102 protein-coding genes and 1 pseudogene (1 of these 103 only partly in view) are annotated in these 114,960 nt (G+C 71.2%); 40 read left to right on the top strand and 63 right to left on the bottom strand.

Features of this window, described 5'->3' with window-relative positions; genetic code table 11:
* On the bottom strand, window positions 1-2,847 hold the 5' portion of the coding sequence (locus ACFHWY_RS11075) for an amino acid adenylation domain-containing protein (protein WP_416580051.1). It extends 2,358 nt beyond the left edge of the window; the window shows 2,847 of its 5,205 coding nt (coding positions 1-2,847); its start codon is at window positions 2,845-2,847; its stop codon lies beyond the left edge, outside the window.
* On the bottom strand, window positions 2,844-9,323 hold the full coding sequence (locus ACFHWY_RS11070) for an amino acid adenylation domain-containing protein (protein ID WP_416580050.1): 6,480 nt from the start codon (window positions 9,321-9,323) through the stop codon (window positions 2,844-2,846). The genes ACFHWY_RS11075 and ACFHWY_RS11070 overlap by 4 nt, the downstream gene beginning before the upstream one ends.
* Before the next feature lie 225 nt (window positions 9,324-9,548).
* On the opposite strand from ACFHWY_RS11070, the gene ACFHWY_RS11065 reads away from it, so the two are divergent.
* On the top strand, window positions 9,549-10,445 hold the full coding sequence (locus ACFHWY_RS11065) for a 4'-phosphopantetheinyl transferase family protein (RefSeq protein WP_416580049.1): 897 nt from the start codon (window positions 9,549-9,551) through the stop codon (window positions 10,443-10,445).
* Window positions 10,446-10,465: 20 nt separating this feature from the next.
* Entirely contained in the window at window positions 10,466-12,166 is a 1,701-nt protein-coding gene (locus tag ACFHWY_RS11060; RefSeq protein ID WP_416580048.1) for a DHA2 family efflux MFS transporter permease subunit, read from the top strand.
* Between the two features lie 128 nt (window positions 12,167-12,294).
* On the opposite strand, the gene ACFHWY_RS11055 is transcribed toward ACFHWY_RS11060, so the two are convergent.
* The 3 genes from ACFHWY_RS11055 to ACFHWY_RS11045 all read right to left on the bottom strand — a co-directional run bounded on the left by ACFHWY_RS11055 (window position 12,295) and on the right by ACFHWY_RS11045 (window position 14,525).
* Window positions 12,295-12,717, bottom strand: a complete 423-nt coding sequence (locus ACFHWY_RS11055) for a VOC family protein (RefSeq protein WP_416580047.1) — start codon at window positions 12,715-12,717, stop codon at window positions 12,295-12,297.
* A 106-nt stretch (window positions 12,718-12,823) separates the two neighbouring features.
* A complete protein-coding gene (locus tag ACFHWY_RS11050) occupies window positions 12,824-13,234 on the bottom strand; it encodes a VOC family protein (RefSeq protein WP_416580046.1) in 411 nt (136 codons plus the stop codon).
* Between the two features lie 82 nt (window positions 13,235-13,316).
* Window positions 13,317-14,525 (bottom strand): cytochrome P450, encoded by a 1,209-nt coding sequence (locus ACFHWY_RS11045; RefSeq protein ID WP_416580045.1) that lies wholly within the window; start codon window positions 14,523-14,525, stop codon window positions 13,317-13,319.
* Window positions 14,526-14,682: 157 nt separating this feature from the next.
* On the opposite strand from ACFHWY_RS11045, the gene ACFHWY_RS11040 reads away from it, so the two are divergent.
* On the top strand, window positions 14,683-15,942 hold the full coding sequence (locus tag ACFHWY_RS11040) for a condensation domain-containing protein (protein WP_416580140.1): 1,260 nt from the start codon (window positions 14,683-14,685) through the stop codon (window positions 15,940-15,942).
* A gap of 321 nt (window positions 15,943-16,263) precedes the next feature.
* Here the strand turns inward: ACFHWY_RS11040 and ACFHWY_RS11035 are convergent, their stop codons facing one another.
* A complete protein-coding gene (locus ACFHWY_RS11035; protein ID WP_416580044.1) occupies window positions 16,264-16,677 on the bottom strand; it encodes a hypothetical protein in 414 nt (137 codons plus the stop codon).
* A gap of 486 nt (window positions 16,678-17,163) precedes the next feature.
* On the opposite strand from ACFHWY_RS11035, the gene ACFHWY_RS11030 reads away from it, so the two are divergent.
* On the top strand, window positions 17,164-18,360 hold the full coding sequence (locus ACFHWY_RS11030; RefSeq protein WP_416580043.1) for a cytochrome P450: 1,197 nt from the start codon (window positions 17,164-17,166) through the stop codon (window positions 18,358-18,360).
* A gap of 75 nt (window positions 18,361-18,435) precedes the next feature.
* On the opposite strand, the gene ACFHWY_RS11025 is transcribed toward ACFHWY_RS11030, so the two are convergent.
* Both ACFHWY_RS11025 and ACFHWY_RS11020 read right to left on the bottom strand, forming a co-directional pair.
* Window positions 18,436-19,455: a methyltransferase gene (locus tag ACFHWY_RS11025; RefSeq protein WP_416580042.1), complete on the bottom strand. Its 1,020-nt coding sequence runs from the start codon at window positions 19,453-19,455 to the stop codon at window positions 18,436-18,438.
* A gap of 1 nt (window position 19,456) precedes the next feature.
* Window positions 19,457-20,422: a ferritin-like domain-containing protein gene (locus ACFHWY_RS11020; RefSeq protein ID WP_416580041.1), complete on the bottom strand. Its 966-nt coding sequence runs from the start codon at window positions 20,420-20,422 to the stop codon at window positions 19,457-19,459.
* Between the two features lie 59 nt (window positions 20,423-20,481).
* Between ACFHWY_RS11020 and ACFHWY_RS11015 the strand changes: the two genes are divergently transcribed.
* The 4 genes from ACFHWY_RS11015 (at window position 20,482) to ACFHWY_RS11000 (ending at window position 24,090) form a co-directional block, all read left to right on the top strand.
* Window positions 20,482-21,867 carry a condensation domain-containing protein gene (locus ACFHWY_RS11015; protein ID WP_416580040.1) on the top strand — a complete coding sequence of 462 codons (1,386 nt, stop codon included), beginning with the start codon at window positions 20,482-20,484 and terminating at the stop codon, window positions 21,865-21,867.
* A 114-nt stretch (window positions 21,868-21,981) separates the two neighbouring features.
* Window positions 21,982-23,094 (top strand): LLM class flavin-dependent oxidoreductase, encoded by a 1,113-nt coding sequence (locus ACFHWY_RS11010; RefSeq protein ID WP_416580039.1) that lies wholly within the window; start codon window positions 21,982-21,984, stop codon window positions 23,092-23,094.
* On the top strand, window positions 23,091-23,762 hold the full coding sequence (locus tag ACFHWY_RS11005) for an NADPH-dependent FMN reductase (RefSeq protein WP_416580038.1): 672 nt from the start codon (window positions 23,091-23,093) through the stop codon (window positions 23,760-23,762). The genes ACFHWY_RS11010 and ACFHWY_RS11005 overlap by 4 nt, the downstream gene beginning before the upstream one ends.
* Before the next feature lie 28 nt (window positions 23,763-23,790).
* Window positions 23,791-24,090, top strand: coding sequence for an acyl carrier protein (locus ACFHWY_RS11000; protein ID WP_416580037.1), 300 nt, complete (start codon window positions 23,791-23,793; stop codon window positions 24,088-24,090).
* Window positions 24,091-24,218: 128 nt separating this feature from the next.
* Here the strand turns inward: ACFHWY_RS11000 and ACFHWY_RS10995 are convergent, their stop codons facing one another.
* Window positions 24,219-25,307, bottom strand: a complete 1,089-nt coding sequence (locus ACFHWY_RS10995; RefSeq protein WP_416580036.1) for a class I SAM-dependent methyltransferase — start codon at window positions 25,305-25,307, stop codon at window positions 24,219-24,221.
* A 72-nt stretch (window positions 25,308-25,379) separates the two neighbouring features.
* Between ACFHWY_RS10995 and ACFHWY_RS10990 the strand changes: the two genes are divergently transcribed.
* The gene (locus ACFHWY_RS10990) at window positions 25,380-26,564 is read left to right on the top strand and encodes an acyl-CoA dehydrogenase family protein (RefSeq protein WP_416580035.1); all 1,185 of its coding nucleotides are present in this window, start codon (window positions 25,380-25,382) and stop codon (window positions 26,562-26,564) included.
* Between the two features lie 44 nt (window positions 26,565-26,608).
* Window positions 26,609-27,418, top strand: a complete 810-nt coding sequence (locus ACFHWY_RS10985; RefSeq protein WP_416580034.1) for an SDR family oxidoreductase — start codon at window positions 26,609-26,611, stop codon at window positions 27,416-27,418.
* 117 nt (window positions 27,419-27,535) lie between these two features.
* Here ACFHWY_RS10985 and ACFHWY_RS10980 read toward each other — a convergent pair whose 3' ends face one another.
* Window positions 27,536-27,883: a VOC family protein gene (locus tag ACFHWY_RS10980; RefSeq protein ID WP_416580033.1), complete on the bottom strand. Its 348-nt coding sequence runs from the start codon at window positions 27,881-27,883 to the stop codon at window positions 27,536-27,538.
* A gap of 150 nt (window positions 27,884-28,033) precedes the next feature.
* Between ACFHWY_RS10980 and ACFHWY_RS10975 the strand changes: the two genes are divergently transcribed.
* The gene (locus ACFHWY_RS10975) at window positions 28,034-29,500 is read left to right on the top strand and encodes an aldehyde dehydrogenase family protein (RefSeq protein WP_416580032.1); all 1,467 of its coding nucleotides are present in this window, start codon (window positions 28,034-28,036) and stop codon (window positions 29,498-29,500) included.
* A gap of 45 nt (window positions 29,501-29,545) precedes the next feature.
* Here the strand turns inward: ACFHWY_RS10975 and ACFHWY_RS10970 are convergent, their stop codons facing one another.
* The 3 genes from ACFHWY_RS10970 to ACFHWY_RS10960 form a co-directional block, all read right to left on the bottom strand.
* On the bottom strand, window positions 29,546-31,369 hold the full coding sequence (locus ACFHWY_RS10970) for an ABC transporter ATP-binding protein (protein WP_416580031.1): 1,824 nt from the start codon (window positions 31,367-31,369) through the stop codon (window positions 29,546-29,548).
* Window positions 31,366-33,162: an ABC transporter ATP-binding protein gene (locus tag ACFHWY_RS10965; protein ID WP_416580030.1), complete on the bottom strand. Its 1,797-nt coding sequence runs from the start codon at window positions 33,160-33,162 to the stop codon at window positions 31,366-31,368. Before ACFHWY_RS10965 ends, ACFHWY_RS10970 begins: the two co-directional genes overlap by 4 nt.
* Before the next feature lie 165 nt (window positions 33,163-33,327).
* Window positions 33,328-33,939, bottom strand: coding sequence for a dihydrofolate reductase family protein (locus ACFHWY_RS10960; RefSeq protein WP_416580029.1), 612 nt, complete (start codon window positions 33,937-33,939; stop codon window positions 33,328-33,330).
* A 259-nt stretch (window positions 33,940-34,198) separates the two neighbouring features.
* Here ACFHWY_RS10960 and ACFHWY_RS10955 point away from each other — a divergent pair, with 259 nt between their 5' ends.
* From ACFHWY_RS10955 to ACFHWY_RS10945, 3 genes are all read left to right on the top strand, one after another.
* Window positions 34,199-35,020, top strand: coding sequence for a hypothetical protein (locus ACFHWY_RS10955; protein ID WP_416580028.1), 822 nt, complete (start codon window positions 34,199-34,201; stop codon window positions 35,018-35,020).
* Window positions 35,021-35,024: 4 nt separating this feature from the next.
* A complete protein-coding gene (locus ACFHWY_RS10950) occupies window positions 35,025-35,657 on the top strand; it encodes a DUF6529 family protein (RefSeq protein ID WP_416580027.1) in 633 nt (210 codons plus the stop codon).
* Between the two features lie 305 nt (window positions 35,658-35,962).
* Window positions 35,963-36,184, top strand: coding sequence for a Rieske (2Fe-2S) protein (locus tag ACFHWY_RS10945; RefSeq protein WP_416580026.1), 222 nt, complete (start codon window positions 35,963-35,965; stop codon window positions 36,182-36,184).
* Between the two features lie 140 nt (window positions 36,185-36,324).
* On the opposite strand, the gene ACFHWY_RS10940 is transcribed toward ACFHWY_RS10945, so the two are convergent.
* The 7 genes from ACFHWY_RS10940 to ACFHWY_RS10910 all read right to left on the bottom strand — a co-directional run bounded on the left by ACFHWY_RS10940 (window position 36,325) and on the right by ACFHWY_RS10910 (window position 44,859).
* On the bottom strand, window positions 36,325-38,301 hold the full coding sequence (locus ACFHWY_RS10940; RefSeq protein WP_416580025.1) for a cellulase family glycosylhydrolase: 1,977 nt from the start codon (window positions 38,299-38,301) through the stop codon (window positions 36,325-36,327).
* 118 nt (window positions 38,302-38,419) lie between these two features.
* On the bottom strand, window positions 38,420-39,112 hold the full coding sequence (urtE, locus tag ACFHWY_RS10935; RefSeq protein WP_416580024.1) for an urea ABC transporter ATP-binding subunit UrtE: 693 nt from the start codon (window positions 39,110-39,112) through the stop codon (window positions 38,420-38,422).
* Entirely contained in the window at window positions 39,112-39,885 is a 774-nt protein-coding gene (gene urtD / locus ACFHWY_RS10930) for an urea ABC transporter ATP-binding protein UrtD (RefSeq protein WP_416580023.1), read from the bottom strand. The genes urtE and urtD overlap by 1 nt, the downstream gene beginning before the upstream one ends.
* Entirely contained in the window at window positions 39,882-41,051 is a 1,170-nt protein-coding gene (gene urtC, locus ACFHWY_RS10925; RefSeq protein ID WP_416580022.1) for an urea ABC transporter permease subunit UrtC, read from the bottom strand. Before urtC ends, urtD begins: the two co-directional genes overlap by 4 nt.
* Entirely contained in the window at window positions 41,048-41,935 is an 888-nt protein-coding gene (gene urtB, locus ACFHWY_RS10920) for an urea ABC transporter permease subunit UrtB (protein ID WP_416580021.1), read from the bottom strand. Before urtB ends, urtC begins: the two co-directional genes overlap by 4 nt.
* An 89-nt stretch (window positions 41,936-42,024) precedes the next feature.
* The gene (urtA, locus tag ACFHWY_RS10915; RefSeq protein ID WP_416580020.1) at window positions 42,025-43,269 is read right to left on the bottom strand and encodes an urea ABC transporter substrate-binding protein; all 1,245 of its coding nucleotides are present in this window, start codon (window positions 43,267-43,269) and stop codon (window positions 42,025-42,027) included.
* Window positions 43,270-43,710: 441 nt separating this feature from the next.
* Window positions 43,711-44,859 carry a substrate-binding domain-containing protein gene (locus ACFHWY_RS10910; protein WP_416580019.1) on the bottom strand — a complete coding sequence of 383 codons (1,149 nt, stop codon included), beginning with the start codon at window positions 44,857-44,859 and terminating at the stop codon, window positions 43,711-43,713.
* Between the two features lie 97 nt (window positions 44,860-44,956).
* Between ACFHWY_RS10910 and ACFHWY_RS10905 the strand changes: the two genes are divergently transcribed.
* Entirely contained in the window at window positions 44,957-45,418 is a 462-nt protein-coding gene (locus ACFHWY_RS10905) for a MarR family winged helix-turn-helix transcriptional regulator (RefSeq protein WP_416580018.1), read from the top strand.
* Between the two features lie 198 nt (window positions 45,419-45,616).
* On the opposite strand, the gene ACFHWY_RS10900 is transcribed toward ACFHWY_RS10905, so the two are convergent.
* From ACFHWY_RS10900 to ACFHWY_RS10860, 9 genes are all read right to left on the bottom strand, one after another.
* The gene (locus tag ACFHWY_RS10900; RefSeq protein WP_416580017.1) at window positions 45,617-46,642 is read right to left on the bottom strand and encodes a serine hydrolase; all 1,026 of its coding nucleotides are present in this window, start codon (window positions 46,640-46,642) and stop codon (window positions 45,617-45,619) included.
* Between the two features lie 239 nt (window positions 46,643-46,881).
* The gene (locus ACFHWY_RS10895; protein WP_416580016.1) at window positions 46,882-47,712 is read right to left on the bottom strand and encodes an urease accessory protein UreD; all 831 of its coding nucleotides are present in this window, start codon (window positions 47,710-47,712) and stop codon (window positions 46,882-46,884) included.
* Window positions 47,712-48,491, bottom strand: coding sequence for an urease accessory protein UreG (ureG, locus tag ACFHWY_RS10890; RefSeq protein ID WP_416580015.1), 780 nt, complete (start codon window positions 48,489-48,491; stop codon window positions 47,712-47,714). The genes ACFHWY_RS10895 and ureG overlap by 1 nt, the downstream gene beginning before the upstream one ends.
* Window positions 48,445-49,185: an urease accessory protein UreF gene (locus tag ACFHWY_RS10885; RefSeq protein ID WP_416580014.1), complete on the bottom strand. Its 741-nt coding sequence runs from the start codon at window positions 49,183-49,185 to the stop codon at window positions 48,445-48,447. Before ACFHWY_RS10885 ends, ureG begins: the two co-directional genes overlap by 47 nt.
* Window positions 49,185-50,888, bottom strand: a complete 1,704-nt coding sequence (locus tag ACFHWY_RS10880) for an urease subunit alpha (RefSeq protein ID WP_416580013.1) — start codon at window positions 50,886-50,888, stop codon at window positions 49,185-49,187. The genes ACFHWY_RS10885 and ACFHWY_RS10880 overlap by 1 nt, the downstream gene beginning before the upstream one ends.
* Complete coding sequence (locus ACFHWY_RS10875; RefSeq protein ID WP_416580012.1) at window positions 50,885-51,229, bottom strand: urease subunit beta; 345 nt, start codon at window positions 51,227-51,229, stop codon at window positions 50,885-50,887. Before ACFHWY_RS10875 ends, ACFHWY_RS10880 begins: the two co-directional genes overlap by 4 nt.
* Complete coding sequence (locus ACFHWY_RS10870) at window positions 51,226-51,528, bottom strand: urease subunit gamma (protein ID WP_416580011.1); 303 nt, start codon at window positions 51,526-51,528, stop codon at window positions 51,226-51,228. Before ACFHWY_RS10870 ends, ACFHWY_RS10875 begins: the two co-directional genes overlap by 4 nt.
* Before the next feature lie 352 nt (window positions 51,529-51,880).
* On the bottom strand, window positions 51,881-53,506 hold the full coding sequence (locus ACFHWY_RS10865; RefSeq protein WP_416580010.1) for an ABC transporter permease: 1,626 nt from the start codon (window positions 53,504-53,506) through the stop codon (window positions 51,881-51,883).
* Window positions 53,503-54,423: an ATP-binding cassette domain-containing protein gene (locus ACFHWY_RS10860; RefSeq protein ID WP_416580009.1), complete on the bottom strand. Its 921-nt coding sequence runs from the start codon at window positions 54,421-54,423 to the stop codon at window positions 53,503-53,505. The genes ACFHWY_RS10865 and ACFHWY_RS10860 overlap by 4 nt, the downstream gene beginning before the upstream one ends.
* A gap of 104 nt (window positions 54,424-54,527) precedes the next feature.
* On the opposite strand from ACFHWY_RS10860, the gene ACFHWY_RS10855 reads away from it, so the two are divergent.
* Complete coding sequence (locus ACFHWY_RS10855) at window positions 54,528-55,343, top strand: TetR family transcriptional regulator (protein WP_416580008.1); 816 nt, start codon at window positions 54,528-54,530, stop codon at window positions 55,341-55,343.
* Between the two features lie 28 nt (window positions 55,344-55,371).
* Here ACFHWY_RS10855 and ACFHWY_RS10850 read toward each other — a convergent pair whose 3' ends face one another.
* Together ACFHWY_RS10850 and glpK are read right to left on the bottom strand one after the other, a co-directional pair.
* Window positions 55,372-56,694, bottom strand: a complete 1,323-nt coding sequence (locus ACFHWY_RS10850; protein WP_416580007.1) for a metallophosphoesterase — start codon at window positions 56,692-56,694, stop codon at window positions 55,372-55,374.
* Window positions 56,695-56,803: 109 nt separating this feature from the next.
* Window positions 56,804-58,321, bottom strand: coding sequence for a glycerol kinase GlpK (gene glpK, locus ACFHWY_RS10845; protein WP_416580006.1), 1,518 nt, complete (start codon window positions 58,319-58,321; stop codon window positions 56,804-56,806).
* A gap of 53 nt (window positions 58,322-58,374) precedes the next feature.
* Between glpK and ACFHWY_RS10840 the strand changes: the two genes are divergently transcribed.
* Window positions 58,375-59,382 (top strand): SDR family oxidoreductase, encoded by a 1,008-nt coding sequence (locus ACFHWY_RS10840; protein ID WP_416580005.1) that lies wholly within the window; start codon window positions 58,375-58,377, stop codon window positions 59,380-59,382.
* 137 nt (window positions 59,383-59,519) lie between these two features.
* A complete protein-coding gene (locus ACFHWY_RS10835; protein ID WP_416580004.1) occupies window positions 59,520-60,032 on the top strand; it encodes an ATP-binding protein in 513 nt (170 codons plus the stop codon).
* Window positions 60,033-60,069: 37 nt separating this feature from the next.
* On the opposite strand, the gene ACFHWY_RS10830 is transcribed toward ACFHWY_RS10835, so the two are convergent.
* Complete coding sequence (locus tag ACFHWY_RS10830) at window positions 60,070-60,390, bottom strand: TraR/DksA family transcriptional regulator (RefSeq protein ID WP_416580003.1); 321 nt, start codon at window positions 60,388-60,390, stop codon at window positions 60,070-60,072.
* A 498-nt stretch (window positions 60,391-60,888) separates the two neighbouring features.
* On the opposite strand from ACFHWY_RS10830, the gene ACFHWY_RS10825 reads away from it, so the two are divergent.
* The 4 genes from ACFHWY_RS10825 to smpB all read left to right on the top strand — a co-directional run bounded on the left by ACFHWY_RS10825 (window position 60,889) and on the right by smpB (window position 64,466).
* On the top strand, window positions 60,889-61,281 hold the full coding sequence (locus ACFHWY_RS10825; protein WP_416580002.1) for an SCP2 sterol-binding domain-containing protein: 393 nt from the start codon (window positions 60,889-60,891) through the stop codon (window positions 61,279-61,281).
* On the top strand, window positions 61,278-63,326 hold the full coding sequence (locus ACFHWY_RS10820; protein ID WP_416580001.1) for a glycogen debranching N-terminal domain-containing protein: 2,049 nt from the start codon (window positions 61,278-61,280) through the stop codon (window positions 63,324-63,326). Before ACFHWY_RS10825 ends, ACFHWY_RS10820 begins: the two co-directional genes overlap by 4 nt.
* A 75-nt stretch (window positions 63,327-63,401) precedes the next feature.
* Entirely contained in the window at window positions 63,402-63,914 is a 513-nt protein-coding gene (locus tag ACFHWY_RS10815; protein ID WP_416580000.1) for an NUDIX domain-containing protein, read from the top strand.
* Between the two features lie 60 nt (window positions 63,915-63,974).
* The gene (gene smpB, locus ACFHWY_RS10810) at window positions 63,975-64,466 is read left to right on the top strand and encodes an SsrA-binding protein SmpB (RefSeq protein WP_416579999.1); all 492 of its coding nucleotides are present in this window, start codon (window positions 63,975-63,977) and stop codon (window positions 64,464-64,466) included.
* 76 nt (window positions 64,467-64,542) lie between these two features.
* On the opposite strand, the gene ACFHWY_RS10805 is transcribed toward smpB, so the two are convergent.
* The 5 genes from ACFHWY_RS10805 to ACFHWY_RS10785 all read right to left on the bottom strand — a co-directional run bounded on the left by ACFHWY_RS10805 (window position 64,543) and on the right by ACFHWY_RS10785 (window position 71,193).
* Complete coding sequence (locus ACFHWY_RS10805; protein WP_416579998.1) at window positions 64,543-65,592, bottom strand: hypothetical protein; 1,050 nt, start codon at window positions 65,590-65,592, stop codon at window positions 64,543-64,545.
* Complete coding sequence (locus tag ACFHWY_RS10800) at window positions 65,496-66,626, bottom strand: transporter substrate-binding domain-containing protein (RefSeq protein ID WP_416579997.1); 1,131 nt, start codon at window positions 66,624-66,626, stop codon at window positions 65,496-65,498. Before ACFHWY_RS10800 ends, ACFHWY_RS10805 begins: the two co-directional genes overlap by 97 nt.
* A 161-nt stretch (window positions 66,627-66,787) precedes the next feature.
* Complete coding sequence (locus ACFHWY_RS10795; RefSeq protein WP_416579996.1) at window positions 66,788-67,198, bottom strand: type II toxin-antitoxin system Phd/YefM family antitoxin; 411 nt, start codon at window positions 67,196-67,198, stop codon at window positions 66,788-66,790.
* Between the two features lie 169 nt (window positions 67,199-67,367).
* Window positions 67,368-68,255 carry an MHYT domain-containing protein gene (locus ACFHWY_RS10790; protein ID WP_416579995.1) on the bottom strand — a complete coding sequence of 296 codons (888 nt, stop codon included), beginning with the start codon at window positions 68,253-68,255 and terminating at the stop codon, window positions 67,368-67,370.
* Window positions 68,256-68,421: 166 nt separating this feature from the next.
* Window positions 68,422-71,193 (bottom strand): DEAD/DEAH box helicase, encoded by a 2,772-nt coding sequence (locus ACFHWY_RS10785; protein ID WP_416579994.1) that lies wholly within the window; start codon window positions 71,191-71,193, stop codon window positions 68,422-68,424.
* A gap of 86 nt (window positions 71,194-71,279) precedes the next feature.
* Here ACFHWY_RS10785 and ACFHWY_RS10780 point away from each other — a divergent pair, with 86 nt between their 5' ends.
* Window positions 71,280-72,041: an HAD family hydrolase gene (locus ACFHWY_RS10780; RefSeq protein ID WP_416579993.1), complete on the top strand. Its 762-nt coding sequence runs from the start codon at window positions 71,280-71,282 to the stop codon at window positions 72,039-72,041.
* Between the two features lie 123 nt (window positions 72,042-72,164).
* Here the strand turns inward: ACFHWY_RS10780 and ACFHWY_RS10775 are convergent, their stop codons facing one another.
* The 6 genes from ACFHWY_RS10775 to ACFHWY_RS10750 all read right to left on the bottom strand — a co-directional run bounded on the left by ACFHWY_RS10775 (window position 72,165) and on the right by ACFHWY_RS10750 (window position 76,945).
* Window positions 72,165-73,097, bottom strand: coding sequence for a diacylglycerol kinase (locus tag ACFHWY_RS10775; RefSeq protein ID WP_416580139.1), 933 nt, complete (start codon window positions 73,095-73,097; stop codon window positions 72,165-72,167).
* A 95-nt stretch (window positions 73,098-73,192) separates the two neighbouring features.
* Window positions 73,193-74,143 (bottom strand): twin-arginine translocase subunit TatC, encoded by a 951-nt coding sequence (tatC, locus tag ACFHWY_RS10770; protein ID WP_416579992.1) that lies wholly within the window; start codon window positions 74,141-74,143, stop codon window positions 73,193-73,195.
* An 18-nt stretch (window positions 74,144-74,161) separates the two neighbouring features.
* Window positions 74,162-74,449: a Sec-independent protein translocase subunit TatA gene (gene tatA / locus ACFHWY_RS10765; RefSeq protein ID WP_416579991.1), complete on the bottom strand. Its 288-nt coding sequence runs from the start codon at window positions 74,447-74,449 to the stop codon at window positions 74,162-74,164.
* Between the two features lie 219 nt (window positions 74,450-74,668).
* A complete protein-coding gene (locus tag ACFHWY_RS10760) occupies window positions 74,669-74,917 on the bottom strand; it encodes a hypothetical protein (RefSeq protein WP_416579990.1) in 249 nt (82 codons plus the stop codon).
* Between the two features lie 10 nt (window positions 74,918-74,927).
* Window positions 74,928-75,926 carry a helix-turn-helix transcriptional regulator gene (locus ACFHWY_RS10755; RefSeq protein ID WP_416580138.1) on the bottom strand — a complete coding sequence of 333 codons (999 nt, stop codon included), beginning with the start codon at window positions 75,924-75,926 and terminating at the stop codon, window positions 74,928-74,930.
* Between the two features lie 26 nt (window positions 75,927-75,952).
* A complete protein-coding gene (locus ACFHWY_RS10750) occupies window positions 75,953-76,945 on the bottom strand; it encodes a helix-turn-helix transcriptional regulator (protein WP_416579989.1) in 993 nt (330 codons plus the stop codon).
* A 204-nt stretch (window positions 76,946-77,149) separates the two neighbouring features.
* On the opposite strand from ACFHWY_RS10750, the gene ACFHWY_RS10745 reads away from it, so the two are divergent.
* Window positions 77,150-78,235 carry a DUF3866 family protein gene (locus tag ACFHWY_RS10745; RefSeq protein WP_416579988.1) on the top strand — a complete coding sequence of 362 codons (1,086 nt, stop codon included), beginning with the start codon at window positions 77,150-77,152 and terminating at the stop codon, window positions 78,233-78,235.
* A 42-nt stretch (window positions 78,236-78,277) separates the two neighbouring features.
* Here ACFHWY_RS10745 and ACFHWY_RS10740 read toward each other — a convergent pair whose 3' ends face one another.
* From ACFHWY_RS10740 to rfbA, 4 genes are all read right to left on the bottom strand, one after another.
* Window positions 78,278-78,463 carry a hypothetical protein gene (locus ACFHWY_RS10740; protein ID WP_416579987.1) on the bottom strand — a complete coding sequence of 62 codons (186 nt, stop codon included), beginning with the start codon at window positions 78,461-78,463 and terminating at the stop codon, window positions 78,278-78,280.
* Between the two features lie 90 nt (window positions 78,464-78,553).
* Window positions 78,554-79,912 carry a Pup--protein ligase gene (gene pafA / locus ACFHWY_RS10735; protein WP_416579986.1) on the bottom strand — a complete coding sequence of 453 codons (1,359 nt, stop codon included), beginning with the start codon at window positions 79,910-79,912 and terminating at the stop codon, window positions 78,554-78,556.
* Between the two features lie 71 nt (window positions 79,913-79,983).
* The gene (locus tag ACFHWY_RS10730) at window positions 79,984-80,586 is read right to left on the bottom strand and encodes a dTDP-4-dehydrorhamnose 3,5-epimerase family protein (RefSeq protein ID WP_416579985.1); all 603 of its coding nucleotides are present in this window, start codon (window positions 80,584-80,586) and stop codon (window positions 79,984-79,986) included.
* Complete coding sequence (rfbA, locus tag ACFHWY_RS10725; RefSeq protein ID WP_416579984.1) at window positions 80,583-81,494, bottom strand: glucose-1-phosphate thymidylyltransferase RfbA; 912 nt, start codon at window positions 81,492-81,494, stop codon at window positions 80,583-80,585. Before rfbA ends, ACFHWY_RS10730 begins: the two co-directional genes overlap by 4 nt.
* A gap of 85 nt (window positions 81,495-81,579) precedes the next feature.
* Here rfbA and rfbB point away from each other — a divergent pair, with 85 nt between their 5' ends.
* The 6 genes from rfbB to ACFHWY_RS10695 are packed head-to-tail and all read left to right on the top strand — an operon-like array spanning window position 81,580 to window position 86,865.
* Window positions 81,580-82,578 carry a dTDP-glucose 4,6-dehydratase gene (rfbB, locus tag ACFHWY_RS10720; RefSeq protein WP_416579983.1) on the top strand — a complete coding sequence of 333 codons (999 nt, stop codon included), beginning with the start codon at window positions 81,580-81,582 and terminating at the stop codon, window positions 82,576-82,578.
* On the top strand, window positions 82,575-83,459 hold the full coding sequence (rfbD, locus tag ACFHWY_RS10715; RefSeq protein WP_416579982.1) for a dTDP-4-dehydrorhamnose reductase: 885 nt from the start codon (window positions 82,575-82,577) through the stop codon (window positions 83,457-83,459). Before rfbB ends, rfbD begins: the two co-directional genes overlap by 4 nt.
* The gene (locus ACFHWY_RS10710) at window positions 83,456-83,845 is read left to right on the top strand and encodes a DUF2304 domain-containing protein (protein WP_416579981.1); all 390 of its coding nucleotides are present in this window, start codon (window positions 83,456-83,458) and stop codon (window positions 83,843-83,845) included. The genes rfbD and ACFHWY_RS10710 overlap by 4 nt, the downstream gene beginning before the upstream one ends.
* Window positions 83,838-84,539 (top strand): glycosyltransferase family 2 protein, encoded by a 702-nt coding sequence (locus ACFHWY_RS10705; RefSeq protein ID WP_416579980.1) that lies wholly within the window; start codon window positions 83,838-83,840, stop codon window positions 84,537-84,539. Before ACFHWY_RS10710 ends, ACFHWY_RS10705 begins: the two co-directional genes overlap by 8 nt.
* Entirely contained in the window at window positions 84,536-85,837 is a 1,302-nt protein-coding gene (locus ACFHWY_RS10700; RefSeq protein WP_416579979.1) for a lipopolysaccharide biosynthesis protein, read from the top strand. The genes ACFHWY_RS10705 and ACFHWY_RS10700 overlap by 4 nt, the downstream gene beginning before the upstream one ends.
* The gene (locus ACFHWY_RS10695; protein ID WP_416579978.1) at window positions 85,837-86,865 is read left to right on the top strand and encodes a glycosyltransferase family 2 protein; all 1,029 of its coding nucleotides are present in this window, start codon (window positions 85,837-85,839) and stop codon (window positions 86,863-86,865) included. The genes ACFHWY_RS10700 and ACFHWY_RS10695 overlap by 1 nt, the downstream gene beginning before the upstream one ends.
* A gap of 21 nt (window positions 86,866-86,886) precedes the next feature.
* On the opposite strand, the gene prcA is transcribed toward ACFHWY_RS10695, so the two are convergent.
* The 6 genes from prcA to arc all read right to left on the bottom strand — a co-directional run bounded on the left by prcA (window position 86,887) and on the right by arc (window position 92,837).
* A complete protein-coding gene (gene prcA / locus ACFHWY_RS10690; RefSeq protein ID WP_416579977.1) occupies window positions 86,887-87,720 on the bottom strand; it encodes a proteasome subunit alpha in 834 nt (277 codons plus the stop codon).
* 64 nt (window positions 87,721-87,784) lie between these two features.
* Entirely contained in the window at window positions 87,785-88,624 is an 840-nt protein-coding gene (gene prcB, locus ACFHWY_RS10685) for a proteasome subunit beta (protein ID WP_416579976.1), read from the bottom strand.
* Window positions 88,543-88,809 (bottom strand): endonuclease VII domain-containing protein, encoded by a 267-nt coding sequence (locus ACFHWY_RS10680; RefSeq protein ID WP_416580137.1) that lies wholly within the window; start codon window positions 88,807-88,809, stop codon window positions 88,543-88,545. The genes prcB and ACFHWY_RS10680 overlap by 82 nt, the downstream gene beginning before the upstream one ends.
* A gap of 52 nt (window positions 88,810-88,861) precedes the next feature.
* On the bottom strand, window positions 88,862-89,077 hold the full coding sequence (locus ACFHWY_RS10675; protein ID WP_092380345.1) for a ubiquitin-like protein Pup: 216 nt from the start codon (window positions 89,075-89,077) through the stop codon (window positions 88,862-88,864).
* A 255-nt stretch (window positions 89,078-89,332) separates the two neighbouring features.
* A complete protein-coding gene (gene dop / locus ACFHWY_RS10670) occupies window positions 89,333-90,856 on the bottom strand; it encodes a depupylase/deamidase Dop (protein ID WP_416579975.1) in 1,524 nt (507 codons plus the stop codon).
* 199 nt (window positions 90,857-91,055) lie between these two features.
* Complete coding sequence (gene arc / locus ACFHWY_RS10665) at window positions 91,056-92,837, bottom strand: proteasome ATPase (protein WP_416579974.1); 1,782 nt, start codon at window positions 92,835-92,837, stop codon at window positions 91,056-91,058.
* Between the two features lie 178 nt (window positions 92,838-93,015).
* On the opposite strand from arc, the gene ACFHWY_RS10660 reads away from it, so the two are divergent.
* Window positions 93,016-93,309, top strand: coding sequence for a ferredoxin (locus tag ACFHWY_RS10660; RefSeq protein ID WP_416579973.1), 294 nt, complete (start codon window positions 93,016-93,018; stop codon window positions 93,307-93,309).
* 13 nt (window positions 93,310-93,322) lie between these two features.
* On the opposite strand, the gene ACFHWY_RS10655 is transcribed toward ACFHWY_RS10660, so the two are convergent.
* The 3 genes from ACFHWY_RS10655 to ACFHWY_RS10645 all read right to left on the bottom strand — a co-directional run bounded on the left by ACFHWY_RS10655 (window position 93,323) and on the right by ACFHWY_RS10645 (window position 96,179).
* Window positions 93,323-93,895, bottom strand: coding sequence for a hypothetical protein (locus ACFHWY_RS10655; RefSeq protein WP_416579972.1), 573 nt, complete (start codon window positions 93,893-93,895; stop codon window positions 93,323-93,325).
* A gap of 98 nt (window positions 93,896-93,993) precedes the next feature.
* Window positions 93,994-95,010 carry a tRNA (adenine-N1)-methyltransferase gene (locus tag ACFHWY_RS10650; RefSeq protein WP_416579971.1) on the bottom strand — a complete coding sequence of 339 codons (1,017 nt, stop codon included), beginning with the start codon at window positions 95,008-95,010 and terminating at the stop codon, window positions 93,994-93,996.
* Window positions 95,007-96,179, bottom strand: a complete 1,173-nt coding sequence (locus ACFHWY_RS10645) for a M50 family metallopeptidase (protein ID WP_416579970.1) — start codon at window positions 96,177-96,179, stop codon at window positions 95,007-95,009. The genes ACFHWY_RS10650 and ACFHWY_RS10645 overlap by 4 nt, the downstream gene beginning before the upstream one ends.
* 83 nt (window positions 96,180-96,262) lie before the next feature.
* Between ACFHWY_RS10645 and ACFHWY_RS10640 the strand changes: the two genes are divergently transcribed.
* The 5 genes from ACFHWY_RS10640 (at window position 96,263) to ACFHWY_RS10620 (ending at window position 102,804) form a co-directional block, all read left to right on the top strand.
* Entirely contained in the window at window positions 96,263-97,177 is a 915-nt protein-coding gene (locus ACFHWY_RS10640) for a PD-(D/E)XK nuclease family protein (protein WP_416579969.1), read from the top strand.
* Window positions 97,178-97,256: 79 nt separating this feature from the next.
* Window positions 97,257-98,459, top strand: a complete 1,203-nt coding sequence (locus ACFHWY_RS10635; RefSeq protein ID WP_416579968.1) for a sensor histidine kinase — start codon at window positions 97,257-97,259, stop codon at window positions 98,457-98,459.
* A 63-nt stretch (window positions 98,460-98,522) separates the two neighbouring features.
* On the top strand, window positions 98,523-99,206 hold the full coding sequence (locus tag ACFHWY_RS10630; RefSeq protein ID WP_416580136.1) for a response regulator: 684 nt from the start codon (window positions 98,523-98,525) through the stop codon (window positions 99,204-99,206).
* 281 nt (window positions 99,207-99,487) lie between these two features.
* Complete coding sequence (locus ACFHWY_RS10625) at window positions 99,488-100,255, top strand: ABC transporter ATP-binding protein (RefSeq protein ID WP_416579967.1); 768 nt, start codon at window positions 99,488-99,490, stop codon at window positions 100,253-100,255.
* Window positions 100,255-102,804 carry an ABC transporter permease gene (locus ACFHWY_RS10620; RefSeq protein WP_416579966.1) on the top strand — a complete coding sequence of 850 codons (2,550 nt, stop codon included), beginning with the start codon at window positions 100,255-100,257 and terminating at the stop codon, window positions 102,802-102,804. The genes ACFHWY_RS10625 and ACFHWY_RS10620 overlap by 1 nt, the downstream gene beginning before the upstream one ends.
* A gap of 67 nt (window positions 102,805-102,871) precedes the next feature.
* Here ACFHWY_RS10620 and ACFHWY_RS10615 read toward each other — a convergent pair whose 3' ends face one another.
* Complete coding sequence (locus ACFHWY_RS10615; protein WP_416580135.1) at window positions 102,872-103,519, bottom strand: HAD family hydrolase; 648 nt, start codon at window positions 103,517-103,519, stop codon at window positions 102,872-102,874.
* Between the two features lie 100 nt (window positions 103,520-103,619).
* Entirely contained in the window at window positions 103,620-104,357 is a 738-nt protein-coding gene (locus tag ACFHWY_RS10610) for a neutral zinc metallopeptidase (protein WP_416579965.1), read from the bottom strand.
* Window positions 104,358-104,587: 230 nt separating this feature from the next.
* Here ACFHWY_RS10610 and ACFHWY_RS10605 point away from each other — a divergent pair, with 230 nt between their 5' ends.
* Window positions 104,588-104,734 (top strand): YciI family protein, encoded by a 147-nt coding sequence (locus tag ACFHWY_RS10605; protein WP_416579964.1) that lies wholly within the window; start codon window positions 104,588-104,590, stop codon window positions 104,732-104,734.
* A 370-nt stretch (window positions 104,735-105,104) separates the two neighbouring features.
* On the opposite strand, the gene metH is transcribed toward ACFHWY_RS10605, so the two are convergent.
* Window positions 105,105-108,620: a methionine synthase gene (gene metH / locus ACFHWY_RS10600; RefSeq protein WP_416579963.1), complete on the bottom strand. Its 3,516-nt coding sequence runs from the start codon at window positions 108,618-108,620 to the stop codon at window positions 105,105-105,107.
* 304 nt (window positions 108,621-108,924) lie between these two features.
* Between metH and ACFHWY_RS10595 the strand changes: the two genes are divergently transcribed.
* A complete protein-coding gene (locus ACFHWY_RS10595) occupies window positions 108,925-109,794 on the top strand; it encodes a PAC2 family protein (protein ID WP_416579962.1) in 870 nt (289 codons plus the stop codon).
* A gap of 139 nt (window positions 109,795-109,933) precedes the next feature.
* A complete protein-coding gene (locus tag ACFHWY_RS10590) occupies window positions 109,934-110,725 on the top strand; it encodes a GntR family transcriptional regulator (RefSeq protein WP_416579961.1) in 792 nt (263 codons plus the stop codon).
* 105 nt (window positions 110,726-110,830) lie between these two features.
* On the opposite strand, the gene mshC is transcribed toward ACFHWY_RS10590, so the two are convergent.
* From mshC to ACFHWY_RS10570, 4 genes are all read right to left on the bottom strand, one after another.
* On the bottom strand, window positions 110,831-112,069 hold the full coding sequence (gene mshC / locus ACFHWY_RS10585; protein WP_416579960.1) for a cysteine--1-D-myo-inosityl 2-amino-2-deoxy-alpha-D-glucopyranoside ligase: 1,239 nt from the start codon (window positions 112,067-112,069) through the stop codon (window positions 110,831-110,833).
* A 94-nt stretch (window positions 112,070-112,163) separates the two neighbouring features.
* Window positions 112,164-112,982 (bottom strand): SCO1664 family protein, encoded by an 819-nt coding sequence (locus ACFHWY_RS10580; protein WP_416579959.1) that lies wholly within the window; start codon window positions 112,980-112,982, stop codon window positions 112,164-112,166.
* Window positions 112,979-113,554, bottom strand: a complete 576-nt coding sequence (locus ACFHWY_RS10575) for a DUF3090 domain-containing protein (RefSeq protein ID WP_416579958.1) — start codon at window positions 113,552-113,554, stop codon at window positions 112,979-112,981. The genes ACFHWY_RS10580 and ACFHWY_RS10575 overlap by 4 nt, the downstream gene beginning before the upstream one ends.
* Before the next feature lie 133 nt (window positions 113,555-113,687).
* Complete coding sequence (locus tag ACFHWY_RS10570; protein WP_416579957.1) at window positions 113,688-114,398, bottom strand: histidine phosphatase family protein; 711 nt, start codon at window positions 114,396-114,398, stop codon at window positions 113,688-113,690.
* A 330-nt stretch (window positions 114,399-114,728) separates the two neighbouring features.
* Between ACFHWY_RS10570 and ACFHWY_RS10565 the strand changes: the two are divergent.
* Window positions 114,729-114,960, top strand: a pseudogene (locus ACFHWY_RS10565) (hypothetical protein); the annotation flags it as partial.

Raw genomic sequence — 114,960 nt, 5'->3', positions numbered from 1 at the left:
CACCCCGGGGTGGGTACCCAGGGCCGCCTCGATCTCGGCCAGCTCGATCCGGTAACCGCGGATCTTGACCTGAAGGTCCTCCCGGCCGAGGAATTCGATGGTGCCGTCCGGCAGGTACCGGCCGAGGTCACCGGTGCGGTACAGCACGTCCCCGGTCTCCGGGTGCACGACGAACCGCTCGGCGGTGCGCTCGCTGTCGTTCAGGTAGCCCAACGCCAGCCCGGCGCCGCCGATGTACAGCTCACCGCCGACCAGGTCCGGACGCGGACGCAACGCCGCGTCGAGCACGTGGAAACTCTGGTTGGTCAACGGGCGGCCGTACGGGATGCTGCGCCACTGCGGGTCGACCTGCTCGATCGGGTACCAGATCGACCAGATCGACGCCTCGGTCGCTCCACCCAGGCTGACCACCCGCAGCCCTGGCACCCGGGCCCGGATCGCCTCCGGCAGGGCCACCGGGATCCAGTCGCCGGAGAGCATGGCAAGCCGCAACCCGTCCGGCGGCACCACGGCGGCGGAGACCAGGTAGTCGTGCAGCATCTGCAGCTGGGCGGGCACCGAGTTCCACACCGTCACCGCGTATCCGGCGACGAGCTCCACCCAGTGCGACGGGTCGCCGCGACGGTCCGGGTCGGGCACGACCAGCGCACCACCGGCGGACAACGGGCCGAAGATGTCGTAGACCGACAGGTCGAAGCCGAGGTTGGACAGGCCGAGCACCCGGTCCTCGGGGCCGACGGCGAAGCGGTCGTTGATGTCGAGCACCGTGTTCAACGCGCCCCGGTGACTGATCATCACGCCCTTGGGCGTGCCGGTCGAGCCGGAGGTGTGGATGACGTACGCCAGCTCCTCCGGGTCGCCGGAGCCCTCGACGGGGCGCGGTTCCCCCTCGGTGAGCAGGTCGACGGCGACCAGCCGCAGCCCCTCGGTCCAGCCGTCCGGGTCCACCCGGGACTGCGTGAGCGCGCAGCGGATCCCGGCGTTGTCCAGGATGACGCGACGCCGGGCGGCCGGCGACGAGGTGTCCACCGGCACGTAGACACAGCCGGCGAGCAGTGTGCCCAGCACCGCTACGACCTGCTCCCAACCCCGGTCCATGACCACCGCGACCAGTTCCTGCCGCCGGCAGCCGGCCGCGGTCAGCGCCTCGGCCACCCCGGCGGCCCGGCCCAGCAGTTCGGCGTAGGTGAGCGTGCGGTCGACGGCGATGACCGCCGGCCGGTCGGGGGTGCTCAGCGCCTGCAGCACCACCCGGTCGTGCAGCATCCCCGCGGGCAGGACGGACCGCGTCCGGTTGGCCTCGGCCCGGCGCTGCAACGCCGCCTGCGGCGGCTCCGGGAGCCCGGTGCTGGTCCACGCCGCGTCGTCGGCGGCCAGTCGGTGCAACAGCGCGTCGTACGCGGCGAACATGTCGTCGACCACCCCCGGCGGGAAGACCTCCTCCCGCACGTCCCAGTTGGACACCAGGCCGCCGTCGCGTTCGATGTTCTGGCAGTCGATCCAGACCTGCGGGGTCTGGCTGATCCCGTAGCCCAGTTCACCGAGCGGCGCGCCGTCTGCGGCGGCGCCGGCCGAGGTGATGCCGATGGCGCTGGTGAACACCACCGGGAACAGCGCCGCCTCGGCGCCCTGCCGGCGGGCGATCTCCCGGATCACCTCGATGCCGCTGAACGTGCGGTGGTCCAGGTCCTCCCAGAGCTGCACCTGAAGGTCCCGGGCCCGCTCGTCGAAGCGGCGGACCGGGTCGGCGTCCACGGCCAGCAGGTCCACCGAGGTGAAGTCACCGACCAGGGCGTTGACCTGCTCGTGCACAGGTGCCCGGTTGAGCAGCGTGATGTCCAGGGTGAACCGGGATCGGCGGCTCCACGCGGCGATCGTGTCGGCGTACGCGGCCAGCACCGCGCCGGACGGGCTGACGCCGTGCCGGCCGGCGCGCTGCCGCAGCCCCTCCCAGACCTGCGGCGACAGCCGGGTCTCCCAGCGGCGGAACCGCCCGTCGCTGTCGGCGGGACGGGCCACCGTCGGCAGTTCCGGCGCGCCCGGCAGATCATCGACGCGCTCCAGCCACCACTGCCGGTCCTGGGTGTATCGCGGGCTGTCGCGTACCGCCCGTTGCGCCAGTTGGTAGTCGCGGAAGGTGACCTCCAGCGGCGGCAGCGGCTCGTCCGGCCGGTGGTAGAGCCGGTGCAGTTCGTCGAGTACCACCTGGACGCTGATGAAGTCGGCGATCAGGAAGTCGATCGACACGTGCAGCACGGCCCGGGTGTCGGCCAGGGTGATCCGGGCGGCGAACAGCGGCCACTGGTCGGGGCTGTGCACCAGATGGTCCATTTCCGCGCGCACCGCGCCGACGGCGGCCTCGACCACCGCCTCGGAACGGCCGGTCAGGTCGATCACCGGCACCTCGAACGGTGGCACCTGCGGCAGCACCCGCTGCGCACCGTCGGCCTCCACCACCGCGCGGAGCATGTCGTGCCGCTCGATCAGCGCCCGCCAGGCGGCCGTCATCCGATCCGGATCGAGCTGCGGGTAGACCAGTTCGCCGTAGCCGTGGCAGGCCACACCGCCGTAGGCGAACGTCTCCCCCCGGCCGAGCAGGTACGCCGCCTGCACGTCGGTGACCGGAAACGGATCGTGCCGGTGCGCCGGATCGGGTGCCAGCGCGACACCGCCACCGTTGTCGAGGTGGGCGACGATCTCGTCGCGGCGGGCACGTAACGCCTCCCGGCGGGTAGGCGTCATCGCCCCCTGCGGTGCGCGGAAACGCAGCTGGCCGGCCTCCAACCAGACCCGCACCCCCGCGCTCTCCAACTCGGCAAGCAGTTCACCGGCGGACGACTGACTCATAGAATGCCCTCCTCGAAGTCACCGGGTTCCACCGCGCGGCGGTGGGTGTCGAAGACGTCCGCCAGCTGCGCCACGGTCGGTGCCAGGAACAGCTGCCGCAGCGACAGTTCGATCCCGTGGCGTTGGCGCAGCGTCTCCACCAGCCGGGTGGCCAGCAGGCTGTCCCCGCCGAGGGCGAAGAAGCTCTGGTTACGGCCGATCCGGTCGTAGTCGAGCACCTCGGCCCAGATCTCGGCGACGAGCTTCTCGCTGTCCCCGCGGGGGCTCTCGTCGGCGGCGTCGTCGGGCTCGGCGGTCACCTGGGCGGTCAACGCCCGGCGGTCCACCTTGCCGTTGGCGGTCAGCGGCAGGTCCACCACGCCGACCACCCGCTCCGGAACCATGTAGCTGGGCAGCCGTTCGGCCAGGAAGCCGAGCAGCGCCAGGTCGTCGATCGGCTCGTCGTCGGCGACCACGGCCAGCGCGAGCCGGCGGTGGGCACCGTCACCGACGGTGAGCCCGACGGCCCGGGCCACCTCCGGGTGCGCCTGCGCCGCGGCCTCGATCTCGCCCAGTTCGATCCGATGTCCCCGGATCTTGACCTGGAAGTCGACCCGGCCGAGGAACTCCAGCGTGCCGTCGGGCCAGTAGCGGCCGAGATCGCCGGTGCGGTACCACCGATCTCCGTGCACGGTGACGAACTGCCGGGAGGTGGTTTCCGCGTCCCCCCGGTAGCCGCGGGCCACCCCGACGCCGCCGATCCACAGCTCACCGGGCACCCAGTCGGGACAGTCCCGGCCGCGCTGATCGACCACCCGGTAGCGCTGGTTGCGCAGTGGCTGGCCGTAGGGCACCGACCGCCAGTGCGCGGGTACCTCGTCGACCTCGCAGGCGTTGGACCAGATCGCCGCCTCGGTGGCGCCGCCGAGCGCCACGAACCGGGCCGAGGGGCACCGGTCTCGCAGCCGACCGGGCAGGTCCAGCCCGACCCAGTCCCCGGAGAGCAGCACCAGGCGCAGCCCGTCGGGCAGTCCCTCGGCGTCGGCCGCGACCAGGAGCATGTCCAGCAGTGCGGGCACGGAGTTCCAGACGGTGACACCGCCGCGCCGGGCGGCCGCGGCCCAGCTGCGGGCCTCCCGCCGGTCGCTGTCGGCGACGCAGACCAGTGCGCCGCCCGCGCCGAGCAGCCCGAAAATGTCGTACACGGACAGGTCGAAGTCGAGCGCCGACACCGCGAGGACCCGGTCGGCGGGGCCCACCCGGTAACGGGTGGTGATGTCGTCGACGGTGTTCAGCGCCGCCCGGTGGGTGATCTCCACGCCCTTCGGCTCGCCGGTGGAGCCCGAGGTGAAGATGATGTACGCGAGTTGGTCCGGGTCGAGTTCGACCGGCGCCGGCAGTGGCGTGGCGGTGCTGTCCGGCGCGACGACCGGATGCGCGGTGGGCAGGTCGGCGCGAGCCAGCACGACCCGTGCCCCGGCACGGGCGTAGATGCGGTCGCGCCGCTCGGCCGGCTGGTCGACACCGACCGGCACGTAGTGTCCACCCACGGCGAGCACCCCGAGCACGGCAGCGATCTGGTCGACGCCGCGGGGCAGGGTGACCGCGACCGCGTCACCGGCGCGCACGCCGTGCGCACGCAACGCCGCGCCGATGCGCAGTGCCCGGCCGGCCAGATCGCCGTAGCCGACCTCCCCGCCGTCGGCGGTGATCACTGCCGGTGCCTCCGGCGTGGCGGCGGCGTGGGTGAAAAATCCGGTGTGCAGCAGCCCGGCCGGCAGCGGCCCGGCCGTGTCGTTGACCGCGTCGCGGGTCCGTCGCTGCGCCGCCGGCAGCGGCGGCGGGGCGGCACCGGACCAGTCCCCCGTGGTCAGCCAGCGCAGCAGCTCGCGGTACGCGTCGAACATCGCGTCGAGCAGCCCGGCCGGGAAGAGTTCCTCGACCGAGTCCCAGTTGTAGACCAGTCCGCCGTCGCGCTCCATCACCTGGTTGTCGAGCCACACCTGCGGGGTCTGCGAGATGCCCCAGACCAGTTCGCCGAAGGGGAAGGCCATCTCGCTCATGCCCCCGGCGACGCCGAGCGCGCTGGTGAACACGACGGGCATGCTCACTGTGCCGCCCTGCTCGCGGCGGGCGAGTTCACGCAGCACCCACAGCGCGGACGCCGAGTCGTGGGCCATCCCCTCCCAGACCTGTTCCTGGGTACGCCGGACCAGGTCCAGCCAGCTGTCGCCCGCCCCGGCCCGGTACGCGACCAGCAGCAACGAGGTGAAGTCGCCGAGGATGTTGTTGATGTCGGGGTGCACGTCGCGCCGGTTGAACAGGGTGAAGTTGACGGTCAGTTCGGCGCGTCCGCTCCAGGCCGAGAGCACCTCGGCGAAGGCGGCGGCGAGGACGCTGGCCGGCGTCACCCCGTGCCGGCGGGCCTGCTCGGTCAGCCGACGCCACTGCGCGGGATCGAGCCGGTCCTCCCGGCGGTGGAAGCGCGGTGCGGTGACGGTGGCCGGGTCCACGGCCAGTGGCAGCGGCGGACCGGGAGGCAGTGTGTCCAGCCGGTCCAGCCAGTACTGCTGGTCGGCGGCGACGACCTGCGGGTCGGCGGGGGCGGCGAGCAGGTAGTCGCGGAAGGTCACCCCGACGGGGCGCAGCACGGCCGCCGGGTCCCGGTACAGGGCGGTCAACTCGTCGAAGAAGATCACGATGCTGAGCGCGTCGAGCACGATGTAGTCGAAGCTGAAACCGATCCGCGCCCGGCCGTCCGCGTACCGCACCGCGCCGATCTCCAGCAGCGGCCATCGGCCCGGGTCGGGGACCCGGTGGGACATCCGTTCACGCAGCTCGCCCAGTGCCTCGTCGCCACCGGCACGCACCGCGATCCGGAACCGGTCCACGTCGGCCAGCGCCCGCTGGTCTCCGTTGTCGTCGAAGACCGCGCGCAGCATGTCGTGCCGCGCGACGAGCAGGTTGACGGCGTCCTCAAGCCGGTCGAGGTCGACGTCGGCCCCGTCGAACTCCCAGTACCAGTGCGAACCGACGCCGCCCAGCGCGAAGTCGCTGCTGCGCCCCAACCAGTAGGCACGCTGCACGTCGGTGGGCGGGAACGGCTCATGTCGGTTCGCCGGGTCCGGGCGCAGCACCGCGGCGGCGGGCCGATCCGTGCCGGCACGGCGCAGGGTGGCGGCGAAGTCGGCCAGCACCGGGGTGGCGAAGAGCTGCCGCAGGTTCGCCCCGTCCAGCCCGGCCTCGGCGAGCAGCGCCATCGACCGGGTGGCGACCAGGCTGTCCCCGCCAGCGGCGAAGAAGCTCTGCCGCCGGCCCACGGCCGGCACGTCGAGCAGCCGCGCCCAGATCCTTGCGACGTCGCACTCGATGTCGCCGTCCGGGGCCTCGACCTCCTCCGGTCCGGGCCGCGCCGCCTCGACGAGGCCGACCACCGCCCGCCGATCGATCTTCGCGTTCGCCGACAGCGGCAGCTGGTCGGTGAACACCAGCTGCTCCGGCACCATGTACCCGGGCACCTGCCCGGCCAGCCAGTCGCGTAATGCCTCCGGGTCCACCCCCGTCACGGCGGTGACGGCGGCGGCCAGCCGTCGGGGCGTACCGAGGGCCACCGCGACGGCCCGGCGGACCGCGGGGTGGCGTTCCAGGGCGGTCTCGATCTCGCCCAGCTCGATCCGGTGCCCCCGGATCTTGACCTGGGCGTCGGCCCGGCCGAGGAACTCGACCACGCCCTGCGGGTGGTAACGGGCCAGGTCACCGGTGCGGTACCAGCGCACGCCGTCGACCTCACGGAAGTGGTTGGCGGTGCGCTCGGGGTCGCCGCGGTAGCCGTCGGCCACCGATGCCCCGCCGATCCACAGTTCACCGGGCACCCAGTCCGGCCGGTCCCGCCCGGCGGGGTCCACCACCCGCATGAGTTGGTTGGCCAGCGGCACGCCGTACGGCACCGAACGCCAGCTGGCGGGCACTGGCACCGGCACCACCTGCACCGTGGAGTGGATCGCGGTCTCCGTGGTGCCGCCCAACGCGACCAGCGTCGCGCCGGTGGCCTGCGCGTCCAGCCGGGCGGCCAGGTCGAGCCCGACCCAGTCGCCGCCGAGCAGGGCCAGCCGCAGCGGCAGGTCCGCCTCGTCGCCCGCGCTCAGCAGCATGTCCAGCAACGCCGGTACCGACTGCCAGACGGTGACCCGGTGTCGGCGTACCAGTTCGCGCCAGCGACCGGCGTCGCGCCGCTCGTCCTCGGCGACGCAGACCACTGCGCCACCGACGCCGAGCAGCCCGAAGATGTCGTACACCGACAGGTCGAAGTCGAGCGCCGACACCGCGAGAACCCGGTCGGTGGCGCCGACCTGGAACCGCAGGTCGATGTCGTCGATGGTGTTGACCGCTGCCCGGTGCGGCACCTGCACGCCCTTCGGCTCGCCGGTGGAGCCGGAGGTGAACAGCAGGTAGGCCGGGTCGTCGTCGGTACCGTCGACCGGGGTGACCGGCGGGCTCGACCGGTCCGCCACGTCGACCACGCACAGCTCGGTGGGCAATTCGGGACGCCGGGCACCGACCACCACGTGCCGAGCCCCGGCGACCGCGTGGATCCGGGCCCGACGGGCGGCGGGCTGGTCGACCCCGACGGGCACGTACACTCCGCCGGCCCGCAGCACGGCCAGCACGGCGACGACCTGTTCCGGACCCTTCTCGACGGTGACCGCGACCGCGTCGCCCCGACGGACCCCACCAGCGACCAGTGCGCCGGCGAGTCGGTCGGCCCGGTCGGCGAGTTCGCCATAGCTGAGTCGCCCATCGGCACCCCAGAGCAGCGCCGGACGGTCCGGCTCGGTACGGGCCAGAGCGAAGAAGTCGTCGTGCAGCCGGCGACGGCGGACCGGGCGGGCGGTGTCGTTGGCCGTCGCCCGCTCCTGCCTGGTCGGCTGCGGCAGCAGCTCCGGCAGGCGGGCGGCCCAGTCAGCGTCGTCGTCGAGCAGCCAACCGAGCACCCCGCGGTACGCCTCGAACATCTGGCCGACCAGGCCGGCCGGGAAGAGTTCCTCGACACAGTCCCAGTTGACGAACAGTCCGTGTTCACGTTCGGTGACCTGAACGTCGAGCCACACCTGCGGGGTCTGCGACATGGTCCAGCCGGGTGTGCCGAAGCTGTCGCGCACCTCGGTGTCGAACAGCTCGCCGAGGCTGAGCGCACTGGTGAACACCACCGGGGCGCCGACCGGCGTGCCGCCACGCTGGCGGGTCAGGTCCCGCAGCACGTCCACGCCCGTGTAGCCGGGGTGGGCGGCGTCGGCGCGCAGGCGGTCCTGCACCGCCCGGGCGAAGTCCACGAAGTCGCGCTCGGCAGCGGTGTCGACCTCCAGCAGCAGCAGGTTGGTGAAGTCACCGACCAGGTGCGCGACATCGGGATGGACCGGCTGGCGGTCGTAGAGCGGCAGGTTCAGCAGGAAGCGCCCGGCGGCGCTCCAGCGGCCGAGCACGTGCCCGAAGGCGGCCAGGAACAGCACCGGCAGGGTCAGACCGTGCGACCGGGCCCGCCGGGTCAACCGTTCGACCTGCTCGGCGGCGACCCAGTGGTGGTGCCGGGCGACCCGCTGGCCGCTGACCTGCTGCGGGTCCACGGCCAGCGGCAACTCCGGCGGGCCGGGCAGCTCGGGCAGCCGCGCCTGCCAGTAGTTGCGGTCGGCCGCGCGCTCGTCGTCGCGGCGGGCGCGCAGGGTTGCCAGGTAGGTCGGGTAGTCCAACCCGATCGTGGGCAGTTCGGCGTCCGGGTCCCGGTAGTGCCGGGCCAGTTCCGACATCAGGATGCGGAAACTGTGTGCGTCGGCCACCAGCATCTCGATGTGCACGTGAACGCGGGTGTCGCCGCCGGGCAGCAGCGACAACTGCACGTCGAACACCTCGCCCAGGGCCACGTCCAGCCGCCGGTGCGACAGCCGGTCGCGCAGGTCCAGCAGCGTCCGTTCGGCTGTCTCCGGATCGTCGTCGCGCAGGTCGTGCACGGTGAGGCCGGGCCAGGGGCTGTCGGCGAGGATCCGCTGCCGACCGTCGTCGTCGAAGCGGGCGCGCAGCATCCCGTGCCGGCGCAGCAACGCGCGGACGGCGGCCTCCAGCCGGGCTGGGTCCACGGCGGTGCCGTCGAACTCGTTGTAGAAGTGGGCGCCGACTCCACCGAGGGCCTGTCCGTCGCCCCGGCCGACCCAGTACGCGTGCTGCATCGGTGCCAGGTCGAACGGCGCGGTGCCGTCGACGACGGCCAGAGCGGGCTCGCCCGCCGCCGCCGCGTCGCGGGGTACCCGGTCGACCACCATCCGCCACCAGTCGTCGAGGGTGCGTCCCTCGATCAGCTCCGCGAAGCTCACCGACACGCCCCGCTGGTGCCAGCGGCCGACCAGCCGCATCACGCCGATCGAGTCGAGACCGAGCTGGAGGAGGTCGGCATCGTCCGCGACGGTGCCGGGTGGTTCGCCGAGGACCGCCGCGATGTCGTCGCGCATACCGTCCCGGGTGAAGGGTCGTGTGTGTTCGGCCTCAACGCCCAATCTGGGTCTCCCCTGTCCGACCGAAGCTCTCGCGTCGCTACCCCACGACGACTCTGTGCCGACGCCAAGGTAACAAGCGGGCCGGGATACGTACAGTAGAAAGAACATGCGACTTGCAATAGGCTCCACACACAACGGGCTCGACGACCGGCCGCGCCCTGGTGGCGACCAGCAGGAGGGGTGAGATCCGCGATGGCGACCGGCCTGCCCGCCGAGGGCACCTGCCAGGTGTGGTGGGCCCGGACCGTGCCGCCCGACGACCCGGACCTGCTCGCCCTGCTCGCCGGCGAGGAGCGCCGCAGGCACGCGGAGTTCACTGATCGGCGAGGTCGCGCGGCGCACCTCACCGCACGGGCGTTGACTCGGCTGGTGCTCGCCGGCATGCTCCGCGTCCCGGCGACCGGACTGCGCTTCGAGGCCGTCTGCCGGAGCTGCGGCGGGCCGCACGGCAAGCCGGTGCTGCGCTCACCCGAGTCGCCGGTGAGGTTCTCCGTCTCACACTCCGGGCAGTGGTGCGTGGTGGCGTTCGCCACCCGGACCGAGGTCGGTGTCGACATCGAGCGGCTCGCCCTGCGCGGCGGCACGCTCCCGCTGCGCGCCCTTGCCGAGGTGGAACGCGCGGTCGTCACCGGCACCGGGGTCCGGCACCGGACGGCCGCCTTCGTCCGGTACTGGACCAGGAAGGAGGCGCTGCTCAAGGCGACCGGGGACGGGCTCACCGTCGACCCGGCAAAACTCACCGTGACCGGGCCGGACCAGCCTGCCGCCCTGCTGAGCTGGGACGCCACGCCGGCGCCGGCCGGACCGCCACACCTGAGCGACCTGGCCGCGCCCGTCGGGTACGACGGCGCGCTGGCCACGCTCGGGCGGCCGCTTGTTGTTTCCTACCACGACGGTCGATCCCTCCTCGATCGGAATCGCACCGGTGCGGCGGTTCCTGAGCGACACACATTTCCAATAAGGTGCTGGCCTAGCGCAACCACCTGGTCTCCTTCCGTCGCCGGTACGCAGGGCTCACCGTCCGGCGAGGCAAGGAGCCCACGCAGGCGAGAACCGACACCACGCAATGTCCGTTGAGCCCTCAGGAAAGGGATCCGATGTCTGACGACAGCCGCACGTCGTCCGGTGCCGACACCAGCACGGTGCCGGCACCGGCCGCGGCACCACCCGACGAGTTCGTCCCCCCGATCACCGGCCGCAAACGCACCCTCGCCCTCGTCGTCGTACTCACCGGGTTCGTGCTGGACCTACTCGACATCACCATCGTCAACGTGGCGCTGCCGTCGATCCGCGACGGCATCAACGCCACCGCCTCCACGATGCAGTGGCTGGTGGCCGGGTACGCGCTCGCCTTCGCGTCGATGCTGATCATCGCCGGTCGGCTCGGCGACATCGTCGGCGTACGCAAGATGTTCCTCATCGGTGTCGCCGGCTTCACCTCCATCTCGCTGCTCGCCGGCCTCGCCCAGAACCCCGAGCAGCTGATCGTGCTGCGCTTCCTGCAGGGCGCGATGGGCGCGGTGATGGTGCCGCAGGTCTACACCCTCATCCAGCTGCTCTACGCCCCGAAGGAACGTGGCCGGGCGTTCGCCGCGATGAGCGCCGCGCTCGCCTTCGGCACAGTCGGCGGGCCGCTGGTCGGCGCGCTGCTCACCACCGCCAACGTGGCGGGCCTCGGCTGGCGGACCATCTTCCTGGTCAACGTGCCGATCGGCATCGCGGCCTTCTTCGCCGCGCGGGCCCTGCTGCCGGAGTCGACGCCGAACCGCCGGGAACGGCTCGACCTGGTCGGCGCGGCCCTGATCACGGCGGCGGTGCTGCTGATCGTCTACCCGCTGGTACAGGGACGCGAGCAGGACTGGCCGGCCTGGACCTACGCGAGCATGGTCGGTGGCCTGGCCGTCTTCGCGCTGTTCGTGGTGCACCAACGGTCCCGCACCGAGTCGCCGCTGGTGCCGATGTCGCTCTTCAAGCACCGCTCCTTCAACTCGGGCCTGGTGGTGGTCTTCCTCTTCCAGGGCGCGGTGATGTCGTTCTTCCTGATCATCACCATCTACCTGCAGATCGGCGTCGGGTACACCATCCTCCGCGCCGGCCTGTCCGGGCTGCCGTGGGACATCGCCGTGCCGGTGCTCGGTTGGCTATCCGCCCGCGCGATCACCCCGAAGCTCGGCCGGTTGGGCCTCCAGGCCGGGCTGGCGCTGCTGATCGCCAGCATGTTCTGGTTCATGTGGGTGATCGGCAGCACGCCCCAGGTGACCATCTGGCAACTGCTCGTCCCGATGTTCATCGGCGGCGCCGGCATGGGTATGACCTTCCCGCCGTTGATGGGCTACTCGCTGCACGACGTGCCAGGTCATCAGGCCGGCTCCGCTTCGGGAGTGGTCAACGCCAACTACCAGATCGGTGTGACGCTCGGCATCGCGGCCTGCGGCACGCTCTTCTTCAGCCTGCTCGCCGGGCAGGCGCCGGCGGCGGTCGACGACGTGGCTCCCCGGCTGCGCGCCGACCTGGTAGCCACGGGCGTCTCCGACGCGCAGGCCGGGCAGATCAGCGACCGGTTCCGCGACTGCATCACCAACCAACTCGACGCGCCGGACCCGACACTCCCGCCGCCCGGCTGTGATGCCGCGAGCCTCGCCGCCGGCAGTGGCGGCACCGCCGCCGGGGTGATCGAGCAGCGAGCGTTCGAGACCAGCCAGATCAGCTTCCAGCGGGCGATGGTCGGCACCCTCTGGTTCAGTGTGATCAGCTTCGCCCTGGCCCTGCTGGGCAGCTTCCTGCTACCCAGGCGCTAGCGAGCCGGACGCCGGTGCGGGACGACCCTGGAGCCAGGGCCGTCCCGCACCGGGCTCCGACCACTGCGGCCCCGGTTGCGCCGTCTGAACGGCGCAACCGGGGCCGCGTGTCGACGCGGGGGCGTCGCTCAGCCGAGCGCGGTCCGGTAGGTCGCGAAGGTCCAGACGTGGCCCTGCGGGTCCTGACAGGTGAACTCGTACGAGTCGTGCGGCTTGCTCTCCGGGGCCAGCAGGATGTCGGCACCGGCGGCCACGGCCCGGCCGTGGATGTCGTCCACCTCGGTGTCGGTCTCCAACCGGACGAAGGTGCCCGCGGTGGCCGCGCCGAGCGCCAACGGCTCGCTGAGACGCAATCCGCCGTTCGCCGGATTGATCATGATCAACCCGTGCTCGCCGATGCGGAGTTCGGCGTGGTATACGTTGCCGGCGCCGTCGTCGAAGACGCTCAGCGTGGTGAAGCCGAACGTGTTCACCAGCCATTCGATGGCCTTCGCCGGGTTCTGGTAGGCGATGTAGGGGGCGACGGTGGGCGGGACCGAGGAATCGGCCATGGGTCACTCCTCAGAGTCGATAGCGGGCAGGTCAGGACGAACAATCACTCTATGTGCTCTTTGTGTCCTGGCGACAAAAAAGAGCGGACGTTCTGTCGGCAACTGGTCAGTCCAGCTTCGGGGCGTAGCTGCCGAAGCCCCACAGGTGGCCCTCGATGTCCCGGACCACGTACTCCCGCGAGCCGTAGTCCGTGTCGGTCAACGGCATGACCACCTCCGCGCCCGCCCCGACCGCGCGGTCGTGGTGCGCGTCGACGGCGTCCCCGACGTACACGTAGACACCCTGGCTCGTCAGGGGCAGGTCACGCGGGCTGGCCATCGGCAGCGTGGACGATCCGGCCGGGCCGAGTTGGAAGGTACCGATGCCCCACCGCAGTTCGGCGTGCACCACCTGACCCTCGCCACCGGTGGTGGTCTCCAGCACCTCGAAGCCGAAGGCCGAGCAGAGCCAGTCGATCGCGGCGCGCGGGTCCTGGTACCGCAGGAAGGGAATGACGGGTGCCACCAGATCGGACATGAAAGATCCTCCAGGCGTCGACAGAAGACAACACACCCTACCCGCCGGTCGCGGTGGCCGGGCACAGCCGACACACCGGCGATCAGCGGGCCCGCACCAGCAGTGGCAGCTGATCGTACGAACGCAGGCTGGCATGCCGGCGCCGGACCGGCGGCGCCGCGGGTCCGAGGATCTCCACCGCGCCCACCAGGCGCTCGAAGACGACCACCGACATCAGCCGCGCCAGCGCGGTGCCGAGACAGTGGTGCAGGCCCCCACCGAAGCCGAGGTGCGGATTGGGATCCCGCCCGACGTCGAGACGCTCGGCGTCGCCGAAGACAGCGGCGTCCCGGTTCGCGGCGCCGAGCAGCAGCAGTACGGTCCGACCGGCCCGGATCTTCACACCTTCCACCTCGACGGGCTCGCGGGCAACCCGGATGACGTTCTGGATCGGGGCGTCGTACCGGAGGAACTCCTCCACCGCCGACGGGATCAGCGCCGGGTCGGCCCGCAGCCGCCGCAGCTGCTCCGGGTGGGCGAGCAGCGCGGCGACCCCGTTGGAGACCAGGCCCATGGTCGTCTCGAAACCGGCATGGAACAGGAAGAGCATGTTGTCCGCGAAGTCCGCCACAGCCAGCCGGTCGGTGGCGGACTCCTCCCAGTACATCCCGGCCAACGTCGGTCCGCCCGGCTGTTCCCGTCGGGAGGACAGCAGCTCGGCGAGGTAGTCGTGCAGCCACGGCAACGCGGCGTTGATGTCGTGCAGGTCGCCGGGGGTGAGATTCGCCGCGTCGAAGACCTTGGCGAGCGAGACGACCCGGGTCAGCACCTCCGGGCGGTCCACTATCGGAATGCCGATCAGGTCGCACACCACGCCGACCGGCAGCGGCACCGCCAGGTCGGTCACCACGTCGAGCTGGCCGCGTTGCAGGGCGGGGTCGAGCAGCGCGTCGGCCGCGGCGCCGATGTGCCCGGTGAGCCGACGCACCACCGGGGTGCCGAGTGCCCGGCCGATGAACCGCCGCAGCCGGGTGTGATCCGGCGGGGTACGGGTCAGCACGATCCGGTCCAGGAACTCGGCACCCGGGCCGTCGCCGAGGGTGAGCCGGGTGTACTCCGCCGGCATCCGGCTCTCCAGGCGGGTGTCGCGCAGCAGGGTGGACACCAGGGAGTGCCCGGTGACCAGCCACTGGCCCAGCTCCGCCCGGGACAACGGTCCCCGTGCGCGCAGCTGCGCGTAGGCCGGGTACGGGTCGTCCTGGGTGGCCAGGAACGCCGCGGACAGGTGGGGACGCGCGGAGTCGGCTCGCATACAGAGCACTATCCGGCAGGATACCCGGGCCGGCAAGACCCAACATACTTCATCCGCTGATCACCGGCCCACGCTGTCGACACCCGCCGTGTCGTGTTCTAGGCTCTGGATTGTGCGCGAGGAACCCGCTTCCATCGGTCAACGTCTGCTGGCTCTCATGGACCACTACCGGGGGAGCGACAGCGCCCTCAACGAACAGGTGCTGTGGCACCTTCGGGGCCCGTACGACCACTTGGCGATGACCCGTGCGGTGGCCGCCCTGACCGCCCGGCACGAGCCGCTACGGACCACCTACCCACGCGGGCGGCGGCTGCGCCAACTGATCCACGAACCGCGTCCTGTGCCGGTGCCGGTGACCGACGTTTCCGGCGAGACCGAGCCGGCCGCCGCCGCCCGTCGAATCGTCGCCGACGAGGTGTCCACCGGGATCGACGCCTCGGTGTGGCCACTGCGGTCCCGGGTGGTCCGGCTCGGCGCGGAGCACCACCTGGTCGTGCTCACCCTGCACCACTACTGCTCCGACGACTACTCCAACGCGCTGCTTGCCAGAGACCTGCGCGCCCTGTACGGCGGGGAGACCGGCGAGCCCGTCGACCTGCCCGAACCGCAGTGGCAGTACGCGCAGTGGGCACGCTGGCAGGCCGAACAGCTCTCCGGGGCGAACCGGGAACGCCTCACCGGGTACTGGACGGGCAAGCTCGCCGGCGCGCAACTGGTGCAGCTACCGGCTCGCCGCCAGCGTCCGGTGCCCCTCGGCGAGCCGCCGTGGATCTCCATCGAGCACTACGTGGACGCGGAGACCACCGCCGCGCTGCGACAGCTCGCCCGCCGGCACCGCACCACGTTGTTCCCGGTCACCCTGGCGGTGTTCTACGCGCTGCTGCACGCCGAGACCGCCGCCAGCGATCTCACCGTGGCCTCGCTCTTCGCCAACCGTGGGCAGCCGCAGGTACGCGACACTGTCGGCTTCTTCGCCAGCATGGTGCTGCTCCGTGAACGCTTCACCCCGGACACCACCCTGGCCGAGCTGATCGGGCAGACCCGGACCACCGTGATGGACGCGATGCGCCATCAGGATCTCCCTCATCAGCTGCTGCCGCCGGATACCGTGACCGGGGGCACCGGACGCACCGACGACGTACTGTTCCAGTTGCTCGGCAGCCTGATGACCCGGGCCGACATGGCCGGAGAGGAGCTCGACGACATGGAGGCTCAGCTGGAGCGGCGGCGTTTCGCGCTGGAGTTCGTCGTCGTGCCGCAGGGAGACGTGCTGTCCGCGCTGCTGCTGTGCTCCCGTGCCGAGTTCGATCCGGCCTGGGCCGACGCGTTCGTTCGCGACTACGTAACCCTGATCCGCCGGGCGGTCGCCGACCCCGAGGTCCCGCTCGCCACGTTGCGCGCTACCCCGGTGGTCTGAGTCAGTCGCCTCCAACATCTGCTTGAGCCCGCAATAATTGACGTCGCACAGGATTGCCATAGGCGGTGGGACTCTGGGCCCCTTCTCTGGAACCGGCCAAATATGCAATGCAATTTGCAACGACCATGAACCGACGACGACAATTCGGTTGGGCGTTCCCAATCAGGACGTTCGGGCGCGTTTCTGTTAAACGCTTTCTACCACCCCCAACCTGCACGCGAGCCACCGTCGCCGGGGCAAGACAGAAGTGCTGCTGGATTCAGGATGAAAAGGGCCTACCCACCCCCAGCCCCCGCCGCCCCCACGGCCACCCGCGGACGATCAACCGCGGTTGCGGCCCGCCAGCGGGCCGGGGCACCAGCGCACCACGCGTGCCTCCGACACCGCCGGGCGGGACCGGCGCCGACGCACCACGAACTTGAGGTGCAGGCGCAGCATCCGACCGATCTGCTCCGAAGCCACACCGCGCCCGCAACGGTGCCGCTCCAACATCGCACGCTCGGCGCCACACCGCACGACCACTGCCGCGCCGGCCGCACTTGCACCGGCGGCCACGTCGACCAGAGAGGTGAATCCCACCTCGTCGACACCGGTCACGTCGGTCAGATCCAACTCGACGCGCTCCGGCCTCGAGTCGACATGGTCCAGCATGTACTCGGCAACCCGGGTGACATAACCGGCGGTACTGCGGTCGACACTGCCGCTGACGGAAATCGCTACAGCGGTACTACTCACCCTCCGGGCTTTGACCATCGGCAACACAAAATTCCCCCCTCCTGCTGGTGTCACACCCTAGAACGCGCCTGCGCGGCATGGGAATGACCAATCGGCTTCAATACTGTGACATCCGCGTGCTATCTCCACCGATAATTCTGATTAGCGACAATGCATGTGACTATCCGTGCCGAGACAGGAAGACCTTCGGCTTGCCCCGGCCGTCCGGGTTCTCGCCGGCAGCGGGCAGCGCCTACCGGCGGCGACGCGCACACCCAGGCCCGTGGCAGGTGCGGCGCGCACCGGCACGGCGGTGTCGACCGACGCCGATCCGACACCGGCGAGCAACAACGCGTCACCGCACCCGTGCCGGGTGCCGGAGATCCGACAGGAGTCCCCGGAGACCTTGCCCAGTCCGGGTCGAACTTCCCGCCGCTCCGCGCGGATCGTGTTGCATGCACCTGGCTGGCCCTTGCCTACACGACAAACCCAACAGACACTAGATACATGAGTGCACCGTCCCTGGCACCACGGTTCGACGCCCTGGACCCGAACGTCGTCGACAACCCCTACCCCGAGTACGCCCGCCTGCGCGACGCCGGGCCACTATGCCGGATCGGACCCGGCAGCTGGGGCGTCACGCGTCACGCCGACGTCGCTGCCCTGCAGCACGACCCCCGACTCGGCAGCGAGTTTCCCGCCGGTTACCACGAGGTGTCGGTGGGCGACGGACCGGCGAGCGCGTTCTTCCAACGGATCATGCTCTACCGCGACCCGCCGGACCACGTCCGGCTACGGCGGCTGATGAGCCGGGCGTTCAGTCCCGCAGTCGTCCGTCAGCTGCGCTCGTACGTGGTGGAGCTGGTCGACGAGTTGCTCGTGCCGGCATTGCAGAACGGCCGGATCGACCTGGTCGGCGAGCTGGCCTACCCGCTACCGGTCCGGGTGGTCTGCCGGCTGATGGGCATCCCACCAGAGTCCACCGAGGAGGTGCGCCGGCACGCGATGAACCTCGGTCGGGCCTTCACCGCGGTGGTCGGCGAGCAGGCCCGCGCCGAGGCCGACGTGGCCGTGCGCTGGCTGCGCGAGCACATCGGCGAACTGCTCGACCAGCGCCGGGCCCGCCGCGGCGACGACCTGCTCTCCCGGCTGCTCGACGCCGAGGAGTCGGGGGACACCCTGAGCCACGACGAGATCGTCGACAACACCGTCTTCTCGTTCTTCGCCGGCTTCGAGACGACCGTACACATGATCACCACCGGCGCCGCCGCCCTGCTGAGCCACCCCGACCAGCTGGACCGGCTGCGGGCGGATCGTTCGCTGGTCGGCACCGCCGTCGACGAGTTCCTGCGCTGGGACGCTCCGATCCAGGGCACCGCCCGCTACGTCCACGAACCCATCGAGATCGGCGGGCGCACCGTACGACGAGGCCGGGTGCTGGTGCTGATGGTCGGGTCGGCGAACCACGACGAGCGCCGTTTCTCCCGGCCCGACCGGCTGGACGTGGGCCGCACGGACAACCCGCACCTGGCCTTCGGCGGTGGTGCACACCTGTGCCTGGGTGCGTTCCTGGCCCGGATGGAAGGAGCTGTGGTCTTCGACCGGTTGGCCCGCCTCGCCGTCTTCGAGGCAGCCGGACCGACCGTGCGCGAACGCGACACCCCGTTCCGGGCGTACGCCTCGGTCCCGGTCCGGATCGGCTGACCTGCCGCCGCTGTGCCGATGGTACGACGGCGGAGGAGTCGGGCCGGCCCGCCACTGGCCTGGCCCGCCGCTGGCTCAGCCGGCGGGCAGGGCCTCCAGGACGGTCAGGGTGGGCGTACCGACCACCTGGGTCAGCCGCAGACCGACCCGCTCCAGCAGCCGGGCGGTCTCGTCGGCGCTGCGGTGTGCGCCGCCGGTGAGCACCATCGCGTGCACGTCGAACAGCTTCGCCATGTCGAACGCGTCGCCGGCCGGCAGCACCGCCTCCAGCAGCACCAGGCGTGAATCGGGCCGCATCGCGCTGCGGACGTTGCCGAGGATGCGGGCGGCGGCGTCGTCGTCGAAACCCGGCAGCACCGTCTTGAGCAGGTAGCCGTCCCTGCCGGCGGGCACCGCGGCGAAAGCGTCTCCCGGCACCACCTCGCAACGCTCGGTCACGCCTGCCTCGGCGAACACCTTCGGCGCGCCCGACACGACGTGCGGCAGGTCGAACAGCACGCCCCGGACCGCTGGGAAGCGGGTGAGCAGGCCGGCCAGGAAACCGCCGGTACCGCCACCGACGTCGACCAGGGTGCCGAACCGGCGCCACGGGTACGCGCCTAGCACCGTTCGCAGGTGCAGCCGGTTGACGCTGCGCATCCAGTCGTCGACACGGGTACTCTCCTGCGGGTGGTCGGCGAGATAGGCCCAGTAGTCCTGGCCGTACACGTGCGCGAAGGCCGGTTCGCCGGTGCGCAGGGTGTGCCCGATCGCACCCCAGGCCCGCACGTCGGAGTCGAGCAACGTAAAACTGTCGCGCAGGGACATCGGATGGTCGCCGCGCAACGGTTCGGCCAACGCGGTGAGCGCGAACGTGGCGTCGGCGACCTCGGTGAAGACGCCCCGGGCGGCCAGTGCCCGCAGCAGGCGCAGCAACGCGCCGGGGTGCGCGCCGGCCGCGCCGGCCAGCTCCGCCACGGTGCGTGGACCGCCGGCGAGCAGGTCGGCGATGCGCAGGTCGCAGGCGGCCCGCAGCGCGAACGGGGTGATCTGGTCACCCAGCTCACCGAGCCGGATAACGGCGGGCAGGTCGAGGTGCTGCCGGGTGGTCGCCATGTCAACGCCCCTTCTGTCGGCGCAGCCGCTCACCGGCGAACTGCAGCAGGCCCAGTTTGTCCAGTCCGGTACGAACGTTGTCGGTCATCAGGCCGATCTGGCTGAGCGCGACCGCCACCCGGGAGAACACCGCCTGCCGATACTTGATCATGAGGTCGTGGTTGGTGGCGAAAGCCACCCCGTCGGCGCGGTCGACCTCCAGGCGCTGCCAGATGTCGTCGAGCAGGAAGCGCTGCCGGATCAGCGCCGCGGCGTCCAGGACCAGCTCCTCCCGTTCCGCCCGCTCGGCTGTGGTGAGCTGGTCGTAGATCCCGGTGAGGGAGAGCACCCCGAAGGTCACGTGCCGGGCCTCGTCGCGGGCCACCAGGTGGGTCAGCTCCTTGATCAGTGGATCGTGGAAGCTGTTGTTGGACAGCCGGAACGAGGCCATAGCGATCGCCTCGACCATGATCTGCATGCCGAGCGCAGTGACGTCCCACCGAGAGTCGGACAGGATGTCGGTGAGCAGTTCCCGCAACGGCGGGGACACCTCATACGGTTCGGGGATCTTCTCCCGCAGGTACCGGGAGAAGACCTCGACGTGCCTGGCCTCGTCGACAGCCTGGGTGGCCGCGAAGAACTTGCTGTCCAGGTCCGGCACCGTCTCCACCAGCCGGGCCGCGACGACCATGGCCGCCTGCTCGCCGTGCAGGAACTGGCTGACCATCCACGACTGGAACTCCCACCGGAACGTGTCCCAGGCGCCGCGACCGCGCGCGGCCAGCGGCGAGTCGGCGAACGCCGCCATGGCGAAGGCGGAGTCGTCGGGCAGCGGCGCGCCGAACGGCACGTGCATCGACCAGTCCACGTCCGAGACCCGCCACTGCGCGGCCTTGGCACGTTCGTAGAGCGCCACCAGCCGGGGATCGGAGGCTTCGTAGTCCCAGGTGAGTGTGGTGTCTACACGAGCCGGCACGACAAAGCTCATACAACACAACCTACCCAGTGAGCCGACCGATGCCAATGCATAGGCGCTATCGTCCCGCCATGGACACACGACACACGCCGGCCTCCGTCGCCCAGCGCCTGCTCTGGATGATCAAGCATTACCGGACCGACTTCGGCGCACTCAGCTGTCCGGTGTTGTGCCGGTTGACCGGCGAGGTCGACCCCGACGCCCTGGACGCCGCGCTGTCCGCGCTCACCGCCCGGCACGAGTCACTGCGCACCACCTTCACCGGCCGCGGCGCCCGGCTCGCCCAGGTGGTGCATCCGCCGACGGCCGGCGGCGTCCGCCGGGTGGACCTGACCGGTGTGCCGGACCCGGCCGTCGCCCTCGACCAGGCCGTCCGTGCCGAACTACGCACCGCGATCGACCCGACCGAGTGGCCCTCCCGGACCACCCTGTGGCGGCTGGCGCCGGGCGAGCACGTCCTCTGCCTGAACCTGCACCACCTGGTCACCGACGCCTGGTCGACCGGAATTCTCTTCCGCGACCTCGGCACGCTCTACGCCCGGGCCACCGGGGCGCGGGCGCAACCACCACCCACCGGGTGGCAGTACGCATCATTCGTCCGCTGGCAGCAGGAGCTGCTCGACTCCGACGGGCTGCGCCGGCACAGGGAGTACTGGCGTCGGCAACTGGCCGGCAGCCAACTCCCCACGCTGGGCTCCCCCAGCGCCGACACCAGCCAGAGCGCAACCGCAGGTCAGGCCGGCAGCGAGGACGCGCCGGCAACGTCGGACGTAGCGATCGACCTGGACCGCGAGACGGTCGCCCGGCTGCGCGCCCTGGCCCGATCGCGACACACCACCCTCTTCTCCGTGCTGCTGGCCGTGTTCTACCAACACCTGCACCGGATCACCGGCCAGGACGACCTCGCGGTGGCCTCGATGTTCGCCAACCGGTCCCGCGCCGAGCTGCGCGAGACCGTCGGCCTGCTGGCCAACATGGTGCTGCTGCGGGCCCGGGTCGGGCAGGCCACCACGTTCGCCGAACTGATCGGACAGGCGCACGCCGCGGCGATCGGGGCCTTCACCTACCAGGACCTGCCGTACCAGATGCTCCCGCTGGACGTGGTGCAGACCGGCGGACGACGCGCCGACGACGTCCTGTTCAACGTGATGGCCGAGGTGCGCCACCGGACAGTGGCGGCTGGCGTCGGATTCGAACTGCTGGTGCCGCCCGGGCTGGGCAGCCGGTTCCGGTTCGAGCTGGCCATCGCCCCGGTCGGCCCGGCGGACCTGCGCGCGGTCTTCTACCACAGCACTGCCGCGTACCCCGGTGCGCAGGCGAGCGAGTTCGTCTCCGGCTACGCCGAGCTGGCCGCCCGGCTGGCGGCGGAGCCGAACGCCCCGCTGGGTAGCGCCCGACCCGGCCGACAGACGCCAACAAACGCCAGCCAATACGACACTGGCGTCACACACTCTTGACACCGCATCCGCCTGCTGGGAGGCTTCGACCAGCCCTACCTGGTGACGCGCAGGGAGCGGACGTGCCTCCACCCGCACCGCTCACACGATCGATGCTGTGACAGGAAGGTACACATGCCACTTCACCTGCACTGGTTCCTCCCGTCCCACGGCGACGGGCGTGAGGTGGCGAAGACCCCGCAGGGCGCGCCGGTCGACCCGAAGGAAAACATCCGGCGCGCGCCGGACATCGACTACCTCGGCCAGGTCGCCGTCGCCGCCGACCGGCTCGGCTTCGCCGGAGCCCTGGTGCCGACCGGGCTGTTCTGCGAGGACCCCTGGTTGGTGTCGGCCGCCCTCGCCGGCCGGACGAGTCGGCTGCAGTTCATGGTCGCGATACGCCCCGGTTCGGTGTCCCCGGCGGTGGCCGCGCAGATGGCCGCCACCCTGCAACGGCTCTCCGGCGGGCGGCTGCTGCTCAACGTGGTCACCGGCGGCGACCGCGACGAGCAGCTGCGCTACGGCGACTGGCTCGACCACGACCAGCGCTACGCCCGCGCCGAGGAGTTCCTGGACGTCTTCGCCCGCGCCTGGTCGGGCCAGCCCTACGACTTCGAAGGAATCCACTACCGGATCCGGGCCGGCCGGCTCACCCGGGGCCACCCGGTCACCCCGCCGATCTTCCTCGGCGGATCGTCGGCCGCCGCACACCAGGTGGCCGCCCGCCACGCCGACGTCTACCTCGCCTGGGGTGAGCCACCCGAACCACTGGCGACGCTGGTGAAGAAGGTCCGCGACCAGGCCGACGCACAGGGTCGCGAACTGTCCTACGGCTCCCGGTTCCACGTGATCAGCCGGGACACCGCCGAGGAGGCCTGGGACGTCGCGCGCCGGCTCGTGGCCGGCATGCACCCCGACACCATCGCCGCCGCCCAGCAGCGATTCCGCCGGACCGAGTCCGAGGGGCAGCGCCGGATGGCCGCCCTGCACCAGGGCCGGACCGGTGACCTGGAGGTGTATCCGAACGTGTGGGCCGGTTACGGGCTGGTCCGGCCCGGTGCCGGCGTCGCCCTGGTCGGCAGCCACGTCGAGGTGGCGGAGCGGATCGAGGAGTACCACGCCCTCGGGCTGGACCACCTGATCCTCTCCGGCCAACCGCACCTGGAGGAGGCGTACACCTTCGGTGAGGGTGTCCTGCCGCTTCTCCGGCGCCGTGGGCTGCTGGCCGACCCGGAAGGAGACCGGTGACCGACCTGTGGCAACACGCTCCTGAGCGAACGGGTCCAGCGGCGGAACTCCGGCCGGTGCCGGCCACCGTGCTGATCGGCAACCCCCGCCGGGGCTCGCGTACCCTAACCGTCGCCCGACACCTGGCCGACGCGCTGCGTACCGGCCTGGCCGGGCACGACGTTCATCTCGGCGACCCGCACCTGGTCGACCTGGCCGAACTCGGGCCGGACCTGCCCGCCCGGCTGATCGCCGGCACCGCCGCGCACGCGCCACTGGAACGGGTGCTCGCCCGGGTCCGCGGCCCCGGCCTGTTGGTGGTGGTGAGCCCGACCTTCAAGGGCTCCTACACCGGCCTGTTGAAGCTCTTCCTCGACATGCTCCCCCGCGAAGGGCTGGCCCCGGGCACGGTCGCCGTACCGGTGATGACCGCCGGCTGGGCCCAGCACCGCTTCGTCTCCGACGCCCGGCTGAGGCCGCTGCTGGTGGAGTTGGGCGCGGTGGTCCCGGTACGCGGGCTCGCGGTGCTGGAGGAGGAGTTCGGCGACCTCGACACGGCGGTCGCCGGTTGGACCACGGCCGCGTTGCCGGTGCTCGCCGCCGTGCTGCGCAGCTACCAGACCCCGTCGGTGGGCCCGCCCCGCCCCGCGGAATCCGTACCCGTCCATCAACCCGCACCGCTCCGGTGAGCCGGGCGATTCGGAAGGAAGAATCGACATGAGTGAGCAGACCCCGACGGTCGTGGGGCAGAAGCAGTCCGACGAGCAGATTCGCGCCCAGGTCCAGGCCATCGTGCTCGACCTGGCACCCAACCCCGACGGCCTGCGCGACGAGGAGACGGCCCTGGTCCAGGACCTCGGCTTCCACTCGCTGGCCCTGATGGAACTCGCCTTCGCCCTGGAGGACGAGTTCGACCTCGAACCCATCGATGAGAAGACCGCCCGGTCGATCACGAACCTCGGCGCGGTGCAGGCGCACGTACTGCGCCGCATCGCCGAGCGCGAAGCCGGGGGCTGACCTTCCCAGCTCACCGGGCCGGCCACCTAGACAGGTGGCCGGCCCGGTCGCACTCGCGCACGCCGAGGGCGCAGGCGCCGCCAGGCGGGCGACGGCCCGGAGGTGGCCGCCGCCCGCCGCCGTGACAGTCAGCCGATCAGCCGGTAGAGCCGGTGGAAACGGTCGTCGATGGGCAGTTGGGTGACGGCGGCGAAGCCCGCCTCGACCGCCAACTCCCGTACCGTCTGTGGGCGCAGCACCGTGCCGGTGCCGGCGGACGGCTGCTGGCTGAGGCAGGCCGGCAGGCAGTGCAACACGCTTGTCGCATACTGAAACCGCTCGATCTCGTCGGCGGGCGCGGTGAACCGCTCCGCCACCCGCGCGTCCAGCACCAGCACACTGCCGCCGTCGGCGCACAGTCGCCGGCAGGCCCGCAGCACCTCCACCGGACGGGAGATCTCGTGCAGGGCGTCGAAGAGGCAGACCAGGTCGTAGCCGCCGGCCAACTCCGGGTCCGCGGCGTCCTGGGCGAAGAAGGACACCCGGTCGCTGAGGCCGGCGTCCGCGGCGTGTCCCCGGGCGTCGTCGATAACATCAGCGTCGATGTCGTACCCGTCGACCGCGAGACCGGGGAATGCCCGGGCCAGACCGATGCCCGCCCAGCCAGCACCGCACGCGACATCCGCCACCCGCGCCGGCGTGCCGCTCAGCCGGGCGTGCACGTCCGGTGCGTGCCGACGCAGCCAGCCGGCCAACTGGTGGGTGAACATGGAGCGGTTGGCGCCCGCATGCCCCTCCCGCCAGTCGACGCCGTAGACCGCGTCGGGCACCCCGGCCCCGCTGCGGTACGCCTCCACCAGCGCCGGCAGCGCCGCCGCCACACCACCCAGGGGCAACACGGCGAGCGCCGCCATGGACACCGGGCTGTCCGAGACCGTGAGCACCTCGGCGTGCGCCGCGGGCAGCGCGAACACCCGTGCCTCGGCCGGCCGGGACGGATCGTCGACGGTAAGGACGCCGGCCACCGCCTGCTGCTCCAGCCACTCCCGGGCATAGCGCGGGTCGACGCCGGTGCGTTCGGCGATCTCCTGCACCGTGCCCGGACCCTTGGCCGCGAGGTCGTCGTAGAGGCCGAGGCGGACACCGAGGTACGTCGACAGCAACTCCTGGGTGGCCAGCAGCGAGGTCCACATCCGGACCGCGAAGACGCGGGCCTGGGTGTCGGTGGGAGTCGTCATCGGTGCCCTCCAGGCGACGCAGGCTTTAGTGTGTTGTTTTTCCACCTACCACGCTAACCCGGCGTGCCCGCCATGGACAGCACCCTACGGCGGGAGATAGCGTCCGCACACGACACACCAAACACAGGAGGAGCCGACGTGAACCCAACGCTGGCACGGGTACGCGAGCTTGCGTCCCGCGTGGCGAAGCGGGCCGAGGAGATCGAGCAGCGGCGCGGGCTCCCCGACGACCTGGTCGACGACCTCCGCGACGCCGGCTGCTTCCGGATGTTCGCCCCGGCCAGCCACGGCGGCGACCAGCTCGACCTGCCCGACGTGCTCACCGTGCTGGAGGAGCTCGCCCGCGCCGACGCGGCGACCTCGTGGACGGTCGGCCAGGTGGCGCTCTCCCACCTGATCGTCAGGTGCGGACCAACCGCGGCGCAGGACGACGTCTTCGCCGACGGCGCGGACACTCTCGTCGCCGGGGCCGTGGCACCCAAGGGCAGGGCCCGCACCAGCGACGGCGGCTGGCGGGTCACCGGCCAGTGGCCGTTCGTCACCGGCTGCCCCCGCGCGGCCTGGTTCTACCTGAACTGCGTGCTGGTCTCCGGCCGGAGCATCCCCGTCGGCACCGACGGGGTGCCAGCGACCCGCATCCTGTTCGTGCCGGCGGCCGACGTACGGGTCGTGGACACCTGGCGGGTGCTGGGGCTGCGCGGCACCGCCAGCCACGACGTGGCAGTCGAGGACGCGCGGGTGCCGGAGCACCGCGCCGTCGCCGAGCGGGACGAGGCGGCCGTGCACCGCATCGCCCAGTCCAGTTTGATCATCGGCGCGGTCGCGGTCGGGTTGGCCGACGGGGCGCTGACCGATCTGGTCCAGCTGGCCACCGAGGGCAAGCGACCGGCGCTCAGCGCACGTCGACTCGCCGCCTCGACGGTCTTCCAGGATCGGCTCGGTGAGGCGCAGACGATGCACCGTGCGGCGCGGGCGCTGCTCTACGCCGAGGCCGCCGAGGCACAGGCGGCCACCGACACCTCGACGCCGCTGCGCCGGGCCCGGCTTCGCGCGGCGGCAGCGCAGGTGACCAGCCTGTGCGCCCAGGTCGTGGACGCCGCGCACACCCTGGCCGGCGGCACCGCCGTGTACGAGACCTCGCCGCTGCAGCGGCGGCTACGCGACATGCGTACGGCCACCCAGCACTTCGTTGCCGGCCGCGACTCGTACGCCACCCTCGGCGCGCTCGCCGTGGGCGAGGAGGCGGGCACGGGGTAGTCGGCGGCGTACGGTAGCGATGTGTTTCGTCTGTGGAGGTTGTCATGAGTGAGCTGTTTTCGGTAGCGGGCAAGGTGGCGCTGGTCACGGGCGGCACCCAGGGGATCGGGCGGATGATCGCCCAGGGGTTCGTCGAGGCGGGCGCGCGGGTCTACCTCACCGCCCGGACCAAGTCCGACTGTGAGGACGTGGCCCAGGAGCTGTCGGCCGGCGGCGGCGAGTGCGTGGCGATCCCGGCGGACCTCTCCGACGAACAGGAATGCGTCCGGCTGGCTCGGGAGATCGCCGATCGCGAGTCTCGGCTGCACATCCTGGTCAACAACGCCGGCACCGCGTGGACGGCGCCGGTCGAGCAGTTCCCGGCCAGCGCCTGGGACAGTGTCCTCGACCTCGGTCTCAAGGCACCGCTGTTCCTGGTCCGGGAGCTGGCCCCGCTGCTGAAGGCGGCCGGCACCGCCGAGGACCCGGCCCGGATCGTCAACATCGGCAGCGCCGACGCCCTGCGGGTGCCGGAGATGCCGACCTACTCCGCCGCGGCGGCGAAGGCGGCCATCCACCACATCACCCGGATGCTCGCGCACGACTTCGCGCCGACGGTGACCGCGAACGTGATCGCGCCGGGCAGCTTCCCGTCCCGGATGATGGCCGGCGTGCTGGAGGCGATGGGCGAGGAGATCGCCGCGGTGACCCCGTTGCAGCGGATCGGGCGGCCGGACGACATCGTCGGCACCGCGATCTACCTGTGCAGCCGTGCCGGCTCGTACGTCACCGGGTCGGTGCTGGCTGTCGACGGTGGCCTCGCCACCGCCCGGACCGGCTTCGTGCCGGGCCGTTTCCTCACCGAAGCCCAGTAGGCCACCGGACGCCGACGGCGCCCGGATCGACGGCTGCGGCGGACTGCCCGGCTGGGATCGCCACCGCGACACGACCGGTGCCGCGCACCCACCGGGTGCGCGGCACCGGTCGTCCGTTCAGTCCTTCGGCTTCGGCGGCAGGTGCAGACCGAAGGCGAGGCCCTGGTTGTCCCGGCACTCGACGAACGTGCCCCACTGCTCGGTCGGTGGACGCATCGGCTCCACCTCGCCGCCGAGCTCCACCACCCGCTTCATCGCCACGTCGATGTCGTCGACGGCGAAGTAGAGGTAGTGCTGCGGCGGCCCCGGGTCACGGTGCATCCCACCGGGCACCGCCTCCCCGGTGTCGATCGACCCGCCGTGCTCCTGCGCCTGCACCTTCCAGCCGAACAACTCGGCGTAGAAGCGGCTGGCCTCCGCCACGTCGGGCGTCCCGAACTCGAAGTACGACAGATGTCCTGCCACGACCTACCTCCTCTGTCATCGATCCGGCGATCCGCCACCACCCCTTCGGGCAGGGCTGCCTAACGCAACAAACTACACTAGGATTCCACCCAACATACTCCGCTGATCGCACGTCATCAGGTGACGTGCCGAGCCGGAAGAGGTCACCACGTGCCCGTCACCGCCGCACCGACCGAACTCATCCCGGACACCGGCGCCCTCATCGGCGCCACCCGCACGGCGTCCACCACCGGCGGAATCCACCATCACGTCTACGCGGGCGACGGGCGGACAACCGCGGCCGTGCCACTGGGCGGCGCCGCAGAGATGGACGCGGCGGTCCGCGCCGCCGGAACCGCGCTCGTCGGGTGGCGCGCCACCGCCGGCAACGTACGCCGCGACCTGCTGCTGCGCCTGGCGGACCTGGTCGAACGTGACGCCACCGAGCTGGGCAGGCTGCAGACACTGGAGAACGGCTGCCCACGGCAGTTCGCCTCGGTGATGCCCACGGTGGCCGTCGACCACCTGCGCTACAACGCCGGATGGGCCGACAAGATCGGCGGGGAGGTCGTACCGACCTGGCCGGTCCGGGCCGTCGACTACACCCTCGACGAGCCGTACGGCGTGGTGGCGGTGATCATTCCGTGGAACGGACCGCTGGTCTCCGTCGCGCAGATGCTCGCCCCGGCGCTCGCCGCCGGCAACACGGTCGTGCTCAAGCCCTCGGAGCTGGCGCCGTTCACCGCGCTACGCGTCGGCGAACTGGCCCTGGAGGCAGGCTTCCCGCCCGGTGTGGTCAACGTGGTGCCGGGCGCGGCGGCCGGCGGTACGGCGCTCGTGCGGCATCCCGGTGTCGACAAGGTGCACTTCACCGGCGGCGGAACGACCGCCCGGAGGATCCTCGCCGACGCCGCGGAACGGCTACTCCCGGTGGGTCTGGAGCTGGGCGGCAAGTCCGCGCACGTCATCTTCGGCGACGCCGACGTGCGGATGGCGGCGCGGATGGCGATGACCGGCGTGGTGGCGCTGAGCGGTCAGGGCTGCGCCAACGGCACCCGGGTACTGGCGCACTCGTCGGTCTACGACGAGGTGCTGCGCACCCTTACCGCACGGCTTGCCCGGGTGCCGCTCGGTGACCCCGCCGACGAGCGCACGTTGATGGGACCGGTGGTCACCGAGAGTGCCTGCCACCGGATCCTCGCCGTGGTCGAACGGGCCCGCGACAAGGGCGACGGCCGGCTCGTGACCGGCGGCGAACGGCTCGGCGGCGACCTCGGCGACGGCTACTTCATCGCACCGACGGTCTTCGCCGAGGTCGACCCGGCCAGCGAACTCGCGCAGGAAGAGATCTTCGGACCGGTGCTGGCCGTCACCGCCTTCGACACCGAGGAGGAGGCCCTCCGACTGGCCAACGGCACCCGCTACGGCCTCGGCGCGTACCTGCACACCACCGACCTGCGAACGGCCCACCGGGTGAGCCGGGCGGTCGCGGCGGGCAGCGTCTGGGTCAACGGGGTGCCCGGCGTGCTGCCATCTGCGCCCTTCGGGGGCGTCCGGCAGAGCGGCTGGGGCCGGATCGGCGGCGAGGCCGGCGTACGGGAGTTCCTCCGGCCGAAGAACGTCTGGATCGCTACCTGATCGACCGACGTCCGTCGGCATCACCAACCGATCGGACGCCGCACCCTACAGTCGCCAGGACCGGGCCGCCTCCTGCTCGGCCCACATCCGCGCGTAGCGGCCCTGCCGAGCGAGCAGCTCGTCGTGCCGCCCCACCTCCACCACCCTGCCGTCGTCCAGCACGACGATGCGGTCCGCGTGCCGGACCGTACCGAGCCGGTGCGCGACGACCAGCACCGTACGCTCCCGGATCAGGCCGGACAGCGCCTGCTGCACGTGCCGCTCGTTGGTGGCGTCCATCGCCGCCGTCGGCTCGTCGAGCAGCACGATCGGGGCGTCCTTGAGGATGGCCCGGGCCAGCGACAGGCGTTGCCGTTCGCCACCGGAGAGGGTGGCGCCGCCCTCACCAACCGGGGTGTCGCCACCCTGCGGCAGCCGGTCCACGATCTCGTCCACCCGGGCCTGCGCCGCGGCCCGCCGCACCTGCTCGTCGCTGGCGTCGGGCCGGCCGAACCGGATGTTGTCCCAGACGGACTCGCTGAACAGGTAGCTGTCCTGGAAGACCACGGTCACCGCGTCGAAGAGGGTGTCACTGTCCAGTTGCCGAATGTCGACCCCGCCGACGCGGATGGTGCCGGAGTCGGCAGCAAAGAACTGGGCCAGCAGGTGCAGGCAGGTGGTCTTGCCGGCGCCGCTGCTACCGACCAGGGCGGTGACCGTGCCAGCCGGGGCCTCGAAGCTGACCTCGCGCAGGGCGGGTCGGGTCGCGCCGGGATAGGTGTAGGAGACGCCCTCGAAGGCGACGTCGTGGCCCTGCGGAGCCACGCCGGTGCGGACCTCCGCCGGCACCGGCTCGGCGAGCAGGGCACCGAGCCGGTCTACGGCCGCCTCGCCGATCCGCAGGCTCTCAGTCTGCTCGCCCATCGCGCGAAGCGGGCCGTGGATCCGCAGCGACAGCACCGCGAAGACCAGGAAGGTAGCCGGCGCCAGGTTTCCGCCGATCAGCAGGAACGCCCCGACCAGGAGCACCACGGGCAGCCCCAGCTCGATCACGGTGAGGAAGAGCACCAGTGGCACGACCAGGCGACTCACCAGCCCGGTGCTGGCCTCCCGGTGCCGCAGCAGGGCGTGCGCGAGCCGTCCGGCGCGATCACCGGTGGCACCGTGCGCCCGGGCCACGGCGATACCCGAGACGTACTCCTGGAAGCGGGCCGCGGCCTGGCCGCTGGCCTGCGCCCGCTCCGCGGCTAGCCGGGCGAAGGTGCGCTGTGACCATGCGTAGACCAGCATCGCCAGCGGGATCGTGGCCAGCGCGGCCAGGCCCATCCGCCAGTCCTCCACCAGCAGACCGACCGCGATGACGAGGGGCAGCAGCGCCGCCCCGATGATGGTGGGGATCGCGCCGAAGACCACCGGCTCCAGCTCGCTGAGGTGGTGCGTGACGAGTGCGGTGAGGTCGCCGCTCTGTCGCTTGGTGTGGTAGCCCAGCGGCAGCCGGCGCAGATGTTCCAGGGCGCGCAGGCGCAGCTCTCCGAGAAGCTCGAAGGAGGCCACCCAGCTCTGTCGCTGGGCCAGCAGGTCGAAGCCGAACTGGCCGAACACCGCGGCCACCACGCCGAGGCTCCACCACAGCACCTCGGCCTGGCTGATCGGCGGGCCACCGAGGTTGGCCTCACGCAACCGTTGCAGGACCACGACAAGCAGCCAGACAGGCACCGCGGTGCAGACCGCCGCCGCCATCCGGGCGGCGATCCCCCACAGCTGCTGGCGGCGCAGCCGGGGGTCGGACAGCGACCACAGTCGCCGGATGAGGGCGAGGGTACGCCCGGCCACCGTGCCGGTGGGCGGGGTGGTCGAGCCGGCGGCCGGCGCCGAGGTCAGGGTCGTCATCTGTGGGCTCCGCTCCGCTCGCCGCTGACGCCGAGGCTCCATTGGGCGCTGGTCGTCGCATCGGCCCAGAGCCCGGCATACGTGCCGTCGGCGCGCAGCAGCTCGTCGTGGCGTCCGCTCTCGGCAACCCGGCCGTCGGTCATCACCACGATCCGGTCGGCGTCCCGGACGGTGGTGAGCCGGTGGGCGATGACCAGCAGGGTACGCCCGGCGGCGAGGTTCGCCACCGCCTCCTGGATCCAGAGTTCGTTCTCCGGGTCGGTGGAGGCGGTGGCCTCGTCGAGCACCACCACGGGGGCGTCCTTGAGCAACGCCCGGGCGATGGAGATGCGCTGGCGTTCGCCACCGGAGAGGGTCGCGCCCCGTTCGCCGACCACCGTGTCGTAACCCTGCGGCAGGGCGAGAATGAAGTCGTGGCAGCGGGCGGCGCGGGCCGCCCCGTGCACGGCCTCGTCGTCCAGGTCGGGCCGGCCCAGGGTGAGGTTCGCCCGGATGGTGTCGTGGAAGAGGAACGGATCCTGGAACACCACCGCGACAGTGTCCATCAGCTGCTCGACCGCCATGTCGCGGACGTCGACGCCACCCACCCGCACCTGGCCGGCGTCCACGTCGAAGAACCGGGACACCAGCCGCGCGACAGTGGTCTTGCCCGAACCGCTCGGGCCGACGATGGCGGTGACCCTGCCCGCCTCGGCGTGGATGCCGACTCCATCGAGGACCCGCCGGTCGGGGTGGTATCCGAACTCCACATCGTTCAGCTCCACCGAGACCGGACCCAGCGGCACCCGGCGGCCGGTGTCCGGCAGCGCCGGGGTGTCCAGCAGGGCGGCGATCTCGTCGGTGCCGAACCGCACCTGGCGAAGCTGCGAGCCGTAGCCGGTGAGTTTGGTCAGCGGCGCGGTGTAGCCGAGAGCCAACAGCAGGAACAGCAGCAGGGTGGACAGGTCGACGGCGCCGTCGCGGTAGAGCCAGAGACCAACCGGCACGACGACCACCACGTTCGCGGCCATCACCGTGAAGTAGGCCGCGCCGCCGGGCAGGAAGGCCGTCCCCCAACGCGTCTCCGCGTCGACGTACCGGCGCACCGCGCCGGTCGCGCGGGCGACTGTGTCGGTCTGCCGGTTGAACACCTTGACTACCTTGATGCCCTGCAGGAACTCGGTGACCGCCTGGTTCATGGCCATACCCGCGCCGTGCCACTGCGCCACCCAGGCACCCGACCCGCGGGTGGCGTGCCGCATGGCGAGCATCGCCAGCGGCACGACCGCCACGGCCGCCAGGGCCAGCCGCCAGTCGACGACGAACAGCCAGACCGTGGTGGCGGCGACCACCGTCAGCGCGGCGACCGCGTCCGGCAGCATGTGCGCGATGAAGACCTCGATCCGTTCGACGTCCTCCATCGCGAGCTTGCCGATCCGGCCGCTACCGCGACGGGTCACCTCGCCGAGCGGCAGCACGGCGAGCCGTTCGGCGACGCGCTGACGCAGCCGGTGAAGCAGCCAGTACGCGCAGACATGGCTGATGGCCAGGGCACCGCCCATCAGCGCGGTGCCGGCCGCGATGGCGACCAGCGCGATGAGGGCGTACCGGATCAGCACGCCGCCGTCGGGGGACGCCTGGGTGACCAGCTCGACGGCCACCCGGTAGGCCATCAGGTACGGCACCAGCTGGAACGCCACCGCCGCGACGGCGAGCAGCACGGCGGCGGTGAGTCGCCGTCGTTGCGCACGGACCAGTGACCGGAGCAGTTCCCGACCACCGTGCCCGGCGTCCGGGTCGGTTTCGGCGGCCATCGTCCACCTCGTTTCATCGGCGGTCGGTCGGCCCCGTCTGGACCCGCCACGGAGGGGTAATGGTAGTCGTTGTCGAAGGCCGGTGACAGGTTCCACCGAGGACGTGTCGCCCACGATAGGCAGCCCGACCGACAGGGTCACCTTCGGCCCCCGGACGGTTGGGGCTCAGTCCGCCACGGAGCCGAAGGTCGCAGCGCCGGCACTGTGGTAGGTCAGCATTGCCACGCCGCTTCCGGAGGTCCGGCTGTCGACCAGCCGCAGGGCGGCCGGCGGCATCCCGTCGGCGAACAGCCGCCGCCCGCGCCCCAGCACGACCGGGAAGACCAGCAGGTGGTACGTGTCGATCAGGCCCTCGCGCATCAGGGACCCGGCGAGCCGGCCGCTGCCGTGCACCTGCAACTCCCGGCCGGGTCGGCTCTTGAGTTCGGTGACGGCCGTGACCAGGTCGCCGTCCAGCCGCTGCGAACCGGACCATGCCAGTTCGTCGGCGCGGCTGGTGGCGACGTGCTTGGGGAGCCGGTTCAGCGCGTCTGCGATCGGGTCGGTGGGGTCGCTGTGCTGGGGCCACCAGGCGGCGAAGGTGTCGTACGTGTGCCGGCCGAGCAGAAACGCGTCGGCCCGCTCCATGACGCCGGCCATCTGGGCGCCCACGGCGTCGTCGAAGTACGGCGGCAGCCAGCCACCCAGCTCGAAGCCGCCGCTGCGGTCCTCGTCCGGCGCGCCCGGCCCCTGCATCACACCGTCGAGGGTCAGGAACGTGGTGAGCGTGAGTCGCATGGTGTTTGCCTCTTTCCCGGGCGACACGGCGTCACCCTCCACCCAGCCGACGACCGGCCGGACGAGAAATCGACAGTTTCACCGAACATGTGACTCACGCCACTTTCCTGTAGCTTTCGGTAGGCCGGTCGCAGATCCACACGGCACCCACCGAGACGGAGGCCACGACAGCCTCGGGCGGGACCGACCAGAGGATCGTCGGCGTCCGATTGAACCGATCCAGCGCCGCCGCCGTACCTCATGGCGAAGGGAGTGGCCCATGAAGCGCCTGACCCCGTTGCTCACCCTCCTGTCGGGGGCGATGACGGCTGCCGTGCTGTTCACGATGAGTGCACAGGCATCTCCGCCGGGTACCCAGCCCGTGGCCGGAGGTGGCCCACCGGCCACCACCCCGTCCGCCGACGCAACGGCCGACGTCGACGTCGAGGCCGACGTCGACGTCGAGGCCGACGTCGACGTCGAGGCCGACGTCGACGTTCCGGCCGAGGACGAGTCGGCAGAGTTCGACGACGAACGACCGGGTGGCACCTCACCGCCGACGGATCCCGACGCGTCCTCGGCCGGAACCGGGGTGGCATCGGTCGAACAGAACTGGATCGGTGAACTCGACAACGGCGCCACCATCGCGATCAGCATCAAGGACGGCAGGGCCGAAGCCTACGTCTGCGACGGACAGAGCATGGAACTGTGGCTCTCCGGCACGGTCAAGGACGGAAAGATCGAGTTGACCGGCAACGACGCGAGGCTGACCGGCGTCATCCGGGGCGACAGCGCCAGCGGCGAGATGGTCGTCGGTGTCCGTCGGTGGAAATTCTCCGCCAGGCCCGACGACACGGCGCCGCAGGACGCGGTCGCGAAGTCCGGCTCGGGCACCGCGGCGGCGATCTACCGGGTGACCGACGAGGCCCGCAAGGCCGGCTTCGACGGCGGCTGGATCATGTTGCCCGACGGTACCCAGATCGGCATCGTCACCTGGAACGGCGAAACGATCACTGCGCCGCCACTGGACCCCGCGTTCAACAGCACCATGGTCGACGGACTCACCATCACCGCCGAGCCGGTCATCCCCGGGGCGCGGTGAGGTGATGTCCCAGCACCGCCACGGCGGGGCACGCACAGCGCCCCGCCGGTCGCCCGAACCGATGGTCGAGGTGGTGCGCGACTTCGGCGGCCCGTCCTCGATCGTCCCGAGGTTACCGTCCTCGCTGCTGGTGCCGCTGGTCGTCGGGGCCGCCGTTGCGGTGGCGCTCGGCGTCTACGGCCGTACCCACACCCCGACCGGCATCGCGGTCAACGTGGCCGGCTTCTCCTCGCCGCTGACGGTGAAGGTGTGGCTGGGCACCGGGGCGGCGTTCTTCGCCGTCGTCCAACTGCTCTCCGCACTGTCGATGTGGGGGCGGCTGGGCGGATTCTCCCCGCCCTGGGCCGGCTCGGCGCACCGCTGGTCGGGCCGGATCGCGTTCCTGCTCACCGTCCCGGTCGCCGTGCACTGCCTGTACGCGCTCGGCTTCGCCGACTACGACACCCGGGTGCTGCTGCACTCCCTGCTGGGCTGCTTCTTCTTCGGCGCGTTCGCCACGAAGATGCTCGCCCTGCCCAAGCGCGGCCTCCCCGGCTGGGTGCTGCCGGTGATCGGCGGAGCCGTCTTCGTCGCCCTGATCGGCCTCTTCCTGACCTCGTCGGTCTGGTATTTCACCACGTTCGGCATCCAGTTCTGACCCCCTCGAAAGACCTCGGAGAGGCAAGGCACCGACAGATGAACCACGAACAGGCCGGCTGCTGCCGGTCGCGACGAGCACTGCTGGCCGGCACCGGCGCGGTGGGGGTGGCCGCGTTGACCGGCTGCGCGACGTACGGCCAGTCGCAGCCGGCGGCGCCCCCGCCGCCAGTCGCCGCACCGGACACCAGCACCGACCCGGCCGGCACCGCAACTCCGGGAGCCGATGGGCCGCCGGGTACGCCGGCGCTGGCCACGCTGGCCGACATCCCGGTCGGCGGCGGGACGATCTTCGCCGACGCCGGTGTGGTGGTGACCCAGCCGACCGAGGGGACCATCAGGGCGTACTCAGCTACCTGCACCCACCAGGGCTGCACCGTCACCTCGGTCGTCGACGGCACCATCGTCTGCGCCTGCCACAACAGCGTGTTCGACATCGCCGACGGCTCGGTACGCAGTGGTCCGGCCGGTGCGCCACTGCCCGCCGCGAACGTCACCGTCGACGGAGACGCCATCCGGATGGCGTGAGCCCCGGCGGGCGGAGATGCGAACGCGATGACGCGGCCCACCCCCAGGCCCGGGCCGCGCGGGGCCGTCCGGGGTGCCTCGTCACACCGGACGGCCCCTGCCCCACCCGGGGGCGGGTGGGGCAGGGGTCTCGGGCGTGGTCAGGACGTGGCACAGGCCAGGTTGGACGGCGTTCCCGATCCGCCGCCGGTCAGTCCGAAGGTCGTGCTGGCACCGGCGGCGAGCTGCCCGTTGTAGGGCTCGTTGCGTACCGTCACCGTCGAGCCGGACGTGGTCAGCTTTCCGTTCCACAGCGACGAGACGGTGGTGCCGGCGGGTGCCGTCCAACTGACCGTCCAACCGGTCGTCGTCGCCGTGCCGGTGTTGCGTACGGTCACCTCCGCCTGGTAACCACCCTGCCAGGAGTTGGTCACCCGGTAGGTCGCGGCGCAGCCGGCATCACCACCACCATTGTCGGCCGGGGTGGTCAGGGTCAGCGGCGGCGAGGCGGTCGAGACGTTGCCGGCCGCGTCCCGCCCCCGGACCGTGAAGGTATAGGCGGTCGAGGCGGTGAGGTTGGTGGCGCGGTAGGTGGTGCCGGAGACCGTGCCGACCACGGCGGCGGAACCGCTTCCGGTGGCGCGCAGAACCTCGTACGAACTGACGCCCACGTCGTCGGTCGACGCCGTCCAGCTCAGCGTCGCGGCGGTGGCGGTCACGTCGGTGGCGGCCGGCCGTCCCGGCGCGGTCGGCGCGGTGGTGTCACCGGGGCCGGGGCCGCCGGCGTAGCGCTCGGCGAGGCTGATGCCGGTGGTGGAGTTGGCGCCACCGAGCCGCACCTGGTGGTCGAGTCCGACGAACTTGCCGTTGTGCTGCCACAGCGCCGGTTTGAGGATCTGGTTGTACTTCGTCTCGTCCCAGCTGGCCCAGTCGTCCAGCAGCAGGCCGCCGGTGTCGCCCGAGTTGGGGTTGAGACACCAGAACGTGTGGTGGATGCCGTTCGTGACCATCAGGTCGCGTAGCGCCGCCATCCAGCGGTCCTGCCGGGCGTCCTGCCCCAGCCGGCCACCCCACTCGCCGATCAGCAACGGCGCGATGTTCTGCTCGTGGATGTAGAACCAGTTCGGCCGCCACACGTCGTCGGTCAGCGAGTCCCTGTCGAAGTCACCGGCGAACCAGGGCTGCTCGTACACCAGCGGCCCGTAGTCGTGCGGCGAGTAGACCAACTGGTCCTGCTGCGCGCCGAGGCTGACCGGGTGCTCGGCGACGCCGCGCAGGTTGCCGCCCCACCAGTTGTAGTGGTAGTTGGGGCTACGGTCGGGGTTGGTGTTGGGCGAGTTCCAGGTGGCCCCGGCACGCGGGTAGATCTCGATGCCCTCGCAGAGGATCAGCAGGTTCGGGTTGATCGCCAGGATCCGCCGGCCCGCCGTCTCGCACGCGTACTTGAAGTTGTCCTGGTCGGTGCTGGAGTCCCACTTGGCCCGCTGCGGATCGTTCGGGGTGCCGTGCGGTTCGTTCTTGATGTCCATCGCGACGATGGTGTCGTTCGTCCGGTAGCGGGTCGTGACCCACTCCCAGCCCTGGTAGAAGAGCTCCGGAGTGATGCTTCCCTTCCACCACACCGGATAGACGTGCCCGGAGTTGTCGGCATCGGCGCTGTGCACGTCGAGCATCACCTTCAGGCCGTACTTCTCGCAGAGCCCGAGCCAGTGGTCGAAGACCTGCAGGTTGTTCAGCCCGTCCAACTCCGGGTTGACGTACGTGTTGACGTTCGGCCGGGCCGTCGTCTGGCCGGCCTTCCACTCCAGCAGCAACTGGGTGGAGATGGGCACCCGGACGATGTTGATGCCACGCTCGGCCATCTGGCGGGTGATCGATTCCAGGTTGCCCGACCACAGGCCGTGGAAGACCCTTTCGCTGGCGTTGAAGCCGAACCAGTTCGCCCCGGTGAGCCAGACCCGGTTGCCGGCCTCGTCGACGATCCTGTTGCCGTCGGTGTGCAGCCAGTCGGTGCTCGGCGCGGCGGCGGTGACCGCCGGCCCCACCGTGGGTGCCGCGGTGGCCGCGGGCGCGGCGGCCAGGCTGAGCAGGACGACCGCCGTCGTCGCGGCGGCCCTGAGTTTCGTGCGTACGGACATGCGACTTCCTCTGGTGGTGGGTGAGGGAGCTGGCACGTCGACGATCGGTCCTGCCCGAACGGACCGTGGGAGCGCTTCCACGGTTACCTTATGCGGTCCGGGTCTTCTGCGGAAGGTGTCAAACCGAGAGGGCCTCCCGGACGCCGCGTTCCGCGCTCGCGCCACCGTCTCCGGCGGAGGTGACCCGGCCCGACTCGAGCACGTGGTAGCGGTCGGCCACCCGCAGCGCGAACCCGAGGTGCTGCTCGACCAGGAGCACACTGAATCCGCTCTGCGCGATCAGGGCCACGATCCGGTCCTGGATCTCGGCGACGACGGAGGGCTGGATGCCCTCGGTCGGCTCGTCGAGCATCAGCAGCCGGGGACGGGTGATCAGCGCCCGGGCGATGGCCAGTTGCTGGCGTTGGCCGCCCGAGAGCAGCCCGGCCCGCCGGCGCAACAACGGGCGTAACGCCGGAAACAGATCGAGCACCTCGGCGGTGGCAACCGGCCCGTCCCGGCGACCGTCGGCCACCAGCCGCAGGTTCTCCGCGGCGGTCAGGTACGGGAAGCACTGCTGGCCCTGCGGCACATACGCGACGCCCCGGGCGACCCGCTGGTGCGGGGCGAGCCGGGTGACGTCCTCGCCGTCCAACTCGACCCTGCCGGCGGCCGGGCGTAGCAGGCCGGCGGCCACCCGCAGCAGAGTGGATTTGCCGGCGCCGTTGTGGCCGAGCACCGTGGCGACCCCGTCGCCGGGCACCGAGACGTCGACGCCGTGCAGCACCCGGCTGCGCCCGTAGCCGGCGTGCACGCCGCGCATGGTGAGCATCATGCCTCCGTAGGTGTCGGGGCCGCCCCGGCATCGACCGGGTGGCCGAGGTAGACCTCCTGCACGCGCGGATCGGCCTGCACCTGGGCCACGGTGCCCTCGCTGAGCACCTTGCCGGCGTGCAGCACGGTGACGGTACGCGCGAAGCGCCGCAGGAAGTCCATGTCGTGCTCGATCACCACCACCGTCCGGGCCTGGCTGACCCGCTCCAGCAGCTGCCCGGTGGCGTCGCGTTCCTCGTGGCTCATCCCGGCGACCGGCTCGTCGAGCAGCAGCAGCCGAACGTCCTGGACGAGCAGCATGCCGATCTCCAGCCACTGCTTCTGCCCGTGCGCGAGGGTGCCGGCAAGTTGGTCGGCCCGGTCGGCCAGGCCGATGATCTCCAGCGCCTCGGCGACCTCGTCGGGTGTGCCGTGCCGTCGGCGCAGCAAGGTCGCCCAGCTCCGCCGCGCGCCGGCCGCGATGTCGAGGTTCTGCAGGACGGTCAGCTCCTCGAACACCGTCGAGGTCTGGAACGTGCGACCGACGCCGAGGCGGCTGATCCGGTGTACCGGCCGGCCGAGCAGTTCCCGGTCGCCGAAGCGTACCGAGCCGGTGGCCCGGGCCAGCCCGGTGACCGCGTCGACCAGGGTGGTCTTTCCGGCGCCGTTGGGTCCGATGAGGAACCGGATGTCGCCGGGTGCGACGTCCAGCGACACTCCGGCGACCGCCGTGAACCCGTCGAAGCTCACTCGCAGGTCACGCACGTAGAGCCCGGGCAGCTGCTCGGTCATGCCGCCTCCCGGCGTCGTCTCAGTCGCGCGGACAGGCCGGCCGGTGGCTCGCGGTCGGCCGGCTCGCGGTCGCGGCGACGGGCCAGACCGACCAGCGACGCCAGGCCGCCCGGCAGGAACGCGACCACCACCACGAACAGCAGGCCCTGCAGGTACGTCCAGGTGCCCGGGAACCGCTCGGACAGGGCGGTACGCGCCCACGCCACCGCGACCGCGCCGAGAACCGGCCCGAGTAGCGTGGCCCGGCCGCCGATGGCCACACCGATGACGAACTCGATCGACGGGACGATCCCGATCAGCGCGGGCGAGATGATGCCCACCGCCGGGACGAAGAGCGCACCGGCCAATCCGGCCATGCCGGCGGCGACCACGTACGCGACCAGCTTGACCGTCGCCGGGTCGTAGCCGAGAAAGCGGACCCGCTCCTCGGAGTCGCGTACGGCCACCAGCAGTTCGCCGTAGCGGCTCTGCATCAGGTGCCGGGCCAGAGCCAGCAACGCCAGTAACGTGCCGGCGATGATGAAGTACACCATCCGCTGGTTGACCGGGTCGTCGAGGTCGTAGCCGAAGAAGCCCTGGATGTCGGTGAGGCCGTTGGTGCCGCCGGTGGTGCCCTGCTGGCCGATCAGCAGGATCACCATGGCGGCGGCGAGGGCCTGACTGAGGATGGCGAAGTAGGCGCCCCGGACCCGGCGGCGGAAGACCAGCGAGCCGAGCACGAAGGCGACCGCCATCGGCAGCAGCACCGTGGCGGGCAGCGCGAACCACGGGCTGGCGAACGGCCGCCACCACAGTGGTAGTGCGTCGAGCTGCCCGTACAGCATCATGAAGTCGGGCATGTTGCCCGGACCCGCGTCGGCGAGCTTGAGGTGCATGGCCATGGCGTAGCCGCCGAGGCCGAAGAAGACGCCCTGCCCGAGGGCGAGCATTCCGCCACGCCCCCAGGCCAGGCCGATGCCGACGGCGACCATCGCCACGCAGAGATACTTGGCCAGCAGGGAGAGGCGAAAGTCCGACAGCATCAGCGGGGCGACGGCGAAGAGCAGTGCGGCACCGAAGGCGAAGCCCACGGCGGCCCGGAACCGGTGCCGGGACGGACCGGCCGCCGGTTTCGTCGGTGGCGGCGCGGTATCGGCGGCGACGGGATCTCTGGCGACGGTAGTCATGCCAAACTCCGGGTTCGCAGGGTGAACATGCCCTGAGGTCGCCACTGGAGGAACGCGACGATGGCGATGAAGACCATCACCTTGGCGACACTGAGGGTGGTGAGGTACTCGCCGGACGCCTGGAGCACGCCCAGCGCGAAGGCGACGATCACGGTGCCCTTGAGCTGGCCGATGCCGCCGACCACGACGACCAGGAAGGCGTCGATGATCAGGTTGGTGCCCATGGTTGGTCCGATCGGGCCGAGCAGGGTGAGCGCGACCCCGGCGATGCCGGCCAGGCCGGAGCCGATGAAGAACGTCATCCGGTCGACCCGGGCGGTGGCGATGCCGGAGACGGCGGCCAGATCCCGGTTCTGTACGACGGCCCGGATGCGACGGCCCAGCGGGGTGGCCCGCAGCGCGACGGTCAGCGCGACGACCGCGCCGGCAGCCAGGGCGAGGATGAACAGCCGGTTGTTGGCCACGGTGATTCCGCCGGGCAGCGCGATGTTGCCGGTCAGCAGCTCCGGCGCCCGGGTCTGCACGTTGGGGCTACCGAAGATGTCCCGGGCCAGTTGCTGCAGGATCAGCGAGACTCCCCAGGTGACCAGCAGCGTGTCCAATGGCCGGGCGTACAGGCGGCGGATCAGCAGGAACTCCAGCAGGACGCCCATCGCGCCGGCCACCACGAAGGCGACCGGCAGGGCGACCAGCAGCGACCAGCCGGCCGCGCTGACGGTCTGCTGCAGGACGTAGGTCGTGTAGGCGCCGGCCATGATGAACTCGCCGTGCGCCATGTTGATCACGCCCATCTGGCCGAAGGTCAGAGCCAGGCCGAGCGCGATGAGCAGCAGCACCGCGCCGATGCTGACGCCGGTGAAGAGTTGGCCGATGAGAACTGTCACGGTGCGTACTCCGAACTGCTGGTCGGGCAGGCTCGGGCGGGACGTCCCGCCCGAGCCTGGGCTGCACCCGGCGCTGCCCGGGTGATCGGCTAGCTCAGGCCGCCGGCCCACGGGTAGCTCTTGAGGAACGGGTCGGGCGTGATCGGCTGCCCCGAGTTCCAGACCTCGGCGATCAGCCCGTCCGCGCCGACCTTGCCGACGCGGGCCGTCTTGGCGATGTGCTGCGTCTCGCCGTCCACGGTGACCAGCCCTTCGGGCGCCTCGAAGGTGATGCCGTCGGATGCCTCCCGGACCTTCTCCACGTCGAAGGTGCCGGCTTTCTCCACCATCGCCTTCCACAGGTAGACCGAGACGTACGCGGCCTCCATCGGGTCACTGGTCGGCTTGTCCGCGCCGAACTTGGCCTTGTACGCGGCTACGAACTTCTCGTTCGCCGCGCCCGGGGTGGTCTGGTAGTAGTTCCAGGCGGTCAGCTGACCCTCGAGGTACTGGGTTCCGATGCTCTTGACCTCCTCCTCGGCGATCGACACCGATACCACCGGCATGCTGGCTGCGGTCAGTCCGGCGGACTTGTACTCCTTGAAGAACGCCACGTTGCTGTCGCCGTTGAGGGTGTTGAAGACCGCGTCCGCGCCGGCGGACTTCACCTTGTTCGTGATCGTGCCGAACTCGGTGGAACCGAGCGGGGCGTAGTCCTCTCCCGCCACCGTCATCCCGTTGGCCTCGGCATACGCCTTTATGATCTTGTTCGCGGTACGCGGGAAGACGTAGTCGGAGCCGACCAGGTAGAGCGACTCGGCACCCTGCGCCTTGAGATAGTCGAGGCCGGGAACGATCTGCTGGTTCGTCGTGGCACCGGTGTAGAAGATGTACGGCGACTGCTCCAGGCCCTCGTACTGCACCGGATAGAACAGCAACGCCTTGTTCTTCTCGAACACCGGCTTCACGGCCTTGCGGCTGGCCGAGGTCCAGCAGCCGAAGACCGCCGCCACCCGGTCCTCCCGGATCAGCTTCTCGGCCTTCTCGGCGAACGTCGGCCAGTCCGAGGCGCCGTCCTCACCGACCGGTTCGATCTTCTTGCCGAGCACGCCGCCGGCAGCGTTGATCTCCTCGACCGCCAGAATGATCGAGTCGCGGACGGTCACCTCGCTGATCGCCATCGTGCCGGAGAGGGAGTTGAGCAGGCCCACCTTGACGGTGTCGCCGGAGACGTCGGCGCTGACGCCCGCGGAGGTGTCCTCATCGGTGGTCTTGCTGCCGCACGCGGCCATCGCGGCCACGGCGACCAGGGTCATGGCACCCGCCAGAATGCGGCGGCCCCGGAACAGTGTCATCAAATCTCCCTGCGTCGCGGGTATGCGTCAAACAGTCGCGGGAACGAACGTCGGTCCCGAGTTGAGGAGTGCGGATCTGCGCGCCTGCGGTGCGGTCCGTAGGAACATTGCCCGCTACCCGGTACGGCGGGTGGACGCCGGCCGGGTAGCGATTCGAATATCGGCAGGGAAAGCTTCGATCCGCTTCATTGCGCGGATGTTTCCCAATCCTCAATAGACTGTTTCCACTGGCCGGACCGCACTGGAAGTAGGCACAGAAAATGCCGGCGCCAGGCCGACGGTAATCGGCAGAATGGCACCGGCACACGATTGTTGACCGCAGCGGACGACAAATCCCCGTCCACCGTCGGGCGGCTGGCCGAATCCGGCACCAGAGCCGGATCCTTCACGCAGGAAGTATCTTATGTGGCCGGCCGGCCGGCATGTCAAGGCACGGTCAGGTCACGCCCGACCGGGCGGTCCCAGCTCGGCCAGGACGGTGAAGTCCAACCCGTCCGCCTCGGCGAGATAGATGCGCTGCCGGACGTGCCGGCGGCGCAACCGCAGTTCACCGCGCGGCCCGTCGTACGACACCACGTCGGCGGATGCCTCCACGGCCCGTACGTCCAGCGTGCCCGCCTTGGCGATCAGCGCGGCGAGCAGCATCACACCCTCGTAGCAGGACTCACCCAGGCTGCCCAGCGGTGGCGCCTCCAACCCGAACCGGCGGGCGAACATGCCGTGGAAGTCCAGGTTCTCCTGGGTGATCAGGCCGGCGAAGAAACCCGCCGTGCTGAACAACCGCCGGGTATTCGTCGCACCGCTGGCCAGCAGCATGTTCTCGTCCATCAGGGTGCTCAGCCGCAGACACCGCTGGTCGAGTCCGGACCGCACGAAGGCCCGGTTGAACCGGACCGCGTCCGCGCCGACCAGCAGCATCAACACGCCGTCGGCGTCACTACGCTCGATCCGGCGCAACACCTCGACGTAGTCGTACGTCTCCAACGGCAGGAAGTGCTGCCCGACCACCCGGCCGCCGCTGCGCAGCGCGTACCGGTACGCGGTCCGCGCCGTTCGGCGCGGCCAGACGTAGTCGTTGCCCACCACGAACCAGCGCCGCACCCCCTCCTCGCCGGCGAGCACCCGCATCGCGGGCCACAGCTGCGCCTGCGGTGTCTCGCTGGTCATGAAGACACCCTCGGTACGCTCACCGCCCTCGTAGAGCGCGGTGTAGACGTACGGCACCCGGTGCGCGACGCGCGGTGCCACCGCCTGACGCACCGAGGAGATGTGCCAGCCGGTGACGCCCTGCACCGCGCCCACCGCCACCAGCGCCTCGACCTCGGAGGCCACCTCCTCCGGTGACGCACCGCCGTCGACCGGAACCAGCCGCAACTCCCGGCCCAGCACCCCGCCCCGCCGGTTGAGCTCCTCCACCGCCAACTGGGCGCAGAGTTCGCAGCTCGGACCGAACATCCCGGCCGGTCCACGCATCGGGTACACCAGCGCGATGCTGACCACGCCACGGTCGACGGTGAGCCAGGACGCCCCGGCAGCAGCGATGCTCTCCCCCGCCTGCGGGCGCCCGTACCCCGGTGCCGGCGCGGACATGAAGACATGGTGACCGCAGCCGGAGGTGATGACCAGAGCTCCCCACCAAGCGGGACGTCCCGGTACGATGACCCGGCAACCGCCAGGCGGGAGTGCCATGTCAGACCTTCCCTCAGACCTTCCCGGCTCCGCAGCCGACCTGCTGCCCCTGCTCACCCGCGCCGAGCGACTGCTCTCCCGCCGGATCGGTGGGGTGCTCGCCGTCGACTCACTCACCATCGAGGGGTGGCGGGTGCTCTGCCTGCTCGCCGACGGCCGAGGCCACCCGATGAGCGAGGTGGCCACCGAGGCGTCCCTGCCGCCGGGCACCCTGACCAAGCTGGTCGACCACCTCGTCGACCGCAACCTGGTCTTCCGTCGGGTCGACCCGGTCGACCGTCGGCGCATCCGGGCCTACCTGACCGCCCGGGGCCGCCGCGAACAGGAGCGGCTCGCCGCGCAGATCCACACCGACCTGGCCGGGCTGGCCAGGCCCGGTGACGTCGACCTGGCCGGGTGCCTCACCGACCTGGTCGCACGGTTGGACCCGGAGCACCGACGCGCCCCGGCTCCCGCCTGACCGCTGGCGGCCCGACCACCGCCGGACCGCAGCGACCAGGCCGAAGGCCCCCATTCCATTCCACAGAGGTGGACCGGGGGCCGAGGGTACGCAGGGGTCACCATACGGATGACGAAAGCGCGTAGCAGGCCCATGAGCCCGGCACACTAGGCAGCCGCAGCGACTCCACCACCCCTGCTCTCCGGCGTGGGGTCCGTCTCAGCCACCGTCGACCGGATTGAACGGCCGGACGGTGTGCCGGGCCCGCCCGACCCGGTTGGCGACGGGTCCGACGACATCGAGCATGACCCGGCCGAGGACGGCGTGCGCCCGTACCGCCGGATGGGTACCGCCGTAGTTGTCCAGGTCGCCGAGCGAGTCGGCGAAGAACGCGTAGGTCAGCGTGGGTGCGCCGGCCGCATCGAACATGATGCCCGCCTCGTGCCGCGCGGCACCCGACGTGTCGAAGTCGGCACCGTACTTGGTGGCGACCCGGCTGCGCTCGGCCGAGGACATCTCGCGGCGGATACCGTCGTGGTATCCGTTGATCCAGCGCAGGATGCCGAGCAGGAAGTCGCTCGACCGCACCGACAACAGGGTTTTGTTGGCCAGCCGCCACAGCAGGTCGTGCGTCTCCCGTGGGGTGGTCACGCCCAGGAAGAACCGGTTCGGGTTGGCCACCGGCTCCACCCGGGTGTGAGTGAAACCCTTGGCGGCCAGGATCTGGTTGATCTCCAGCGCCGGCACCACCCGGCCACACATCCGCACGGCAGTGTTGTCGGATACGAGCAGCAGCGCGGTGAGGAAGTTCGCCACCGTGACCTCGTCGCCCCAGACGGTCTGCAGGAAGTAGATTCCGCTGCCGCCGAGGATGATGTCGGCGGTCAGGTCGAGCCGCTGGTCGAGTCGCAGCTCCCCGCGGTCGATCTTGTCCATGACGGCCACCGCGACCGCGAGCTTCTGCACGCTGTACCCGTGCGTCACCCGGTCGGCGTCGTCGGACACCACGACGTCCAGCGTGCCGGCGCTGTCGACCATCGCGACGTGCGAGTGCCAGACCCCACCGGTTCGGGCCTTCTGCTGCCGATACGTGCTCCGGATCAACTCCGGGCCCCGGCTGACACCAGGCCCGGCGGCGTGTGCTGCCGGATCGCTCGACGCGGCGGCACTGCGTGGTGCCGTCACCAACGCCGCCGCCGCGGCGCCGATCCCGATCGCGGCCCGACGACTGACATGCTTGGCCATTCCACTCCTCTGTTCGTGGTGCAGGGCAGCTGTTCGTGATGCCGGGGACACGCCCACTGTTCCTGGTGCGCCGGCACGGGCGTTACCGGACACACTCTGCCACGTCGGCGCGTCAGCGGAACGCAAGGTCCGCAATGGACCGCTGGGCATCGTGCGGCCTTGCCTGGCACCAGACCGGACGGTGGACGGACATCCGGGCCTGGCCACGGATGCCCCCCAACCGGAGCACGCCGAATACCTCACCCAACTCGGACGGCAGCGGTCGCCTCCCCCTCAACCGGAGTAGCGATGCCATCCGGCGCCGGCAGCACCGCTCTGCCGTCCGGTCCGCGAAGGGCACGTGGGTGCCGCGCAGCCGATTCGAGGACGGTACGCAGGGCGTGCGCGTGCGGGGCGGTGGCGTTCCAGAGGGTCGCGGGGCCGCCGGCCAGCGGCATCCGGGTCACGGTCCCCCGCACCGAGGGCGGCTCGACGGGCCGGGTCGGGTCGATCACCAGCAGCGAGCCGGTGGCCGCCGCGCCGCCGAGCACCGCCGGGCCGTCCCAGCCGGGGGCGTTCGGGCCGACCGCGACGGTCTGCCGCAACAGGGGTCGCCCCCCGAGGTCGACCCAGGTGTCGACCTGCACGTCGCCGGGCTGCTCCTGGTGCCGGCCACAGATCAGCTCGTCGCGCCAGTACACGACGCCACTGTCAGCGACCTCCACCTCGGATTCGGCAACGTGTGCGCAGCCCGCCGCCGCAACCAGTTGCTCGGGCAGCCAGTACAGGGTGGCGCCCTCGGACACGGTCGCCCGGACCAGCATCCGGGAGACCGCGCCAGGACAACCGGGCAGGGCGATCGAGGCGGCCACGGTGTGCACGCGTACCGCCGCCGCGGGGCCGACCTCGACGTCCAGCCGCAGGTCGTCGCCGGCGAGCGGCCCGGCCGCACCGCCGACGACGTACACCGTGACGCCACCGTCCCGACCTTGGACCTGGCGCAGCAGCAGCGGACTCTCACCACGAAGTACGTCCAGAGTGGTGCCACCGTGCCGGTCGGCGCGGGCCACCAGCCGGGCGGTGGCCCGCATCAGGCCCGCCCGATGGCGACCGCGACCGCCGGCGTGGGCGTGGGCGTGGCGGTACGGTGGTGAGCTAACTCGTGGCGGATCCAGGTGGCTACCCGGGTGGCGAGGGGATCCTCGGTGATGGACTGGAACACGGTGGGCAGGTCGCCGCGCCGGGCGCGGGCGTCCCGGTCCATCACGGACAGGTCGGCACCGACCATCGACGCCAGGTCGGTCTTGTTGATGACCAACAGGTCGGCGGCGGTGACCCCCGGCCCGCCCTTGCGGGGCACCTTGTCCCCACCGGCCACGTCGACCACGAAGATCTGCCGGTCCACCAGCCCACGGCTGAAGGTCGCGGTCAGGTTGTCGCCGCCGCTCTCCACCAGCACCAGGTCCAGTGGGCCCAACGCCTCGGTCAACTCGTCGATGGCGTCGAGGTTGGCACCGATGTCGTCCCGGATCGCGGTGTGCGGGCAACAGCCCGTCTCCACCGCCCGGATCCGGGCCGGGTCGAGCACCCCGGCGCGCTTGAGGAAGTCCGCGTCCTCGGTGGTGTAGATGTCGTTGGTCACCACGGCCAGACGCAGTTCGCCGGCGAACGCCCGGCAGAGCGCGGCGACCAGCGCGGTCTTGCCGGAGCCGACCGGGCCGCCGACCCCGACCCGCAACGCCCGGGCGGCGGCGGGCAGTGGGGCGTGCGGGTCGGTACCGGGCTCGGGGTGGGTGTGGGGAACAGACTCGTCGTGGTCGATTTCAGGACGCAAAGAGACGCACCTCCCAGGTGGCGTGAGCTTCGGCATGGATGTCGGCGAGCGCGGCAGTGGCGGCGGGTAGCCGATGCGGCGCTCCCTCGGCGGCCCGCGCCGCCCGCGCCGCGACGGCGTCGCAGGCGGCGGCGAGCCGCACCAGCAGGGCCTGCACCTGATAAGGATCAAGACCAAGCAGGCGTACCGCGGCACTGGCCGAACCGGTCACCGTCGCGTGGGCGGCTACCGTGGCGACCTGCGCCGGGTCGAGGCGGGCAGCGGCACCGACCAGCCCGAGCACGAGTGGTTGGTGCGGACCGCCAGGGGTGGCGGGCAGTCCGGCGAAGATGTCACCGGGCCAGATCTCACGCCCGGCCCGCAGCAACGCCCGGCCCTGCCGACGGGACACGGCCCGCTGGGCCGGCGAGACGGTACGCGCGTCCAACTCGGCGTCGAGCAGCACCAGTGTGGCCCGCCGACGTTGCCCCGGCCGGGTCAGGTCGGTGTCCATGGGTGGCGGTCGTACCGGCGTGGTGTGGTCCGACCCGGCGACCCGGCAGGCCGCCGCCGCGAACGCCGCCGCGACAAGACCGGCGGTGGCCAGCCGACCGCGCAGGTACTCCCCGAGTGTTGCCAGGTCGGTGACCCGGCCGGCGGCGACGGCCGCCTCCAGGCCACACGAGTGGGCGTGCGCCCCGGCCGGGAACCGCCCGTCGGCGAGGAGCAGCAACATGCTCGGGGTTGCCATCAGAACAGGAAGTACCGCTGGGCCATCGGCAACTCGGTCACCGGATCGGGTTGCACCACCACGCCGTCGATCCGGACGGTGAAGGTGTCCGGATCGACCTCGATGTGCGGCAGCGCCCCGTTCTCCGGCAGGTCGGCCTTGCCCCGCGACCGTACGTCGGTAACCGGCACCACCCGCCGTCGCACGTCGAGACGCAGTCCGGCGTCGAGCGCGGCAGGCGCGACGAAAGTCAGGCTGGTGGCGGCCGCCGCGCTGCCGTACGCGCCGAACATCGGCCGGGGCAGCACGGGCTGCGGGGTGGGGATGGACGCGTTCGCGTCACCCAGCTGGGCGTACGCGATCATGCCGCCCTTGACGACCAGGTGCGGCCGTACGCCGAAGAACGCCGGCTCCCACAGAACCAGGTCGGCGAGCTTGCCCGGCTCCACCGACCCGATCTCGTGGTCGAGGCCGTTGGCCATGGCGGCGCAGATGGTGTATTTCGCTACGTACCGCCGGGCCCGGTGGTTGTCCGCCGCGCCGTCGCCGGGCAGCGCGCCCACCCGGGCCTTCATCACGTGCGCGCTCTGCCAGGTACGCAGCACGACCTCACCGACGCGGCCCATCGCCTGCGAGTCGGAGCCGATGATGGAAATCGCCCCGAGGTCGTGCAGCAGGTCCTCGGCGGCCATCGTGGACGGTCGGATCCGGCTCTCCGCGAAGGCCAGATCCTCGGGCACAGCCGGATTGAGGTGGTGGCAGACCATCAGCATGTCGAGGTGCTCGGCCAGGGTGTTGCGGGTGTACGGGCGAGTCGGATTGGTCGACGACGGCAGCACGTTCGGCTCACCGGCGACGGTGATGATGTCCGGCGCGTGGCCGCCGCCGGCCCCCTCGGTGTGGTACGAGTGGATGGCCCGACCGCCGATGGCGCGCAGCGTGTCGGCGACGAAGCCGGCCTCGTTGAGCGTGTCGGTGTGGATGGATACCTGCACGCCGGAGGCGTCGGCCACCCGCAGGCAGGCGTCGATCGCCGCCGGCGTGGTGCCCCAGTCCTCGTGCAGCTTGAGCCCGCCGGCCCCGGCCCGCAGCTGCTCCCACAACGCCTCTTCCGAGACCGTGTTGCCCTTGCCGAGCAGTAACACGTTGACCGGGAAGGCGTCGAGGGCCTCGTGCATCCGGGCCAGGTGCCAGGCGTTCGGGGTGACCGTGGTGGCCCGGGTGCCCTCGGCCGGCCCGGTGCCGCCACCGACCAGGGTGGTGATCCCGCTGGCCAACGCCTCGGTGACGATCTGCGGGCAGATGAGGTGCACGTGGGTGTCGACCGCGCCGGCGGTCAGGATCCGGCCGTTGCCGGCGATCACCTCGGTGGCCGGGCCGATGACCAGGTCCGGGTGGACACCGTCCATGGTGTCCGGGTTACCGGCGCGTCCCAACGCGACGATCCGGCCGTCACGCAACCCCACGTCGGCCTTGACGACCCCCCAGTGGTCCAGGACGACCGCCCCGGTGATGACCGTGTCCAGCGCCCCCTCGGCTCGGGTGACCCGGGACTGACCCATCGACTCACGGATCACCTTGCCGCCGCCGAACACCGCCTCGTCGCCGCCGGCACAGTGGTCGTGCTCGACCTCGATGAGCAGATTCGTGTCCGCCAGCCGGATCCGGTCGCCGGTGGTCGGCCCGTACAGGGCGACGTAACGATCCCGTTCGACGTTGCTCATGTCTGACCCCCGCCTGGCTCCACACCGATCTGGACGTCCAGTGGACCGGCGCACTCGCCGCGAAGGCCGGCCACGATCCGCGCACCGCCCAGCGGCACCAGGTCGATGCTGCGGCTCACCCCCGGCTCGAAACGCACCGACGTGCCCGCCGGCACGGCCAGCCGCTGCCCCCAGGCGGCCACGCGGTCGAAGTCCAGCGCCGGGTTGGCCTCGGCGAAGTGGTAGTGCGAGCCGACCTGCACCGGCCGGTCACCGGTGTTGACCACCAGCAGCACGGTCACCGGGCGACCTGGGTTGATCTCCACCGGTCCGGCGGCCGGCAGGATCTCGCCGGGTATCACGGGATCGGGTGGTGCACCGTCACCAACTTGGTGCCGTCCGGGAACGTCGCCTCCACCTGCACCTCCCTCAACAACTCGGGGATGCCGTCCTGCACGTCGTCGCGGGTCAGCACGGTGCGGCCGGCGGCCATCAGGTCGACCACGGACTCTCCGTCGCGCGCCCCTTCGAGGAGGAAGGCGGTGAGCATCGCGACGGCTTCCGGGTAGTTGAGGCGCAGGCCGCGCTCGCGGCGACGCCGGGCGACGTCGGCCGCCACGTGGACGAGCAGGCGATCCTGCTCGTGGGGGGTTAGATACAAGGGTGGCTCCCGGTGGGTTTCCGCGCCCCCGTCCACCACCGGCACGGCGCCTCTTCGCGCCGCCCGCAGGTCGGGGCTCGACCGCCGGCTGACCTTCACGTACCTCGGGCCCGGGATTCCACCATCCCGACCCACGTGACGGAGCACCGGCAGCGTCTTCTCGGACGCGGACCGCACCGCTCACCGCTGAGCAGACCGTAGAGGATCGCGCGGCCCGCCGGCAACACCCGATGTAGCCGCCCCCCCCGGCGTCGGCTACTTGTCGCCGGCACCTCGCGTACCCGCTGGCTGCGGTGGCCGGCGCGGGTCTACACCCGGACGTGCAGACGATCATGGACGTTCGGCAGACGCCTCAGGTGGGGGTGTCACGGTGGCGGAAGGTGAGCAGGCCCACGGTGAGCAGTGCGGCGGCAACGGCGGTGAGGGCGACCAGCGGCCGCACCGTGACGTCGACCGCGGGCACCGAGGGCACGTGACTGTAGGGCGAGAGGTTCAGCGCGGCCTGGGGCAGGTCGAGTACCGCACCCAACTGCCCGAGCAGCAGGAACGCGATCAGCGCCGTCCAGCTCAGCGCGACCGACCAGCGCGGTACCACCCCGAACAGGGCGGTCACCACCCCGGCGACCACCAGCAGGGCCGGCAGCCGCAGCAACGCGGCCCAGCCCAGCTCGACGCCCCAGGTGACCGGGTCACCGCTGGCCAGGCCGTACCCCAGGCCGGTGGTGAGGCCGGCCAGCAGCATCAACCCCGACGCTCCGATCACGGCACCGAGCACCTGCGTGCCGAGCCACCGGATGCGGCTGACCGCGGTGGCCAGCAACGGCTCGAGGATGCCGTCGGACTCGTCGGCCCGGATGCGCAGCACGGCCTGCACGACGTACGCGCCGATGGTCAGCGCGAACAACCCGAGCATCGCGGCCAGGTAGGCGTCGACCAGCTCAGACCCGCCGCCAAGCTGGGCGATCGCCTCGGCCATCGCCGGATTCTCGGCGATCATGGCATCGACCTCGTGCCCGGCCACGCCCATCGAGAGTCCGAGCACCGCCACCGCGACCGCCCAGCCGGCCAGCGCACCGCGTTGCAGTCGCCAGGTCAACCCGGCCGGGCCGAGCAGCCTCGACGCGGCACGGGCCGGACCACGCCGGGCAGCCAGCAGACCGGAGCCGACGTCGCGGCGTTCGGCCAGCGAGTACGCCACGGCGACCCCGACGACCAGCAACGCGACCGGCAGCGCGAGGACCCACCACCGTTGCTCGGCGAAAGCGCCCACCTGGGTGCCCCAGCCCAGCGGCGACAGCCAGGTCGGCCAGGCGCTGACCAGGCGCACGCCGTCGACCTCGCGTTCACCGAGCACGTCGCCGGCGGCCCGCACCAGAAAGGCGACGCCCACCGCGGCGGCGGCCAGCGCGTTGGCGCCCCGGGAGGTCACCGACAGCTGGGCGGCGACGGCGGCCACGCCGGTGAAGGCGACACCCACCCCACCGATCGCCGCGGCGGCGGCCACCGAGCCGGCTACCGGTAGCCCGGCACCGGCCAGGGCGACCGCGAGCAGCGCGGCAGTGAGCACGTTGGCTCCCACCACGACCGACAGGGCCGCGCTAAGCATCGCGTACCGGCCGACGGCGGCGGCGCCGAGCAGCTCCGCCCGCCCGGTCTCCTCGTTCTGACGGGTGTGCCGCACGACGGTGAAGGTACTCAGCAACGCCGCGAGCAGCGCCAAGGTCAAATACGTCTCGGTGACCACCACGGCACCGAGGTCGGTGCTGGCGATCGGACCGTTGAACGCGCGGGCGACAACGCTGGTGACGGCGGCCTCGGCGTACCCGAGGCGGGTCTGCTCGTCGGGGTAGAGGCCGGCGACGCTCTGGGCGAGGGCGTAACCGATCAGGGACGTGCCACCGACCCAGACGGCCAGTCGGGTTCGGTCCCGCCGCAGGGCGAGCCGAGCGAGCCGGGCGGTTCCGGTGAAGCTGCTCACCGGCCACCTCCGGCCAGCGCGGAGAGGCCGTTGTCGGTGCTGCCGCCGTAGTGCCGCAGGAACAACTCCTCCAGGGTGGGCGGCGCGCTGGTCAGCGCCCACACCTCGAAGCGGACGAGGTGAGCGAGCAGCCGGTCGAGGTGCTCGGGCTCGACCTCCAACCGGACCCGGCCGTCGACCGGCCGGACCTCGTGCACGCCCGGCAGCTCTGCCAGGCCGGTCACCGGCCGGGCCGTCTCGACGGTGACCGTGGTCCGGGCAAGGTGCCGCAGCTCGGAGAGGCTGCCGGATTCGACGATGCGGCCCTCCCGGATGATGCTGACCCGGTCGCAGAGCGCCTCGACCTCGGCCAGCACGTGGCTGGAGAGCAGGACACTCGCGCCGGCCTGGGTGAGGTGGCGGACCTCCTCCTGGAACACCGCCTCCATCAGCGGATCCAACCCGGAGGTGGGCTCGTCGAGTATGTACAGCTCGACGCCCGCGGCGAACGCGGCGACGATGGCGACCTTCTGCCGGTTGCCCTTGGAGTAGGTCCGGCACCTCTTCGTCGGGTCCAGTTCGAAACGTTGCAGCAGTTCGTCGCGGCGGCGCTGGTCCAGACCGCCCCGCAACGCGCCGAACAGGTCGATCGCCTCGCCACCGGAGAGGTTGGGCCAGAGGTTGACGTCGCCCGGCACGTACGCCAACCGCCGGTGCAGGGCGACCGCGTCGCGCCACGGATCGCCGTCGAGGAGGCGCACCTGCCCGGAGTCCCGCCGCAACAGGCCGAGCAGGATCCGGATGGTGGTGGACTTGCCGGAGCCGTTGGGCCCCAGGAAGCCGTGCACCTCCCCCGGTTCCACCCGCAGGTCGAGCCCGTCGAGCGCACGTACGCCGCCGAAGGTCTTGACGAGGTTCTCGATGGAGATCACGGACATGGTGCCTCCCGCCGCACGGTACCTACCGGGACCACTGTACTGACCGATGGTAAGGGGCCGGCGCAGCGCCCTGGCACCGGTGAGGAACGGTTACGCTGGACGTCATGACCTGGGAGGAGGCCGACGGCACCCGGAGCCAGATCCTGCGTGCCGCACTTGACCTCTTCGCCACACAGGGCTACCAGCGGACCTCCCTTCGACAGATCGCCGAGCGGCTGCGGCTGACCAAGGCCGCGATCCTCTACCACTTTCCCGGCAAGGCACATCTGCTCGGCGCACTGGCCGAGCCGCTGCTGCGCGACCTGGAGTCACTGCTGGACGGTGCCGGAGCACTGCCGCCACAACGGGCCCGGTGGACCCTGCTGGAGGGCTGGGTGGACACCATGCTCGCCCATCGCGGCCCACTCGGCATGCTCTACCACGATCTCGCACTGGTCGAACAGGGCAGCACCTATCACCGGCTGGTGCGGATTCTGATGCGGGCCAACGAGGTCGTCGCCGGCCCGGACGCCGGCCGGCGGGAGCGGGTACGCGGCGTGCAGGCGATCGCCATGTGCAGCGACCCGGTGGTGTTCCTGCTGGACGTACCCGCGCAGGTGCTCCGGGCGGACATGCTCGACGGCGTCCGCCGCCTGCTGCACGACCCGGCCGCAGGCGGCGGCGCGACGGCGGTCGACGGCGGGGCGTCCAGCGACGACGGGGCGGTCGACGACGAGGGTCCCGCACCGCCGGCCCGGGGCGGCCGACGACGGCCGGGCCGACCACGGTCGATGAGCTCGGAGCAGGTGCGGGCCGCCCAGGTCATGTACCGGGCCGGCACCCGTTCGGCCGACGAGATCGCTGCCGCGTTCGGCGTGTCGAGGGCGACGCTCTACCGCCACCTCGATCCACCGAACAATAACGAGACGGTTATGAGATAGTTCCTGGACAGCCGTCGGCCGACGGTGCTCAACGGATCAGGCCGAGGTCGGGGTACCAGCGGTCGTGTGCCGGGAAGTTCTCGTCGGTGTGCGGCGCGTAGATCCAGGTACGCAGCGAGTCCGCCGCCGTGTCGACCTCGACCAGCCGGACCGGGTTGGTGCTGCGGGAGTGGAAGGTCTGCAGGAAGGAGTGGATCCGGTTGCCGTGCAGGCCGGTGTCCACCCGGGACGCCGCGGTACCGGTGTGTCCGGAGAAGACCAACCGGATGTTGGGATACCGCCGCACCAGGTTGTCGAAGAGGTACTGCGGGCTGGTGGAGCCGTAGCCCGAGCCCCGGCCAATGGTGCCGTCGCTCTCGAGGTAGTGATGGGTGACGACGAGCACGTTGTGCCGCGGGTGGGCGGCGACCACCCCCTGCGCCCAGACGACGGCGGCCCGGCGGGGCCACAGCTCCAGGGTCAACACCAGCCACCGGAGACCCCCGGCGGTATAGGTGACGTAGGCGTTGTCCACCTTGCCGGCCTCGAAGCGACCCCGCACCGCCCCGGACCGCTCGGCGGTGAAGTACCGGTTGAAGACCGTGGTGTCGCGCAGCAACTCACCGGCGGGGCTGCGCAGCTCCCCGTCGGGGCCGGCGGCCTGGGTGTCGTGGTTGCCGACCGCCAGCGTGTACGGCACACCGGCCGCCTCCAGCGGGCGCAACGCGGTACGCGCACGTTCGTACTGCACGTGCTCGGGCGTGTCGTAGTTGACCACGTCGCCGGCGTGCGTGACGAAACGCAGGTCGAGCGCGGTCCGCTGGTCGACCAGCCAGTCGACGCGCTGACGCAGCCGGGTGTCCGCCGCGCTGAGCACCTCCTCCTGGGTGTCCGGCACCACGGCGAAACCGAACGTGGTGTCGACCGGCGACGGCGGCTGCAGCCGGGCGTACGCCAGGTGCGCGTTGCGGTCGCACTCGCCCGTGTACCGGTCGTTGACCAGCTCGATTCGGATGTCGTAGCGGCCCTCGGCGAGCCGTGGGCCCACCGCGTAGCCGCCGTAGTCGGTGCCGCTGGTCAGCGTGACCTCGCCTAGCGGGCCGCTGCTCGTGCTCACCCGGACAGTCGGCCAGCCGTCGCAGTTCTCGCCGATCGCGCCGATCACCAGCCGGCCGGCGCCCCGCACCGTGGTGGTGGCGTAGCTGGCGTTGTGCCACAGGGTGGCGTGGGTGCCCGACGGCGGCTCCGGCGTACCGGTCGACGGCCGGATCGACCCGTTGACCACGGTGAACGGTGACGCCTCCCGCGCCGCGCCCGCCAGCGCGCCGGCCGCCAGCACCACCACCGCCATGATCACACGCCTGAACCGCATGGCCGCCCCTCCTCTGCCCACCTCCGGCCGATGCCGGACATCGGCATGCTAATGCAGACCGAACGGACATCCCGGGAACGCCAGGTGGGCGCGCGGTGACGGCGTGTCGTCAGCCGACGTCGACCCAGTCGAGGGTGCGGCGCACCGCCTTCTGCCAGCCGGCGTAACCGACCCCGCGCTGCTCCGACGACCAGGAAGGCTGCCAGCGCCGGCTCTCGTTCCAGTTCTCCCGTAGCTCGTCGGTGTCCCGCCAGAAGCCGACCGCCAGCCCGGCGGCGTAGGCCGTACCGAGGGCCGTGGTCTCGGCGACCACCGGCCGGCTGACCGGCACGCCGAGAATGTCCGCCTGCAACTGCATGCACAGGTCGTTGACCGTGACGCCGCCGTCGACCTTGAGGCACTCCAAGCGTACGCCGGAGTCCTGCGCCATAGCCTCGGCCACGTCCCGGCTCTGATAGCAGATCGCCTCCAGCGTGGCGCGGGCGATGTGCGCGTCGGTATTGTATCGGGACAGACCGACGATCGCTCCCCGGGCGTCGGAGCGCCAGTAGGGGGCGAACAGGCCGGAGAAGGCGGGCACGAAGTACACCCCGCCGTTGTCGGTGACCTGGCGGGCGAGATGCTCGCTCTGCCCGGCACTGCTGATGATCTTGAGCTGGTCGCGCAGCCACTGCACGGCCGAACCGGTGACCGCGATGGAGCCCTCCAGGGCGTACACCGGCGGTTGACCGGCGAACTGGTAGCACACGGTGGTGAGCAGCCCGGCCTTTGACCGGACGATCTCGGAGCCGGTGTTGAGCAGCATGAAGTTGCCCGTGCCGTAGGTGTTCTTCGCCTCGCCCGGCGCGAAGCAGACCTGCCCGACGGTCGCGGCCTGCTGGTCACCCAGATCGCCGGTGATCCGGACCGGGCCGGCGAACGGGCCGCCCGGCAGGGTGACCCCGTAGGCGTGCGGATCGGACGACGGGACGATCCGCGGCATCATCACACGTGGGATGTCGAAGAACGACAGCAGTTCGTCGTCCCAGTCCAGCGTCTCCAGGTCCATCAACATGGTGCGGCTGGCGTTGGTCGGATCGGTGACGTGGTCGCCACCGTCGCTGCCACCGGTGAGATTCCACAGCAGCCAGGTGTCGGTGTTGCCGAAGACCGCCTCGCCGCGTTCGGCGGCTTCCCGCACCCCGTCGACGTTCTCCAGAATCCACTGGATCTTGCCACCGGAGAAGTAGGTCGCCGGGGGCAGGCCCGCCCTACGCCGGATGACGTCGCCACGACCGTCGCGTTCCAGCCCCGAGGCGATCCGGTCGGTACGGGTGTCCTGCCAGACGATGGCGTTGTAGTAGGGGCGGCCGGTACGCCGGTTCCACACCACCGTCGTCTCCCGCTGGTTGGTGATGCCGAGCGCCGCCAGGTCGGACGCGGCCAGGCTGTGCGTGTTCAGGGCGGTACGGACGACGGTCTGGGTCCGGTCCCAGATCTCCAGGGGATTGTGCTCGACCCACCCGGCCCGGGGCAGAATCTGCTGGTGTTCGAGCTGGTGGCGGCCGACCTCGTTGCCGCCGTGGTCGAAAATCATGAAACGGGTGCTGGTGGTGCCCTGGTCCACGGCGCCGACGAAGTCAGCCATGCGGGGTCTCCTTGTCATGGTCGTCGGGTCGATCATCGCCGATCGGCGGCCCGATGTCCGCCACGGATGCCAGGGATACCGTGCCGACCGGCACCGGCTACCGTTGGCGGCTGCGCGGCTTCCGTCCCGCCCGCCAGCAGCCGTCATCCTCGACGGCGCAGACCGCCACCACCTGGAGCGCGCAAATGCGGTATGACCTTCGCGGCCGGACCATCCTGATCACCGGCGCGGCCCGAGGCATCGGCGCCCAACTCGCCCGGGCCGCCGCCACACGGGGCGCCCGGGTCGCCGTGGTCGGCTTGGAACCGGCGCTGCTGCGACAGCTCGCCACCGAACTGGACGGGCACTGGTACGAGTGCGACGTCACCGACCAGGCCGGGCTGGACGACGCGGTCGCCTCCACCGTGCAGCGGTACGGCGGCCTCGACGTGGTGGTCGCCAACGCCGGTATCGCCAATGTCGGCACCGTCGCCGGCGGGCCGGTCGACGCGCTTGCCCGCACCATCGAGGTGAACCTCACCGGCGCGGTCCGCACCGTCAGCGCTGCACTGCCGCAGGTGCTCGCCGCCCGGGGTCACGTGCTGATCGTGTCGTCGGCGGCAGCCTTCGCCGCCATGCCGGGGATGGCCGCGTACTGCGCGTCGAAGGCGGGTGTCGAGCAGTTCGGCAACGTGCTGCGGCTGGAGAACCGTCGGCGCGGGCTCACCGTCGGCACCGCCCACCCGACCTGGATCGACACCGACCTGGTCCGGGACATCCGCGACGACTTCGCCTCCTTCCGGGCCGCTCAGCGCAGGCTGCCCTGGCCACTGCACACCGTGGTCGATGTACAACGGTGCGCCGAGGCGCTGCTGCGCGGCATCGAGCGCCGCCGACGCAAGGTGTACGTGCCGCGCTCGATCGCCATGGTCCAGGCCATCCGGCCGGTGGTGAACAGCGGCTTCGCCGACGCGCTGATCACCCGCTTCGGGGGCGTCGAGCTGGCCGACCAGATGGAGGAGGAGGCACGTCGTCTCGGGCGTTCCTTCGGCCGGACATCGGTGGAGGGCGACCAGGCGTGACATGATCATGGCGACGGTGGGTGCGGGGCCGGCTCGGGCCTCACCGGCCCGGACCACCCGCGTGGCGGGGCCGCGACGACGAATCGTTGCTCCTCGGCAAAGGTCGCGGAAGTCGACGGACGACGTAACCTGCCTGCATGAGCATCCTCGGTCCGCCGGACGCCCGGGGCCCCGACGGCCCGTCTTCCGGTGGCGGCGAGGTGACCCCCCTGCTGTCCGAGGAGTTCACCGCCCAGACGGTGACCGCGCTGCGGCATTTGCTCGCCGCCCGGATCGCCGCCGCCGGTCTGACCGGCGACGTGGCCGAGGATCTCGTCCTGGCCGTTCACGAGCTGGTCACCAACGCCGTGCTGCACGGCGGGGGCCGCGGCCGGCTCGAGCTGTTCCAGCAGACCGGCCAACTCGTCTGCGAGGTGACCGATCACGGCCGCCGGCACGGCACCGACCTGGCGGTCCACCTACCGGCGACGAACACGCCGGGCGGACGGGGTCTCTGGCTCGCCCACCACCTGACCGGGGCGTTGACGCTCACCCGCCGGCACGACGGCATAACCGCGACCGTCACCGCCAGTTTGATCACGGAAGCGGGCGGCACGCCCGAGCGGCCCGACGTCGGCCCGCGCCGGCCGCCACACCCTGAGGCCCCGTGACGCAGAGGCCGGGGTGGTGCGGCGGCCGGGCCTGGCGTCAGCGGGCCTGGCGCTGCTGACAGGGCACGCAGAACCGGGCGTGCGGCAGGATGTCCAGCCGCTCCCACGGGATCGCCGTGCCGCACTTCTCGCAACTGCCGTAGCTGCCGGTGCTCAGCCGCCGCAGCGCCCCGGAGATCTGGTCGAGACTCTGCCGGGTGGCGGCGATCATCGCGGCATTGGTGTGCGCCTCCGCCGGATCGCCGGTGTCCGCGGTCAACTGGGTCAGCCGGGCCGCTTGTGTCTTGAACTCGTCGGTCAGCGTCACCTGGGGTTCGCTGAGCCACTGCTGGTCGTACGTGCCGGTGCCGGTACTCACCTTGGATCCTCCCGAAAAAGGAAAAGGGCCGAAGCTGTCCGCTTCGCCCCTGGCCGTCTCTGTCTGGTGGACGGCTCCGGAGGGCTCCGGCCGGCGGGGCGCGGCTGACTGTCACCGGTCGGCGTCAGAATCCAGCCCGACCGAGTCGCCGCGGCACCCGGGGCGGCCGGCGTCGTGGCGACGACGGTGCGGGCGGGCAACGCGGCGGTGGGCATCGGACCACCATAGGCGGACGCCCGCCGGAAACCAACGGCAATCCACCCAGGGCCGGCGAGGCCAAAGCAGAGTCGACAGTGCCGTCGGGTTCGGGTAGACCGGTGAGCGCCGCGACCTCGACGGAGCGACGGGGCGAGCGAACGCACCGCCGCCGAGGTGCTGCGTGGGACAGCCGGCCCGTTCAACCTCAGATCATTCTGAAAGCTGCCTGTTTGCCGCAGATCAGTATAAAGCCTTCTCAAAGGCACTAAGGCACTAAAGTTCGGCAGAGGAGGTGGTGCGATGTCGGCTGCGGTACGCGACTTCTTCGAGGGTCTCGCCAGCGGCGGCGGGCGGATGCTGCGCCAGGTTTCCGGCACCGTCCGCTTCGACCTGCGCTACCCCGAGCGAGTTGACCACTGGCTGGTCGCCATCGAGGAGGGCCGGATCGACGTGTCCCGAGGCGGCGCGGTCGACGCGGACACTGTGATCGACACCGACGAGGCGCTCTTCCTCCGGATGGCCCACGGCGAGGTCAAACCACTGCCGGCCTGGCTGCGCAACGACTTCACCGCCGACGGCGAGTTCCGCTTCGTGATCATGCTGGAGCGGCTGTTCGCGCCACCACCCGGAGCCCGCCACCCCCGGACAGTCGCCAGCCTGCAGGACCCGGCCGCGAATCCGGAGCCACGGTGAAGAAGCTGGTCCGCATCCTCGACGGCAACATCTTCGCACTCAGCGAGGACAACGGGGACATGACCTTCAGCCCCAGGAATCCGAGTGGCTTCTTCGCCTTCGACACCCGGTTCCTGTCCACCTGGCGGCTGAGTCTCGACGGCGAGCAGCTGCACCCGCTTGCCGTGCACGAGCCGAACTACTACCAGATCCGCTTCTTCCTGGTGCCCGGGCACCCGACCCACTACGTGGACGCGAAAGTCTCGGTGATCCGCGACCGGTGGATCGCCGACAGCGCCTTCACCGAACGTCTCACCCTGCTCAACCACAACGGTGGGTCGGTCGAGCATGTCCTGCGCATCGACGTCGACAGTGACTTCGCCCCCGTCTACAACGTGATCTGGCCGCTGGAATCGCCGAACCTACGTGGCTACCGGGAGGTGACAGAGGACTGCCTGCGGCTGGGCTACCGGCGGGACAAGTTCCACCGTGTCACCGACATCTCGACCAGTGAGCCGGCCGAGCTGGACGAGCGCGGGCTGACCTTCCGGGTCCGGCTGGACCGGCAGGGCAAATGGAGCACGACCCTCCAGGTCAAGGGCCTGGTGCTGCGCCCGGACGGGCACGACATCCGGGACCGGCTACGACAGCCACCGGGCCAGATCGGGGCCCCGTTACGCCACGACCTTCGCCAGTGGATCGACAACGCACCCCGGTTGCACTGCGACTGGGAGCCGTTGACCATGACATACCAGCGCGGGCTGGTCGACCTCGCCGGTCTGCGCTTCTCCCCACTGGCGCTGCCGCAGGAGACCATGCTCGCGGCGGGGCTGCCCTGGTCGGCCACCATCATCGGCCGGGACAACATACTCACCTGCTTCCAGACGCTGCCCTTCGTCCCCCGGCTGGCCGCCGCCACGCTGCGCCTGCTCGCCCTCGATCAGGGCACGGTCCTCGACGACTTCCGGGACGAGGAACCCGGCAAGATACTCAACGAGTTCCGGTACGGGGAGATGGCCGCCTTCGAACAGCGACCCCAGTCGCCGTACTTCGGCGGAGCGGACGTGACACCGCTGTTCCTGGTACTGCTGGACGAGTACGAGCGCTGGACCGGTGACGCCACCCTGGTCCGCGAGCTGGAGGAGGCGGGCCGCGCGGCGCTGCACTGGATCGACGAATACGGCGACCTGCGCGGTGACGGCTACCTCTGGTACCAACCGCGCAACGAGGAGAGCGGGGCGCAGAACCACTGCTGGAAGGACTCATTGGACGCGATCTGCTACCGCGACGGCCGGCTGCCCGGGCTACCGCGCGCCACCTGCGAGTTGCAGGGCTACGCGTACGACGCCAAGCGGCGCGCCGCCCGGCTGGCCCGCCAGTTCTGGGGCGACCCGGCGTACGCCGACCAGTTGGAGCGTGAGGCCGCCCGACTCAAGGAGCGGTTCAACCGGGACTTCTGGATCGCCGGCAGCCAATACTACGCGCTGGCGCTCGGCCCCGACGGTGACCAGGTCGACGCGCTGGCGTCGAACATGGGCCACCTGTTGTGGAGCGGGATCGTGGACGAGTCACTGGCCTCGGCGGTCGTCGCTCACCTGCTCGGGCCGCGGCTCTTCTCCGGCTGGGGGGTGCGGACGCTGGCGACCGGCCAGGCCCGCTACAACCCACTCGGCTACCACGTGGGCGCCGTGTGGCCGTTCGACAACTCGCTGATCGCCCTCGGGCTGCGGCGGTACGGCTTCGTCGAGCAGGCCGGGATCATCGCCGAGTCCATCATCGGGGCGGCCCCGCACTTCGCCGGTCGGATGCCGGAGGCCTTCGCCGGCTACGACCGGAAACTGACCCGCTCCCCGGTCCCGTACCCGGCGGCGAACAGCCCGCAGGCGTCCGCTACCGGCGCCACCTTCCTGCTGCTGCGCACCCTCCTCGGCCTGGAGCCGCTCGGTGAACATCTGGTGGTGCAACCGGGCATCCCGTCGCGCTTCGGCCGGATCGAGCTGCTCGACATCCCGGGGCGCTGGGGCCGCAAGGACGCGATCGGCAACGCCCGCGGCAGGACACGCTGAGGGAGTGCCTGTTCCGTGATCGACCGGGTCGTCCCGCCGCCCGGCAGCGCCGGCCGCCGGGTAGCGTGCTGGCCCATGACCGGCGTGGCGCACTCACACTGCTCGTACTGCGGCTCGGCCTATCCGGCGGCGGCCAGCTGGCCTCGGGCCTGCCCGACCTGCGGCGGCACCGTTTGGCGTAACCCGCTGCCGGTGGCGGTGGCGCTGCTGCCGGTGCGGACCGCCACCGGCCTCGGCGTGGTCGTCGTCCGGCGGGACATCGAGCCGGCGCGCGGGATGCTCGCGCTGCCCGGCGGCTTCATCGAGTACGGCGAGCAATGGCGGGACGCGCTGGTCCGCGAGCTACGCGAGGAGACCGGCCTACCCGCCGATCCCGCCAGCGCCGATCTGGTCGCGGTGCACAGCGCACCGGCCGGCGGCACCATAATGATCTTCGGATCGCTGCCGCCACGCCCCGCCGAGGCACTGCCGTCGTCGGCGCCGACGGCGGAGGCCACCGAGTGGCTGGTGCTGACCGAGCCAACCGAACTGGCGTTCTCCACCCACACCCAGGTACTGGCCGACTTCTTCGCCCGCCAGCAGGACTGAGCGGACCCGGGCGGACCCGATGAGGCGCAGCCCGCACCGGCACGGGATATCCTTCCCCGGATGGGCACCTCCCGTAGCGCCGAACCGACACTGATCGCCTCCAACCGCAAGGCCCGCCACCACTACACGGTCCTCAGGACCTACGAGGCAGGGATCGTGCTGGCTGGCACGGAGGTCAAGTCCCTACGCGAGGGCCGGGTATCGCTTGTGGACGCCTTCGCCCACGAACGCGACGGGGAGATCATGCTGTACGGGCTGCACATCGCGGAGTACGGCTACGGCACCTGGACCAACCACGCGCCCCGGCGCACCCGCAAGCTGCTGCTTCGCCGGGTGGAGATCGCCCGTCTCCTGGCACAGACCCGCGAGGGCGGCATCGCCCTGGTGCCGTTGTCGATGTACTTCGCCGGCGGCTGGGCGAAGGTCGAACTCGGTCTGGCCAGGGGCCGCCGGTCGTACGACAAACGGCAGGCGCTCGCCGAACGCGATGCCAACCAGGACATCGCCCGCGAGCTGGGCCGCCGGCTAAAGGGACAGTACGGGCGCGGCTGAGCCTGCCACCGCAGATTAGCGCGTTCGGGAGCGGATCGCGCCAGGCTGGTGACGGCCGGGGCGGCACCGGAGGGGTTCACGACGAGGTCGGCACGAGGCCGGCGCAGCGCGGATCCGGTGAACCGGACGGGCCGCGTGGCATCGTCCAGTCCAGGGCGGTGTCCTCCACCGGCCAGCCGGCCACATCAACCCGGCTCGTCGGCGTCCGCACGTCCCCGGAACACAACACCTGCCCCTGAACCGTGTTGTTGGGCAGGAACCGGACCACGCCGGAACGGTCCAGCACAATCGTCATCTTGTCGGTCACCGTCACCGCCTCACCCAGGACGATCTCCTGGGTGACCGGTTCGCCGACCTCGACGGCCACCGCCGGCAGCAGCGGCACCCGCAGGAACACCGCTCCCATCACCAGCGGCAACAGCGCGCCGGCCGTGTAGGTGAACGTGCGGGTCACCGTCGGGGCGATCCGGGCCGGCACCGGCCCGGTCAGCACCAGCGCGCCAGCCGGCGGGAGCGCCAGCAACACGGCGGTGGCCAGCTCACCGTGACCCACGGCTGCCCAGATGGCCGGGCCGAGCCAGGTGTAGCACGCCGCCGCGAGGACGACGGGCAGGATGACGCCGGTGACCGTCAGCAGCCGCGGCCGGTCCGGGAACCGGTTGCGGGTATGCAGGGCCACCAGCCACACCAGCAGCATCACCAGCACCGGCAGGAACCGTAGCTGCCAGGTGAGGGCGGCGAGGACGGCCGTCGCCACCAGCACCCAGTCCGGCGTACGAGAGGTGGCGTAGGCCAGTAGTGAACGCTCCGGGTCGAACCGGTCGGGTGCGCTGACCTGCAGCAGTCGGCCTAGCACGGCGGGCAGCAGCACCACCAGCGGCACCGCCCAGACCAGGGCGATGAGCAGTGCGCTGAGCAGCCCCAGTGGGCTGACGTACTGCACGAGCAGCAACATCGTCGACATGTCCTGCTGACTGAGCCGCCACAGCCGGAGCACCAGCAGCAGCACCGGAAAGGCAGGCAGCAGGGTCAGCAGCCACTGCTGCGCCTGGCGCGCCCCCGGGCGGCGGCGGGCGGCGGCCCCGGCCGTGGTCGGAACGGGTACGGCAGTGCGAACCTCTCCCACGGCCACTGCCGCACCTCCACCTCGTCCTCCGGCCATGGCTCCGGTTGCCGATCGACCGCGACCTGCTGCGGGTCGTTGTAGCGCTGCGCGGAGGCGAAGTACTTCTCGAAGGCCGCCCGCCACCGCTTGCCGTTGCGACCAATCCGCGACTCCTGTAAGGACAAATTGACCAGGTCTCGCATGGCCGGTTTGGTACCGGTGTTCACCCCCCACAGCTCGTCGCCGTCGGCGCCGAGGTCCGAGTGCCGCAACGGCTTGGGATCCGTCATCTCGTTCATCGGCGACGAGTCCGAACCTGGTGGACGGGGGGCAACGAAACCAGCCAGGATGGCCGCATCGCTGGTCACCGCGTCGACCTCACCGTCGTACAGCTCCTGGATGCACTCGCTGATCCGGTTGCGGCCGTGAGCCAGCGCGCCGGCCTCCTCCAGGTTCCGCTCCGCTGTCGAGGTCGCCAGGGTGCAGACGTTCCGCCCGGCGAGATCACGGAAGCTGGTCGGCGCGAGGTTGCTCTCGACCAGGGTGACCACTGACTGTTCGGTCTGCAGGTACGGCGCGGAGAAGATCACGCCCTGCTCGCGGCGCTGCTTGGTGACGCTGTAGGAGGCGACGACCAGATCGACGGTGACGAACCTGCCGTCGACGGTGCGCGCCTGCCGCCGGGCGCGGTCCTCACTCTCGATGGGCAGGAAGGTCACCCTGGAGGCGTCGAAGCCGAGATCCTCGGCGATCATGTAGGCGATCTCGATGTCGAAGCCCTCGAACGCGCCGTTCTGCAACCGCTGCGACACCCTGGGCTGGTCGTCCTTCACCCCGATGAGCAGTTCCTGCTTGCCGGTCAGCCCGGCCCGTTCGCGCAACTGCTCCCGGCTGGGCGGTCCGACGACGGCGACCACCCGGACCACCGCGACGACGAGGACCACCAGGAGCAGGAGCAGGGCGGCGAGGCGCAGCCGCCGACCCCGTCCCGTTCCGTCCGACCTGTCGGCCCGCTGCGGACGCGGGGCCTCGGTACCTTCACCAGACTCGCTCATCGACGCCCCCGTCCACCACTGACCGTGCGTGCTCCATTGTGGCCGACCACCCAAAAGGGTGACCCACAGTTACACAAGCGTTACCAAGCCATCCAGCCGGCAGGCCAGGTGCGCGCACATTCGCCAGGCGCGTCGGACACGTCGCCGAGTGAACCCGACCCTCAGCCGCCGAGTAGGTCCGCGTGGGCCGCGCGCAGGCGGACCAGCGCGGGATCGCCAGGTGCGGCCCGCTTGTCCAACTCGGCCCACACCTCGGCGAGCGCAGCGGCCACCCCGCGCAGCTCTGCGGCGTGCCGGCGACCACTCTGCGCACGCAGCGCCTCAAGGCGCCGGGCCCACCCAGCGGTGACCTCGGCGAGTCGCTCGGCGTCGGCACGGGCCTCGGCGACGGACCGGGCGGCGCCCGCCGGCACGATCGCGGCGACCGGTCGGGAGTCGCCGTCGCGGGTGACGACGGTGACCGTGTCGGTCAACTCCGCCATGGCGACGAGCTGGCTGAGTCGGGTACGCGCCTCGCGTAGGGGCAGCGAGCGCGCCGGGGCGTTTCGCGGGGTGAGTGCGGGGACAGCCATGAATACATCTTCGGTATCGGGTACGACACTTTCCGCTACCGTCCGCCCAGAAAGCCGCCCGTCAGCTCACGGAACGCTCCGGACATGAAGTCGTTCAACCCGGATTCCAGCTCTACGGGCGCCTCGACGATCTCCAACCCACCGAGGCACCCGCGCACCGCCGCGCCACTCAACGCGGCGGGTGGTCCCGGCGGGACGGGAACTGGGCACCGGGACGAGCGAGGGTGGACCGGGCCCGCAACCCGACCGGGTCGGGCGCCGTCATGTCGGCCGGCGCGGCGGCGGCCGGCGGCGGCAGGCGGGTGTCCAGGTACTCGACCCCGGCGCGGTCCTCGTCGGTCGGTGCGGCGAGCAGGGCGTAGACCAGCCCCACCACGCCGAAGATCACCAACAGTACGATCGGGATCAGCAGCGTACCCACCCCCGCGCCGGCGATGTCGCCGCGCTCCTCATGCAGGTGCACCGACAGGGCGCTCATTCCGGTGAAGTGCATGCCGTTGACCGCCACCCCCATGACCAACGCCGAACCGAAGATCGCCATGTCACGGCGGACGGTCACCGCGAGCCAGAGCGCGACGGTGGCCGCGACCACGGCGATCAACACCGACAGACCCACCCGGAGTCCGTCGTAGAACAGGTCCCCGTCCAGCCGCATCGCGGCCATGCCGCTGTAGTGCATCGCCGCCACCCCACTGCCGGTGAACAGGCCGCCAGCGAGGATACGCATCACCGAAAGCCGACCGGTGCCGACGATCGCCAGCCCGATACCGACCGCGAGCACCGCGAGCAACGCGCTGGCGACGGTGATCGGCACGTCGTACCGGATTCGGGAACCGGTCACGGCGAAGCCGAGCATCGCCATGAAATGCATCGTCCAGATGGCGGTGCCGCCGAGCGCCCAGGCCGCCAGCGTGCCCCACCAGAGCTTCTGCCCCGTGCTGGACGCCGCCCGGATCCGGCTGGCGCAGACCAGCCCGAGGATCGAGCCGAGCACCGACAGCGCGTAGCTGAGCGCCGGTGTGATCCAGCCGTACTCAAAATGATTGATGTCCGCCACAGTGGCTCCCCCCAGAGCTGCTACCGGCACGTAACCCACGTGCCGATGACATGATCCGGGACGTCTCCACCAGGCACAATACCGCCCCCCGGGGGATTGCGAGGGGTGGCGCTTCGGTAACTTAGCGGTGCGTCGATTCACCCTCCCTCAGCGCTGTCCGCGCCGCTCAACGGTACGCCAGGACCCCACGGTTGACGGCGCTGATCGCTTGCCGGGCGGTAGCCCGCAGCTCCGTCGAGGCTCCACCGGAGTCGGCCAACTGGCCGAGTAGGTCCACCACCTGCCGGGACCACCGGACGAAATCTCCGGCCGGCATCTCGCCATCCAACTCGTGCCCGCTGGCCAGCACCTTCGCCAATGCCTCACCCCTGGCCCAGCGGTACACCGGCCAGGCGAAGCCGAGGTCAGGTTCGCGGGTGACGGTCAGGCCCCGTGACGCCTCGTCGGACTCGATCTCGCTCCACAGCTTCAGCGTCGTGTCGACCGCCTCAGCGACCGCGCCACGGGGCAACGAGGCCTGCTCGTCGACGTCACGACGTGCCTCGAAAACCACCACGGAGACCGCCGCGGCCAACTCGGCCGGCGACAGCCCGTCCCAGACGCCGCGACGCAGGCACTCCGCCACGAGCAGGTCCGCCTCCGTCCAGATCCGCCCGAGCGTCCGCCCGGCATCGGTCACCCCGCCCCCGGCGGTGAGGTAGCCACGCGAGGTGAGCAGAGCGACGATCAGATCGAACGTGCGCGCCAGCGACCCCGTCCGGCCGGCGACCCGTTGGCGCAGCTCCTCGGTGTCGCGCTCCAACCGCCGGCGGCGCTCCGCCCACCGAGCGTGCTCCTCCCGTTCCGGACAGGCGTGGCAGGGGTGCCGGCGCAGTTCGGCACGGAACTGGGTCAGCTGGTGATCCTCCCCGGACTGCCGGGAACGGGCACCACGGCGTGAGTGCCGGTCCAGGCCGGTTCCGCTGACCGCGGCGGCGAGATCCCGACGGTCCCCCGGGGAACGAGGATTGAAGTGCTTCGGCACCCGGATACGGGCCAGCACCTCGGCGGGCGCGGTGAAGTCGCCTGGGGTGATCCGGCCGGCCCACCGGTCCTGGGTGAGCACGAGCGGACGCGGTTCCCCGAAGCCACCGGTGGCGGGGTCGAGCACCACTGCCAGACCGGCACGGCGCCCGGACGGCACCCGGATCACGTCACCAATCCGCAGCCGTTCCAACGACGTCACCGCCGCCGCCCGCCGCTGACTCTGCCCCTGTCGGGCGATGGCCCGCTCCCGGTCGGCGATGGCCACCCGCAGCGCGAAGTACTCGTCGAAGTCGCCGTGGTGACAGTCGGCCTCCGCGCCGTACGCCTCAAGGGTGTCGGTGTTGCGCTGCACCTGCCGGGCCAGGCCGACCACCGACCGGTCCGCCTGGAACTGCGCGAACGACGACTCCAGCAGCGCTCGGGCCGGTTCCGCGCCGACGCTGCCGACCAGGTTCACCGCCATGTTGTACGAAGGCCGGAAGCTGGAGCGCAGCGGATATGTGCGGGTGGAGGCCAAGCCGGCCACGTGCCGCGGGTCGGTCTCCGGGGACCACACCACCACGGCGTGCCCCTCGACGTCGATGCCCCGACGACCGGCCCGCCCGGTGAGCTGGGTGTACTCCCCCGGCGTCAGGTCGACGTGCGCCTCGCCGTTGTACTTGACGAGCCGTTCCAGCACCACGCAGCGGGCCGGCATGTTGATGCCCAGAGCAAGGGTCTCGGTGGCGAAGACCGCCTTGACCAGCCCGCGGACGAACAACTCCTCGACGACCTCCTTGAAGGCCGGCAGCATCCCCGCGTGGTGGGCGGCAAGACCACGTTCCAGCCCGTCGAGCCACCCCCAGTAGCCCAGCACGGACAGGTCCTCGCCGGGAATCGCCGTCACCCGGGCCTCCACGACCCGACGGATCTCCGCGCGCTCCTCCGGCGAGGTGAGCCGGAGCCCGGCGGCCAGGCACTGCTGCACCGCGGCATCGCAGCCGGCCCGGCTGAAAATGAACAGGATCGCCGGCAACAGGCCCTCACGGTCCAGCCGATCCACGATGTCCGGCCGGATCGGCCCCCGCCAGCGCGGCCCTCGACGACCGGCGCCCGGCCCGGCCGAACGCCCCTCACCCAGGTCGAGCCGGCGCGCCGTATCCCGGGTGTAGCGCAACAACTCTGGATGCACGTCGTGCTTGCGCGCCGCAGCGGCGTCGTGGAACAGGTCGAACATCCGCTTGCCGACCAGCATGTGCTGCCACAGCGGCACCGGCCGGTGCTCGCTGACCACCACCGTCGTCTCGCCCCGCACAGTGATCAACCAGTCGGCGAACTCCTCGGCGTTGGAGACCGTCGCCGACAGCGACACCAGGGTCACCGAGTCGGGCAGGTGGATGATGACCTCCTCCCACACCCCGCCGCGGAACCGGTCGGCCAGGTAGTGGACCTCGTCCATCACCACGTACGCCAGGCCCTCAAGGGTGGCCGAGCCGGCGTAGAGCATGTTGCGCAGCACCTCGGTGGTCATCACCACCACCGGGGCGTCGCCGTTGATGGCGTTGTCGCCGGTGAGCAGACCCACCTGCTCGGCGCCGTAGCGGACGACCAGGTCGTGATACTTCTGGTTCGACAATGCCTTGATCGGCGTGGTGTAGAAGCACTTGCGTCGGACGCCGTCGGTCGGTGCCGGCTCCCCGGGGGTGCCGCGCAGCGCCAGGTGTACGGCGAACTCACCGACCACGGTCTTGCCGGCTCCGGTGGGCGCGCACACCAGCACGCCGCTACCACGCTCCAGGGCCTGACACGACTCCCGCTGGAAGTCGTCGAGGTCGAACCCGAGGTCCGAGGTGAATTCTTCCAGCGCCGGGAACTGCGCGGCCTGGGCGGCCCGGCGGCGCGCCGTGGCGTACCGCTCGGCGGGACTCGACATGCTGCCAAGATTAGTGCGTGCCCCCGACGGGCATCCGGCAAGGCCGTCCGGCAGCCCGGTCGGAGCGGGTCGGTAGGGTGCACGACGTGCCGGATCATGCCGAATCGACCCAGGACGCACCTCAGCCCACCGAGGCCACCCGACGGGGCGCGTCCCGGCGGCCGGTCAAGGCGGTGCTGCTCGACTTCCACGGCACGTTGGCCCAGGTGGAGGAGCCCAGGCAGTGGGTGCTGGGCGCCGCGGCGGCATGTGGGGTCGAGCTGGACCGGATGCGCGCCACCGGACTCGCCGACCGGCTGCTGACCGCGGGTCGGGCCGGTGGGCCGCTGCCCGCCCGGGTGCCGCCCCACCTGGCCGAGTTGTGGGCCGACCGGGATCTCTACGAGCACGCCCACCGGGGCGCGTACACCGGGCTGGCCGCTACGGTCGACGCGAACATCGACGGCCTCGCCGAGGCGCTCTACGAGCGGTTGCTGGTGCCAGCGGGTTGGGTGCCCTACCCCGACACCGCGCCGACCCTCGCCGCTCTACGTGCGACCGGCGTACGGACCGCCGTGGTCAGCAACATCGGCTTCGACATCCGGCCCCTCTTCGACGCCTGGGGCCTGGCCGACCTGGTCGACACCCACGTGCTGTCGTACGAGGTGGGCCGCTGCAAGCCGGACCCGGCAATCTTCTGGCGGGCCTGCGGACTGCTCGGCGTCGACCCGGAGGCGACGCTGATGGTGGGCGACAGCGCGGCCGACGCGGGAGCCGTCGCGGCCGGCTGCGCGGCGCTCGTCCTACCGGCCGCGGACCCGGGCCAGCCCAACGGCCTCGGCTCCGTCCTGGACCTGACCCGCCCCTGACACCCAGCCCCGGTCCCGCCGCCACCCGCTACCGACCACACGGTCCAGCGCCTCGGACGGCCCGGCGATCCTGGCACGGGGTCGCCCTCTGAAGGCCGTTCCGTACCAAGATTCAGCGCCCCGTCAGCGCAGCAGGTGTAGGGCCCGGGGGATCGCGGTGACTGTCACGGGAAGGCCGAGGGAACGCTCGCCGTCAGCGTAGGTGGTGATGCCCTCGGCAACGAGGGTGACCGTGCGTGCCCGGTAGGTGTACACCAGAGGGTGCGCCACGTGGGTGCCGGCGTAGATGCGCGGCTTCACCCGGATCAGCGTGCGCCGGTCGAAGCGACCACCGACGACCACGTCGAGCAGGCCGTCGGTCGGGTCCGCCGCCGGGCAGATCCGCATCCCGCCGCCGTAGCTGGCCCCGTTGCCGACCGCCACCAGGACCGCGTCGACATCGACGCGCTCGCCGTCCAGGGTGAGGGTGTAGCGGCGTGGACGTAGCCGGGCCAACTCCACCAGGATGGCCAGGTCGTAACGGCGGGAGCCACGCGGCCAGCGCATCCGGTTCGCCCGCTCGTTGACGATGGCGTCGAAGCCGGCCGCGAGGACCGCACCGTACCAGCGGGCAGTCCCGTCCGTCTGGGTCATCCGGGCCAGGTCGACCGGCCTGGTGTGCCCCTCGCGCAGCGCCGCCGCGATGACGTCCACCGCCGCGCGTGGATCGGTCGGATAGCCGGTCTCGACGGCGAAGTCGTTGCCGGTGCCGGCCGGGATCGGACCGAACGGGACCGAGGTGCCGGCGACGGCCTGCATCGCCCGGTGCACCGTGCCGTCGCCACCCACCGCGACCAGCGCGCCGGCTCCCTCGGCGACGGCGGCATAGCAGGCCGACTCGGCCTCGGTGGCGGTGCCGGCGCGCAACAGCCGCACCGGTCGACCGGCCACCGAGAGCCGGTCCAGCAGGTCCGGCAGCAGTCTGCGGTGCCGGCCGCGCCCCGCGGTCGGATTGGCCAACACCGCGATCGGCCCGTCGGGGATCGAGTTGTGATCGTCAGCGGTCACGGCGTGCACCGTACCGCCACGGTCGACACCACAGAAGCTGTCCACGTCAGCCACTCCGAGCGTCGTGCCGGCCCGCACCTGGGGTGCGGGCCGGCACGACGGGGTCAGGTCACGTCGTCGTAGCGCTGCTCGATCGGCCGGGGCCGGGCCACCGGCTCGGGGGCCTCCACCGGGGCGACCGAGCCGACGGGCCCGCCCGCCTCCACCGGATCGCGGTCGTCCTCCAACGGGGAAATCTCGTCGTCGTCGATGCCGGCGTAGATTTCCTTGCCGCGTCCCCGGCGCTTGTCGTTGAGGAACGCGACGCCGACGGCGGCGAAGTAGAGCGCGCACAGGCACAGCGCCAGCGCGGTCATGCCGAACGGGTCAGGCGTGGGGGTCACCACCGCGGCGAAGGCGAAGAAGGCGAAGACGGCGATGCGCCACCAGCCGAGCAGCCGCTTGGCGCTGGCGATGCCGACGAAGTTGAGCATCAGCACGATCAGCGGGAACTCGAACGCCACCCCGAACATCAGGATCAGGTTGGTGATGAACGAGATGTACCGGGTGATGTCGAGGGTCGTGTTGATGTCGTCGCCCGAGACCTGGAGCAGAAATTCCAGGCCCTTGGCGGCGACGAAGTACGCCAGCACCGCGCCGGCCGCGAACAGCGGTGCCGCCAGGGCGGTGAAGGCGTACGCATACCGCCGCTCGTTGCGGTGCAGGCCCGGCGCGATGAAGGCCCAGAGTTGGTAGAGCCAGATCGGTGCGGCGAGGATCAGCCCGACCCAGAGGCCGATCTTCAGGTTGAGCAGGAACAGGTCCGCCGGGCCGAGCTGGACGAAGTTGCATCGACCGTTGGCGAGCAGACTGCCCGGCAACTGGCAGTACGGCTCGGAGAGCAGCTCACGGACCGGACCGGCCAGCCAGATGCCGATACCGAAGCCGACCAGGATGGCCAGCGACGCCTTGAACAGCCGGTTGCGCAGTTCCCGGACATGTTCGACGAGGGTCATCGAACCGTCGGCGGCCCGCTCGAAACTGGTCGGTCCGCGCTTGCGGAGTCCGAAGGCCACGATTACCGGCCCCGCCGATCAGTTCTCGCGGACGCGCTGCACCGGGTCGCCGACCGGCTGCTGCACGGTGCCCTGGTACGGCTGCTGCTGCGGCGCCTGCTGCGACGGGTACGGCTGGTAGCCGGCCTGCGCGTCGGCCTTGCCGGCAAGGTCGCGGTCGTCGTCGGCAAGGCTCTTGGTCTCGGCCTTGATGATTCGCAGGGAACGGCCGAGGGAACGGGCGGCGTCGGGGAGCCGCTTCGCGCCGAAGAGCAGGATCAGCACGACCACGAGTACGGCGATGTGCCAGGGCCTGAGGGCACCCATGTGAAGCTCCAGTCGCTCTGTTTCGATGGGGGTGATGCCGCAGCCCATCGTACGTGCGTCGAAGGCTGTTGCCACCCGCCCGGGAGGTGGTGGTTGGTCCGACGGGTGAAGTCTCGACCAACCGTGAGTGTCCCGTCAACCGGGCAGCTGAATGATACTGCGCAAAATCGGGCCGCAACGCGCAAAAGAGCGCACGAGGCGACCAGCCTCGCGCGGCGCTCAGTCGCCGCGACGCGACCGGATCAGGACGAGCCGCTGCCGGGTGGTCTCCAGCCGACTCTGCAACCCCTCGGCACGCTGCTCAAGGCTCTCCGCCGCCACGCCCAGCGACGCCGCCTCGTCGGCACGTCGCTGCAACTTCACCACCGCCCGACGCAGCTCGGGCAGCCGCGCCAGCACGGGCCGCACGGTCAGAGCGAGCACCACCAACGGCACCAGCACCAGCGCGAGCACGATCCACTTCAGCACGGCCGCCAGCCTACTGCCTGCCGCCCGCCACCGCCGGGTCGACGCCGACCGGCGTCGGAGTCGCGTACGCCTCCAGGGCCGCCACCGCCGTGTCACGGACCTGCTCGGCCAACTCCATGGGAGCGACGACGGCGACGTCCGGACCCAGACCGAGCACGAACCGGCGGGCCCAGCCGAGGTCGGTGACCCGCATCGAGACCACCCACCGCTCGCCGTCGGACTCGACCCGTTCACACGGGTAGTACTCGGTGATCCACCGTTCGCCCCGGCCGATCCGCAACGTGATCAACGGCAGGTCGGGTGACGCCCGGAACGCCCCCTCGCTCAGGTCCTGCGGGCGGGCCTGCGGCGGCACCACAGCGGGCTCAGCCAGTTCGGCGACAGCGTCGATCCGGTCGGCCCGGAACAGCCGCACCGCTTCGGCCCGCCGACACCACGCCTCCACATATGACCGGCCACCGACCATCAGTACCCGCAGCGGGTCGATGACCCGCTCGGTGGTCTCGTCCCGGGCGGCGGTGTAGTAGGTGATCCGCAGCGCGCGTCCACCCTCCACCGCGGCACGCAACTGCGCCACCCGTCCCGCGTCGCCGGGCAGCCGAACCTCCACCGGCGCGGCGACCAGATCACCGGCCGCGTCCTCGATCTTGGCTAGGGCCCGCTCGACGGCCTCCCGGTTGGCCACCCCGGGTGTCTCGGCCAGCATCCGCAGCGCCACTACCAGCGCGAGCGCCTCATCCGGAGTGAGCCGCAGCGGCCGGTCGATGCCGGCGTCGTAGGTGATGGTCACCCGGTCGCCGTCGAAGGCCATGTCGATCAGATCACCCGGCCCGTACCCCGGCAGGCCGCACACCCACAGCAGCTCCAGATCCTCCCGCAGCTGCCGCTCGGTGACGCCCAGGTCGCCGGCCGCCTCAGCGATCTCGATGCCCGGCCGGGCGAGCAGGTAGGGCACCAGATTCAGCAGCCGGGCCAGCCGGTCAGCGGACGTGCGCGACCCGCCCCGCACCACCGGCCGCAGGCCCCCACTCGCACTCACCGGGTCACCGCCACTGCCGTGTCGTGCCGGGCGGCGATCTCCTTGAGCCGCTGGATGACCGCCTCGCGGACCTCCGGCGGATCAAGGACACACACGTCGGGGCCGTAGCCGACCAGATGTCCGGCGAGGGACTCCGCCTCGGCGTACGGCAGGACCAGCCGGTCGGCCGCCGCCCCGGCGACGACCTCCACCGCCCAACGGCGCAACCCGACGGCTCGTCCCGGGCTGACCAGCACGGTCGCCCGGCCGGGACGCTCGATCGGGCCCGACCAACGCGCCACGTGGCTGATCAGATCGACCCCGGCCGGCGGCTGGTACGCCGCCGGCTCGCCGGCGGCCCGGACCGTGCCGACCACTCGGGACAGCCGGAAACATCGGGTGGCGTCGCGCTCCAGGTCGTGGCCGACGACGTACCACCGGCCACGCCAGCAGACGACGCCCCACGGTTGCAGCCGACGGCGGTCGGGCGCGTCGCGGTCGGGCACCCGGTAGTCGAAGCGAACCTCGCGCCGGTCCCGTGCGGCGGCGGCCAGCGGGGCGAACGCCGGGTCGACCGTGACCATCGGTTCCAGCCCCAGGGTGGCCTGTGGATCAACGTCGACGCCGGCGGCGCGCAGCTTGGCCAACCCGGATGACGCGGCGGCGGCCAGGCCGGCGTGCTGCCAGAGCCGGGCGGCGATGCCGACCGCAGCGGCCTCGTCAGGCTTGAGGGGGATGTCGGGCAACGCGTACTCGCGACGGGCGATCCGGTACCCGGGCTCCGCGTCGAACGCGCTCGCCGTCCCGGTCTCCAGCGGTACGCCCAGCTCACGCAGCTCGGCCTTGTCCCGTTCGAACTTGCGCTGGAAAGCCTCGTGCTCACGGGCCTCGTCCGGCTCGTGCTCGTAACCGGGCACGGTCGCGGCAATCTGCGCGGCGGTCAGGAACCGCCGCGTAGACAGGAGGCAGATCACCAGGTTGACCAGGCGTTCGGTGCGGCTGCGCGACACCCCGTAGACGCTAGCAGCCCCCCAGCTTGGACACGCACCCGCGCACCGCGCCGTCGGCGGGCAAGGGACCCTTCCTAACGCCTGAGGTAGAGCACGGGCCCTTCCGGACAGCGGCGCCTTCCCAACAGCTGCGCCAGGTACACCCACGATCGGCGCGCACCCCGCCGTCCGCGGGGCGGCTCGCCGGGCGCTAGCGTGCGGGGCATGGTGCGGTGGCGGGCAGGAACGGTGACGGCGCTGCGGCGCGGCTGGACCGGGGCGGTCGAGCTGGACGTCGAGGTGGCCGGCGACATGATGCGGGCGCTCGCCTACCCGGCCCTGGTCGGCTACCCCGAGGTCGGCGACCGGGTGCTACTCAATGCCGGCGCGCTGCTGATGGGTCTGGGCACCGGCGGGTACGCCCTGGTCGTGGCGTTGCCCGACCGGCTCCCGCCGGACCCGCCCGAGGCGATCGACTCACGCGACGCGGGCCACCTGGTGAAGGCCCGCTACACCCCGCTGCAGCCGATCCTGCTCGGCGTCGACGAGGAGGCCTCGCCGCACCACGAGACGCTGGCCGACGCGACGGACCTGGCCGGGCTACCGGTGGTCACCGCCGACCTGCACTCCGCGCTGCCGGCGATCCTGGCCGGTGTCCGCGCCGACGCACCGCCCGCCCGGGTGGCCTACCTACTCACCGACGGCGGGGCGCTGCCCGCCTGGTTCTCCCGCACCCTCGCCGGGCTGCGCGACGAACTGGTGGGCACGATCAGCGTCGGGCAGACCTTCGGCGGCGACCTGGAGGCGTCCACGCTGTACAGCGGGTTGCTCGCCGCCCGACACGTGCTCGGTGCCGACGTGGCGGTGGTGGCCCAGGGGCCCGGTAACCTCGGCACCGGTACCCCTTGGGGCTTCTCCGGTGTGGCCGTCGGCGAAGCGGTGAACGCCGTCGCCACGCTGGGCGGCCAGCCGATCGGCTCGCTGCGGATCTCCGCTGCCGATCCACGGCCCCGGCACCGTGGCGTTTCGCACCACAGCCTCACCGCGTACGGCCGGGTGGCGCTGGCCAGCGCGGAGCTGGTGGTGCCCGACGGCCTGGAGCCGGCACTGGCCACCGAGGTCGAGACCGCACTGGCGCCACTCGCCGCGCGGCACCGCGTGCTGCGGGTGGACACCACGGGACTCGACGAGGCGCTGCGTCGCAGTCCGGTCCCGCTGTCGACGATGGGCCGCGGGCTGGACGCCGACCACGCCTACTTTCTGGCCGCCGCCGCTGCCGGCCGGCATGCCGGCCAACTCGCGCGGCAGTGACCGACGCGAGTCGGCTCGCGGGACAGACCGGAGCGACCAGGCTTACGCGAAAACGACAAGCGCGAGCCAGGCGCCGACGATCAGCGCCAGCACCAGCGCCAACACCCAGGTGGGGACGGTGTACTCGCCACGCCGGTTGCGTTCGACCTCGGCGCGGACCTTCTCGCGGCGGCGTTCGAGCCAGCCCTGTCGATCGGCACCCTGGCCGGGAGGTTCGGGAGGAATCACGACGGGCCAGCCTACCCGGCCCGCCGACGCCGAGCGGGCAGGGCGTGGGCGAAGCGCGACCTACCTCGCGACCCGACCCACGCCCTCGGCTCACATGCTGGCGATCAGCCGCTCCACCCGCTCGTCGTACGCCCGGAACGGGTCCTTGCACAGCACGGTGCGCTGCGCCTGGTCGTTGAGCTTCAGGTGCACCCAGTCGACGGTGAAGTCCCGCCGCTTCTCCTGGGCGTGCCGGATGAACTCCCCGCGCAGCCGGGCCCGGGTGGTCTGCGGCGGCGTCTCCTTGGCCTCGAAGATCTCCGGGTCGGTGGCCACCCGATCCACGTCCCCCCGCCGTTCCAGCAGCGCGTACAGCCCGCGGCCCCGGCGCACGTCGTGATAGGCCAGATCCATCTGCGCCACCCGGGGGTGGGACAGCGGCAGGTCGTGCTTGCGCTGGTAGCGCTCGATCAACCGCAGCTTGGTCACCCAGTCGATCTCCCGGGACACCGGCTCCAGGTCGCCGGTCTCCACCGCGCGCAACACCCGGCCCCACAGCTCGACCACCCGCTTGGCGGTCTGGTCGCCGCCACGCCGCTCGACGAACTCGATCGCCTTGGTGAGGTACTCCTGCTGGATGTCCAGGGCACTGACCTCCTTACCCGAGGCCAGCCGCACCTTCCGCCGGCCGGTGATGTCGTGCGACACCTCCCGGATGGCCCGGATCGGGTTCTCCAGGGTCAGGTCGCGCATCACCACCCCCGCCTCGATCATCCGCAGCACGATGTCGGCCGTGCCGACCTTGAGCAGCGTGGTGACCTCGTTCATGTTGGAGTCACCGACGATGACGTGCAGCCGGCGGTAGCGCTCCGCGTCGGCGTGCGGCTCGTCCCGGGTGTTGATGATCGGGCGGCTGCGGGTGGTGGCCGAGGAGACCCCCTCCCAGATGTGCTCGGCCCGCTGGGACAGGCAGTAGACCGCGCCGCGCGGCGTCTGCAACACCTTGCCCGCGCCGCAGATCAACTGCCGGGTGACGAGGAACGGGATCAGAACGTCGGCGAGCCGGCCGAACTCGCCGTGCCGGGACACCAGATAGTTCTCGTGGCAGCCGTAGGAGTTACCGGCCGAGTCGGTGTTGTTCTTGAACAGGTAGATCTCGCCGGCGATCCCCTCGTCGTGCAGCCGTTTCTCCGCGTCGATGAGCAGCCCTTCCAGGATCCGCTCGCCGGCCCGGTCGTGAGCGACCAGGTCGACGACAGAGTCGCACTCGGGGGTGGCGTACTCGGGATGCGAGCCGACGTCCAGGTACAGCCGTGCGCCGTTGCGCAGAAAGACGTTGCTCGACCTACCCCAGGACACCACCCGGCGGAAGAGGTACCGGGCCACCTCGTCAGGGGACAGCCGCCGCTGCCCGCGATACGTGCAGGTGACGCCGTACTCAGTCTCCAGACCGAAGATTCGCCGCTCCATGATGAGACATTAGCCGTACCGGGGCCCTGTTCGTCACTGTCGCGGCACGTGACCGTGTCGGGCGTACCGGATCACGGCACGGCGCGGAGCCCCGAGGCGTGCTCCTGGCACCGGTCGTACTCGGGCAGCAGCCCCGCCCTGCGGACCTGAGCCAGGCTCGGCGCGGCGGCGTCGCGGGCGGACAGCTGCGGCGAGCCGGTCGGCCAACCGATGCCCAACTCCTCGTCCAGCGGGTGCACCGTGTGCTCGGCCGCCGGGTTGTAGGTCGTCGAGCAGAGATAGGTGAGGACGGCGTCGTCGGTCAACGCGCAGAAACCGTGCCCGAGCCCTTCGGCGAGGTAGACCGCCCGCCGCTCCACCTCGTCCAGGCGTACGCCCTCCCACCGGCCGAAGGTGGGCGAGCCGGCCCGCAGGTCGACCACCACGTCGAGGACCGCGCCGCGGACGCAGGTGACGTACTTCGCCTGTCCCGGTGGTACGTCGGCGAAGTGGACGCCGCGCACGACGTCGCGGGCCGAGACGGAGAGGTTGCCCTGGGCCAGCCGCAGCGGATGCCCGACCGCCTCGGCCAGCCGGTCGAAGCGGTACCACTCCAGAAACAGCCCGCGCGGGTCACCGTGCTGCTGCGGGGTGACCTCCCAGGCGCCCTCGATGCTCAGCGGTCGCAGTTTCACCGGTCGACCCCCGGCCCGCCGAGCTCGCCGGCCAACTCCTCGCGCCCACCGGCGAGCAGGTCGAGCAGGTAGTCGCCGTAGCCGCTCTTGGCCAGTGGCTCAGCGAGGAGGCGCAGCTGCGTGTCGTCGATCAGCCCGGCCCGCCAGGCCACCTCCTCGACGCAGCCGATCTTCATGCCCTGCCGCTCCTCGATCACCCGGACGAACTCGGCGGCCTGCATCAGCGAGGTGAACGTGCCGGTGTCCAGCCAGGCGGTCCCCCGATCCAGCACGGTGACCGACAGTTCGTCACGGCCACGGTACGCCTCGTTCACCGCGGTTATCTCCAACTCGCCCCGGGCGCTGGGCCTCAGCGCCCGGGCGATCTCGACCACCCGGTTGTCGTAAAAGTACAGGCCGGGCACGGCGTACCGGGACTTCGGCTGTCTTGGCTTCTCCTCGATCGACAGCACCCGGCCGTCGGGGTCGAAGTGCACCACGCCGTAGTCCTGCGGGTTGGCCACCGGATAGGCGAAGATTCGCCCGCCGGTCGGGTCGCCCGACGCGGCCAGCTGCTGCCCCAGGCCCACCCCGTGGAAGATGTTGTCCCCCAGGATCAGCGCCACCGCCTCGTCGCCGATGAAGTCCGCGCCGAGCACGAACGCCTGGGCGATACCCTCCGGCCGGGGCTGGGCGACATACGCCAGCCGGAGCCCGTACTGGGTGCCGTCGCCGAGCAGGCGCCGGAACTGGTGCTGCTCCTCCGGCGTGGTGATCACCAGGATATCGCGAACCCCGGCCATCACCAGGGTGGAGAGCGGATAGTAGATCATCGGCTTGTCGAAGACCGGCATCAGCTGCTTCGACACCGCCCGGGTGATGGGCCACAGCCGGGATCCGGTGCCACCGGCAAGCAAGATTCCACGCACCCCGGGGAGGGTACCGGTATCCGACAACACCGCCGCGCGTCGTCTGCACCGCGGCGGTGGACTTTACGCGTAGACTTTCGGATCCGTGAGGATCCTGGTCACCGGCGGAGCCGGGTTCATCGGTTCGGAGTACGTCCGTATGCTGCTCGGCGCACCTGGCGGCAGCGCCGAGGGGGTACCGGCGCTGGAACCCGCCACGGTGACGGTGCTCGACGCGCTCACCTACTCCGGGAACCTGAGCAACCTCGACCCGGTCCGCGACGACCCACGACTACGGTTCCTCCAAGGCGACATCCGCGACCACGGCACCGTCCACGACGCCGTCGCCGGACAGGACGTGATCGTGCACTTCGCCGCCGAGTCCCACGTCGACCGGTCCATCAGCGGCGCCGCGCCCTTCGTCACCACCAACGTGCTGGGCACCCAAGCCCTGCTCGACGCCGCCCTGCACCACCGCGTCACCCGATTCGTGCATGTCTCCACCGACGAGGTCTACGGCTCCATCGACACCGGCTCCTGGACCGAAGACTGGCCACTGACCCCCAACTCCCCCTACTCGGCGTCCAAGGCCGGCTCCGACCTGCTCGCCCTGGCCTACCACCGCACCCACGGCCTGGACGTCGTCGTGACCCGCTGCTCCAACAACTACGGCCCCTACCAGTACCCAGAGAAACTCATCCCGCTGTTCGTCACCAACCTCCTCGACGGGCACACCGTCCCCCTCTACGGCGACGGCGGCAACATCCGCGACTGGCTCCACGTCCACGACCACTGCCGCGGTATCGCTCTCGTGCAGATGAAGGGCCGCGCCGGCGAGGTCTACCACATCGGCGGCGGCACCGAACTCACCAACACCGAACTCACCGGCCGGCTCCTCGACGCCTGCGACGCCGGATGGGACCGGGTCGTACCAGTGCCCGACCGCAAGGGCCACGACCGTCGCTACTCCCTCGACATCTCCAAGATCAACAAGGAGTTGGGGTACGCCCCGAGCATCACCCTCAACGCCGGCCTCAGCGAGACGGTCGACTGGTACCGCGACAACCGCGCCTGGTGGGAGCCCCTGAGGACGGCGGCCCGATGAGGGTCCTGGTGACCGGGGCCGGCGGGATGCTCGGACGGGACCTCGTCGGCCTGCTCGCCAACCAACCGGAACACAAGGTGACGGCCGCCACCCGAAACGAACTCGACATCACCGACGCCGCCGCCGCGCACGACGCCGTCGTCGGGCACGACATCGTGGTCAACGCCGCGGCGTGGACCGACGTCGACGCCGCCGAGCAGGACGAGCCGGCCGCCACCACCGTCAACGGCGCCGCCGTCGGCCACCTCGCCACCGCCTGCGCCAGGCACGGCACCCGGCTGCTGCAGATCTCCACCGACTACGTCCTCCCCGGCGACGCCACCGTGCCCTACCGCGAGGACGCACCGACCTCCCCGGTCAACGCGTACGGCCGGAGCAAGCTCACCGGGGAACGGGCCGTGACCCGGCTGCTACCCGACGCCGGGTACGTGGTGCGCACCGCGTGGCTCTACGGCGCCCACGGCCACAACTTCGTCAGCACCATGCTGCGCCTGGCCGACCAGCGCGAAACCCTCGACGTGGTCGACGACCAGCGCGGGCAACCCACCTGGTCCGGCGCGCTGGCCCGCCAACTGGTCGCGCTCGCCGAGGCGGCTCTGGCCGGGCGGGCCGCCCCCGGCGTCTACCACGGCACCTGCGCCGGCGAGACCACCTGGTACGGCCTGGCCCGCGCGGTGCTCGCGCTGCACGGACTCGACCCGGAACGGGTCAGACCCACCAGCAGCGCCCGGTTCCGGCGAACCGCCGCCAGGCCGGCGTACAGCGTATTGGGGCACGACCGATGGGCCGAGGCGGGGCTACCGCCCATGCCGGACTGGCACGCCGCCCTGGTCGCCGCATGCTCACCCGAAGGTCCACCCTCCCCGTGGCGGATCACATGAAGCTCACGCTCGTCACCGGCCTGACCGGCCTGGTACTGCTGGCCACGATCGTCGAGTTGCTGCGTCGCCGGCAGTTACGGGAGAAGTACGGCATGCTCTGGCTCGGGCTGCTGTTCGTGGTGATCCCGCTGTCGCTGTTCCCCCGGCTGCTCGACGGCGTGGCGAACACCCTCGGTGTGGCCTCCGGCGTCAGTCTCGTGCTCTTCCTCGGCATCGTCTTCCTCCTGTTGGTCTGCATCCACCTCAGCTGGGAGGTCAGCACGCTGGAAGAGGAGACCCGCACGCTGGCCGAGGAGTTCGCCCTGCTGCGGGCCGACGTCGAAGCGGAGCGGACAGACCGGGCCGCGCTCGCCGACCGGGCGACGACGGTGTCCCCCGATGGCTGACGGCACCCAACTTCTGATCATTGTTCCGGCCCTCAACGAGGCCGGCTGCATCGGCCAGGTCGTCGGCGAGATCCGGGGCGAACTGCCCGGTGCGGACGTGCTGGTCGTCGACGACGGCTCCACCGACCACACCGCCGCCGTCGCGGCCGCCGCCGGAGCCAGGGTCGCCCGGCTGCCGTACAACCTCGGTGTCGGTGGCGCGATGCGGCTCGGTTACCGCTACGCGCACGCGCACGACTACGACATCGCCGTGCAGATCGACGCCGACGGGCAGCACGACCCCCGCTACGTGCCGAAGCTGATCGACCTGCTGGACGACCACGACCTCGTCATCGGGGCGCGCTTCGCCGGCGAGGGCGAGTACACCGTGAGCGGCCCGCGCCGCTGGGCGATGGGCATCCTGTCGACGGTGCTCTCCGGTCTGACCGGCACCACGCTGACCGACACCACGTCCGGATTCCGCGCCGCCAACCGCCGGATGATCGGCATGTTCGCCCGCTGGTACCCCGCCGAGTACCTCGGCGACACCGTCGAGACGCTGGTGCACGCCGCCCGCCGCGGCTACCGGATCGAACAGGTCCCGGTCGCGATGCGCCGCCGGTTGGCGGGCGCCCCCAGCCACTCCCCCACCAAGGCGATGATCTACCTCGGCCGGGCTGTGGCGGTGCTCACCCTGGCCCTCATCCGCCGGTGATACGTCGCCTGCTGCGCCTCTTTCCCCCCGGCACCCTTCCGGTCGGTACCGGACTGGCCCTGGTCGGGCTGGCCTCGTACGTCCACCTCGCCCTGGCCGGACACCACCTCGACGCCGCCGGCTACTCGTCGCTGTCGGTGCTGTGGTCGGTGGCCTTCACCCTCGGCATCGGCGTGTTCTTCCCCGTCGAACAGGAGGTGGCCCGGCTCGTCGCGGCCCGCCGGGTCAGCGGGCACCCGCCCGGACCGGTGCTGGCCCGGGGCGCCGCCGTCACCGCGGCCCTGCTCGGCCTGCTGCTCCTGCTCGTCACCAGCACCGCCGGTATCCTCGCCGACCGGCTCTTCGACGGCGACCGCACCATGGTGGCGGCCCTCGCGGGCGCGCTTGCCGCCATGGCTGTGGCACACACCACCCGTGGGGTGCTCTCGGGGCTGCGGCGCTTCCGCTGCTACGGCACCCAACTCGGCCTCGACGGCGGCCTCCGCATGACGCTCGTCGCCGCGCTCGCCGCGGCCGGCGTCGACTCACCTGTGGCGTACGCGCTGGTGCTGGCCATCGCACCGCTGGTCGCCGTCGCGCTGACCGCCGCACCGGTGGTCCGGGCGACCGGCACAGGTCCGGCCGCGCCCTGGGCGCCACTGCTGCGCGGGCTGGCGCTGCTCATCGCCTCAAGCCTGCTCGCCCAGGTCGTGGTCAACGTCGGCGTGATCAACGCACGGCTGCTCGAACCGTCCGACGTGGCAACCGCCGGTGCGCTGCTCTCCGCGCTGGTGCTGGCCCGCATTCCGCTGTTCGTCTTCGGCTCGATGCAGGCCGCCCTGCTGCCCGGTCTCTCCGCAGCCGCCGCCGTCGGCGACGAAACGGCCTTCGGCCACCTGCTGCGCAGGTCCCTGGCGGTCGTCACCGCACTGGGCACCGTCGGCGGCGTACTCGCCGTGCTACTCGGCCCGTGGCTCGTCACGGTCCTCTTCGACGCCCCCGACGTCCTCGGCCACGGCGACTTCGCCTGGCTGTCCCTGGCCACCCTGGCGTACCTGTGGGCGATGGTCCTCGGCCAGGCACTGCTGGCCCGCGACCGCCACCACGTCCAGGCGGTGGCGTGGACCGTCGGCATCGCCGCACTTTCCGCCGCGACCCTCGCCCCGCTGCCCGTGACGCTGCGCGTCGAACTCGCCTACACCGTGGGTTCCCTGGTGGCCGCCGCCGTCATGGTCGCCCCGCTGGCTCGGCGACGTCGGACGGGCCCCGCCGGACCGGCCGCCACCCGCGTGCCCGCGACCACCACCGGAGGGCCCTGATGACCCCACCCCAGGTGACCGCGGTGATGCTCGCCTACGGTGCCGAACCGTGGCTGGTCGACACCGCCCACGCCGTGCTGGCCAGCGACGGCGTCGACATCGAACTGGTGCTGGTCGACAACGGCTGCACCGGCGACGGCGTCGACGTGGTCAAGGACCTGTCTGGCGTACGGGTGATCCGCCCGGAGCAGAACACCGGCTATTCCGGCGGCTGCAACATCGGCGCCGCCGACGCCACCGGCGACTGGCTCGCCTTCGTCAACTCCGACGCGATCGTGGCCCCCGATGCCCTCGCCAAGGTCGTCGCGGTGGCCGCCGAGCCGGGCGTCGGCGCCGCGATGGCCTCCATCCGGCTCGCCCAGGACCCCGAACTGATCAACACCTCCGGCAACCCGCTGCACTTCACCGGCCTGTCCTGGGCCGGCGGCAACGGTGAACCGGCGAGCGCCCACGCCCGCCGTACCGTGGTGCCGTCGCTGAGCGGCTGCTGTTTCGTCATCGACCGCCGCCGCTGGGCGGAGCTGGGCGGCTTCGCGGCCGAGTACTTCGCCTATCACGAGGACACCGAACTCAGCCTTCGGCTGTGGCAGCGCGGCCTACGGCTGGAGTATGTGCCCGACGCCGTGGTCCGTCACCACTACGAGTTCTCCCGCAACGACCGAAAGCTCTACCTGGTCGAACGTAACCGGCTGCTCACTCTGCTCACCGCCTACCAGGGCCGCACCCTGGCGCTGCTGGCGCCGATGCTGCTGCTCACCGAGGCCGCCATGCTCGCCGCCGCGCTGGCCGGCGGCTGGGGACGGCAGAAGGCCCGCGGCTGGGTCTGGCTGTGGTGCCACCGCGACTGGGTACGCGCCCGCCGTCGACGGTTGCAGGCTGAACGCACCGTCGACGACGGCGTCGTCGCCCCTCTGATGACCGCCCGGGTGGCTCCGTCGAACGTCGACACACCACCCGGGATCGGCGTCTTCAACGCCGTCGCGGCCGCCTGGTGGGCGCTGGCGAGACCTCTGCTCCGCCAACGCTGACCCACACTCGTCCCTCCGAGGTCACGCCTCGGGCTTCTGGCCCGACTTGTCTTCGAGGTCGGCGGACCCGGCCGAGCTGGTCGGCTTGTGCCCCTCCTCGGTCGGGGTGGTCGGGGTTTGCGCCCGATCCCCGTCGGCCTGGGCCTCGCCGGCCGAGCCACCGTCGAGCAACGCCGTCAACGCCGCCCCGGTGATCCGCCGGAAGGTGCGTCCCACCCGGCCGCGGTCCAGGACCGCGACCTCCAACTGGTGGGCGGCGATCGTCCGGGCCGCGCCACCCTCACCGCCGACACTGCCCAGCGCCTGCACCGCCACCCGCACCGCGTCGCCGAGCGACATGTCCGGGCGGTGGTTCGACTTGAGCACCCCGGAGATCGCCTCGGCCTGGCCACCCATCGCCATCTGCCCCGGCTCGTCGGTGACCGACCCGTCGTAGGTGTTGCGGTACAGCGAGTCCTCCTCCGGTGTGGCACCGACCTCGGCCACGCAGAGCTCCACCTCGAACGGCTTGGACTGCTCGGTGAAGATCGCACCGAGGATCTGTGCGTACGAGTTGGCCAGGGCAAGACCGGTCACGTCACGGCGGTCGTAGCTCAGGCCGTTCAGGTCGGCCATCCGCACGCCGGCACGGCGCAGGTTCTCGAACTCGTTGTAGCGGCCCACCGCCGCGAACCCGATCCGGTCGTAGATCTCGCTGACCTTGTGCAGGGTGCTGGAGAGATTCTCGGCAACGAAGAGCACCCCGCCGGTGTAGCTCAGGACCACCGCGCTGCGTCCCCGGGCGATGCCCTTGCGAGCCAACTCGGAACGGTCGCGCATGATCTGTTCGGGCGAGGCGTAGAACTGCATGGCCACGGCGGCGGCTCTCCTTCGGGCGCGGTACTGGGGAACTGCGGTCAGCTGCGGGTGATGGGGCGACTCAGCCGCCCGGGTTCTCCATCCGGCCGGCGACCACGCTCTCGGCGATCGCCGACGTCTCCGCGTCGGTCAGCCGGTGCGTTCCCTCCGCCGTCGCGGCCATCACCACCGGGTAGATCCGCCGGGTCAGGTCGGGGCCGCCGGTCGCGGTGTCGTCGTCGGCGGCGTCGTAGAGTGCCTCCACGGCCAGCCGCGTCGCGTCGTCGACGGAGAGTCCGGTCCGGTACCGCTTCTTCAACGCCGACTTGGCGAACAGCGAGCCCGATCCGATCGCGTCGTACCCCGTCTCACCGTAGGGGCCGCCGGTGACGTCGAAGCTGAAGATCCGACCGGCCAGGGCCGGATCCTTGGCGGCCAGGTCGAACCCGGCGAAGAGCGGGATCACGGCCAGGCCCTGCATGGCCGCGCCGAGGTTGCCCCGGATCATTGACGCGAGCCGGTTCGCCTTGCCGTCCAGGGAGAGCATCGCGCCCTCGATCTTCTCGTAGTGCTCCAACTCCACCTGGAACAGCCGCATCAGCTCGATGCCGATGCCGGCGGCCCCGGCGATGCCGACCAGCGAGTACGCGTCAGCCGGATGCACCTTCTCGATGTCCCGCTGGGCGATGAGGTTGCCCATGGTGGCCCGACGGTCACCGGCCATCACCACGCCACCGGCCGCGGAGATGGCCACGATGGTGGTGGCGTGCGGAGCCAGATCGGCGGCCATGCCGGGGGGCAGCGCCCGGCGACCGGGCAGCATCTCGGGGGCGACCCTGCTCAGAAATGTCGTGAAGGAGGACGTCCCCGCGTTGGTGAACACATCTGGAAGACGCCCGGATGGATCAAAACCCACTGCCACGTGGTTCCTCTCAGGTACGTGATGGCCCTGGCCAGCCTCGTTGGACTGTCGCGGAACTGGCCAAGACCACCGTTGCAGTTGAAGCAGAGTATCCCGCGCACCCACCCGGTGCGATGATCGTGGTCCAGATGTTCCGGATTGGGGTCACCACAGACCGCGCAGGCTCCGCACTGCGCCGCGAGCAGTTCGTCGAACTCCCGCTGCCCAATGCCGTGACCGGGGAATCAGGCATACGACCTATTCTCCACCTTTCTGCACGTATCCTCTCACGAACTCCTCGGCGTTCTCCTCGAGGACGGAGTCGATCTCGTCCAGCAGGTCGTCGACGTCCTCAGTGATCTCGGCGTGCCGCTCGGCGACCTCAGGGTTCGCCTCGACGGTCACATCCTCGACCTCTTCGCCCTGACGGGACTTGCCCGACTGCGACTGACCGCCGCTGTCACGAGTGGCCACTGTTGCCTCCTCCACGATCTCCCTGCGATGAACCTACCTCGCGGGACCGACGAAACGCCGGCCGCGCGCCGGCACCGGTGCGCCCCGCCCGGCCGGCGATCGGACGACCGCCCGCACCGTCGACGCCGGAGCCCGACAGCACGGACGGTCCAACTCGACAGGCCGCCGGCCGTACCGCGGCCGCCCGCGGCAACGTGCACGAACGCACCGCCGCAACGCCCGTCGAGCACGCCCACACCGCACCGTCCACCCCGGTCACGCCGAGCCGCTGGTCAGGGTCTCCAACAGGTCCTTGGCGCTGGCGCAGCGGTCGAACAACGCCCCGACGTGCCGTTTGGTGCCCCGCTCCGGCTCCATCATCGGCACCCGCACCAGCGACTCCCGGCCGATATCGAAAATGACCGAATCCCAACTGGCGGCGACCACCTCCGAGGCGTACTGCGCGAGGCAACGGCCCCGGAAGTAGGCCCGGGTGTCCTCCGGCGGCTCCGTCATCGCCGTCCGGCTCTGCTCGTCAGTCAGCAGCGTCTTCATCGACCCACGGGAGACCAACCGGTGGTAGAGGCCCTTCTCCGGGCGTACATCGGAGTACTGCAGGTCGACCAGCTGAAGCTTGTGCGAGCCCCAGCCCAACTTCTCGCGTTCCCGGTAGCCCTCCAACACCCGAAGTTTGGCCACCCAGTCCAAATCGTCGGCGCAGAGCATCACGTCACGCCCCAGCCGGTCCAGCACGTCCTCCCACCGGTCCAGCACATCGGCAGTCTGCTCGTCGACGTCGCTGCCGTACCGGTCGTCGACAAACTCGCGTACCCGCTCCAGGTATGCCCACTGCACGTCCATGGCCGTCAGCCGGCGACCGTCGCGCAGCCGCATCAGGTGGGACAGGGACGGATCGTGGCTCACCGCGCGTAGCTCGCCCACCGGGTCGGCGATGCCGAGGTCGGGCCCGAGCGCCTTCTCCTCGATCATGGTGAGGATCAGCGCCGTCGTGCCCACCTTCAGATAGGTGGAGATCTCCGAGAGATTGGCGTCGCCGATGATGACGTGCAGCCGCCGGTACTTGTCCGCGTCGGCGTGCGGTTCGTCGCGGGTGTTAATGATCGGCCGCTTGAGCGTCGTCTCGAGACCGACCTCGACCTCGAAGAAGTCGGCACGCTGGGAGATCTGGAAGCCGCTCTGACCGCCGTCCTGGCCGATGCCGACACGGCCGGCACCACAGACGATCTGCCGGGTGACGAAGAAGGGGGTCAGGTACGCGACGATGTCGGCGAACGGCGTCTGCCGACGCATCAGGTAGTTCTCGTGGGCACCGTAGCTGGCGCCCTTGTTGTCGGTGTTGTTCTTGTACAGGTGGATAGGTGCCGCGCCGGGGATCGAGGCGGCCCGCCGCGACGCCTCCGCCATCACCCGCTCGCCCGCCTTGTCCCAGCGGACCACGTCGCGCGGGCTGGTCACCTCAGGGGTCGAGTACTCCGGGTGGGCGTGGTCGACGTACAGCCGCGCCCCGTTGGTGAGAATCACGTTCGCCAGCCCGAGATCCTCGTCGGCGAGCGCCTCGGCGGGGTCGTACGCGGCGCCGGAGTAGGTGAAGCCCCGCGCGTCGCGCAGCGGTGACTCCTCCTCGTAGTCCCAGCGGGCCCGGCCGCCCCGGTTCAGTTCGGGGCGGGCGCCGTAGGCGTTCACCACCTGTGAGGAGGTGACCATCGGGTTGGCCCCGGCCTGGCCGGGCACGGAGATGCCGTACTCGACCTCGGTGCCCATGATCCGTCTTACGCTCATCGACCTACCCGCTTCGTTCGCCCGACCGGTCCCCCGTCATGTCGAGCGTAGTCCGCGCCCGGGCCACCGGGGGCATGCCGGTGGGCTCGGCGTACCGCGTCGCGCCGGCCGGGAACCGGCTCGACGGCGGGCACCGGCTCGACGGTGACCGCGCGCGGGGCCCGGGACGCCCTGGCGTCCCGGGCCCCGCGGCGTTCGGTCAGAGGTACTGGCCGGTGTTGCTGGCGGTTTCGATGGAGCGCCCGGCCTCGGCGCCCTTGCCGCCGGAGACGAGCGTGCGGATGTACACGATCCGTTCGCCCTTCTTGCCGGAGATGCGGGCCCAGTCGTCCGGGTTGGTGGTGTTGGGCAGGTCCTCGTTCTCCCGGAACTCGTCGACGCATGCGTCGAGCAGGTGCTGCAGGCGCAGACCCTTGCGGCCGGAGGTGAGGAACTCCTTGATGGCCATCTTCTTGCCGCGGTCGACTATGTTCTGGATCATCGCGCCGGAGTTGAAGTCCTTGAAGTAGAGGACCTCCTTGTCACCGTTGGCGTAGGTGACCTCCAAGAAGCGGTTCTCCTCGGTCTCGGAGTACATCCGCAGGACCACCGCGTCGATCATCGCGGCGACGGTGGCCTCGGCGTCACTGCCGTGTTCGGCCAGGTCGTCGGGGTGCAGGGGCAGCCCGGCGAGGATGTACTTGGAGAAGATGTCCTTGGCCGCCTCGGCGTCCGGACGCTCAATCTTGATCTTCACGTCGAGTCGGCCCGGACGCAGGATGGCCGGGTCGATCATGTCCTCCCGGTTGGAGGCGCCGATCACGATGACGTTCTCCAGCCCCTCCACACCGTCGATCTCGCTGAGCAACTGCGGGACGATGGTGTTCTCCACGTCGGAGGAGACACCGGAGCCGCGGGTGCGGAAGACCGAGTCCATCTCGTCGAAGAAGACGATGACGGGGGTACCTTCGCCGGCCTTCTCCCGAGCCCGCTGAAAGATCAACCGAATGTGCCGCTCGGTCTCGCCGACATACTTGTTGAGCAGCTCAGGACCCTTGATGTTGAGGAAGAAGCTGGTGTGCCTCTCCTTGCCCTGCCGCTCAGCGATCTTCTTCGCCAGCGAGTTGGCGACCGCCTTGGCGATCAGCGTCTTGCCGCAGCCCGGCGGGCCGTAGAGCAGGATGCCCTTCGGCGGACGCAGTTGGTGCTCCCGGAACAGGTCGGCGTGCAGGAACGGCAACTCCACCGCATCCCGGATCTGCTCGATCTGGGAGTGCAGGCCACCGATGTCGGTGTAGTCGACGTCCGGCACCTCCTCCAGCACGAGTTCCTCGACCTCGCTCTTGGGAATCCGCTCGTACGCGTACGCCGACCGCGGTTCGATCATGAGCGAGTCGCCGGCCCGGATCGGGCTGCCGATCAGGGTCTCGGCCAGATGAACGATACGTTCCTCGTCGGAGTGCGAGACCACCAGCGCCCGGTCGCCCGGTGCGCCCTCGGGACCCGCGAGAATCTCCTTGAGCATGACCACCTCGCCGACCCGCTCGTAGCCGAACGCGTCGACGATGTTGAGCGCGTCGTTGAGCAGGACCTCCTGGCCGCGCTGCAACTCACCCACATCGAGCGAGGGCGAGACGGCCACGCGCAACTTGCGCCCGCCGGTGAAGACGTCGACCGTGCCGTCCTCGTGGCGGGCCAGGAAGACACCGTAGCCACTCGGGGGCTGGGCTAGTCGGTCGATCTCCTCCTTGAGCGTGACGATCTGCGCGCGAGCTTCCTTCAGGGTACTCACGAGCCGTTCGTTGTTTTCGGTCAGCCGCGCCAACTGCGCCTGGGTGGCGGCCAGCCGCTCTTCGAGCTGCCGGACGTGTCGGGGGCTCTCGGTCAACTTGCGCCGCACCAGGGCGAGTTCCTCTTGGAGGAACGCAACCTGCGTGGAGAGATCGTGGGCCTCCTTCTCCCACCGTGCGGCGCGCGAATCCGCGTCGTCGCTGCGTGCCACGTCCCACCTCCCCGGGGGGCTTGAACGTTCTGACCTAACACTAGCCGCTATGAGCCCGATTCGGTCCTCCGCAACGCGCCCGTCACAGAAGCTTGATCGCCAAGGGTGGGCAGCCGGGCGGGTACCGGCATTCGGGTACCGTCGGGGGGTGGGACGGGAGAATATGGGGGGTGCGCCAGTGGCTGAGGTCGCGACCGACCAGTTGCAGGTCTGGGTGGACCAGGAACTCTGCACGGGCGACGGGCTGTGTGTGCAGTACGCGCCGGAGGTCTTCGAGTTCGACGTCGACGGACTGGCGTACGTCAAGGGCGCCGACGGCGAGCTCCGTCAGGCCCACGGCGCCCGGGCGGACGTACCCGGGCACCTCCGCCTGGAGGTGATCGACTCGGCGAAGGAGTGCCCCGGCGAGTGCATCCACGTCGTACGCGGCAGCGACGGCGTGGAGGTGGCCGGGCCGGAAGCCGAGGACTGACCCGCACCGCCCGCTACAGCAGCGGGCGGCCGACCACCGAGGCGACCAGCCTGGCGAACTCCTCCAACCGGGCGATCTGCCCGGCACCGCCGTCGTCGAGCGTCTTGCCGAAACGCAGTGCGTCGTGGCGCGGCCCACCGGTCGTCTCCTCGCCCGGTGGCGACTCGTCCAGCGAGGTCAGCAGCAGGTAGACATCGATGCTGTCGACCCGGATATCGCCGTTGTCGTGGCGGAACAGCCTCCGGCGGCAGCCGACCTCGGTGACCGACGATGCCGGTACGACCCGCAGCGACGAGGTCATCGAGCCGGGCGGCCCCTCCCCCGGTGGCACGTCCTCGCCGTGCCACAGCACCAGGCGACTGCCGTCGCAGACGACGACCTCCTGCCACACCCCGTTCACCTCGTTGACGAAGCGTTCCAGGGTGAAGCTAAGCACCGACGCTCCGCGCAACACACCGCCGAGGGCCTCCAGGGCGACGTCCGGGTCCCGCAGGTAGGCCCGCGCCGCCGATTCGAGATCCGTGTAGGGCGACCAGTCAGGGAAGACCGCGGGCAGGTCGCCGCCGCCGAAACCGGGACGGCTCATGCCGTCACCCCGCTCCGCGCGCTCATGCCGTCACCGCCGGCCACCGCCGACCCGCTCGCAGGATCAGCCCCTTCACACCCAGCCGCCCCATTCCGCCGTCACGGCCTGTCCGTCTCCTGCGGCACGTCGGGTCGTCCCCCTTCGACCTGCGCGTCCACCGGCGCTGCCTGCCGCGCCGCCTCCGCCTCGCGCAGCGCCTGGCGACGTTGCGCGTACGCCTCGCTGCCCTTGCTGGGTTTGCGACGCCGCGGCGGAGCGGTGACTCCGGGGGCGAGCTTACGCGCGGATACGAGGAACGCGGTGTGCGCGATCATCCGATGGTCGGGGCGAACCGCCAGCCCTTCGGCGTGCCAGTCCCGTACCAGTGACTCCCAGGCCCGCGGCTCGGTCCAGCCCCCACGCTCCCGCAGCGCCTCCACCAGCTCGGACAGCTGCGGGGTGGTGGCCACATAGCCGATGAACACCCCGCCGGGCAGCAACGCCCGCTCGACCATGTCGAGGTTCTCCCAGGGGGTCAGCATGTCCAGGATGATGCGGTCGAAACCGGTCTCCCGACACTGCCCGACATCGCCCACGTGCAGGTGCCAGGCCGGGTGCGGACCGTTGAAGAACGACTCGACGTTGCGCCGGGCGATCTGGGCGAAGTCGTCGCGCAACTCGTAGGAGTGCAGGTCCCCGGAGGTACCGACGGCCCGCAGCAGAGAGCAGCTCAGCGCCCCCGAGCCGGCACCCGCCTCCAGGACCCGGGCACCGGGGAAGACGTCGCCCATCGCGACGATCTGCGCGGCGTCCTTCGGATAGATCACCTGGGCGCCACGGGGCATCGACAGCACGTAGTCCGACAGCAGCGGGCGCAGGGCCAGATAGGCGGTGCCGCCACCGGAGGTGGTGACGACGCTGCCGTCGGGCAGGCCGATCAGCTCGTCGTGCGCCAGGATGCCCCGATGGGTGTGGAACGCCTTACCCGGCTCCAGGGTGACCGTGCGCATCCGCCCCTTGGGGTCGGTCAGCTGCACCCGGTCGCCGGGCCGGAACGGCCCCCGGTGCACGGCGGGCGGTGCCGCCCTGTCCTCGGGGACGTCGGTGGCCGGGTTGGCGGAGTGGGTGACGGTCACGTGTTCATCTTCCGGTGAGGTTCGAGCAGTTGAGCCAGATCCGCGATGTGCAGAACGCCGACGACATCTTCGCCTGCCGTCACCACGTACTGTGCGCCCGGGTGGGCCTGCACGGTCTCCAGCACCCGTTCCCCGTCGGTGGCGACCGACATCGTGGGCAGGTCGGCGATCGAGCGGGCGACCGCGTCGACGTCCAACCAGGGACGGCGGGCCTCCGGCACGGCCGCCGCCGCGGCCGGGTCTACCACGGCCACCGGCCGACCGGCGGAGTCGGCCACCAGCAGGGCGACCGGCGGACGCGCCGGCCCGCTCGGGTGCCCCGCCGCCGCCTCGGCGGCCTGGCGCAGCGCCTCGGCCAGCGGGGTGGCGGTGGGTACGGCGTACACCGGGCGGGCCAGGCCGGCCAGGTCGACCAGCGGGAGGCGCCGGGCGACCCGGGCCATCCTGATCGACTGCCCGGCGCCGTGCCAGAGGGTGAGGGCGACCAGCGCCGTCAGGGGCAGCGCCAGCAGGCTCAGCACGTCGATCGCGTAGAGCGCCGCCACCAGCAGCCCGGTGGTCACCGCGAGCACCCGGCCGGCCCAGCCGGCCACCTCGGTAGCCCGATGCCGGTCGCTTGTCAGAGCCCAGATCGCCGCCCGCAACGCTCGTCCGCCATCCAAGGGCAGGCCGGGCAGAACGTTGAACAACGCGACGATGACGTTGCTCGCCGCCAGCTGGAAGGCGAGCTGGTCGGCCACGGTGCGGTCGGGCAGGGCCAGGGTCGCGGCGACCGCCACCACACCGAGGACCGCGGAGACCGCCGGCCCGGCCAGCGACACCAGCAGATCCACCCGGGGCGACGGTGCGTCGCGGTCCATCTCGGTGTACCCGCCGAGCAGCTCCAGGGTGATCCCTCGCACCCCGATGCCGAAGTGTCGGGCGGTGAGGGCGTGCCCGAGTTCGTGGGCGAGCACCGAGCCGAGCAGCGCGACGACGAAACCGGCACCGACCAGGTAGCCGCCGAGCGGGGAGAGCTGCAACCGCTGGCCGGCCAGCTCGCCGTACAGGAAGATGATCAGTAGGGCGAGCAGCAGGATCGAGGCGTTCAGGTACAGCGGCACGCCGAAGACCCGACCCACCTGCATGCCTGGGCGCCGGCCCGCCCGCGGTCGCCTCCGCTGCTCCATCGGGCTGATGCTACGCGGCGGGAGATCACCTACCGGGGCGGTGGCGGCAGTCCTGTCACACCGGTGCCCTAACCTTCCGGGGCATGACGGCGGATCCGGCGATCACCCAGCAGGCCCCGACTCCGACCCCGTTGCCGGCGACGGTGCGGGCCTCGCTGTCACCCTCGCGGGCGGCGGATTTCAAGACCTGCCCGCTGCTCTACCGGTTTCGCAGCATCGACCGGCTGCCTGAACGGCCCACCGTGGAGCAGGTTCGGGGCACGCTGGTGCACGCGGTGTTGGAGCGGCTGTTCGACCTGCCGGCGTCCGGGCGTACCCCGGACGCCGCCGGTGACCTCGTCGCCCCCCAGTGGGACCGCCTGGTCACCGAGCAGCCGGAGCTGGCCGGGGTGTTCGCCGTCGACTCCCCGCCGGCCGTGGCGGACTTCCTCCGCTCCGCGGCCGCCCTGCTCGACGGATACTTCGCGGTGGAGGATCCGCGCCGGCTGGAGCCGTCCGAGCGGGAAAGCCTGATCTCGGCGGTCGTCGACGACGAGTTGCTGATCCGGGGCTACCTCGACCGGCTCGACGTCGCCCCCGACGGCGCCCTGCGGGTGGTGGACTACAAGACCGGCGGCGCACCGCGTGAGGCGTTCGAGGCCCGGGCCCTGTTCCAGCTGAAGTTCTACGCCCTGGTGCTGTGGCGTACCCGGGGCGTGGTGCCCCGGGTACTGCGCCTGCTCTACCTCAAGGACGCCGAGGTGTGCGACTACAGCCCCGACGCCGAGGAACTGCTGCGTTTCGAGCGCACCGTGGTGGCGCTGTGGCGGGCCATCGAGCAGGCCACCGCCGCACAGGACTTCCGGCCCCGGCCGAGCCGGCTCTGCGACTGGTGCAGCCATCAGGCGCACTGCCCCAGCTACGGCGGCACCCCACCCCCCTTCCCCGAACAGGCTGCGGTGCCGGGTCCGCTGCGCGACGCCCGTACCCGCCCGGCAACCCCGGGCGCCGACGAGTAGACGTTCTCGTCACCGGGGATGAGAGCCGGGTCATCGCACAAGACGATCTCTCGACAGCACGGGCGGCTAGCGTCGTGGCGTGGGTACCGAGCTGAGGGAGTGGCTACGCGGGAGACCGTTGGCAGGCGACGTGTTGCTCGCCGCCGGGCTGGTCCTGGCGGAGGTGCTGTTCACCCTGCTGACCCCACGGGAGTTCTGGCCCCGACCGTTGCCGGCGGCGTTGGGCTGGAGCACGCTGTGCGCGGCGCCGGTGGCGCTGCGGCGGGTGGCGCCCTGGCCGGCCGTGCTGGCCGCGGTGGCGACCCTGCTGCTGCCCGTCACGATCGAGGTGGCGCCGACCACGCAGAGCCTCACCTTCATGGTGCTCACCTACACGATGGCCGCGTTCCGGCCGGCACGACCGGCGCTGGTGGCGGCGGTGGCGTTGTGGGCGCCGGTGGCGGTGGTGACCACCATGACGCCGCCAGCGGGCATGCCGCAGCTCAGCACCGCCTTTTTGGTGGCGAACAACCTCCTGGTGGGGATCGTGTCGTTCTCGGTGGGCCGGACGGTGCACGCCCGGCGGTCCTCCACCGAGGCGCTGCGGGAGCGGGCTCGGACCGCCGAGGCCAACCAGCGGGCCCTAGCCGAGCAGGCGGTCGCCGACGAGCGGCGACGCATCGCCCGGGAACTCCACGACGTGGTGGCGCACCATGTCAGCGTGATGGGGGTGCTGGCCACCGGGGTGCGACGGGTGCTGCGCCGCGACATCGACGCCGCCGACGAGGCGATCGCCACCATCGAGGAGACGAGCCGGGCGACGCTGCGGGAACTGCGTCGGCTGCTCGACGTGCTGCGTACCGAGGCCGAGCCGGCGGCCGAGTTGACGCCGCAGCCGGGCATCGCCGGTATCGAGGCGTTGACCGAGCAGGTCCGCGACGCCGGGCTGCCGGTCACGCTGACCGTCGAGGGCACCCCGGGGCCGCTCGAGGAAGGCGAGGCGCTGACCGTATACCGAATCGTGCAGGAGGCGTTGACGAACGCGCTCAAGCACGCCGGCACGGCCACCGCGCAGGTACGGGTCAGCTTCGCCGGCAACGCCGTCGAGGTCGAGGTCACCGACACCGGCCGTGGGCCGTCGCCCGACCCCGACCGGATCGGGCACGGCCTGGTCGGGATGCGGGAGCGGGTCGGCCTCTACGGTGGAATCCTGCACACCGGCGGACGCACCGGCGGCGGCTACCGGGTGTACGCCTGGATCCCGGTCGAGCCACCGGCCGACGGCGGCAGGGGGGTCCGGTGAGCGAAGATGCTCCGGCGCGCGAACGGAAGTGGTCCGGTGACCGAGGCGAGTGTGGAGGATCAGATGGCCGATCCGGCGAGTACCCGACCGGTGCGTATCCTGCTCGCCGACGACCAGCCGCTGCTGCGTACCGGCTTCCGGATGGTGCTCGGCGCGGAGGCCGACCTGGACATCGTGGCCGAGGCCGGCGACGGGGTGGAGGCGGTGGAGTTGTCCCGTCGGCTACTGCCGGACGTGGTGCTGATGGACATTCGGATGCCCCGGATGGACGGGGTGAGCGCCACCCGGACCATCGTCGACGCCCGGTTGCCGGTGCGGGTACTCATCCTGACCACCTTCGACCTCGACGAGTACGTGGTGGGGGCGCTGCGGGCCGGGGCGAGCGGGTTCCTGGCCAAGGACGTGCCGGCCGAGGACCTGGTCACCGCGATACACACGGTGGCCGCCGGTGACGCGGTGGTGGCGCCGCGGATCCTACGACGGCTGCTGGACCGCTTCGCCGACATCCTCCCGGATCCGGCCGCGGTGCCCCCGAAGGCGCTAGGCACGCTGACCGAGCGGGAACGGGAGGTACTGGTGCAGGTCGCCCGGGGGTTGTCCAACGCCGAGATCGCCCGGGCGTTGACGGTCAGCGAAACCACCATCAAGACCCACGTCGGCCACGTGTTGACCAAGCTCGGGCTGCGCGACCGGGTGCAGGCGGTGGTACTGGCCTACGAATCGGGTCTGGTCCGACCTGGGTCGTAACACGAGCGTTGCATCCGTCACCTACCGTGACGACCTGCGGTGAAAATCGGTTGACCCTGACGCGGCGGCAACGTCCAGGATGATCGTGCCCGCCGGGTGTGATCGACCGACGGGTGCCGGAGTCGGGGACAACCCTGACTTCGATTGGGGGGTACCCGCAGCCGGAAGTCCGCGTCGACTCCGCCCGGAGTCGGACGGATCGGCGGCGGGCAGCACAGATGATGGACTCGCACCGGTCCAGCGGGGGCGGTGCGATCAGACGCGACGGAGAGGTACGTAACGTGACCGCTACGACAGGCCAGCCGGCATCGGCCGCAGCCCGGGCGAGCGACGTGTGGAAGGTGTACGGCAGCGGCGAGGCGCAGGTCATCGCGCTGCGGGGGGTCAGCGCCGAGTTCGAGCGCGGCCGGTTCACGGCGATCATGGGCCCATCGGGCTCCGGCAAGTCGACGCTGATGCACTGCCTGGCCGGGCTGGACACGGTGACCCGGGGGACGGTGGAGGTGGGCGACACCACGGTCACCGGTCTCGGTGACTCGGGTCTGACGAAGCTGCGCCGGGACAAGGTCGGCTTCATCTTCCAGCAGTTCAACCTGCTTCCCACGTTGACGGCCAAGGAGAACATCCTGCTGCCGCTGTCGATCGCCGGGCGCAAGCCGGACCCGGCATGGTACGACGTGGTGATCGACACGGTCGGCCTGCGGGACCGGCTGGACCACCGGCCGGCGCAGCTCTCAGGCGGCCAGCAGCAGCGGGTGGCGTGCGCGCGGGCCCTGGTGGCCCGGCCCGAGGTCATCTTCGCCGACGAGCCGACCGGCAACCTGGATTCGCGTTCGGGCGCGGAGGTGCTGAACTTCCTGCGCAACTCGGTCCGCGAGCACGGCCAGACCATCGTCATGGTGACCCACGACCCGACCGCGGCCGCGTACGCCGACCGGGTGGTGTTCCTCGCCGACGGGCAGATCGTCTCCGAGTTGATCGAGCCGACCGCCGAGACGGTGCTGGACACGATGAAGAAGCTCGACACTCCGGCCGAGGTGGCCGGCTGATGTTCCGGGCGACTCTGAAGAGCCTACTGGCCCGCAAGATCCGGCTGATCCTGTCCGGCCTGGCCGTGGTGCTCGGCGTCATGTTCGTCTCGGGTGCCTTCGTGCTGACCGACACCCTCGGGCGTTCCTTCGACTCGCTGTTCGCCGACGCGTACGCCGAGGTCGACGTCAACGTGGCCGGCAAGCCGAAGCTCCAGATCAGCGAGTTCGAGGGCGAACAGCTCGCGGCGCCGTTCCCGGCGGACACGGTGGAGACGGTGCGTGGGGTGCCCGGGGTGGCCGAGGCCACGGGCGTGGTGGTCACCGACGGGGCCCGCCTGATCGGCGGCAACGGCAAGGTGGTCACCTCGTTCGGGCCGCCTCAGCTGGGCGGCAACTGGACCGGCGAGAGTGACCTGGTGCAGCTGCGCGAGGGCCGGGAGCCGCAGGCCGACGACGAAATTGTGATCAACAAGGGGCTGGCGAGCGCCGGCAAGGTGGCGCTCGGCGACCGGGTGGGCGTGCTCACCCTCCAGCCGCGCAACGACTTCACCATCGTCGGCATCTTCGGCTACAGCGGTGACCGGGACTCCCTCGGTGGCGTCAACGAGGTCCTGTTCAACACCCCGGTCGCCCAGCAGCTGATGCTGGGCGAGCCGGACGTGTTCACCAACGTCGTGGTGACCGCCGCCGCCGGCGTCTCCGACGACGAGCTACGCGATTCGGTGGCCACGGCACTGGGCGACGACTACGTGGTCAAGACCGGCGAGCAGCTCTCCGCCGATGCCGCCGCGAGTCTGAAGGAAGGGCTTTCGTTCTTCAACCGCATCCTGCTCGGCTTCGCCGCGGTCGCCCTGCTGGTCGGCACGTTCCTCATCCTGAACACTTTCTCGATCATCGTGGCGCAGCGCACCCGGGAGTTGGCGTTGCTGCGGGCCGTGGGTGCCAGCGGCAAGCAGATCATCGGTTCGGTGGTGCTGGAGGCCATCGCCGTCGGCCTGATCGCCTCGGCGCTCGGCCTGGCCGCCGGCATCGGGGTCGGCGCGCTGCTGGCGTACCTGTTCGGCAACCTCACCGGTGGGATCGCCCTGGCCGGAGTGGCGGTGCCAGCGGCGGCGGTGATCGGCGCGTTCGGTGTCGGATTGGTGATCACCGTGGTGGCGGCGCTGCTGCCGGCGCTGCGGGCCGCACGGATCCCCCCGATCGCGGCCATGCAGGACGTGGCCACGCCCGACCGGCCACTAACCAAGGTCACCGTCGCCGGCGCGCTGGTCACCGCGATCGGCGCCACGCTGCTCTTCCTCGGCCTCGGCGGCTACGCGGGCGGTAGCACGTTGGCCGCGATCCTCGGTGGCGTGCTGTTCGCGTTCATCGGGGTGGCCCTGCTGACGCCGCTGATCAGCAAGCCGGTGGTGGCGGCGCTCGGCGCGATCTTCTCCGGCTGGGTGCCGGGCAGGTTGGGCCGGCTCAACTCCGGTCGCAACCCGCGCCGCACGGCCATCACCGCCGCCGCACTCATGGTCGGCATCGCCCTGGTCACCGGCATCACGGTGATCCTCGACTCGGCCAAGAGCAGCATCAGCGGGCTGGTCGAGGACACCGTCGCGGCGGAGCTGGTGATCGCGGGGGTGCAGAGCGGACCTCGCCCGCCGAGCTTCGACCCGGCCGTGTTGGAGGAGACGAAGGCGATTCCCGGGGTCCGCATGGTCGACGGCCAGTACGGCGACATGGCGCTGGTCGGCGACGAGCGCACCTGGGTGGCGGCGGTCACCGAGCCGGCCGCGATGCGGCAGATCTACGGGGGAACGGCCACCGCCGGGGACATCGACCGGCTGGCGGCCGGCCAGATCCTGGTCAGCTCGGACACGGCGACCTCGCTCGGGCTGTCGGTCGGCTCGACGCTGCCGGTGCAGCTCGCCCGAGGCGACTCGCAGACCTACACGGTCACCGGCATCTACGAGGATTCGCCGATCTTCGGCCCGGTGACACTGCCGGCCGAGGCCGCCCGCAACTTCAGCATCACCCAGCCGATCCAGGCGTTCATCCAACTCGAACCGGGCGCCCGGGTGGCCGACGTTCAGCCGCGCGTCGAGGCGCTGCTGGTGAACAGCCCGGAGGTGTCGGTGGCCGACCGGCAGGCGTTCATCGAGGAGCAGACCGGCCAGCTCGACGGCCTGCTCCAGATGATCCAGATTCTGCTGGCGCTGGCCATCGTGATCGCCGTCCTCGGCATCATCAACACCCTGGCGCTGTCAGTGCTGGAGCGGACCCGAGAGCTGGGCCTGCTGCGCGCCATCGGCCTGCGCCGGTCGCAGACCATGGGCATGATCACGGTGGAGGCGGTGGTGATCTCGGTGTTCGGCGCGCTGCTCGGCGTGGCCGTCGGCGCCGGCCTCGGTGCCGCGGTGGTCGAGGCGCTGCGGGACGAGGGCATCACCAAGCTGGTGCTGCCCTGGAGCCAGATGGGTGTATTCCTCGGCCTGGCCGCGCTGATCGGCGTGATCGCCGCGGTCCTGCCGGCGATCCGGGCCGCCCGGATCAACGTCCTGGGCGCCATCGCCCACGACTGAGGCGCAAGAAAGGGCCCCCTGTACAACGCCAGGCGTTGTACAGGGGGCCCTTTCTGACGCGTTCTGCTCAGACGGACGTCCGGCCCAGCAGCCCGGCCAGCAACGCCAGGTCCGCCGAGAGCAGACTCTCCAACTGATGTACGCCGTCGCGGGGCGCGAGCGGCACCTCCGCCGGCACGGCCAGCACCGCCGCCCCTGCGGCGACCGCACTGGCCACGCCCGTCGCCGAGTCCTCGATCGCCACACACCTGTCGATCGGTACGCCGAGCAGCCGGGCGGCCGTCAGGTACGGCTCGGGGTGCGGCTTGGTCGAGTCGACCTCGTCGCCGCAGACCACCACGTCGAAGCTCCCCCGGCCGAGCGTGTCCAGCGCGATCTCGACGAGCGCCCGGCCACTGGAGGTGACGAGGGCGGTCGGGATCCGTGCCTGCCGCACCGCCCCCAGCAACGCCAACGCGCCCGGCCGCCACTGCAGCCCGGTGCGGAACAACTCCAGGATCCGAGCATTGATCCACTCGGCGCTGACCTGTGGGTCCCGGTGCGACTGGCCCAGGTCGTCATGCAGGATACGCATCGAGTCGGCCATGCCGGTGCCGACGATCGCCCGGCGGGCGTCGGCGGAGAGCACGCCGCCGTACGCCTCGGCGAGTTCCTGCAGGGCGACGTCCCACAGCCGCTCGCTGTCGACCAGGGTGCCGTCCATGTCGAAGAGCACGGCGGCCGGGTGGGCGCTGCTCACCGGATCCTCCTCGGTTCGGGTACCCGATGGATCCTGTCAGCCCACGACCGCGACGCGCCCGGCACAGTGACCTTTCTCAACCGAGATCGCAGGCGGACAGGGACCGCTCGTAGCCCCGGAAGAAGTGCTCGGACCGCTGCTCGGGGGTGCCGTGCGAGCCCTCGGCGAACCACGGCTGACCGGGATCGTCGCCGACGGCCAGCAGGCCCTCGTTGAACTCCGCCAGGTCGCCGTCCTCAAGGGTGAGCGTGCCGGCGCGCACCGAGTCACCGAGGAACGCCCCGGCCATGCAGTCGGCCTGCAACTCCTGCTGGATGGTGAAGGTGTAGCGGATACCGAGCCGGGTCTGGATGCCGTGTGCGTACTCGTGGGCAAGCAGGTAGAACACGAACGCGTCGCCGATCTGCCGGAACGCGCCGAAGGACCAGTTGATGTCGTAGGCGATGAAGTCGCTGACCGTGCAGTAGACGGCGTTGTTGCGGGGTACCTCCTGGCCGCCGCAGGTGACCTCGCCGTCGCGCTGGTAGGTGACGACCTGCCGGATCGGGCGCAACGACTGCCCGGAGGCGCGGAACTGCCCGGCCCAGTACTGCTCGGCGAGGCGCTGGGCGTCGGCCATGTCCTGCCGGAACTCCTCGACCGTGTCGGTGCCGTCCGCCCGGGTCACCTCGGCGCCCGGCGACGCCGGTTGCCGTCGCTCCGTCGGTTCCGCCGGCTGACCCACCGGCTCCACCATGCACGCGGCCGCCGCCACCAGCGCCACCGTCAGCCCGGCGAGCCGTCCCCGACGCCGTCCTCGCCCACCTGCCCTCACCGTCGTGCCTCCCACGTTGATACGGCCCCAGTACCCCGACGGTAGGCCCCTCATGCCCGTTGCCCTCTGGTACGCCTCAGCGACCCCTCCGGTTCACCGACGCGCATAGGGTCACCACGAAAGCGCCACGACTCGTGTCCGGAACGGGCAGCCGGCTCCGACGTCTCCGGTGGCCGGCACCAGAACGGTACCGGCAGCAGAGCAGACAGCCGTGAAACCAGCGGATCCAGGTGCGGGACGGGGCGCCGGTGGCCACCGACGGGCCGTACCCGAAGACGCCGGAGGTGCTCGCCGGATACACGGTGGTGGAGTGCTCCGGCTACGACCGGGCCGCCGAGATCGCCGCCGGCGTACCGGAAAACCGGGGGCCTGGCTGATCACGGTGGCCGCCCGCGGCTGACCGACCTGCTCCGGGCCGAGCAGACCCGGCGGTGCCGGGAGGACCCCGCCGGCCGCCGGCTTCTCTCCGGTGGGCGGACCCGGCGCCCAGGCGTTCCATGGTGCCACCATTCCCACCTGCGCGCCGTCCGGGAACTCTTCGTCGACGCACTCAGCCCGGAACAGCTCGCCGCCGGCGAGATCGCGGCGACGCTTCGCGCCTACCTCGGCTCCACCCGCTAGCGGCCGGCCGGGAGCACCTCGCCAGGAGCAGGCCGCGATCCGTGCACGCCATCAGCTCGACAGCGCGCCCCCCGCACTCAGCCGGCGCCGACTGTGCAAGGACGACGCCGTGACCGGAGGCCGGCCCTACCTGGCGTTGAAGTAGCTGGCCTCGGGGTGGTGGACGACGATGGCGTCGGTGGCCTGCTCGGGCATGAGCTGGAACTCCTCCGACAGCTGCACACCGATTCGCTCGGCACCGAGCAACTCCACGATCTTCGCGCGGTCCTCCAGATCCGGGCAGGCCGGGTATCCGAACGCGTACCGGCAGCCCCGGTAGTCGGTGCGCAGCAGGCCCGCCAGGTCCGCCGGGTCGTCGTCGGCGACGGTTCGGCCGTCGGGCAGCGTCAGCTCGGCCCGGACCCGTTTGTGCCAGTACTCGGCGAGGGCCTCGGTGAGCTGCACGGACAGCCCGTGCACCTCCAGGTAGTCGCGGTACTCGTTGCGGGCGAACAGCTTGGCCGCGTACTCGCTGACCGGCTGGCCGACAGTGACCAGCTGCAACCCGACGACGTCCAGCTCCTCGCCACGCGGACGGAAGAAGTCGGCCAGGCACAGCCGCCGTTCCTGCCGCTGCCGGGGGAACGAGAACCGGGCGCGCTCCGCGTGGCCGTTCTCGTCCAGCAGCACCAAGTCGTTGCCCTCGGCGTACGCCGGGAAGTAGCCGTAGACCACGGCCGCCTCCAGCACCTGGTCAGAGATCAAGCGGTCCAGCCAGTAGCGCAGCCTGGGCCGGCCCTCGGTCTCCACCAGCTCCTCGTAGGACGGACCCTTGCCGCCGCGCGCGCCACGCAGACCCCACTGGCCCATGAAGGTGGCCCGCTCGTCCAGCAGCGACGCGTAGTCGGCCAGCGGCACCCCCTTGATGACCCGGGTGCCGAAGAACGGCGCCCTGGGCACCGGCGCGTCGGCGGCCACGTCGGAGCGTACCGAGGCGTCGTGCAGCTCCGGCAGTGACTCGGCGACCACGGCGCGCTGCCGCTCCCGGCGGGCCCGCCGCGCCGCCAGGGCCGCTTCCCGGTCGGCGTCAATCACCGGAGCGCCGCCGCGCTTGGCGGTCATCACCCGGTCCATCAGGGACAGTCCCTCGAAGGCGTCGCGGGCGTAGTGCACCTGGCCTGGGAAGACCGACCGCAGGTCGTCCTCGACGTACGCCCGGGTCAGCGCCGCGCCGCCGAGCAGCACCGGCCAGCGCTCCGCGACCCCGCGGGTGGCCATCTCGGCGAGGTTCTCCTTCATGATGACCGTGCTCTTGACCAGCAGGCCCGACATGCCGATGGCGTCGGCACGGTGCTGCTCGGCGGCGTCGAGGATGGCGGAGATCGGCTGCTTGATGCCGATGTTGACCACCTCGTAGCCGTTGTTGGACAGGATGATGTCGACCAGGTTCTTGCCGATGTCGTGCACGTCGCCCTTGACCGTGGCGAGCACGATTCTGCCCTTGCCGCCGTCGTCGGCCTTCTCCATGTGCGGTTCGAGGTACGCCACCGCGGTCTTCATCACCTCGGCGGACTGGAGTACGAACGGCAGCTGCATCTGCCCGGAGCCGAACAGTTCGCCGACGACCTTCATGCCGTCCAGCAGGATGTCGTTAATGATCAACAGTGGTGCCGTGCCGGCGGCCATCGCCGCCTCCAAGTCGGCCTCCAGGCCGTTGCGCTCACCGTCGATGATCCGCCGCTTGAGCCGCTCGTTGAGTGGCAGCGCGGCCAACTCCTCGGCCCGGGTGGCCCGCGCCGAGGCGGCGTCGACCCCCTCGAAGACCTCGATGAACCGCTGCACCGGGTCGTAGCCCTCGCGACGGCGGTCGTAGATCAGGTCGAGCGCGATCTCGCGCTGCGCGTCGGGGATCTTCGACATCGGCAGGATCTTGCTGGCGTGCACGATCGCCGAGGTCAGACCGGCCTGCACGCACTCGTGCAGGAAGACCGAGTTGAGTACCTGACGGGCCGCCGGGTTCAACCCGAACGAGACGTTCGAGATGCCGGCCGTGAAGTTCACTCCCGGCCAGCGGCGGGCGATCTCCCGGATCGCCTCGATGGTCTCGATGCCGTCGCGGCGGGTCTCCTCCTGCCCGGTGGCGATCGGGAAGGTCAACGCGTCGATGAGGATGTCGGACCGGCGCATCCCCCACCGGCCGGTGAGGTCGTCGATCAGGCGCTCGGCGACGCGCACCTTCCACTCCGCCGTACGCGCCTGGCCCTCCTCGTCGATCAGCAGCGCGACCACGGCCGCGCCGTGTTCGGCGACCACCGGCATCACCCGGGCGTACCGGGACTCCGGGCCGTCGCCGTCCTCGAAGTTCACCGAGTTGACCACGCACCGACCGCCGAGCATCTCCAGACCGGCCTCGATCACCGGCGGCTCGGTGGAGTCGAGCATGATCGGCAGGGTGGAGGCGGTGGCGAAGCGGCCGGCCAGTTCACGCATGTCGCTGGTGCCGTCGCGCCCGACGTAGTCGATGCACAGATCCAGCAGGTGCGAGCCGTCCCGGGCCTGGCTGCGGGCGATCTCCACGCAGGCCTGCCAGTCGGCGGCGAGCATCGCCTCCCGGAACGCCTTCGAGCCGTTGGCGTTGGTCCGCTCCCCCACCATCAGCACGCTGGCATCCTGCGCGAACGGCACATGGTGGTAGATCGACGAGACACCGGCGTCGGTGCGGGGCTCCCGCGGGCCGGGCCGGGTGCCGTGCAGCCGGTCGGAGAGCATCGCGATGTGTTCCGGGGTGGTACCGCAGCACCCGCCGATCAGCGAGACACCGTACTCGGTGACGAAGCGCTCCAGGGCGTCGGCCAACTCCACCGGGGTCAACGGGTAGACCGCACCGTCGGCCGTGAGTTGCGGCAGGCCGGCGTTGGGCATCACCGACAGCGGTACCCGGGCGTGCTGGGACAGGTAACGCAGGTGCTCGCTCATCTCCGCCGGCCCGGTGGCGCAGTTCAGCCCGATCAGATCGACGCCGAGCGGTTCGATCGCGGTCAGCGCGGCCCCGATCTCGCTGCCCAGCAGCATCGTGCCGGTGGTCTCCACGGTGACGTGGCAGATCAGCGGAACCTTGCGGCCCAGCTCCGCCATCGCCCGGTGGGAGCCGACCACCGCGGCTTTCACCTGGAGCAGGTCCTGACAGGTCTCGATGATCAGCGCGTCCGCGCCGCCCTCGACCAGGCCGGCGGCGTTCTCCTGGTAGGCATCCCGTAGCGTGGCGTAGGCGGCGTGGCCGAGGGTGGGCAGCTTCGTGCCGGGGCCGATCGAGCCGAGCACGAAGCGGGGCCGTTGCGGCGTGCTGTGAGCGTCGGCCGCCTGCCGCGCGATCCGGGCGCCGGCCTCGGACAACTCCCGGATCCGGTGCTGGATGTCGTACTCGGCCAGGTTCGCGAGGTTCGCACCGAAGGTGTTGGTCTCGACGCAGTCCGAGCCGGCAGCCAGGTACGCCTCATGCACCCCGCGTACCACCTCGGGCCGGGTGACGTTGAGGATCTCGTTGCAGCCCTCGAGGTCGTCGAAGTCGTCCAGGGTCAGGTCGGCGGCCTGGAGCATCGTCCCCATCGCCCCGTCGGCGATGAGAATTCGGCCTGCCAGCGCATCAAGCAACGAAGTCCGCACCGTGTCAGGGTAGTGCGACTGGCAACCGCCGCGCCCCGCGCACCGCTGCTTCCCACATCGTGTCACCGGGATCGCCCTGCACATTTGCGCCGTTGCACCGGATATCGGTGCCGTTTCCGCCGGCCGGTGGCCAACGACACACCATGCCGGCGGAGGGCTGATCCGGCGCGGCCGGCAGGCCGGGTGCGGGCGCGGCACGTAGGCTGACTGACGTGAAGGACAACAGCGACATCACCATGCACCGCGGGCAGACGACCGGGGCCGGCCCCGGCGCCGCCGGTGACGAGCAGGGTGGGGTGACGGCGTGACCGAGTTCGACGGCCTGCCGGTGCTGCGGTCCCCGGTCGCCATCGCCGCCTTCGAGGGGTGGAACGACGCGGCCGACGCCTCGACCGCCGCGGTCGAGCACCTGGAACAGGTGTGGGAGGCCCGACCGATCACCGAGCTGGACCCGGAGGAGTTCTACGACTTCCAGGTCAGCCGGCCCACCATCGCCATGTCCGACGGTGCCACCCGCCGGGTGGAGTGGCCCACGACCCGGTTCACCGTGGCCAGCCCCGAGGGCACCGACCGCGACGTGGTGCTGATCCGCGGCATCGAACCGAGCATGCGCTGGCGCACCTTCTGCGAGCAGGTGCTGGAGATCTGCCACAGCCTGGAGGTCGAACGGGTGGTGCTGCTCGGCGCACTGCTGGCCGACGTGCCGTACACCCGGCCACTGCCGATCAGCGGCAGCGCATCCGACGCCGACGCCGCGCGCCGCTACCAGCTCACCCCCACCCGCTACGACGGGCCCACCGGCATTGTGGGCGTACTGCACGACGCCTGCACCCATGCCGAGGTGGACGCGGTCTCGTTCTGGGTGCACGTGCCGCACTACGCCAACAACCCGCCCTGCCCGAAGGCGACACTCGCCCTGCTGCACCGGGTCGAGGAGGTGCTCGACCTGCCGGTCCCGATGGCCGACCTCGCAGAGGAGGCGGCCGAGTGGGAGCAGCGGGTGCGCAGCGCCGCCGAGCAGGACGCCGAACTGGGTGAGTACGTCCGCGAACTGGAGGAGCGCGTCGGCGACGCGGGCATCACCCCGCTGACCGGGGACGAGATCGCTCAGGAGTTTGAGAAGTACCTGCGCCGCCGAGGCGGGTCGGCCGGCCCGACCGCCGGTTCCTGGTAACCCATTCCCCTGTTTCCACCGAGGCCCCGGCAACCACGTCGGGGCCTCGGTGGTCTCACCGGGGCATTCCGTGTCGGGGGGTGGCGCGCCACCCACCACATAGGGCATCCTAGGACCCTAGCTGAGAGGTGGGGCGGGCATGCAGATCAATCCGGGGGTCGCCGAGTTTCCGCACCGGCAGATCGCCGCGCAACTCAAAACCCAGATCCGCCGGGGCGACTGGGCACCCGGCGAGCGGCTGCCGTCGATTCCGGCCATCGCCGAGATGTTCGGGGTAGCGAAGCAGACCGTGCAGCGCGCCGTCGACCAGCTGCGGGTCGAGGGCGTTCTGATCACCAAGCCCGGCTCTGGGACGTACGTGCGGGGCACCCGGCGACGACTCAACCGACTGTCCCGAGGCCGCTACGGCGGCTTTCGGGGCTACCACACCGACCTGGCCGCCCGGTACCGGCAGCAGCTCGTCTCCGTCGGCCGCTCCCCCGCCCCACCCGAGGTGGCCGACGCCTTCGGCGTGCCGGACGGCACCGAGCTGCTCCGCCGCCGCCACCTGGTACGCACCGAGGACTCCCCGGTGGAGGTGGGCGCCTCCTGGTTCCTGCCCGCGGACACCACCGGGACCTCGCTGGAACACACCAAGGCGTTCGGTCGCCCCCTCTACCAGGAGGCCGAGGAGGCCACCGGCCGCCGCTACGTGACCGCCACCGACACGATCACCGCCCGGCAGCCCAGCCGCGAGGAGTCCGAGATGCTCCAGATCCGGCCCGACACCCCGGTCCTACACCTGCTGCACGTGGCATACGACGCACACCGCAAGCCGATCGAGGTCGCCCAGGCCACCTGGCCCGGCCCGGTCACCACCCTGACCGAGGAGTACCGGATCCCGTCCCCCAGCGCGGACCCCGACCCGGACCCGGGCCTCGTCCTCGGCTGACTCCGCGATCATGCACTGGTGACACTGCCCACGAGCCGCGAACCGTACCGAGAAGGGCGCCACAACCGCATGAACGCCCAGCGTGGGCAGGGCAAGGGCGGGCGGTCAGAGGTGGACGCCGAGGAGGGCGTCCAGGGTGTCGGCGAACAGCGGTGCGGCGGCGGAATCGTCGGCGGCCCCGGCCAAAGCCCGCTCGGCCCAGGTGTCGGCCACGGCCAGCGCGCCAGGCGTGTCGAGGTCGTCGGCGAGGCGGTCGCGTACGCCGGCCAGGAAGGCCGACCCCGACGGCCCGGCGGGCGCGGCGGCGGCCCGACGCCAGCGGCCCAACCGCTCCTGCGCCGCGGTCAGCAGGTCGTCGGTCCAGGTCCGGTCGGCGCGGTAGTGCCCGGAGATCAACGCCAGCCGGACCGCCACCGGGTCCACCCGGTCGGCGCGCAGCCGGGAGACGAAGACCAGGTTGCCGCGGGACTTGGACATCTTCTCGCCGTTCAGACCGATCATGCCGGCGTGGACGTAGTGGCCGGCGAACGGCGCCTCGCCAGTCAGCCGCTCGGCGTGCGCGGCCGAACACTCGTGGTGCGGGAAAACCAGATCGTTGCCCCCGCCCTGCACGTCGACAGTGGAGCCGAGCAGGCCCAGGGCGATCACCGCACACTCGATGTGCCAACCGGGCCGGCCCGGCCCCAGGTCCCCACCGGGCCAGGACGGCTCGCCCGCACGCGCCCCGCGCCACAGCAACGGGTCCAGCGGGTCACGCTTGCCGACCCGGGTTGGGTCACCACCGCGCTCAGGGAAAATCTTCAGCATCTGTTGCCGGGAGAAATTGGACTCGTAGCCGAACCGCGGCGCGGCCGAGACGTCGAAGTACACGTCGCCGGTCTCGTCGTCCAGCCGGTACGCGGCATCGTCCTTGAGCAGTGCCAGCACCTTCTCGGCGATCTCCGGAATCGACTCGACGGCGCCGACGTAGTGCGCCGGCGGGAGGATCCGCAGTGCTTCCATGTCCTCGCGGAACAGCGCCGTCTCGCGCATCGCCAGGACCTTCCAGTCCTCGCCGTCGCGCTCGGCCCGCTCCAGCAGCGGGTCGTCGATGTCGGTGACGTTCTGCACGTACCGGACGTCATGGCCCGCGTCGCGCCACATCCGCTGCACGAGATCAAAAGTGATCATGGTAGCGGCATGGCCGAGGTGGGTGGCGTCGTAGGGGGTGATGCCGCAGACGTACATGGTGGCCGGGCCGTCCGGGTCGGCCGGGTGCACGCCCTGACGCGCCGAGTCGAACAACCTCAGCGGCTCGCTCCTGCCCGGCAGCCGCGGCACCTCGTGCCCCACCCAAGTGTCCATGACAGTCAGCCTAGCCAGCCGCCGGGGGGCGTCACGCCGGCCCAGGAGTGATCAAGGCGACAGGCTCGACGACCCTCGGGAAGCCTCGGGCCGATCAGATCGGCGGCCAGGGTACCGCCGGCCAGTCCGGCGACGGCAGCGGAAACTGGCCCCGATCACGCAGCCGGTCCACCCGGGCCGCCACCTCGGTGACCTCGCCCTGGGTCAGGTGCGCGGCAAGGTCCTCGCCGAGGTGGCCGGAGACCTGACGAGCCAGCTGATCGAGCGAGGAGACCGCGTCCGCCGGCAGCGGCCGGCCGGCCCAACCCCAGAGCACCGTACGCAGCTTCTCCTCCACGTGGAAGCTCACGCCGTGGTCGACCCCGTGGATCCGGTCGTCCGCGCCGTGCAGCACGTGGCCGCCCTTACGGTCCGCGTTGTTGATCACCGCGTCGAGCACCGCGAGTCGGGCCAACCGCGGGTCGTCGGCGTGCGCCAGGGCGTACGGGGTGCCGTCGTCGTCCCGAGCCGCCGCGACCGGGAACCACCGGGGCGGCAGCGCGTCGGCCGGCACGAACCCGACCAGCGGGTCGGCGTCGATCGGCTTGTCGATCCAGAGCTGGCACGAACCTGGCCCGAACGGCCCGTCGCGCAACACCGTCGGTGGCACCAGGTCCCAGCCGGTGGCCGCGGAGACCAGGTAGGCGGCGACCTCCCGGCCGGCCAGCGTGCCGTCGGGGAAATCCCACAACGGCCGCTCACCGCGCACCGGCTTGTACACGCAGCGGGCCGTCGCGCCCTCGCGCGTCAACACGCCACGCAAAGTGGTGTTCGACGCGTCAACCAGCCGACCTTCGACGGTCAGCTCACCGTCACGCAGCAGGTTCAGCACAGCGTCGCCGTCCTGCCGGGGCGCCAGGTCGGACGAGGTCACCGGTGGTAGCCGTTGTTTCGGGGGCAGAGGTGGCCGGTCGGGTCGAGCGGCTGACCGCACAGCGGGCACGGCGGCCGCCCGGCGTTGATCACACGCCGGGCCCGTTCGATGAATGCGCGGGTCGCCTCGGGGGTCAGCCGGACCCGGAGCCGGTCGAGATCCTCGTCGGGCTCGATGTCCTCGGGCTCGTCCACCTCCGACTCACCCAGCTCGATCTCGGCCTCCGTCTCGCCGACCGCGATCGCCTCGATCACCACGGTCGCGGTGTCCGCGTCAAAGGCCAAGCCCAGCGTGCCGACCCGGAACTCCTCGTCGACCGGCATCTCCAGCGGTTCGTTGTCACCGGCGGAGACCGGAGCCTCCGGCAGGTCCACACCGAACCGACGCTGCGCCTCGGTGAGCAACTCCTCCAGTTTCTCGGCGAGCAGGGAGACCTGAACCTTCTCCAGCGCGACGCTGACCAGTCGCCCGCCGCCGCGCGCCTGGAGGAAGAACGTGCGTTCTCCCGGTGCCCCGACGGTCCCGGCGACGAACCGCTCCGGCGGCTCGAAGGCGTACACCTGGTGGGTCATACCCACGACCCTATCCGGCGGCCGGGCGCACCGCGCATCGCACCGGCCCGAGTCGCCGTGTACCGGCCAGTTCCGGCGGTCGCGGCCCAGGGCACGGCGGCCCAGGGCACGGCGCGGGGACGCGTGGGGCGGCTCACCGCAGGGTTCCCGCCCCGCCGCCGACCGCGGCGTCCGAACTCGTCGACCGGCTGGCCCGGCGGCGCCGCTTACCCGTCGGCGGCACCAGCCCGGCCAAATCACCGCCGATGTCGTTGAGACGGACCAGGAAGGGCCGCAGCGGGGTGTACCGGATGGCGGTCACCGAAGCCGGGTCCACCACGATCCGCTGAAAGAGATCCAGGTGTACGCCGAGCGCATCCGCCACGATCGCCTTGATCACGTCTCCATGGCTGCACGCCACCCAGACCGCCTCGGGTCCGTGCTCGGCGGTCAGCCGGGTGTCCCAGCGGCGTACCGCCTCAACGGCGCGGGATGCCATCTGTGCCATCGCCTCGCCCTCGGGGAAGACGGCCGCGCTGGGATGCTGCTGCACCACGGGCCAGAGCGGATCCTTGGCCAGCTTGTTCAACGGCTGGCCCTCCCAACTGCCGTAGCCGCACTCGATCAGACCCTCCTCGACGACCGGCGACGCCTGGGGCAGCGCCAGTTCCAGGGTCTGGCGGCAGCGGATCAACGGGCTGGTCACCACAGCGACCAGCGGTACCGGCCGTAACCGTTCGCCCACCGCGGTCGCCTGGCCGCGTCCGGTTTCGTCCAACTCGACCGGTTGTCGCCCAGCGAGGCCGCCCGAGGTGTTGGCGGTGGTGCGTCCGTGCCGCAGGAGTAGAAGTGTCGCCACGCGCACAACCCTAGAACCCGGGCGGACCGGCGGGACACCCTCCCGACATGACGCCCCCCTCGAACGAGATTTCCGTTTTGTCGCATTCTTGGTGAGCGTAGGCCGGAATCGCGGGCGGGCCGGCGGCGTTGTAAATCCTGACGGACCGAGCAGGGCGACCGACCACCTCAGCCGGCGCCCGGACCTCGGAATGAGCCTCCCCGGTCCGTCGTTACACCCCCGGCACCTTACGCGGCTGCCGGACCTCCCCGTTTCGAGCGCCTGACGGTGCTTGGCGTCGCCCAATCCCTCCCCCGGGTTGCCAGGCGACAACCAACCCCCGAATGGAGCCCTCTGATGAACACCATGCTGCGCAAGAGCATCCTCGGCATCGCCGGACTCACCATCGCCGGCGGACTCGCCGCCGGCCCTCTCAACCACACCAGCTCCACCGACCCCGTAGCGACCAGCCCGATCGCCGTCGCCGTGCAGGCCGACAAGCCGGACATGGGCACGCTGATCCCGCACGGTGTGCAGGGTGAGCAGTCGCGGATCGACCTTGGTGACGAGCAGGTCGCGAATGTGAGGG

It is taken from the genome of Micromonospora sp. LOL_024 (assembly GCF_048060415.1).
GTDB lineage: Bacteria > Actinomycetota > Actinomycetes > Mycobacteriales > Micromonosporaceae > Micromonospora.
The sequence above is the reverse complement of the archived record's forward strand: the minus strand, read 5'-3'. Positions and strand labels throughout refer to the sequence as shown.

Coding starts and splice junctions, on each gene's coding strand:
- ACFHWY_RS11070 (WP_416580050.1), bottom strand. CDS start 9,323: ATGCGCGACGACATCGCGGCGGTCCTCGGCGAACCACCCGGCACCGTC.
- ACFHWY_RS11060 (WP_416580048.1), top strand. CDS start 10,466: ATGTCTGACGACAGCCGCACGTCGTCCGGTGCCGACACCAGCACGGTG.
- ACFHWY_RS11055 (WP_416580047.1), bottom strand. CDS start 12,717: ATGGCCGATTCCTCGGTCCCGCCCACCGTCGCCCCCTACATCGCCTAC.
- ACFHWY_RS11050 (WP_416580046.1), bottom strand. CDS start 13,234: ATGTCCGATCTGGTGGCACCCGTCATTCCCTTCCTGCGGTACCAGGAC.
- ACFHWY_RS11045 (WP_416580045.1), bottom strand. CDS start 14,525: ATGCGAGCCGACTCCGCGCGTCCCCACCTGTCCGCGGCGTTCCTGGCC.
- ACFHWY_RS11040 (WP_416580140.1), top strand. CDS start 14,683: ATGGACCACTACCGGGGGAGCGACAGCGCCCTCAACGAACAGGTGCTG.
- ACFHWY_RS11030 (WP_416580043.1), top strand. CDS start 17,164: ATGAGTGCACCGTCCCTGGCACCACGGTTCGACGCCCTGGACCCGAAC.
- ACFHWY_RS11025 (WP_416580042.1), bottom strand. CDS start 19,455: ATGGCGACCACCCGGCAGCACCTCGACCTGCCCGCCGTTATCCGGCTC.
- ACFHWY_RS11020 (WP_416580041.1), bottom strand. CDS start 20,422: ATGAGCTTTGTCGTGCCGGCTCGTGTAGACACCACACTCACCTGGGAC.
- ACFHWY_RS11015 (WP_416580040.1), top strand. CDS start 20,482: ATGGACACACGACACACGCCGGCCTCCGTCGCCCAGCGCCTGCTCTGG.
- ACFHWY_RS11010 (WP_416580039.1), top strand. CDS start 21,982: ATGCCACTTCACCTGCACTGGTTCCTCCCGTCCCACGGCGACGGGCGT.
- ACFHWY_RS11000 (WP_416580037.1), top strand. CDS start 23,791: ATGAGTGAGCAGACCCCGACGGTCGTGGGGCAGAAGCAGTCCGACGAG.
- ACFHWY_RS10995 (WP_416580036.1), bottom strand. CDS start 25,307: ATGACGACTCCCACCGACACCCAGGCCCGCGTCTTCGCGGTCCGGATG.
- ACFHWY_RS10990 (WP_416580035.1), top strand. CDS start 25,380: ATGGACAGCACCCTACGGCGGGAGATAGCGTCCGCACACGACACACCA.
- ACFHWY_RS10985 (WP_416580034.1), top strand. CDS start 26,609: ATGAGTGAGCTGTTTTCGGTAGCGGGCAAGGTGGCGCTGGTCACGGGC.
- ACFHWY_RS10970 (WP_416580031.1), bottom strand. CDS start 31,369: ATGACGACCCTGACCTCGGCGCCGGCCGCCGGCTCGACCACCCCGCCC.
- ACFHWY_RS10965 (WP_416580030.1), bottom strand. CDS start 33,162: ATGGCCGCCGAAACCGACCCGGACGCCGGGCACGGTGGTCGGGAACTG.
- ACFHWY_RS10960 (WP_416580029.1), bottom strand. CDS start 33,939: ATGCGACTCACGCTCACCACGTTCCTGACCCTCGACGGTGTGATGCAG.
- ACFHWY_RS10955 (WP_416580028.1), top strand. CDS start 34,199: ATGAAGCGCCTGACCCCGTTGCTCACCCTCCTGTCGGGGGCGATGACG.
- ACFHWY_RS10950 (WP_416580027.1), top strand. CDS start 35,025: ATGTCCCAGCACCGCCACGGCGGGGCACGCACAGCGCCCCGCCGGTCG.
- ACFHWY_RS10940 (WP_416580025.1), bottom strand. CDS start 38,301: ATGTCCGTACGCACGAAACTCAGGGCCGCCGCGACGACGGCGGTCGTC.
- urtE (WP_416580024.1), bottom strand. CDS start 39,112: ATGCTCACCATGCGCGGCGTGCACGCCGGCTACGGGCGCAGCCGGGTG.
- urtD (WP_416580023.1), bottom strand. CDS start 39,885: ATGACCGAGCAGCTGCCCGGGCTCTACGTGCGTGACCTGCGAGTGAGC.
- urtC (WP_416580022.1), bottom strand. CDS start 41,051: ATGACTACCGTCGCCAGAGATCCCGTCGCCGCCGATACCGCGCCGCCA.
- urtA (WP_416580020.1), bottom strand. CDS start 43,269: ATGACACTGTTCCGGGGCCGCCGCATTCTGGCGGGTGCCATGACCCTG.
- ACFHWY_RS10910 (WP_416580019.1), bottom strand. CDS start 44,859: ATGTCCGCGCCGGCACCGGGGTACGGGCGCCCGCAGGCGGGGGAGAGC.
- ACFHWY_RS10905 (WP_416580018.1), top strand. CDS start 44,957: ATGTCAGACCTTCCCTCAGACCTTCCCGGCTCCGCAGCCGACCTGCTG.
- ACFHWY_RS10900 (WP_416580017.1), bottom strand. CDS start 46,642: ATGGCCAAGCATGTCAGTCGTCGGGCCGCGATCGGGATCGGCGCCGCG.
- ACFHWY_RS10895 (WP_416580016.1), bottom strand. CDS start 47,712: ATGCGGGCCACCGCCCGGCTGGTGGCCCGCGCCGACCGGCACGGTGGC.
- ureG (WP_416580015.1), bottom strand. CDS start 48,491: ATGCCGAAGCTCACGCCACCTGGGAGGTGCGTCTCTTTGCGTCCTGAA.
- ACFHWY_RS10885 (WP_416580014.1), bottom strand. CDS start 49,185: ATGGCAACCCCGAGCATGTTGCTGCTCCTCGCCGACGGGCGGTTCCCG.
- ACFHWY_RS10880 (WP_416580013.1), bottom strand. CDS start 50,888: ATGAGCAACGTCGAACGGGATCGTTACGTCGCCCTGTACGGGCCGACC.
- ACFHWY_RS10860 (WP_416580009.1), bottom strand. CDS start 54,423: ATGTCCGTGATCTCCATCGAGAACCTCGTCAAGACCTTCGGCGGCGTA.
- ACFHWY_RS10855 (WP_416580008.1), top strand. CDS start 54,528: ATGACCTGGGAGGAGGCCGACGGCACCCGGAGCCAGATCCTGCGTGCC.
- ACFHWY_RS10850 (WP_416580007.1), bottom strand. CDS start 56,694: ATGCGGTTCAGGCGTGTGATCATGGCGGTGGTGGTGCTGGCGGCCGGC.
- glpK (WP_416580006.1), bottom strand. CDS start 58,321: ATGGCTGACTTCGTCGGCGCCGTGGACCAGGGCACCACCAGCACCCGT.
- ACFHWY_RS10840 (WP_416580005.1), top strand. CDS start 58,375: ATGTCCGCCACGGATGCCAGGGATACCGTGCCGACCGGCACCGGCTAC.
- ACFHWY_RS10835 (WP_416580004.1), top strand. CDS start 59,520: ATGAGCATCCTCGGTCCGCCGGACGCCCGGGGCCCCGACGGCCCGTCT.
- ACFHWY_RS10825 (WP_416580002.1), top strand. CDS start 60,889: ATGTCGGCTGCGGTACGCGACTTCTTCGAGGGTCTCGCCAGCGGCGGC.
- ACFHWY_RS10815 (WP_416580000.1), top strand. CDS start 63,402: ATGACCGGCGTGGCGCACTCACACTGCTCGTACTGCGGCTCGGCCTAT.
- smpB (WP_416579999.1), top strand. CDS start 63,975: ATGGGCACCTCCCGTAGCGCCGAACCGACACTGATCGCCTCCAACCGC.
- ACFHWY_RS10800 (WP_416579997.1), bottom strand. CDS start 66,626: ATGAGCGAGTCTGGTGAAGGTACCGAGGCCCCGCGTCCGCAGCGGGCC.
- ACFHWY_RS10795 (WP_416579996.1), bottom strand. CDS start 67,198: ATGGCTGTCCCCGCACTCACCCCGCGAAACGCCCCGGCGCGCTCGCTG.
- ACFHWY_RS10785 (WP_416579994.1), bottom strand. CDS start 71,193: ATGTCGAGTCCCGCCGAGCGGTACGCCACGGCGCGCCGCCGGGCCGCC.
- tatA (WP_416579991.1), bottom strand. CDS start 74,449: ATGGGTGCCCTCAGGCCCTGGCACATCGCCGTACTCGTGGTCGTGCTG.
- ACFHWY_RS10745 (WP_416579988.1), top strand. CDS start 77,150: ATGGTGCGGTGGCGGGCAGGAACGGTGACGGCGCTGCGGCGCGGCTGG.
- pafA (WP_416579986.1), bottom strand. CDS start 79,912: ATGGAGCGGCGAATCTTCGGTCTGGAGACTGAGTACGGCGTCACCTGC.
- rfbD (WP_416579982.1), top strand. CDS start 82,575: ATGAGGGTCCTGGTGACCGGGGCCGGCGGGATGCTCGGACGGGACCTC.
- ACFHWY_RS10710 (WP_416579981.1), top strand. CDS start 83,456: ATGAAGCTCACGCTCGTCACCGGCCTGACCGGCCTGGTACTGCTGGCC.
- ACFHWY_RS10705 (WP_416579980.1), top strand. CDS start 83,838: ATGGCTGACGGCACCCAACTTCTGATCATTGTTCCGGCCCTCAACGAG.
- ACFHWY_RS10695 (WP_416579978.1), top strand. CDS start 85,837: ATGACCCCACCCCAGGTGACCGCGGTGATGCTCGCCTACGGTGCCGAA.
- dop (WP_416579975.1), bottom strand. CDS start 90,856: ATGAGCGTAAGACGGATCATGGGCACCGAGGTCGAGTACGGCATCTCC.
- ACFHWY_RS10655 (WP_416579972.1), bottom strand. CDS start 93,895: ATGAGCCGTCCCGGTTTCGGCGGCGGCGACCTGCCCGCGGTCTTCCCT.
- ACFHWY_RS10645 (WP_416579970.1), bottom strand. CDS start 96,179: ATGGAGCAGCGGAGGCGACCGCGGGCGGGCCGGCGCCCAGGCATGCAG.
- ACFHWY_RS10640 (WP_416579969.1), top strand. CDS start 96,263: ATGACGGCGGATCCGGCGATCACCCAGCAGGCCCCGACTCCGACCCCG.
- ACFHWY_RS10630 (WP_416580136.1), top strand. CDS start 98,523: ATGGCCGATCCGGCGAGTACCCGACCGGTGCGTATCCTGCTCGCCGAC.
- ACFHWY_RS10620 (WP_416579966.1), top strand. CDS start 100,255: ATGTTCCGGGCGACTCTGAAGAGCCTACTGGCCCGCAAGATCCGGCTG.
- ACFHWY_RS10590 (WP_416579961.1), top strand. CDS start 109,934: ATGCAGATCAATCCGGGGGTCGCCGAGTTTCCGCACCGGCAGATCGCC.
- mshC (WP_416579960.1), bottom strand. CDS start 112,069: ATGGACACTTGGGTGGGGCACGAGGTGCCGCGGCTGCCGGGCAGGAGC.
- ACFHWY_RS10575 (WP_416579958.1), bottom strand. CDS start 113,554: ATGACCCACCAGGTGTACGCCTTCGAGCCGCCGGAGCGGTTCGTCGCC.